Source organism: Microbulbifer maximicatervae (SeqCode) (assembly GCF_052467955.1).
Window position 1 is genome coordinate 2,416,439 of record NZ_CP174329.1, and the last position, 115,343, is coordinate 2,531,781.

The 115,343-nt window shown below is 48.8% G+C and carries 109 protein-coding genes, 1 tRNA gene and 1 pseudogene (2 of these 111 running past the window's edge); 84 read left to right on the forward strand and 27 right to left on the reverse strand.

Annotated elements, in window-relative coordinates; all coding sequences use genetic code 11:
- From ACJJI5_RS10410 to ACJJI5_RS10445, 8 genes are all read left to right on the forward strand, one after another.
- On the forward strand, positions 1 to 1,259 hold the 3' portion of the coding sequence (locus ACJJI5_RS10410) for an IS4 family transposase (protein ID WP_507018116.1). The gene continues 106 nt to the left of window position 1, outside the view; 1,259 of the gene's 1,365 nt are visible here — the last part of the coding sequence; its start codon lies off the left edge, out of view; it ends in the stop codon at positions 1,257 to 1,259.
- A gap of 1,139 nt (positions 1,260 to 2,398) precedes the next feature.
- Positions 2,399 to 2,707, forward strand: coding sequence for a hypothetical protein (locus ACJJI5_RS10415; protein ID WP_444896940.1), 309 nt, complete (start codon positions 2,399 to 2,401; stop codon positions 2,705 to 2,707).
- 760 nt (positions 2,708 to 3,467) lie between these two features.
- On the forward strand, positions 3,468 to 3,941 hold the full coding sequence (locus tag ACJJI5_RS10420) for an SF0329 family protein (RefSeq protein WP_445356219.1): 474 nt from the start codon (positions 3,468 to 3,470) through the stop codon (positions 3,939 to 3,941).
- A 74-nt stretch (positions 3,942 to 4,015) separates the two neighbouring features.
- Positions 4,016 to 4,414 (forward strand): hypothetical protein, encoded by a 399-nt coding sequence (locus tag ACJJI5_RS10425; RefSeq protein ID WP_445356220.1) that lies wholly within the window; start codon positions 4,016 to 4,018, stop codon positions 4,412 to 4,414.
- 13 nt (positions 4,415 to 4,427) lie between these two features.
- On the forward strand, positions 4,428 to 4,871 hold the full coding sequence (locus tag ACJJI5_RS10430; protein ID WP_445356221.1) for a TIR domain-containing protein: 444 nt from the start codon (positions 4,428 to 4,430) through the stop codon (positions 4,869 to 4,871).
- 467 nt (positions 4,872 to 5,338) lie between these two features.
- Positions 5,339 to 6,895: a transposase gene (locus ACJJI5_RS10435; RefSeq protein ID WP_445356222.1), complete on the forward strand. Its 1,557-nt coding sequence runs from the start codon at positions 5,339 to 5,341 to the stop codon at positions 6,893 to 6,895.
- A gap of 154 nt (positions 6,896 to 7,049) precedes the next feature.
- Complete coding sequence (locus ACJJI5_RS10440) at positions 7,050 to 7,433, forward strand: hypothetical protein (RefSeq protein ID WP_444896934.1); 384 nt, start codon at positions 7,050 to 7,052, stop codon at positions 7,431 to 7,433.
- 520 nt (positions 7,434 to 7,953) lie between these two features.
- Entirely contained in the window at positions 7,954 to 8,253 is a 300-nt protein-coding gene (locus ACJJI5_RS10445; RefSeq protein ID WP_445356223.1) for a hypothetical protein, read from the forward strand.
- A 28-nt stretch (positions 8,254 to 8,281) separates the two neighbouring features.
- Here the strand turns inward: ACJJI5_RS10445 and ACJJI5_RS10450 are convergent, their stop codons facing one another.
- Entirely contained in the window at positions 8,282 to 8,800 is a 519-nt protein-coding gene (locus tag ACJJI5_RS10450) for a transposase (protein ID WP_445356224.1), read from the reverse strand.
- Between the two features lie 156 nt (positions 8,801 to 8,956).
- On the opposite strand from ACJJI5_RS10450, the gene ACJJI5_RS10455 reads away from it, so the two are divergent.
- A protein-coding gene (locus ACJJI5_RS10455; protein WP_445354143.1) for an IS3 family transposase occupies positions 8,957 to 10,095 on the forward strand; the annotation gives its coding sequence in 2 pieces (ribosomal slippage) (positions 8,957 to 9,206 and positions 9,206 to 10,095; 1,140 coding nt in all).
- Here ACJJI5_RS10455 and ACJJI5_RS10460 read toward each other — a convergent pair.
- The gene (locus ACJJI5_RS10460; protein WP_445356225.1) at positions 10,063 to 10,458 is read right to left on the reverse strand and encodes an IS110 family transposase; all 396 of its coding nucleotides are present in this window, start codon (positions 10,456 to 10,458) and stop codon (positions 10,063 to 10,065) included. The two genes, ACJJI5_RS10455 and ACJJI5_RS10460, sit on opposite strands and share 33 nt — an antisense overlap.
- Before the next feature lie 742 nt (positions 10,459 to 11,200).
- On the opposite strand from ACJJI5_RS10460, the gene ACJJI5_RS10465 reads away from it, so the two are divergent.
- The 22 genes from ACJJI5_RS10465 (at position 11,201) to ACJJI5_RS10570 (ending at position 28,167) form a co-directional block, all read left to right on the forward strand.
- Positions 11,201 to 11,476, forward strand: a complete 276-nt coding sequence (locus ACJJI5_RS10465; protein WP_444896937.1) for a hypothetical protein — start codon at positions 11,201 to 11,203, stop codon at positions 11,474 to 11,476.
- Between the two features lie 122 nt (positions 11,477 to 11,598).
- Positions 11,599 to 12,060: a hypothetical protein gene (locus ACJJI5_RS10470; protein ID WP_444896938.1), complete on the forward strand. Its 462-nt coding sequence runs from the start codon at positions 11,599 to 11,601 to the stop codon at positions 12,058 to 12,060.
- A 56-nt stretch (positions 12,061 to 12,116) separates the two neighbouring features.
- A complete protein-coding gene (locus ACJJI5_RS10475; protein ID WP_413662923.1) occupies positions 12,117 to 12,344 on the forward strand; it encodes a hypothetical protein in 228 nt (75 codons plus the stop codon).
- A 108-nt stretch (positions 12,345 to 12,452) separates the two neighbouring features.
- Positions 12,453 to 12,917 carry a hypothetical protein gene (locus ACJJI5_RS10480; protein ID WP_444896939.1) on the forward strand — a complete coding sequence of 155 codons (465 nt, stop codon included), beginning with the start codon at positions 12,453 to 12,455 and terminating at the stop codon, positions 12,915 to 12,917.
- Positions 12,918 to 13,011: 94 nt separating this feature from the next.
- A complete protein-coding gene (locus tag ACJJI5_RS10485; RefSeq protein ID WP_444896940.1) occupies positions 13,012 to 13,320 on the forward strand; it encodes a hypothetical protein in 309 nt (102 codons plus the stop codon).
- Positions 13,321 to 13,744: 424 nt separating this feature from the next.
- Positions 13,745 to 14,422, forward strand: coding sequence for a hypothetical protein (locus tag ACJJI5_RS10490; protein ID WP_444896941.1), 678 nt, complete (start codon positions 13,745 to 13,747; stop codon positions 14,420 to 14,422).
- Between the two features lie 474 nt (positions 14,423 to 14,896).
- Positions 14,897 to 15,316 (forward strand): hypothetical protein, encoded by a 420-nt coding sequence (locus tag ACJJI5_RS10495; RefSeq protein ID WP_444896942.1) that lies wholly within the window; start codon positions 14,897 to 14,899, stop codon positions 15,314 to 15,316.
- A gap of 145 nt (positions 15,317 to 15,461) precedes the next feature.
- Positions 15,462 to 15,725, forward strand: coding sequence for a hypothetical protein (locus tag ACJJI5_RS10500; protein WP_445356226.1), 264 nt, complete (start codon positions 15,462 to 15,464; stop codon positions 15,723 to 15,725).
- A complete protein-coding gene (locus ACJJI5_RS10505; RefSeq protein WP_445356227.1) occupies positions 15,685 to 15,990 on the forward strand; it encodes a hypothetical protein in 306 nt (101 codons plus the stop codon). The genes ACJJI5_RS10500 and ACJJI5_RS10505 overlap by 41 nt, the downstream gene beginning before the upstream one ends.
- A gap of 156 nt (positions 15,991 to 16,146) precedes the next feature.
- Positions 16,147 to 16,896 (forward strand): hypothetical protein, encoded by a 750-nt coding sequence (locus ACJJI5_RS10510; RefSeq protein ID WP_445356228.1) that lies wholly within the window; start codon positions 16,147 to 16,149, stop codon positions 16,894 to 16,896.
- Positions 16,897 to 17,036: 140 nt separating this feature from the next.
- Positions 17,037 to 17,462, forward strand: a complete 426-nt coding sequence (locus ACJJI5_RS10515) for a hypothetical protein (RefSeq protein ID WP_444896945.1) — start codon at positions 17,037 to 17,039, stop codon at positions 17,460 to 17,462.
- An 81-nt stretch (positions 17,463 to 17,543) separates the two neighbouring features.
- A complete protein-coding gene (locus ACJJI5_RS10520; RefSeq protein WP_444896946.1) occupies positions 17,544 to 17,963 on the forward strand; it encodes a hypothetical protein in 420 nt (139 codons plus the stop codon).
- 110 nt (positions 17,964 to 18,073) lie between these two features.
- A complete protein-coding gene (locus ACJJI5_RS10525) occupies positions 18,074 to 19,078 on the forward strand; it encodes a hypothetical protein (RefSeq protein WP_445356229.1) in 1,005 nt (334 codons plus the stop codon).
- A 601-nt stretch (positions 19,079 to 19,679) separates the two neighbouring features.
- Positions 19,680 to 20,972, forward strand: coding sequence for a group II intron reverse transcriptase/maturase (ltrA, locus tag ACJJI5_RS10530; RefSeq protein ID WP_445356309.1), 1,293 nt, complete (start codon positions 19,680 to 19,682; stop codon positions 20,970 to 20,972).
- A 30-nt stretch (positions 20,973 to 21,002) separates the two neighbouring features.
- Complete coding sequence (locus ACJJI5_RS10535; protein WP_445356230.1) at positions 21,003 to 21,410, forward strand: DUF7674 family protein; 408 nt, start codon at positions 21,003 to 21,005, stop codon at positions 21,408 to 21,410.
- 184 nt (positions 21,411 to 21,594) lie between these two features.
- Entirely contained in the window at positions 21,595 to 21,945 is a 351-nt protein-coding gene (locus ACJJI5_RS10540) for a hypothetical protein (protein ID WP_444896948.1), read from the forward strand.
- Positions 21,946 to 22,051: 106 nt separating this feature from the next.
- Complete coding sequence (locus tag ACJJI5_RS10545; RefSeq protein ID WP_444896949.1) at positions 22,052 to 22,621, forward strand: HNH endonuclease; 570 nt, start codon at positions 22,052 to 22,054, stop codon at positions 22,619 to 22,621.
- A gap of 208 nt (positions 22,622 to 22,829) precedes the next feature.
- Complete coding sequence (locus ACJJI5_RS10550) at positions 22,830 to 24,194, forward strand: IS4 family transposase (RefSeq protein ID WP_507018116.1); 1,365 nt, start codon at positions 22,830 to 22,832, stop codon at positions 24,192 to 24,194.
- A 112-nt stretch (positions 24,195 to 24,306) separates the two neighbouring features.
- Entirely contained in the window at positions 24,307 to 24,654 is a 348-nt protein-coding gene (locus ACJJI5_RS10555; RefSeq protein WP_444896950.1) for a hypothetical protein, read from the forward strand.
- 184 nt (positions 24,655 to 24,838) lie between these two features.
- Positions 24,839 to 26,194, forward strand: a complete 1,356-nt coding sequence (locus ACJJI5_RS10560; RefSeq protein WP_445356231.1) for an IS4 family transposase — start codon at positions 24,839 to 24,841, stop codon at positions 26,192 to 26,194.
- A 46-nt stretch (positions 26,195 to 26,240) separates the two neighbouring features.
- On the forward strand, positions 26,241 to 26,741 hold the full coding sequence (locus ACJJI5_RS10565; protein WP_445356232.1) for a hypothetical protein: 501 nt from the start codon (positions 26,241 to 26,243) through the stop codon (positions 26,739 to 26,741).
- Positions 26,742 to 27,936: 1,195 nt separating this feature from the next.
- Positions 27,937 to 28,167, forward strand: coding sequence for a hypothetical protein (locus tag ACJJI5_RS10570; RefSeq protein WP_444896955.1), 231 nt, complete (start codon positions 27,937 to 27,939; stop codon positions 28,165 to 28,167).
- Positions 28,168 to 28,272: 105 nt separating this feature from the next.
- On the opposite strand, the gene ACJJI5_RS10575 is transcribed toward ACJJI5_RS10570, so the two are convergent.
- Positions 28,273 to 28,614, reverse strand: coding sequence for a helix-turn-helix domain-containing protein (locus ACJJI5_RS10575; RefSeq protein WP_445356310.1), 342 nt, complete (start codon positions 28,612 to 28,614; stop codon positions 28,273 to 28,275).
- A 99-nt stretch (positions 28,615 to 28,713) separates the two neighbouring features.
- Here ACJJI5_RS10575 and ACJJI5_RS10580 point away from each other — a divergent pair, with 99 nt between their 5' ends.
- From ACJJI5_RS10580 to ACJJI5_RS10590, 3 genes are all read left to right on the forward strand, one after another.
- A complete protein-coding gene (locus tag ACJJI5_RS10580) occupies positions 28,714 to 28,911 on the forward strand; it encodes a hypothetical protein (protein WP_444914011.1) in 198 nt (65 codons plus the stop codon).
- A 101-nt stretch (positions 28,912 to 29,012) separates the two neighbouring features.
- Positions 29,013 to 29,402, forward strand: coding sequence for a LexA family protein (locus ACJJI5_RS10585; RefSeq protein WP_444908054.1), 390 nt, complete (start codon positions 29,013 to 29,015; stop codon positions 29,400 to 29,402).
- Positions 29,402 to 30,655, forward strand: coding sequence for a Y-family DNA polymerase (locus ACJJI5_RS10590; protein WP_444914010.1), 1,254 nt, complete (start codon positions 29,402 to 29,404; stop codon positions 30,653 to 30,655). The genes ACJJI5_RS10585 and ACJJI5_RS10590 overlap by 1 nt, the downstream gene beginning before the upstream one ends.
- Positions 30,656 to 30,919: 264 nt before the next feature.
- Here the strand turns inward: ACJJI5_RS10590 and ACJJI5_RS10595 are convergent.
- Both ACJJI5_RS10595 and rne read right to left on the reverse strand, forming a co-directional pair.
- A tRNA-Ser gene (locus ACJJI5_RS10595) sits at positions 30,920 to 31,007 on the reverse strand.
- 165 nt (positions 31,008 to 31,172) lie between these two features.
- Positions 31,173 to 34,139 carry a ribonuclease E gene (gene rne / locus ACJJI5_RS10600; protein ID WP_445356233.1) on the reverse strand — a complete coding sequence of 989 codons (2,967 nt, stop codon included), beginning with the start codon at positions 34,137 to 34,139 and terminating at the stop codon, positions 31,173 to 31,175.
- 784 nt (positions 34,140 to 34,923) lie between these two features.
- Here rne and rluC point away from each other — a divergent pair.
- Positions 34,924 to 35,919: a 23S rRNA pseudouridine(955/2504/2580) synthase RluC gene (gene rluC / locus ACJJI5_RS10605; RefSeq protein ID WP_444896969.1), complete on the forward strand. Its 996-nt coding sequence runs from the start codon at positions 34,924 to 34,926 to the stop codon at positions 35,917 to 35,919.
- A gap of 14 nt (positions 35,920 to 35,933) precedes the next feature.
- Entirely contained in the window at positions 35,934 to 36,575 is a 642-nt protein-coding gene (locus tag ACJJI5_RS10610) for an HAD-IA family hydrolase (protein WP_282932471.1), read from the forward strand.
- Here the strand turns inward: ACJJI5_RS10610 and ACJJI5_RS10615 are convergent.
- Positions 36,572 to 37,168, reverse strand: a complete 597-nt coding sequence (locus ACJJI5_RS10615; RefSeq protein ID WP_445356234.1) for a Maf family protein — start codon at positions 37,166 to 37,168, stop codon at positions 36,572 to 36,574. The two genes, ACJJI5_RS10610 and ACJJI5_RS10615, sit on opposite strands and share 4 nt — an antisense overlap.
- A gap of 106 nt (positions 37,169 to 37,274) precedes the next feature.
- Between ACJJI5_RS10615 and ACJJI5_RS10620 the strand changes: the two genes are divergently transcribed.
- The 21 genes from ACJJI5_RS10620 to ACJJI5_RS10720 all read left to right on the forward strand — a co-directional run bounded on the left by ACJJI5_RS10620 (position 37,275) and on the right by ACJJI5_RS10720 (position 55,148).
- The gene (locus ACJJI5_RS10620) at positions 37,275 to 37,817 is read left to right on the forward strand and encodes a YceD family protein (RefSeq protein WP_108733565.1); all 543 of its coding nucleotides are present in this window, start codon (positions 37,275 to 37,277) and stop codon (positions 37,815 to 37,817) included.
- A gap of 73 nt (positions 37,818 to 37,890) precedes the next feature.
- Positions 37,891 to 38,085, forward strand: coding sequence for a 50S ribosomal protein L32 (rpmF, locus tag ACJJI5_RS10625; RefSeq protein ID WP_108733564.1), 195 nt, complete (start codon positions 37,891 to 37,893; stop codon positions 38,083 to 38,085).
- Between the two features lie 3 nt (positions 38,086 to 38,088).
- On the forward strand, positions 38,089 to 39,147 hold the full coding sequence (gene plsX / locus ACJJI5_RS10630) for a phosphate acyltransferase PlsX (RefSeq protein WP_445356235.1): 1,059 nt from the start codon (positions 38,089 to 38,091) through the stop codon (positions 39,145 to 39,147).
- Between the two features lie 50 nt (positions 39,148 to 39,197).
- Entirely contained in the window at positions 39,198 to 40,142 is a 945-nt protein-coding gene (gene fabD / locus ACJJI5_RS10635) for an ACP S-malonyltransferase (protein ID WP_444893644.1), read from the forward strand.
- A 56-nt stretch (positions 40,143 to 40,198) separates the two neighbouring features.
- Complete coding sequence (gene fabG / locus ACJJI5_RS10640) at positions 40,199 to 40,942, forward strand: 3-oxoacyl-ACP reductase FabG (protein WP_444894745.1); 744 nt, start codon at positions 40,199 to 40,201, stop codon at positions 40,940 to 40,942.
- A 225-nt stretch (positions 40,943 to 41,167) separates the two neighbouring features.
- Positions 41,168 to 41,404 (forward strand): acyl carrier protein, encoded by a 237-nt coding sequence (gene acpP, locus ACJJI5_RS10645; RefSeq protein ID WP_020415205.1) that lies wholly within the window; start codon positions 41,168 to 41,170, stop codon positions 41,402 to 41,404.
- 191 nt (positions 41,405 to 41,595) lie between these two features.
- Positions 41,596 to 42,837, forward strand: a complete 1,242-nt coding sequence (gene fabF / locus ACJJI5_RS10650; RefSeq protein WP_444957915.1) for a beta-ketoacyl-ACP synthase II — start codon at positions 41,596 to 41,598, stop codon at positions 42,835 to 42,837.
- A gap of 45 nt (positions 42,838 to 42,882) precedes the next feature.
- Positions 42,883 to 43,653 (forward strand): aminotransferase class IV, encoded by a 771-nt coding sequence (locus ACJJI5_RS10655; RefSeq protein ID WP_444957914.1) that lies wholly within the window; start codon positions 42,883 to 42,885, stop codon positions 43,651 to 43,653.
- Positions 43,654 to 43,682: 29 nt separating this feature from the next.
- Positions 43,683 to 44,714: an endolytic transglycosylase MltG gene (gene mltG / locus ACJJI5_RS10660; RefSeq protein ID WP_445356311.1), complete on the forward strand. Its 1,032-nt coding sequence runs from the start codon at positions 43,683 to 43,685 to the stop codon at positions 44,712 to 44,714.
- A complete protein-coding gene (tmk, locus tag ACJJI5_RS10665; protein ID WP_282932477.1) occupies positions 44,714 to 45,334 on the forward strand; it encodes a dTMP kinase in 621 nt (206 codons plus the stop codon). Before mltG ends, tmk begins: the two co-directional genes overlap by 1 nt.
- A 47-nt stretch (positions 45,335 to 45,381) precedes the next feature.
- Positions 45,382 to 46,407 (forward strand): DNA polymerase III subunit delta', encoded by a 1,026-nt coding sequence (locus tag ACJJI5_RS10670; RefSeq protein ID WP_413662280.1) that lies wholly within the window; start codon positions 45,382 to 45,384, stop codon positions 46,405 to 46,407.
- A 104-nt stretch (positions 46,408 to 46,511) separates the two neighbouring features.
- Positions 46,512 to 46,865: a PilZ domain-containing protein gene (locus tag ACJJI5_RS10675; RefSeq protein WP_413662279.1), complete on the forward strand. Its 354-nt coding sequence runs from the start codon at positions 46,512 to 46,514 to the stop codon at positions 46,863 to 46,865.
- A 7-nt stretch (positions 46,866 to 46,872) separates the two neighbouring features.
- Positions 46,873 to 47,649, forward strand: a complete 777-nt coding sequence (locus ACJJI5_RS10680) for a TatD family hydrolase (protein WP_444914004.1) — start codon at positions 46,873 to 46,875, stop codon at positions 47,647 to 47,649.
- A 27-nt stretch (positions 47,650 to 47,676) separates the two neighbouring features.
- A complete protein-coding gene (locus tag ACJJI5_RS10685) occupies positions 47,677 to 48,300 on the forward strand; it encodes a dUTP diphosphatase (RefSeq protein ID WP_444942543.1) in 624 nt (207 codons plus the stop codon).
- Between the two features lie 133 nt (positions 48,301 to 48,433).
- A complete protein-coding gene (locus ACJJI5_RS10690; protein WP_282932481.1) occupies positions 48,434 to 49,414 on the forward strand; it encodes a malate dehydrogenase in 981 nt (326 codons plus the stop codon).
- Positions 49,415 to 49,603: 189 nt separating this feature from the next.
- A complete protein-coding gene (locus ACJJI5_RS10695; protein ID WP_282932482.1) occupies positions 49,604 to 50,125 on the forward strand; it encodes a DUF2244 domain-containing protein in 522 nt (173 codons plus the stop codon).
- Positions 50,126 to 50,208: 83 nt separating this feature from the next.
- Positions 50,209 to 50,685 carry a thioredoxin-dependent thiol peroxidase gene (gene bcp, locus ACJJI5_RS10700; RefSeq protein WP_282932483.1) on the forward strand — a complete coding sequence of 159 codons (477 nt, stop codon included), beginning with the start codon at positions 50,209 to 50,211 and terminating at the stop codon, positions 50,683 to 50,685.
- Between the two features lie 416 nt (positions 50,686 to 51,101).
- Positions 51,102 to 51,548 (forward strand): helix-turn-helix domain-containing protein, encoded by a 447-nt coding sequence (locus ACJJI5_RS10705; protein ID WP_020415217.1) that lies wholly within the window; start codon positions 51,102 to 51,104, stop codon positions 51,546 to 51,548.
- A gap of 111 nt (positions 51,549 to 51,659) precedes the next feature.
- On the forward strand, positions 51,660 to 51,992 hold the full coding sequence (gene yajC / locus ACJJI5_RS10710) for a preprotein translocase subunit YajC (RefSeq protein WP_282932486.1): 333 nt from the start codon (positions 51,660 to 51,662) through the stop codon (positions 51,990 to 51,992).
- A 362-nt stretch (positions 51,993 to 52,354) separates the two neighbouring features.
- Positions 52,355 to 53,380 carry a D-cysteine desulfhydrase family protein gene (locus ACJJI5_RS10715; protein ID WP_445356236.1) on the forward strand — a complete coding sequence of 342 codons (1,026 nt, stop codon included), beginning with the start codon at positions 52,355 to 52,357 and terminating at the stop codon, positions 53,378 to 53,380.
- A 109-nt stretch (positions 53,381 to 53,489) separates the two neighbouring features.
- Positions 53,490 to 55,148 (forward strand): alanine/glycine:cation symporter family protein, encoded by a 1,659-nt coding sequence (locus tag ACJJI5_RS10720; RefSeq protein ID WP_445356237.1) that lies wholly within the window; start codon positions 53,490 to 53,492, stop codon positions 55,146 to 55,148.
- A 126-nt stretch (positions 55,149 to 55,274) separates the two neighbouring features.
- Here ACJJI5_RS10720 and ACJJI5_RS10725 read toward each other — a convergent pair whose 3' ends face one another.
- Both ACJJI5_RS10725 and ACJJI5_RS10730 read right to left on the reverse strand, forming a co-directional pair.
- Positions 55,275 to 57,437: a M4 family metallopeptidase gene (locus ACJJI5_RS10725; protein WP_445356238.1), complete on the reverse strand. Its 2,163-nt coding sequence runs from the start codon at positions 57,435 to 57,437 to the stop codon at positions 55,275 to 55,277.
- A 421-nt stretch (positions 57,438 to 57,858) separates the two neighbouring features.
- On the reverse strand, positions 57,859 to 59,193 hold the full coding sequence (locus ACJJI5_RS10730; RefSeq protein WP_445356239.1) for a glutamine synthetase family protein: 1,335 nt from the start codon (positions 59,191 to 59,193) through the stop codon (positions 57,859 to 57,861).
- Positions 59,194 to 59,361: 168 nt separating this feature from the next.
- Here ACJJI5_RS10730 and ACJJI5_RS10735 point away from each other — a divergent pair, with 168 nt between their 5' ends.
- The gene (locus tag ACJJI5_RS10735) at positions 59,362 to 60,651 is read left to right on the forward strand and encodes an NAD(P)/FAD-dependent oxidoreductase (RefSeq protein ID WP_445356312.1); all 1,290 of its coding nucleotides are present in this window, start codon (positions 59,362 to 59,364) and stop codon (positions 60,649 to 60,651) included.
- Positions 60,652 to 60,711: 60 nt separating this feature from the next.
- Here ACJJI5_RS10735 and ACJJI5_RS10740 read toward each other — a convergent pair whose 3' ends face one another.
- Positions 60,712 to 62,517, reverse strand: a complete 1,806-nt coding sequence (locus tag ACJJI5_RS10740) for a M4 family metallopeptidase (protein WP_445356240.1) — start codon at positions 62,515 to 62,517, stop codon at positions 60,712 to 60,714.
- Between the two features lie 867 nt (positions 62,518 to 63,384).
- Between ACJJI5_RS10740 and ACJJI5_RS10745 the strand changes: the two genes are divergently transcribed.
- Positions 63,385 to 64,287 (forward strand): 5'-nucleotidase, encoded by a 903-nt coding sequence (locus ACJJI5_RS10745; RefSeq protein ID WP_413662270.1) that lies wholly within the window; start codon positions 63,385 to 63,387, stop codon positions 64,285 to 64,287.
- Positions 64,288 to 64,600: 313 nt separating this feature from the next.
- Entirely contained in the window at positions 64,601 to 65,572 is a 972-nt protein-coding gene (gene cysB, locus ACJJI5_RS10750) for an HTH-type transcriptional regulator CysB (protein ID WP_282932493.1), read from the forward strand.
- Positions 65,573 to 65,618: 46 nt separating this feature from the next.
- Here the strand turns inward: cysB and ACJJI5_RS10755 are convergent, their stop codons facing one another.
- The 3 genes from ACJJI5_RS10755 to ppsR form a co-directional block, all read right to left on the reverse strand.
- Entirely contained in the window at positions 65,619 to 65,912 is a 294-nt protein-coding gene (locus tag ACJJI5_RS10755) for a hypothetical protein (RefSeq protein ID WP_444893650.1), read from the reverse strand.
- A gap of 175 nt (positions 65,913 to 66,087) precedes the next feature.
- The gene (gene pabB, locus ACJJI5_RS10760; protein WP_445356241.1) at positions 66,088 to 67,419 is read right to left on the reverse strand and encodes an aminodeoxychorismate synthase component I; all 1,332 of its coding nucleotides are present in this window, start codon (positions 67,417 to 67,419) and stop codon (positions 66,088 to 66,090) included.
- Between the two features lie 73 nt (positions 67,420 to 67,492).
- The gene (gene ppsR / locus ACJJI5_RS10765; RefSeq protein ID WP_445356242.1) at positions 67,493 to 68,320 is read right to left on the reverse strand and encodes a phosphoenolpyruvate synthetase regulatory kinase/phosphorylase PpsR; all 828 of its coding nucleotides are present in this window, start codon (positions 68,318 to 68,320) and stop codon (positions 67,493 to 67,495) included.
- A 189-nt stretch (positions 68,321 to 68,509) separates the two neighbouring features.
- On the opposite strand from ppsR, the gene ppsA reads away from it, so the two are divergent.
- The 3 genes from ppsA to rraA all read left to right on the forward strand — a co-directional run bounded on the left by ppsA (position 68,510) and on the right by rraA (position 72,488).
- Positions 68,510 to 70,873, forward strand: coding sequence for a phosphoenolpyruvate synthase (gene ppsA / locus ACJJI5_RS10770; protein WP_445356243.1), 2,364 nt, complete (start codon positions 68,510 to 68,512; stop codon positions 70,871 to 70,873).
- A gap of 430 nt (positions 70,874 to 71,303) precedes the next feature.
- Positions 71,304 to 71,873: a L,D-transpeptidase family protein gene (locus tag ACJJI5_RS10775; RefSeq protein WP_444928099.1), complete on the forward strand. Its 570-nt coding sequence runs from the start codon at positions 71,304 to 71,306 to the stop codon at positions 71,871 to 71,873.
- Between the two features lie 135 nt (positions 71,874 to 72,008).
- Complete coding sequence (gene rraA, locus ACJJI5_RS10780; RefSeq protein ID WP_413662263.1) at positions 72,009 to 72,488, forward strand: ribonuclease E activity regulator RraA; 480 nt, start codon at positions 72,009 to 72,011, stop codon at positions 72,486 to 72,488.
- Between the two features lie 69 nt (positions 72,489 to 72,557).
- Here the strand turns inward: rraA and ACJJI5_RS10785 are convergent, their stop codons facing one another.
- Positions 72,558 to 73,997: a di-heme oxidoredictase family protein gene (locus ACJJI5_RS10785; RefSeq protein ID WP_444917463.1), complete on the reverse strand. Its 1,440-nt coding sequence runs from the start codon at positions 73,995 to 73,997 to the stop codon at positions 72,558 to 72,560.
- Between the two features lie 154 nt (positions 73,998 to 74,151).
- Here ACJJI5_RS10785 and ACJJI5_RS10790 point away from each other — a divergent pair, with 154 nt between their 5' ends.
- From ACJJI5_RS10790 to ACJJI5_RS10800, 3 genes are read left to right on the forward strand one after another with little or no spacing between them, the layout of a single operon-like run.
- Complete coding sequence (locus tag ACJJI5_RS10790) at positions 74,152 to 74,391, forward strand: hypothetical protein (RefSeq protein WP_413662261.1); 240 nt, start codon at positions 74,152 to 74,154, stop codon at positions 74,389 to 74,391.
- Complete coding sequence (locus ACJJI5_RS10795) at positions 74,339 to 76,573, forward strand: acyl-CoA dehydrogenase (protein ID WP_445356244.1); 2,235 nt, start codon at positions 74,339 to 74,341, stop codon at positions 76,571 to 76,573. Before ACJJI5_RS10790 ends, ACJJI5_RS10795 begins: the two co-directional genes overlap by 53 nt.
- 22 nt (positions 76,574 to 76,595) lie before the next feature.
- Entirely contained in the window at positions 76,596 to 78,803 is a 2,208-nt protein-coding gene (locus ACJJI5_RS10800) for an acetyl-CoA hydrolase/transferase C-terminal domain-containing protein (RefSeq protein ID WP_445356245.1), read from the forward strand.
- A gap of 6 nt (positions 78,804 to 78,809) precedes the next feature.
- On the opposite strand, the gene pta is transcribed toward ACJJI5_RS10800, so the two are convergent.
- The 3 genes from pta to ACJJI5_RS10815 form a co-directional block, all read right to left on the reverse strand.
- A complete protein-coding gene (pta, locus tag ACJJI5_RS10805; protein ID WP_445356246.1) occupies positions 78,810 to 80,984 on the reverse strand; it encodes a phosphate acetyltransferase in 2,175 nt (724 codons plus the stop codon).
- Between the two features lie 2 nt (positions 80,985 to 80,986).
- The gene (locus tag ACJJI5_RS10810; RefSeq protein WP_444928094.1) at positions 80,987 to 82,189 is read right to left on the reverse strand and encodes an acetate/propionate family kinase; all 1,203 of its coding nucleotides are present in this window, start codon (positions 82,187 to 82,189) and stop codon (positions 80,987 to 80,989) included.
- A gap of 235 nt (positions 82,190 to 82,424) precedes the next feature.
- A complete protein-coding gene (locus tag ACJJI5_RS10815; protein WP_282932507.1) occupies positions 82,425 to 84,023 on the reverse strand; it encodes an isocitrate lyase in 1,599 nt (532 codons plus the stop codon).
- Between the two features lie 114 nt (positions 84,024 to 84,137).
- Between ACJJI5_RS10815 and ACJJI5_RS10820 the strand changes: the two genes are divergently transcribed.
- From ACJJI5_RS10820 to asnB, 11 genes are all read left to right on the forward strand, one after another.
- Entirely contained in the window at positions 84,138 to 85,073 is a 936-nt protein-coding gene (locus ACJJI5_RS10820) for a LysR family transcriptional regulator (RefSeq protein ID WP_108733532.1), read from the forward strand.
- A gap of 176 nt (positions 85,074 to 85,249) precedes the next feature.
- Positions 85,250 to 87,424, forward strand: a complete 2,175-nt coding sequence (locus ACJJI5_RS10825; RefSeq protein WP_445356247.1) for a malate synthase G — start codon at positions 85,250 to 85,252, stop codon at positions 87,422 to 87,424.
- Positions 87,425 to 87,676: 252 nt separating this feature from the next.
- Positions 87,677 to 88,213, forward strand: a complete 537-nt coding sequence (locus ACJJI5_RS10830; protein WP_445356248.1) for a Rieske (2Fe-2S) protein — start codon at positions 87,677 to 87,679, stop codon at positions 88,211 to 88,213.
- 225 nt (positions 88,214 to 88,438) lie between these two features.
- Positions 88,439 to 89,287: a right-handed parallel beta-helix repeat-containing protein gene (locus ACJJI5_RS10835; RefSeq protein WP_445356249.1), complete on the forward strand. Its 849-nt coding sequence runs from the start codon at positions 88,439 to 88,441 to the stop codon at positions 89,285 to 89,287.
- Between the two features lie 86 nt (positions 89,288 to 89,373).
- Positions 89,374 to 90,222: a NosD domain-containing protein gene (locus ACJJI5_RS10840; RefSeq protein ID WP_445356250.1), complete on the forward strand. Its 849-nt coding sequence runs from the start codon at positions 89,374 to 89,376 to the stop codon at positions 90,220 to 90,222.
- A gap of 325 nt (positions 90,223 to 90,547) precedes the next feature.
- The gene (locus tag ACJJI5_RS10845) at positions 90,548 to 92,728 is read left to right on the forward strand and encodes an FUSC family protein (protein WP_445356251.1); all 2,181 of its coding nucleotides are present in this window, start codon (positions 90,548 to 90,550) and stop codon (positions 92,726 to 92,728) included.
- A 17-nt stretch (positions 92,729 to 92,745) separates the two neighbouring features.
- Positions 92,746 to 92,958, forward strand: coding sequence for a DUF1656 domain-containing protein (locus ACJJI5_RS10850; protein ID WP_444957898.1), 213 nt, complete (start codon positions 92,746 to 92,748; stop codon positions 92,956 to 92,958).
- A 2-nt stretch (positions 92,959 to 92,960) separates the two neighbouring features.
- On the forward strand, positions 92,961 to 94,082 hold the full coding sequence (locus tag ACJJI5_RS10855) for an HlyD family secretion protein (RefSeq protein ID WP_445356252.1): 1,122 nt from the start codon (positions 92,961 to 92,963) through the stop codon (positions 94,080 to 94,082).
- Between the two features lie 40 nt (positions 94,083 to 94,122).
- Complete coding sequence (locus tag ACJJI5_RS10860) at positions 94,123 to 95,583, forward strand: efflux transporter outer membrane subunit (protein ID WP_445356253.1); 1,461 nt, start codon at positions 94,123 to 94,125, stop codon at positions 95,581 to 95,583.
- A 133-nt stretch (positions 95,584 to 95,716) separates the two neighbouring features.
- The gene (locus ACJJI5_RS10865) at positions 95,717 to 96,757 is read left to right on the forward strand and encodes an aspartate/ornithine carbamoyltransferase family protein (RefSeq protein ID WP_445356254.1); all 1,041 of its coding nucleotides are present in this window, start codon (positions 95,717 to 95,719) and stop codon (positions 96,755 to 96,757) included.
- Positions 96,758 to 96,798: 41 nt separating this feature from the next.
- Positions 96,799 to 98,838: an asparagine synthase (glutamine-hydrolyzing) gene (asnB, locus tag ACJJI5_RS10870; protein ID WP_445356255.1), complete on the forward strand. Its 2,040-nt coding sequence runs from the start codon at positions 96,799 to 96,801 to the stop codon at positions 98,836 to 98,838.
- A gap of 252 nt (positions 98,839 to 99,090) precedes the next feature.
- Here asnB and ACJJI5_RS10875 read toward each other — a convergent pair whose 3' ends face one another.
- Positions 99,091 to 100,266 carry an alpha-hydroxy acid oxidase gene (locus tag ACJJI5_RS10875; protein ID WP_445356256.1) on the reverse strand — a complete coding sequence of 392 codons (1,176 nt, stop codon included), beginning with the start codon at positions 100,264 to 100,266 and terminating at the stop codon, positions 99,091 to 99,093.
- 274 nt (positions 100,267 to 100,540) lie between these two features.
- Here ACJJI5_RS10875 and ACJJI5_RS10880 point away from each other — a divergent pair, with 274 nt between their 5' ends.
- Both ACJJI5_RS10880 and ACJJI5_RS10885 read left to right on the forward strand, forming a co-directional pair.
- Positions 100,541 to 100,867, forward strand: coding sequence for a hypothetical protein (locus ACJJI5_RS10880; RefSeq protein WP_445356257.1), 327 nt, complete (start codon positions 100,541 to 100,543; stop codon positions 100,865 to 100,867).
- 95 nt (positions 100,868 to 100,962) lie between these two features.
- Positions 100,963 to 101,466 (forward strand): GNAT family N-acetyltransferase, encoded by a 504-nt coding sequence (locus ACJJI5_RS10885; protein WP_445356258.1) that lies wholly within the window; start codon positions 100,963 to 100,965, stop codon positions 101,464 to 101,466.
- Between the two features lie 82 nt (positions 101,467 to 101,548).
- Here the strand turns inward: ACJJI5_RS10885 and ACJJI5_RS10890 are convergent, their stop codons facing one another.
- Positions 101,549 to 101,977 (reverse strand): Rrf2 family transcriptional regulator, encoded by a 429-nt coding sequence (locus ACJJI5_RS10890; protein WP_445356259.1) that lies wholly within the window; start codon positions 101,975 to 101,977, stop codon positions 101,549 to 101,551.
- Between the two features lie 116 nt (positions 101,978 to 102,093).
- Here ACJJI5_RS10890 and ACJJI5_RS10895 point away from each other — a divergent pair, with 116 nt between their 5' ends.
- A complete protein-coding gene (locus tag ACJJI5_RS10895; RefSeq protein ID WP_445356260.1) occupies positions 102,094 to 102,993 on the forward strand; it encodes an NAD(P)/FAD-dependent oxidoreductase in 900 nt (299 codons plus the stop codon).
- A gap of 106 nt (positions 102,994 to 103,099) precedes the next feature.
- On the opposite strand, the gene ACJJI5_RS10900 is transcribed toward ACJJI5_RS10895, so the two are convergent.
- From ACJJI5_RS10900 to ACJJI5_RS10915, 4 genes are all read right to left on the reverse strand, one after another.
- Positions 103,100 to 104,485 (reverse strand): L-serine ammonia-lyase, encoded by a 1,386-nt coding sequence (locus ACJJI5_RS10900; protein ID WP_445356261.1) that lies wholly within the window; start codon positions 104,483 to 104,485, stop codon positions 103,100 to 103,102.
- Between the two features lie 188 nt (positions 104,486 to 104,673).
- Positions 104,674 to 105,651, reverse strand: a complete 978-nt coding sequence (gene cmoB / locus ACJJI5_RS10905; RefSeq protein WP_413662341.1) for a tRNA 5-methoxyuridine(34)/uridine 5-oxyacetic acid(34) synthase CmoB — start codon at positions 105,649 to 105,651, stop codon at positions 104,674 to 104,676.
- Positions 105,652 to 105,658: 7 nt separating this feature from the next.
- Positions 105,659 to 106,402 carry a carboxy-S-adenosyl-L-methionine synthase CmoA gene (gene cmoA, locus ACJJI5_RS10910; protein WP_445356262.1) on the reverse strand — a complete coding sequence of 248 codons (744 nt, stop codon included), beginning with the start codon at positions 106,400 to 106,402 and terminating at the stop codon, positions 105,659 to 105,661.
- A gap of 100 nt (positions 106,403 to 106,502) precedes the next feature.
- The gene (locus ACJJI5_RS10915; protein WP_445356263.1) at positions 106,503 to 109,412 is read right to left on the reverse strand and encodes an insulinase family protein; all 2,910 of its coding nucleotides are present in this window, start codon (positions 109,410 to 109,412) and stop codon (positions 106,503 to 106,505) included.
- Between the two features lie 177 nt (positions 109,413 to 109,589).
- Here ACJJI5_RS10915 and ACJJI5_RS10920 point away from each other — a divergent pair, with 177 nt between their 5' ends.
- From ACJJI5_RS10920 to ACJJI5_RS10930, 3 genes are read left to right on the forward strand one after another with little or no spacing between them, the layout of a single operon-like run.
- A complete protein-coding gene (locus ACJJI5_RS10920) occupies positions 109,590 to 110,321 on the forward strand; it encodes a DUF599 domain-containing protein (protein ID WP_108733516.1) in 732 nt (243 codons plus the stop codon).
- Positions 110,308 to 110,643: a nucleotide pyrophosphohydrolase gene (locus ACJJI5_RS10925; RefSeq protein WP_444928077.1), complete on the forward strand. Its 336-nt coding sequence runs from the start codon at positions 110,308 to 110,310 to the stop codon at positions 110,641 to 110,643. Before ACJJI5_RS10920 ends, ACJJI5_RS10925 begins: the two co-directional genes overlap by 14 nt.
- A complete protein-coding gene (locus ACJJI5_RS10930; protein WP_444928076.1) occupies positions 110,636 to 111,427 on the forward strand; it encodes a methyltransferase in 792 nt (263 codons plus the stop codon). The genes ACJJI5_RS10925 and ACJJI5_RS10930 overlap by 8 nt, the downstream gene beginning before the upstream one ends.
- Here ACJJI5_RS10930 and ACJJI5_RS10935 read toward each other — a convergent pair.
- Positions 111,424 to 111,933 carry a DnaJ domain-containing protein gene (locus ACJJI5_RS10935; protein WP_444908014.1) on the reverse strand — a complete coding sequence of 170 codons (510 nt, stop codon included), beginning with the start codon at positions 111,931 to 111,933 and terminating at the stop codon, positions 111,424 to 111,426. The two genes, ACJJI5_RS10930 and ACJJI5_RS10935, sit on opposite strands and share 4 nt — an antisense overlap.
- 413 nt (positions 111,934 to 112,346) lie before the next feature.
- Here ACJJI5_RS10935 and msrA point away from each other — a divergent pair, with 413 nt between their 5' ends.
- Positions 112,347 to 112,970, forward strand: coding sequence for a peptide-methionine (S)-S-oxide reductase MsrA (gene msrA, locus ACJJI5_RS10940; RefSeq protein ID WP_444897012.1), 624 nt, complete (start codon positions 112,347 to 112,349; stop codon positions 112,968 to 112,970).
- 142 nt (positions 112,971 to 113,112) lie between these two features.
- Here msrA and ACJJI5_RS10945 read toward each other — a convergent pair.
- The 4 genes and pseudogenes from ACJJI5_RS10945 to ACJJI5_RS10960 all read right to left on the reverse strand — a co-directional run.
- Positions 113,113 to 113,310, reverse strand: a pseudogene (locus tag ACJJI5_RS10945) (IS30-like element ISVsa7 family transposase); the annotation flags it as partial.
- On the reverse strand, positions 113,298 to 113,501 hold the full coding sequence (locus ACJJI5_RS10950; protein WP_444928074.1) for a helix-turn-helix domain-containing protein: 204 nt from the start codon (positions 113,499 to 113,501) through the stop codon (positions 113,298 to 113,300). The pseudogene ACJJI5_RS10945 and the gene ACJJI5_RS10950, both read right to left, overlap by 13 nt.
- A gap of 103 nt (positions 113,502 to 113,604) precedes the next feature.
- Positions 113,605 to 114,855, reverse strand: coding sequence for a PDZ domain-containing protein (locus ACJJI5_RS10955; protein ID WP_444928073.1), 1,251 nt, complete (start codon positions 114,853 to 114,855; stop codon positions 113,605 to 113,607).
- Positions 114,856 to 115,058: 203 nt separating this feature from the next.
- Positions 115,059 to 115,343, reverse strand: the final stretch of a protein-coding gene (locus ACJJI5_RS10960) for a PQQ-dependent sugar dehydrogenase (RefSeq protein ID WP_444928072.1). Its footprint extends 1,314 nt past the window's final position; only the last 285 of its 1,599 coding nucleotides appear in the window; its start codon lies beyond the right edge, outside the window — the gene reads right to left on this strand; it ends in the stop codon at positions 115,059 to 115,061.

Below are 115,343 nucleotides of genomic sequence, written 5' to 3' on the forward strand. Positions count from 1 at the left end.
ATAGCATTCCCTGTGCAAACAAAACTTGGGCAGAAACGTTTGCAGCTTATCGCTTTATCGAAAATGATAAAGTCAATTTTGACTCTATTATGAGCGGCCATAAATCGGCAACTCTTGAGAGAATCAAGGCGCAGCCCGTTGTTCTTATCCCTCAAGATACCACCTTTCTAAATTTTGCCACTGACTTAGAAAGTAAAGAGATGGGAACACTTAGGCGGAAAGAGACCAATCAGCAACTCTTGCACACCTCCATCGCTATAACGCCATCAAGAATTAACTTGGGTGTTGTTGAGGGTAGTATGTGGCAGAGAGACAAGGAATCAAGCTCTAATTCCCGTTATACCAAGTCGATAAAGGATAAGGAGAGTCGACGCTGGCTAGACCATTACGAAACGGCTTGTCAGATACAGGAGCGCTGCCCTGAAAGTACAATTGTGAGTATTGCTGATAGAGAGGGTGATATTCATGAGTGGTTTCAACTGGCTGAAGATCAAAGTGAACAGCGGCGGGCGAGCTATATCGTTCGAGCTAAGGCCAATCGCACTTTAGAGCTCGATGGAGAAGAAACGGTTTTGCTTTGGGATCATATGAATGAGCAGAAATCTGTCGGTCTATACACGGTAGATATTCCCAAACGGAATGGAGAGCCTGGAAGAAAAGCCAAGGTCAACGTATCCACTACTGAGATACGGCTACTTGGGAAAGGAAAATCTAAACGACCACTTTCTCTCTATGCTGTATTGGCTAAAGAATTAAACCCACCAGAGAGTGAAAAAGGCATTGAGTGGATGCTGTTAACTGATCTTCCAGTTGAAGACTTTAAGCAGGCAAGGGTCATCATTGAGTGGTATCGAAGCCGGTGGGAAATTGAAACCTATTTTCGGGTGGTGAAAGGCGGATGCCAGATAGAAAGTAACCGTTTTAGAACAGAGCAGCGCATGTTGAACTGCATTGCGATCTATATGATTATTGGATGGCGGCTACATTCGATAACTACGCATGCACGAAGAGTTCCTGACGCACCGTGTACAAGTGCCTACTCTGAAAAAGAATGGCGTATGATATGGATGATTCGAGATAAAACTACTCCACCAAATGAACCCCCAAGCATGAGGGAGATAACCCGTATGTTGGCAGGTTTAGGAGGTTTTTTGGGGCGTAAAGGGGATGGCGAGCCAGGGGTTAAAACCGTTTGGCAGGGATACACCAAGCTACTTCATTATATAGAGGCAGCAGAAGCTCTAAATGGACTTAAATAATGTGTATAAAACACAGGCTGAGCGTTATTGTGGCGGCCGATTTTCAGATGTTCTGTAGCTGCTGCAAGCATCAATCTCTATCTGAGCACTTTTTTCTGAGAGTTTTCCTGCAATTTGGTACTATAGTTTCGTTCCAGTGCCATCGTTTTAAGTCAGTAGGCCCTGCAAGCCAGCTACGCCATCATGGAGTGCCAATCAGATAGTTAACCGGTTGGGAAAGTATGATATTTTCCCCTTTAAATTTATCGGGCAGTGGCCAGCCAAAGATGGCTGGTAGAGAGCAAGTAGGTGGTTCAGTGCGTGCCAGCCATAACCAGGCTAGTCAAGCTCGCCCAACCCCTCCGGGGCTGGGCTGGACAGCCTACGCGTTGCTTCGGCTGCCCTTGCTAGCGGCGTTATTGTGGCGGTCGGTTTTATTGATTTTTCGTGGTAACTGTAGCTTTAGTGTCACTAAATTGCAGCCGGTATTGAGCCCTTTTTACTGGTTGCTATTCAATCAGTTTCGTTCCTAGGGTATTTGCTCAAGTGTGGTAAAGGTGGGCAGTCTGCTGCAATTTCGTGGAGTGCCAGTAAAATAGGAATTGGTTGGGGGAAGTGCGGTATTCTTTCCTCGTAAATATTGGGCAGCGGCTGGCAAAGTGCCAATAGGTAGTCCCGAGCGCGCCAGCCATAACCAGGCTAGTCAAGCTCGCCCAACCCCTTCGGGGCTGGGCTGGACAGCCTACGCGTTGCTTCGGCTGCCCTTGCTAGCGGCGTTATTGTGGCGGCCGATTTTCAGATGTTTTGTAGCTGCTGCAAGCATCAATCTCTATCTGAGCACTTTTTTCTGAGAGCTTTCCTGCAATTTGGTACTACAGTTTCGTTCCAGTGCCATCGTTTTAAGTCAGCAGGCCCTGCAAGCCAGCTACGCCATCATGGAGTGCCAATCAGATAGTTAACCGGTTGGGAAAGTATGGTATTTTCCCCTTTAAATTTATCGGGCAGTGGCCAGCCAAAGTTGGCTGGTAGAGAGCAAGTAGGTGGTTCAGTGCGCGTCAGCCATAACCAGGCTAGTCAAGCTCGCCCAACCCCTCCGGGACTGGGCTGGACAGCCTACGCGTTGCTTCGGCTGCCCTTGCTAGCGGCGTTAAGGCTCAATTATGAAAATCGTCATTTTCCTGATACTGCCGATATTAATTGCTCTTGCGTGGAAGTATATAAGTATTGCAAGTGAGACTTTGAGGCAGCTCAAGCTGGGGAAAGATCCAGAGATTGACCCAATGCAGAGTGCGATATTGCCTGAAATAATAGCCATGCTAATTTTAAGCTTTGTGTCTTACGTAATTGTAAATATATTTAGCCCTGCAAATAGCGTGAAATTTGTCGCATCTGGGCAGCTGGTATTCTTAATATTTCTTGCTCCTTTCACATTAAAACATTGGTGGGGGCTTAGGCAGGTTCAGCCTTAGCAAAGCTGCGTATTCTGGCGGTCGATTTTTAGATGTTCTGTAGCTACTGCAAGCATCAATCTCTATCTGAGCACTTTTTTCTGAGAGTTTTTCTGAAATTTGGTACCGCAGTTTCGCTTCAGTGCCATCTTTTTAAGTCAGCAAGCCCTGCAAGCCAGCTACGTCATCATGGAGTGCCAATCAGATAGTTAACCGGTTGGGAAAGTATGGTATTTTTCCCTTTAAATTTATCGGGCAGTGACCAGCCAAAGTTGGCTGGTAGTTAGCAAGTAGGTAGTTCAGTGCGCGCCAGCCATAACCAGGCTAGTCAAGCTCGCCCAACCCCTCCGGGGCTGGGCTGGACAGCCTACGCTCCGCTTCGGCTGCCCTTGCTAGCAACGTTATGAGTTCACATGAAACTAGCCATTAGAATCTCCATTCTTATGCTAAGTCTGCATGGTTTTATATTTATGTGGGGCCCAGCAATAAAGATGGCTTCAATAGAGTATCGGTTAGCACCGTACTATGTTGATTGGACTATTGGATACTATGATTATCGGGTAAATGGATGGGCTAGAGGTGATGAGGCAATGAAAAATCCAATGGTCCGCTGGAGAGTAGAGAATAATCTCTATTGGTGTGAAAAATTCACAAAGTGCACTGTCAAAGAATAATGCTCATAACAAGCCGCTCAAACATCGTTCCGGCCGCGAAAAACACGGCCTCCACTGGACTCGCTACACTGCGTTTAGCGGGGCGTTAGTGCTACCAAGAGGAAGAAATGTCGAAGCCATGGAGTAAATTACAAAGAGAGTTTTACCTACTTCGTGCAGAGGGGCTTAAATTTCAACTGCAGTGTCGCTCCTATCGAATGGATTCTCAAATGGGGAGTACGAATTGCCCTCGCTACTGGATAACTCTCGGAAAAGAGATAATCTGGGATTATCCAAAAGATTTTGTAGGTAAGACACACCCGGATAGGAAACCGACAGAGTGGTATCCTTATGGAACTGATATACCAGATATATCAAATTTGATTCGGGAATATATTGATACCCCCAAAGACGAAATCATAAAAAAGGTTTTTGAAAACGATTGTTGGGGGCTTATAAATATACTCAGAGCTGCTGATAAGCGTATTGGTACTAGGCGATTACCCGAATTAAAGAAAAAAACTGGTAATAAGGCCGCTTTAAAAGTAATTGAGGAGCGTATGTCCACAGCACTAACAAAACAATCAACCGGACTCCGCTAAGCGTGGTTCGCTTTGCTCACAATAACACGCTTAGCTCCGCTCGGTTATTGTGGCGTTATGCGTAAGGACTATTAATGAGCAAAGTGCAAGGCCATTTGGAAATGATACAGGGGGTAGTCAACAGATTATCTCATAATTCCTTTCTGCTAAAAGGTTGGGCCGTAGTTTTGGTGTCAGCTTTGTTTGCTTTGGCAGCAAAGGATAAGAATAATCTTTTTATTATTCTTGCATATTTTCCTGCTGTTTCATTTTGGTGTCTGGATGGATACTTCCTCTGGCAAGAGAGGTTGTTCCGCAAATTGTATGACCATGTACGAGTTTTAAATGAAGATGATATTGATTACTCAATGAACTATAACATTGCTGACGTTGATGGCGTAACATGGTCGAAATCATTTTTATCTAAAACACTTATTGCGTTCCATGGTGTAATAGTTATTTCAATAATAATTGTAATGTTTTTATCACGTTAAGGAGGATGGGAATATGGTAAGGCGAGTGTTTTTTAGCTTTAAATATGAAGATGTATCTCGGGCAATGGTCGTTAGAAATAGTTGGGTAACGCAGGGGAAGCAAGCTGCTGGTTTTGTAGATGCTGCAGAATTCGAACGAATAAAAAGAAATGGTGATGCTGCTATAAAAGACTGGATTAATTCACAGCTTCAAAATACTTCTGTAACTGTTGTTTTGGTGGGTCAAAAAACCTGCAGAAGCCGGTGGGTTAAATATGAAATAGAGCAAAGCATTGCCAGAGGGAATGGGTTGCTTGGTATAGATATTAGTAAAATCAAAAATTTACAAGGTGAAACGGCTAATAGATGCGGTGAGATTCCGAAAGGTTACCCTTTCTATCTCTGGAATAACGGCAAGGGGTATGAAAATCTGGGGAAGTGGGTTGAGGCTGCAGCCAAAGAAGCAGGTTACGCATAACAAGGCGTTGAACTCGGACATTATTAAGTTGTGCTTGAAAAGAATAGCACAACTTAATAATTCCGGTTAACTTGGCGTTAAATGCCTGAGAAAGAATGAGAGAAATTATCGATTTAAGTACGCTGCCGGAAATTGAGAGAGATATTTACCTCTGCGATTCATGGTGCGATAAGTGCAACGAAGCAGATCTCGGCATCGTTAATCCAGAGCTATACGTTGAAAGTGGTCGGAAGTATATTAGTGGCAGTTGCAAAATTTGCGGCACAGAGTGCATTTCTGAAATCATAGAAAAACAAGTGGAGTAGCTGGCTATGTGCCACCTGCATTTAACAAGTTTAGGCAGCATCGCCCCTTCGGGGCTGGACCGGCGTACCGCCGGCCGCTGCTAAAGGCGTTCAGGCCGTAGAAAAACTCTTAGAAGGTAGCTTTTTTGTTAAAATGGAGGTCTTGATGTCGAGATTATCCATATGCCCAATTTCAAACGTTACGATTACAACCAAGATGCAATGGTCGTCATCAATTTCGAAGAACAACTACAACCTGAAACCTTTGAGTTTACACTTCATCATTTGATTGATGACCATATCGACCTCTCTGTCTTCCATAAAAAATATCAAAATGATAGCGGCGGACGAACAGCTTATGATCCAGCTATCCTCCTGAAAATCATATTGTTTGCTTACTCAAAAGGCATTACCTCAAGCCGTGAAATTCAATGGCAATGTGAGAAAAATATCCTCTTCAAAGCACTGTCATGCGATACCGTTCCGCATTTTACTAGTATTGCAAGTTTTGTAAGCAGTTATCCTGATGCGATTGAGTCGGTGTTTGAGCAAGTGTTACTGGTCTGCGATCAGCAGGGGCTGCTTGGCAACGAACTTTTTGCAATAGATGGGTGCAAGATGCCATCCAATGCCAGCAAAGAACATTCGGGGACTTTTAAAGAGCTAGAACAGAAGCAGGAAAAAATTCGCAAGAAGATCAAACATTGCCTCAAAGAGCATAAGAGGCTTGATGGCAGGAAACCTAAAGAAAAAGAACGAAAGCAAGCAGTAGCTAAAGCGGCTGATACTCTGCAGAAACACTTTGATAAAATTGATCAGTTCTTAAAGAATCACTCTCCCAGAATGGGGCAAGGTAAAAACCCTAAAGAGGTAAAAAGTAATATCACGGACAATGAATCAGCCAAGATGACTACCAGCAAGGGAACCATCCAGGGCTATAACGGTGTTGCCGCAGTTGATAGGAAGCATCAGATAGTCGTTGAAGCACAGGCCTTTGGTGAGGGGCAAGAACATCATACACTGAAGCCTATTCTCGATGGCATCAGTTGCCATTATCAGCATATAGGAATAGATGAAGACATCTTGGCCAAACAGGTCATCATTACTGCTGATACTGGGTTCTCTAACGACGCTAACTACAGCTACCTGCGAGAGAACGGCATCAATGCCTACATACCTGACAATAAATTCCGTTCGCGTGATAAAGCTTTTGCTAAGCAAAAAAACAAGCATGGCAAGCGCAAACAAAAAGGTGGGGCTAATGTCCAGCAGACTATCCCTGCTAGTGAATTTACATTCAACAAGAAAAAGAAAACCTGCATCTGTCCAGCAGAAAAAACCATGCTCTTGTTAAAAGAAGAGCATGTCAGTGAAGGTAAGAAAAAACTAATGTTCGAAGGGCGCCTTACTGACTGCAGGAAATGCAGCCTTAAAAATCAGTGCATGCGAAATCCAGATTCTGCCGACTCTCGAAAAGGACATGGAAGGCAAGTATCCCTAACTTGGACAAACGGACGGACAGCCACTGACTGGATGAAAAAGCGGGTTGATAGTATCGAAGGCAAGACCATTTATGGGCATCGAATGTCTGTTGTTGAGCCTGTGTTTGGGAACATCGGTACCAACAAGCGATTAAATCGCTTCTCGCTACGAGGAAAAAGTAAGGTTCAGGGACAATGGCGGATGTTCTGCTTGGTACATAACATTGAAAAGTTGATGAGATATGGCAGTATTCACTGATTGAGGATGAATTAAGGGCGTCAAGACGCCTAAATTTAATACAATGAAAGAAATTTGGTGGTATAGCTAAATTTAGCCCGAAATTTTAATTAGAGGAGCCTGAGGATTGGCAGCTTTTTCTAAAACTGTTTTTCTACAGCCTCGTTAACTGAATATGTGGAAAGAAAGTGTTCCTAAAAGCCTGTTTCAAGCGCTCAATGATCCAAAAATGGTTGGAGATTACAAACTCTCACCACAAGAAGAGTGGTTTCAGCCATACGAGATTGAAGAAGTTGATACAGCTGAAGTCTTAGGCGCATTCGATGGGCGCTCTACTACAAGTGAAGGAATCTTGAGCGGCGCTATTCGTATCTGTAATACAGGCTGCGAGGGGTATCATATTTACGTATTTAGCGGACCTGAAGCTGGAAGTATATGGTCAGATCAGCGCTATCCATTTGGCCGTCTCTCAAAAATTTGCTCGTCCTTAGATGTTTACTTGGCCAATTTGAGCGAGTTTGGAGCAGGGCACATTGCGCAATACGAGGACCTCAGTTAACAAGGCCGGGCAATTTGCTCCGGGCCTTCGGCCCTCCGCGGGACAGCTTACCTTGCGCACCTTTTCCGCGGGTCGCTACGCTCCCATTTTCGCGCAAAACGCGCACAAGTTAAGCTGCCCCTGCCGGCGGCGTTATTGTGGCGGTCATTTTTTAGATGGTTCGTAGTTGCTGCAAGTAACAATCTCTACCTGAACACGCTTCGCCAGAGAGTTCTCCTTCAAACTGGTACCGCAGTTTCGTTCAAGTGCCTTCGTTTAAAGCCAACAAGTTCTGCAAGCCAGCTGCACCATTGTGGAGTGCCAATCAGCTAGTTAACTGGTGGGGAAAGTATGGTATTTTTCCCTGTAAATTTATCTGGCAGTGGCCAGCCAAAGTTGGCTGGCAGAGAGCAAGTAGGTCGTTCAGAGCGCGCCAGCTATAACCAGGCCAGGCAAGATCGCCCAGCCGGTGGCTGGGCTGGACAGCCTACGCTTTGCTTCGGCTGCCCTTGCTGGCAACGTTAACTGTATTCACTGAGCCATGAGTAAAGCTAAAGGAATTGCAATAAGAACTATACTGGCTGCAGCGTTCGTCATTGCTATATCGCTCTTCTTTGGAGCGAGCTTTTATCTGCCTCTTATCATTGTTGCTGGTTTGGGTGTGTTTGGTGAAATAATCCATATGCCAGAAAACATGCCGGGCGCTATCGATAATCCAGGTGGCAAAGAGTTGCATCCAGCTAAAGCAATCTGTATTGGTTTGGTCGTTGTTCTGGTTTTAATTGGTTTTGGGGTTCTTTTTCCGGAGTTATATAGTTATGGTTTTGGCACAAACAGTTAACAAGTGACTATGGTTACTCGTCAAGTTTTTAAGCCATACTTTCATCCCAGTAGGTGTTGTTTTTCACCATTGTATTCAGGATCGTAATCTGCTTTCTCATGCAGGCAACCAGAGCAACCTTTTTAGGTTTGCCAGCGTCGACTAATCGCTTATACATGGGCTTTAGTTTGGGATGATGTTGTATGGCCGACATGATGGAAACAAAAAGAACCGTGCGTACGCGATGCCTTCCACCTCGAATATATCGTTTGCCCTGGAAGTTGCCGCTATCACGGTTCATCGGGGCGATACCGACAAGTGCAGCGATTTCTTTACGGTTCAATTGTCCTAGCTCAGGAAGTTCACTCATTAACGTATAGGCCAATACATTTCCGACCCCTTTGGCACTCAACAATAGGTCACGCCTTTGCCGCCACTCGGACACACTGTTAACCAGTTTATCCAGTTGCTTGTCGATACCTTGTAGCTCTTTCTTGATGGTGTTTAGAATGGTCTGTATAGGTTTGTGTACTGATTTCGGCATTCTCTGAAGCCGATTCTTTTGCATTGTACTCATCTCTAAACACTGACTTCTTACCGCCAGTAAGTCACTGATCTCCCTAAGTTTTTCTGGTTTTGGCACCGACAGCCCTGGCTTCATTGTAGTGGTCTAATCCTTCCGGACACTTCGCTAAGATGGTAAAACTACCAAGCGAGGTGAAGTATGACAACAAAAGGTACACGCCGGTATTTCAAGCCGGAATTTAAGAAAGACGCCGTAGCGCTAGTCTCTGAGCAAGGGTATTCAATTTCTAAAGCAGCAGAGGCTGTAGGAACAACAGCCAATAACCTGCGACGCTGGATAAAGGAACTGAAGCAGGAAGAAGACGGTGTAAGGTTGGATGTAGGTGAGCGCGCAGAATTAGAGCGATTACGACGTGAAAATAAGCAGTTGCGGATGGAGAAAGAAATCCTAAAAAAGGCCAGCGCCTTCTTTGCGAAAGAAATGAAATAAAGTACAGCTTTATTGAAAAACAGCAAGGCAGCTTTCCTGTTAGGGTGCTCTGCCGGGTAATGCAGGTAAGTAAGACTGGCTATTACGATTGGTGTTGCCGTGGTAATAGCTCAATAGATGCTCAAACATGGCAACTATGCCATCGTTTGAAGGCCCTATTTGCAGAATCTAGACAGAGCCTCGGAAGTCGTCGGTTAATGAAGCTGTTACGTAAAGAAGGTTTTGAAGTCGGGCGCTATCGAGTCCGCAAGCTCATGAAAAAGCTAGGCTTGGCAGTAAAGCGTAAGAAGCGATTTACAATAACGACAGACAGTAAACATCACCTACCGGTCGCAGAGAACCTTCTGAATAGGGAGTTCTCACCGAGTGCTAAAAATCAAGTTTGGACGACTGATATTACATATATTTGGACTTCGCAGGGCTGGTTGTACTTGGCGGTAGTGATTGATCTCTATTCGCGCCGGATTATTGGTTGGCATCTAGATCGGAAGATGGAAACGGCCCTGGTAACTCGTGCGTTGATGATGGCTGTCAATTTGCGTTCGCCCCCAAAAGGTCTCCTGCATCACTCTGATCGTGGCAGTCAGTATGCCAGCCATACCTACCAAACGTTATTGAGTCAGCATGGGATGGTGTGTTCAATGAGCCGTAAGGGAAATTGTTGGGACAACGCACCGACTGAACGTTTCTTCAGCAGCCTGAAGCGGGAGTGGGTAACAGGAAACCTTTATCCGACAAGGGAGGATGCGGTAGCGGATGTAAGAGCCTATATTGCTTATTACAACTCACGCAGAATACACACAACACTGGGAGACCTAGCCCCTATCGAATTTGAGAAATGTGCTTGAAGAAGTGTCCGGTTGGAGTTGACCACAACACATGGCCTCACCAAAATGTGCAATATCCATTGCATCTAGCTTGTCAGTTTTGGCGAGGCGCCCTGCGGATTTAGCGAAGCTCCTTATCTGCGACGGATTGCAAACAACAATAGGTAATCCGGCTTTGTCGGCGGCGCAAACAAACTCTAACTCGAGCCTTCCCGTAGACTCTATTAATACTCTTTGAGGTTTAAGAGGTTGTAGTTGTTTAATGGCATCTTTAATGCCATTTTTATCATTGGCAACACTAAAGAACTGGCCAGTAGGTCTCACATAAATATCGAGTTGTTTACTGCTGGTATCGATACCGACATTGATCTCTTGAGGTTCCATAAGATAAGCTATCTCCGCCTTGCTATTCGGGCTCGAGGCCCACATGACTATCCGAGTTATGCCTAGTGAGTGCTTATCACGTTCATACTTGTTATCGGTCTTTTACGAACCAGCCAAGCAGCGAACTGTGATAAACAAGGCCTTCGGTGGCCGCCGAAGGTGGGTCTCAATTTACCCGTTAACGAAAAGGATTTTCAACATCAGAATCGGGCAAGAACAACCATACAAGTACAAGCAGGTTGCTACGGGCCTTTGGCCCTTCGCGGGACGGCTTACGCTACGCTCTAGCCGCCCCTGTTGTAGTCGTTAAATGGCTATGGTACTCCTGGAATACTACGAAGATCTATCAAACCTTCTATCTCCTCTTTGGGAGATCTTCATGGTGGTGCCATTAGTACCACTAGCCACTGGCATTCTCATGACGATCTTTGTAGTCAAGGGTAACTTTCGCACCCTGAGCAAGATCTTAATGGGCGCTATAGGTATCGTATGGCTAATTTATGGAATGTATGAGAGCGGCATATTTTTATACTGCTGGTACAATGAGACCGGTTTTGTGCGCAATGATATGTATTTTTTTGGACCTGCTCTTGTCTTTATTTGCCTTCTTTATTTAAGTGTAGCGGTGTTCGGGAGGAAGAATGCCATTTAACAAGCACCACCAACACGCCGCTTTGCGGCTGGACTCGCAACAAGTTGCTCGCCGTTGTGGTGAGCGTTATGCACTTGAAAAGGATTGAGCATGTCCAAGAAAATGGAAGCTAATGAACTAGAAAGCTTAGAAGTTAATGGCGTCGGTCAAGTTACTCCAGGCATGCAACTAGAACACCCTGTTTTTGGTTTGGGTCAAGTAGAAGCAATCTTTCAGTTTGTTAAGTCCGACGACATAACAATACGCATAAATTTCGAAAAGCATGGTTCAAAGGCATTGGCACCAGAGTATGCAAATCTCTCATTGCCAAAAGCTAAAACACAAGAATCCTCACTTATCTCTAAGCTATTTGGGCGGGGCAAATAAATGCATAACAAGCGCAGCCATGCTCGCCCTTCGGGCTGGACCTCCGTATATTGTCACGTTTTGCGCGGGGCGCAAAAAGCGCCAATATACTCCGGCCCATGCTGCGGGCGTTATGTTTACTTATGAACAAAGTTCTTCTCGTGATTTTAAGTTTCCTCTCGGTTAGCTGTTTTGCTGTTGAAGAGCCCAATCCATGCCCTAGCCGAGTAGAAGGCACTGAGCATGGGTATAAAATGGATGTAGACGCTTACTCAATAAAAAGTGAATTTGATGGCGAGCTTTATTATGTTTCTATTTCCTTGCCTCAAAAATACAACTCAAGAGATTTGAGTAGTATTAATCTGCATAAAAAAGAACAAGGAAAGCTTAAGCTAGCGTCAGGGCTAGCCTTAGAAAACGAAAGGGGTCTTTCCAAAGCATACTTTTACGCAGCTCCATCTGAAATTGGAACACTAAGCATTAGCGCTGTATATTTTTCTTACTATGAGTGCCAAGGAAAGTTAGTTTGGGACACAATGAGAGGGTATGACCTACCCATAAACATAACAAGGCGGTTAATGCCGCCTTCGGCTGGACAGCCTTAAGCGTGGCTTCGCCACAAGGCTGCCCATTACCTTGGTGTTATGTGTAAATAGAGATTATGAGCAAAAAAGTAAAAATCACGCTCACGGAAGATGAAGCATGGGTTCTGTTCGAGCTGACTCGTAGATTTAGTGATTCAGACAAGCTTATGATTGAGGACCAGGCAGAAGAAAGAGCGTTATGGAACTTGTGTTGCGTATTTGAGAAAACACTGCATCAAGATTCTGATCTTGAGTATCGAGACTTCATTCAACAATGCAGGAGTAAACTCAGAGATGGAACTTAAAATACACATAACAAGAGCCGGCACGATCAAAAATGCTGTGCATTTTTTGGACCTCCGGTGCTTTGCACCTCCGGCCCGTGCGGCTAGGCGTTATATTTAGGAGGATTTATGTCATATAAAATATACTCGGGAAGCTTTCTAGCTGGTCACGGCTATCCTTTAGTGATCGTTACTGACCCAACGCTTTCAGGAAATATAAAAGCTTCAGAGTGCCATTCTTTTTACTCTGGAAAACCTGAGTCATATATGATCTCGACAATAAGTTATGATTCAACTGAATCGAGTTCTATTGATGACGATGAATTGATAGCTGCGGCTAAAGGCGATGGTGAGAACCATATCTATGATTACTTGCAAGAAAACAATGAAATCCAATACCAAGCTTTAATTGCTGGAATTATTAGCAAAATTGATGAAGTAGAAGAGAATGTACTTATCCAACTACACTTACGTAACTTTCTCGCGAATGAGATTGAGGAAATGATAATTGAGAAGACACGTGATTCTGATCTGAAGAGCATTCTTCAAACGATTAAGAGACTAAATAGAATCACTTCAGCCAAAAAAATATAACAAGCGCATGAATTTCGTTTCAGCCCTGCGAGCTTCCACCGGACACAGCACGCTTCGCGAGCTGTGCCGATTATGCGGGCGTTAAGGCTCAATTATGAAAATCGTCATTTTCCTGATACTGCCGATATTAATTGCTCTTGCGTGGAAGTATATAAGTATTGCAAGTGAGACTTTGAGGCAGCTCAAGCTGGGGAAAGATCCAGAGATTGACCCAATGCAGAGTGCGATATTGCCTGAAATAATAGCCATGCTAATTTTAAGCTTTGTGTCTTACGTAATTGTAAATATATTTAGCCCTGCAAATAGCGTGAAATTTGTCGCATCTGGGCAGCTGGTATTCTTAATATTTCTTGCTCCTTTCACATTAAAACATTGGTGGGGGCTTAGGCAGGTTCAGCCTTAACAAAGCTGCGTATTCTGGCGGTCGATTTTTAGATGTTCTGTAGCTACTGCAAGCATCAATCTCTATCTGAGCACTTTTTTCTGAGAGTTTTTCTGAAATTTGGTACCGCAGTTTCGCTTCAGTGCCATCTTTTTAAGTCAGCAAGCCCTGCAAGCCAGCTACGTCATCATGGAGTGCCAATCAGATAGTTAACCGGTTGGGAAAGTATGGTATTTTTCCCTTTAAATTTATCGGGCAGTGACCAGCCAAAGTTGGCTGGTAGTTAGCAAGTAGGTAGTTCAGTGCGCGCCAGCCATAACCAGGCTAGTCAAGCTCGCCCAACCCCTCCGGGGCTGGGCTGGACAGCCTACGCTCCGCTTCGGCTGCCCTTGCTAGCAACGTTATGTACAAAATATAGCATTGCGCTGATTAAGGTGGAATAGATTTGGCTAAAACATATTCATGCTCTTTCCCTTCCGTGAGATATTCCATAGATGCATGTAATGCCTTCATGCAGCACCAAAGTTATATCCATGAGATGGAGGAAAAATTCGGGTCGCTGCATGGGTCAGTAGTGGCATCCGCAACTGAATCCGTATCTATTTATTCGAGCTTGAAATATTCAGCTATCTTCCCAAAAATTCACAGAGATTCTATGTTCATCTCTACCGTTGGATACCTTGAATATCTACTAGTGGGCTTTTGTCGAGTTTGTGAGATAGATTTTTCAGTAAGTAAATCAATTAAAAAAAGGCCGAACCTTCGTGATACGTTTTCGTATTTAGAAGACTATGTGGAATTAGACCTCAGCTCAATTTCTGAAGAGATTTCATACTTCAGTGATTGCTCGTTCGTAAGAAATGCTATCGCACATAGGGCGGGCATCATAAACGAATATCTAGATAAAGAAGCATTTAGTAGATTGCAAAAGAATCACGAGATGTCGCTGGATAGAAATTCCGGGGTAGTTATTTCACGCAATTTTATGCTTGAATTTGTAGCAAACTGCCGTGGTATCTTTATCCAGCTTGGAGACTCTGTAGACAGGAAAATTATAGAGCGCTTTGGACCCTATAATCACTTGGCTCCAGAAGAGCAATTGGCACTTCTAAATAATGCCTAAGCCCCATGGCAGCGTACATAACAAGCCGCAGCAATCGCTCCCGTTGGTCGCTGGGACAGCCAAAACGCTGCGCTTATTTGTCTGCCCCTATGCGGGGCGTTATTGTGGCGGTCAATATTTAGATGTTTTGTAGCTGCTGCAAGCATCAATCTCTATCTGAGCACACTTTTCCTGAGAGTTTTCCTGCAAGTTGGTACCGCAGCTCCATTCCAGTGCCTTCGCTTTCAGTCAGTAAGCCCTACAAGCCTGCTAGGCCATCGTTGAGTGCCAATCGGATAGTTATCCGGAGGGGAAAGTATGGTATTTTCTCCTGTAAATTTATCGGGCAGTGGCCAGCCAAAGTTGGCTGGCAGAGAGCAAGTAGGTCGTTCAGTGCGCGCCAGCTATAACTAGGCCAGGCAAGATCGCCCAGCCGGAGGCTGGGCTGGACAGCCTACGCTCCGCTTCGGCTGCCCTTGCTGGCAACGTTAAATTATGAAGCCAAAATTCGCATTTATCGCTGGCATTTTTATGCTTTCTGGCTGTGTGACCACAGTAACCTGGGATGGATTTACTCCCTCAAAGAGCTACCAAATTACTTTTAAAGATCAAGATGCAAATCCTGTTCCCGGAGTAAGTGCTAGTTGCAACGGAAATGGAGTATGGCCAAGTGAGAAAATTGCCCGGGAAATAAATGAAGCCTACGAAAAATCCGACCCAACTGGATTGCTAAAGTTATCGCATAGTGGGTACGAGATGGGTGGGACCTATAAAGAATTCGGGCCACTCACCTGGGGTGGCAATGAGCACTGGAAGGTATATTGCAAATTCATACATCGCGGTTCAATTATCGAGTCCGGAGAGTTGGCCAAGTTCAATCAGCCAGTAGAGGTCAAGGTGCCAAAACTAATTTAACAAAGCTATGCAGCCGACGTCTTACTTTGTGTGCTTTTTGCACGGTCGCTGCGCTCCCATTTTCGTGCAAAAAGTACACAAAGTAAGCCGCATTTGATTGCGGCGTTAGGCAGCAAGATTGAGAAGCTCTAGGAATCAGGAATATATGACGGATCTAAAAATAGGAGATTGGGTTAGAACCATTAAGGCTGGATTATGGCAGATCTATCGTATTGATGAATTCAACTGCATCAACCCAATGACCGAGAAAGTTGAAGACAAGACGCTAGTCTTTATTAAGAGATTTATTAACGACTCAGGTAAGAGATCATTCACTCAAGATGTATACTCACCAGAAGTAATATTCCAGCTGAGCTCTGAAGAACTGAATGAACTCGAAGAGTTTATATCTGAACACCAAGATATATGACAAGTTCACTTCATTTCAACCAAAGCCCATAAATAGTGTTTATTCAAGAGGTATCAAGATTCCAGAGGATAGAACCTCAGATGAAATCGCCAACTTGATTCCTAAAGACGAATATTTCACGCAAACTGAAATTGTGGATATCGTAGATAATTTAGGTTACGACACCAAATCCTATCCACAATGGACAATTCAGTTTCTATCTGAGGGCACCCAGCTGGTAGATGGATACGTTAGATATAGATTCAACAAGGTATTCGAGTTCTAATGCCTAACAAGTTGCAGCACAACCGCACGCAAGCGTGCTCGGACTGCCAAAACGCTGCGCGTTTCGTCAGCCCGTGTGCAAGGCGTTATAGGGCTTCGGACGTTCCGATTTAACTCTGTAATTGATTTTTCATGATTCTTCAAAGAGATCATAGGTATGAAGGTATATTTGATAGCTTTAATCGCGCTTTTATCCGCGCCATTTACTTTTGCTAGCTCCACGCGCATCACTCTACATGAATCTGCGGACTTGGTATTTGAGAAGCCTTTTGTCGTGACAGTCGAGACTGATGTGCCGCTACATATTGGTTTTACGTCCAAAGAGCTTGACTGTGATGATGCTTGTATTGAGATGGGGCAAGTCGTCGAAGGGGGAATGGATTCACGTGTCGGAACCCAACACGGCATGAATGCACGCTTCGAACCGATTAACGGAAAGATCGTTGTCGCTTTTCATTACTTGAAACCAGGTAAAAAAGCTGTGTCAATATACCGAGAAGAACAAGTTTGTGATTCTCAAGCTTGTTCGCTGTTAAAGCGGCATAACATTGCTTACCCATACGAATTCGATAAAGTGGACCTTAAATGGAAGCAGGTAACTATCAAAACAATATCAAGTATAGAGCCATCCACTGATGGATCTTATACCCGCGTGATAGGGGAGACTGTGTTTGGTGGAAAATTTGATATTAACTTGATCGCTTGGCTGATAGATCACAATAGATTCAGTGGGTCATGTGCTCGTTACATTGAAAAAAGGAAAAACGCCTTTACTGAAACTGGTAAAGGGTATTCTTTTAGTGGTTCGTTTTTATCCCATTCGGCTACTGGTGAAACAACACCAATAATGGTCGATGTTGGGTGTGGTAATTGGGATTACGACGAGAAGAAAGAAAATTTCCTGTAGGAGCTGGGTTTTCGGTGCAATGGTTAACCTTGTATAAAGATCAGTTGCCCTATAACAAGGTTGGGCATGCTCGCCTTCGGCTGGACCTCCAAACCGCTACGCGGTTTTCCGGCCCATGCCAATGGCGTTAAGGGGCAAGAATGCTGCATCCAGACTTCCCAATAGTTGAAGGTCATTATCAAATGACTAGAGAGTGGTCATTGATGCTGCCTGATCAATTTAATCGCAGGGTAGAGGATGACGACCTTATCATTTGGAGGCCGGGTTTTACGATATATGTGGCAGTTTGGGGCAATGATCACAACGTGTCAGCCCAAGATTTATTCGAAGAGCTAAAGGCGGATATCTCTCCGTCGTCATATGACCTTACATCAGAATCAAATAACGATGTATTGTATTTCTCATATCGGCTGGCAGAAGAATCTAATGACGAAAGAGTGGCAGCTTTCTATTGTTACGCGGTGAATGATAATGGTTATGTTCAGATGGCTGTCTATTTTGATACAGAGAAGGACGCTGAAAGTGCCAAGGAAATTTGGAGATCATTGCGTGCTAAAGCCCCTTAACCAGTGCCAGCACGGGACAAAGTTTCCGCTGTCGCTCCAACTTCGCCCATGCGGCAGGAGTTAAGTGTCTAAGGAAGGAAAGTGCAATTCTTCAAGAATTTATTTAAGAAGAAAGAGCCAGCAGAAGCCTTGATTCATATACAAGGGCTGGGGACGCTTGAATGGGACAAGGAGTCAGAATATTGGCTGGGTAAGCAAAGTGGGTACAAATTTAGCGTCTCGTATGATGGTCTCTCTAAGCCTACCGATGAACTTGTCAAATCAGTAATGAGCGCCTTTGCAGAACCAAGCTATATTGATGACACAGTTGTCAAAATTAAGAATTTGGCTAAAGAGAAGTATCCTATAGATAGGCACAAAGAAATTGACTCTTTAGTAGCCAAAGATATCGTATTTCAAAACCAAAACTTCATCCTCATTCAATTCTTTGAGTCCGACGATGAACCTTTTTGGTTTGCCGAAGTGCATGGGGCTGAAATATATGTTGGCTGTGACACATAAAACACTTAACAAACGGCTCAATCCGACCTCCACGGCGTTGCTCGTTTTGTGCTTTAACGCTACGCTAGCACAAAACAATCAACTCCGTTCCGGCGGCTTAGCCGGGCGTTATGCCCCTTTCAAATATCGGAGAAAAAATGGCAAGCGGTGACTACAACACGATCATAAAAAACAAAATCTACATTGAATCAGAAAAAGAGTGGAATATTGAACTCCAGCAATCTGATATGGTTTGGTATGACCTAGTTGTTAATTCTCATGAAATTTTCCCTCTCAAAGAGCTATTCATAGAAAGGTTTAAAAAGCTAAACAAACAGGTAAAAGACAATTTAGAAAAGAGATTTGTCTATTTTATATGCAGCCGAAAGAAAGTTAGGTTCAGCCCTTCAAAAAAACCTAGATACTCGATTACAGGTAAAAAACTCTACTTATACTTAGAGGTTGGAAGAGATAAAAAGCCAGTTAAAATCACCTTGCCAGCCCCAAAGAAAAAATCTGACAAACCTAAAGTTGAAGTAACTGATAAATTTATCACCTTTACAGACAATATTGGTGAAAAATACACCACACCCCTACATGATTTTTTACTTAACAACCAAATAGACATAGGTATAGAGACCATTGTTCATTATGTAGGAAAAACAAAATTGCCTGAGAAAAGATCTCTAAATGGCTCTCATACTGGCCTCAACAACATTCTTCACAATATCTCGAATGAAGAAAATGATATTTTTATTTTCTACAATCTGTTCAAGATCATGGTTTCTGCGAATAACAATGAATTCAAAGCAAACTTCATTGTTCCTAACTCAATGACAGATGAAATAAACGTAGAAAAAGAAGGTGACATATTAGAGAAGTCTTTAATTCTTCACTTTGCATCAGAAAACCAACTCAATAACCTAAATAAAGAGCTAGGTGAGCTAAGAAACAATCTTTCTCAAATAGCAAAAGAAAACAACATCAACAAAATAACAATGCGGTATGAAGTAGATGACACCAGTGAATATTATAAATTTGGCTCATCTGCAATAACACCTAAGCACAATCATACGTTCTCCTTCTCCACCATCAACGGAGTCTTGAAAAAGGAAAATCATGACAGTTCATACTAAAGACATAACAAATCAATCAACTACGCACCTTCGGTGCCGGACGCAGCAAAGCTGCGCCGGTTATTGAGGCGTGTGTGCCAGGCATGGCATTTAACTAGAGAGGTGAAAGCCCTCTTACCAGGTATTCGTGGAGCCGAAGGTTAGCGAAAGGGCAAGGTTAATATCGCGAGGTATTGGCTGGAGGAAGCCCAACGCAAATTCACGGGGTGATGAACAAGAACTGGATATGAGGTGTGACGCAGGTGGAGCCAGTGGGCACGTGACCATAAAGCTCTCCATCCACAATTGGCCTACGTTTTTATAAATCCAGCATCTACGTGAAGAAAGTTAAATGTCTTACCCTGGGAGGTCTATGGGTTGTTAATGGAGTAACTGAAAACTGAGAGATTGGTTTTGACCGATCCATAGAAGTCAGCAGAGGGCATAGTAGGTAGATTTCGTGCTACTGAAGGCCTGAACAATTCTGGACAGTATTATTAACGCAGAGCTTGATGACTGCATCTGACAAGTAACTTAGTTACCAGAGAAAAAAAATTTTTTTTCTGGGTGAACATCAAACTGGAAACTTAATCATACATTGTCCAATTTCCCATCTCTTTTAATGCAGCGAATTCTAGATAGGAATAATCTGTTTCGAGCATTACAACAAGTTTCTCGTAACCAGGGTGCGCCAGGTCTCGATGGTATGACGGTAAAACAACTGCCGGAACATCTTAAGCAGACTTGGATTGCTACCCGACAAAAGGTGCTTAGTAGTAGTTATCGTCCTCAACCGGTGAAACGCGTCTTTATACCAAAAGGCAATGGAGGCCTGCGTCCATTGGGTATACCAACGGTGCAAGATAGATTGATCCAGCAAGCTATCGCACAGATACTCAGTGAGCAATGGGAGCTGAAGTTTCATGCTCTTAGTTTTGGTTTTAGACCAAATCGATCGGCACACCAGGCGATTAGACAGGTCCAAAACTTTGTTCGGCAAGGAAAGCGCTGGACGATCGATATGGACTTGAAATCCTTCTTTGATGAAGTGAATCATGACAAGCTCATGCTAACACTGAAGCAAAGCGGAATACCGGCTGATGTGCTGGGGTTGATAAACCGATACCTAAAAGCGCCAACGGTAGTCGATGGCAAGGTAATAGCTACAACAAAAGGCGTCCCGCAAGGTGGGCCGTTATCTCCGCTTCTAGCGAACATTGTGCTTAATGAACTGGACTGGGAGCTGCACAAGCGGCAACTCAGTTTTGTACGATATGCCGATGATTTTCAAATTCTGGTGGGAAGTCGTCGGTCTGCAGAGCGGATAAAAGTAAGCCTTACGCACTTCATCAAATGTAAGCTGAAGCTCACAGTAAATACTGAGAAGAGTGCAGAGGATCACTTCTGGAAGCGGAGCTTTCTAGGATTTAGATTGCTGAAGAAGGATGCCCGGATAAAGGTATCAGAATCATCGATTAATAAATTGAAGGCAAAGATCAGAATGGTCACCCGCCGAACACGAGGCCGCAAGTTTACTCAGATCATAGAAGAGTTAAAGAAGTCCCTGCTTGGTTGGAAAGCGTACTTTGACATCAGTGAAGTACTGAGCCCTCTGAAAGATCTGGACAAGTGGATAAGGCGGAAGTTGCGATGTTATTTATGGAAGCAATGGGGACGTAGTGGTTACCGCAGATTAAGAAGGCTGGGTGTTGATCGCTTTTTAGCGTGGAACACGGCCAAATCAGCGCATGGACCATGGAGGCTAAGCAAAAGTCCTGCCCTTTACAGAGCATTGCCAAATAGATACTTTAGGAACTTGGGGCTGCCGGAATTGGCAGATAGGAAGGGGAATAGAATTGAACCGCCATGGTACGTGATCCGTATGCCTGGTGGTGTGGGAGGAGAGCCATCGTGAGGTGCCTCCCTATCCCGATTATGCATCATGATGAGTGAATCCGAAAAAGAAGCCCTAGATCTCCTGCTCACGAAGCTACCTGAATTTAGAGATTTTTGGTGTAAATATGCTGATGAACAAGCAGAGCTCGATAAAGAGATCAATGAAGAGTTCGATCCCAGCTTGTATGAAGTGGCATCTGAATTTTCTCGCTGCATAATAGAACAGTTTGGATGCGGCAATCAAGAATTTCTTAAAGATGCCTTTTATTTAATCGAAAAGTTAGGGAATCATCCCGACGAGGGGATTTCTGAGTGTGCAATGGTTGGTTTCGTTGAGGGTGTATTAATGCTAAGAAGCCATGAAGGCATTGAGTTAAATGCCTTCGATTCATACTTAGGAAAGAATAGTAAAGAGTTTTGGTATGGTATGCATGATTTTTTTACTGGCAATGCATAACAAAGCCATCAAAATCGGCCACTTCGTGGCCTGGACTCGCAACAAGTTGCTCGCCTTTTATGGCGGCGTTAAATGTAATACTTAAATCATGATACTAAACAACATTTTTAAATTAATTATTATTTCTTTCTGTATCTTATTTTTTCGTGGTTGCGAAAACGATAGCACTTCAAAAAGTATAGACATGTCTGAAGTTGAAGCTCTTAACAAGGGATATCCTAAATTATTTGATCTGGGCGATACCGAAGTATTTGTACATCGTCTGAAGGATGATGATTCAGAGGTTTTTGGGGGAACTATTGTAGTTTTAAACGCTATCGCTGAATTCAGCGATCCCAAAGCGGAGGAATGCAATACCATCGCCCAGCCAGGGAGCGTAAAAGAGGAGTTTTTTTATTTTTGGAACAAATGTAATGCAATCCTGTATGGCTACGCTGGCCAAATAGTCCACAATGATGGCTACAAGGGTGCCCAGCCGCTTATAGTGCTCCCACATAAAATCCAGGGCGGAAAGTTAATAATTGAAAACATTTAACAAACAAAGCCACCCGAAACTGCGGGCAATGGCCTAGAAAAACAGGCCATTAAAGCGCCCGGAATTCGGGTGCTTTGGGCGTTAGATTTTCTTATCGGAGAACATAATGAACCAGTCCGCGCTTGAGTGCCTGCATTGTAGCGGCGAAATGCCACCTTTTGTAAAGCCACGGCTGTACTGCTCGCTTGCCTGTGAGCAAGAAGCAGAGCTGATTCGCTATGTTAGAAGATGCACTTTGGATGGACGTATCGAGCAGCCTGATGTCCAGGAAGCAGTTAAAATTAGATTGGCTCACATTATGTCCGGGGGATATGACAAGAAATCTCGCGAAATTTCGCGTGAAGTCAGGGTTAAAGTGCTTCAAAGATCAAAAGGTAAATGTGAGCAGTGTGGCAAAGACGGCCGCGATATCGATCACATTGAGGGCTCCATCGGCGACCTCTCAAACCTTCAGCTCCTATGCAAAGATTGCCATAATCAGAAAACCCAGTTGAGTATCACCCCAGTCGAACCTGGAACAGAACAGTTCGAATACGTTAAAGCTCGTACAGAGAGTTTTTGGCGTTTCGTTCAATCTGAAAAACCTGTGCGAGTTTGTCACGATCACGAAAATTGGAAATCCTGTTGGCGCCAGTATCAGAAAGAGCGTAAAGCATTCACGTTGGCTCTTTCATAAAATCTAACAAACAGCGGCAGAGGGACAGCCAACGCTACGCACCTTTTGTGTTACTCGCTGGCGCTCAAACATTAACACAAAATGTGCTCCGCGCTGGCTGCGCCTGCGCTGGGCGCTAAGTTTTATACACAAGTTTTTCCGGTTTTATTATGTAAATCAATAAGTTACAGTTTGACCTGGCATGAATTACAGATTTGATTGGATTATTATGCAGGACTGGGTCATGGACGAAGTAAAAAATCAGGTTATGGGTGATACACGCTTGAATAAGCGCTTGTCCAATATTCTTAGTAGTTTAAGTTCAGATCCAAAGAATAGCATTCCCTGTGCAAACAAAACTTGGGCAGAAACGTTTGCAGCTTATCGCTTTATCGAAAATGATAAAGTCAATTTTGACTCTATTATGAGCGGCCATAAATCGGCAACTCTTGAGAGAATCAAGGCGCAGCCCGTTGTTCTTATCCCTCAAGATACCACCTTTCTAAATTTTGCCACTGACTTAGAAAGTAAAGAGATGGGAACACTTAGGCGGAAAGAGACCAATCAGCAACTCTTGCACACCTCCATCGCTATAACGCCATCAAGAATTAACTTGGGTGTTGTTGAGGGTAGTATGTGGCAGAGAGACAAGGAATCAAGCTCTAATTCCCGTTATACCAAGTCGATAAAGGATAAGGAGAGTCGACGCTGGCTAGACCATTACGAAACGGCTTGTCAGATACAGGAGCGCTGCCCTGAAAGTACAATTGTGAGTATTGCTGATAGAGAGGGTGATATTCATGAGTGGTTTCAACTGGCTGAAGATCAAAGTGAACAGCGGCGGGCGAGCTATATCGTTCGAGCTAAGGCCAATCGCACTTTAGAGCTCGATGGAGAAGAAACGGTTTTGCTTTGGGATCATATGAATGAGCAGAAATCTGTCGGTCTATACACGGTAGATATTCCCAAACGGAATGGAGAGCCTGGAAGAAAAGCCAAGGTCAACGTATCCACTACTGAGATACGGCTACTTGGGAAAGGAAAATCTAAACGACCACTTTCTCTCTATGCTGTATTGGCTAAAGAATTAAACCCACCAGAGAGTGAAAAAGGCATTGAGTGGATGCTGTTAACTGATCTTCCAGTTGAAGACTTTAAGCAGGCAAGGGTCATCATTGAGTGGTATCGAAGCCGGTGGGAAATTGAAACCTATTTTCGGGTGGTGAAAGGCGGATGCCAGATAGAAAGTAACCGTTTTAGAACAGAGCAGCGCATGTTGAACTGCATTGCGATCTATATGATTATTGGATGGCGGCTACATTCGATAACTACGCATGCACGAAGAGTTCCTGACGCACCGTGTACAAGTGCCTACTCTGAAAAAGAATGGCGTATGATATGGATGATTCGAGATAAAACTACTCCACCAAATGAACCCCCAAGCATGAGGGAGATAACCCGTATGTTGGCAGGTTTAGGAGGTTTTTTGGGGCGTAAAGGGGATGGCGAGCCAGGGGTTAAAACCGTTTGGCAGGGATACACCAAGCTACTTCATTATATAGAGGCAGCAGAAGCTCTAAATGGACTTAAATAATGTGTATAAAACACAGTCAAGGCGTTATGGGTGCACGATGCTTAGAGTAACTTTATTAGTACTAGCCTTAGCTTTCTCTACGGTAGGGCGGGCTGAGCTAAATGCGAGCTGTGTGAAAGAAATAGGTAGTTTGTATAAAAACTATCTAATGGACGCAAGAATGGAAGTAGACACAGCTAGATACTGGGATATAAAGGGCCATGCATACCTAATGGAAAGCAATGGTGTCCCTAGGTCAGAAGTTCCAGATAGATTGAGAGCATATATTTATTCGGTAGCGCAGCTACATAAAGAAGTAAAGGTTAAGCAAATTCTATTTTCAAAGTGCAGTCAGCAAGGTATGCATGCATACTTTGAAATTGAGCCTGTGAGTCGTGGTCCATATGTATCGGTTCGCCTTAATAATCGAAAAAGAATTATGAACTTGAGCTTTGAAGAGAGTGTACCGAGTGGAAACTGAAGTCCATAACAAGTTGCTCAAGTACACTCCGGGCCTTCGGCCCTCCGTGGGGCAGCCTGCACTGCGTTTCGGCTGCCCCTTAGTAAAGCGCTAAGTTTTATACACAAGTTTTTTCAGTTTTATTATAAAAATCAATGAGTTACAGTTTGTGCGTTATAGGGGCTACAAATTTGGCTGGATAATTATGCAGGACTGGGTCAGGGACGAAGTGAAAAATCAGGTTATGGGTGATACACGATTGAATAAGCGCTTGTCCAATATTCTCAGTAATTTAAGTTCCGACCCAAAGGGTAGCATTCCCTGTGCAAATAAGTCTTGGGCAGAAACCTTTGCTGCCTATCGATTTATCGAAAATGATAAAGTCAGCTTTGACTCCATTATGAGTGGCCATAAATCGGCCACTCTTGAAAGAATCAAGGTTCAGCCAGTTGTTCTTATCCCTCAGGATACCACTTTCCTAAATTTTGCTACCGATTTAGAAAGCAAAGAAATGGGAACACTCCGACGCAAAGAGACTAATCAGCAGCTCCTACATACGTCTATCGCTATAACACCATCCAGAGATAATCTGGGCATTATTGAGGGTAGCATGTGGCAGCGAGATAAAGGATCTAGTGCTAATTCTCGCTATACCAAGTCGATACAAGATAAAGAGAGTCGACGCTGGTTAGACCATTATGAATCAGCTTGTGAGATACAAGAGCGCTGCCCTGAAACCACGATTGTGAGCATCGCGGATAGAGAGGGGGATATTCATGAGTGGTTTCAATTAGCTGAAGATCAAAATGAACAGCGGCGTGCAAGCTATATTGTTCGAGCCAAAGCTAATCGTAGTTTAGAGATCGAAGGAGAAGATACGACTTTACTTTGGGACTATATGACCAAGCAGAAGTCCATCGGGAAATACTCAGTAGGTATCCCCAGACAGCCAGAAAGGGAAGCTAAGGTCAGTGTATCCATTGCAGAAGTAAGATTGCAGGGAAAAGGAAAATCAAAGCGACCTCTTTCTCTCTACGCAGTCTTTGCTAAGGAATTAAGCCCACCAGAAGGGGAAAAAGGTATTGAATGGATGCTGCTGACCGATCTTGCAGTTGAGGACTTTAAGCAAGCGAGGATCATTATTGAGTGGTATCGAAATCGATGGGAAATTGAAACCTATTTCCGAGTGATGAAAGGCGGATGCCAGATAGAAAGTAATCGCTTTAGAACCGAGCAGCGAATGTTGAACTGTATTGCAATCTATATGATTATTGGGTGGCGTCTACACTCCATGACAACACGAGCACGAACGCTTCCTGATACGTCGTGTACGAAATTCTACTCTGAAAAAGAGTGGCGTATGATATGGATAATGCAAGCTAAAACCTCCCCACCAAATGAAGCTCCAAGTATGAGAGATATAACTCGTATGTTGGCAGGACTTGGAGGCTTTCTGGGACGGAATGGCGATGGTGAGCCCGGAGTTAAAACTGTTTGGCAGGGGTACACTAAACTGCTCCATTATATGGAGGCAGCGGAGGCTTTAAATGGACTTAAATGATGTGTATAAAACACAGGCGCGGCGTTAAGCGCAAAGAATCTGATATATGAGCGAGAAAGATCTAATTGCAAACCTTCCAGTTCCTGATGAGTATTTAATTGAACTTGGGAAAATAACAGTCATGTATGGTGCTCTAGAATTCTCGATTGATAGAGCTATTAGTAAATTGGCAGGCTATGAGTCTATGTTAGATTGGCGCGTCTCTGTAATGACGGCTCATTTGACCTTTCAGCAACGTGTAAATGCTCTAGGTACGCTTTTTGAGCAAGTGTCGGAATCTTATCCAAACCTAAGTGGATACGCGAAAGTAATAGAAAGAATAAAGGGCGTTCAAAAGCAAAGAAACAAATTCGTTCACTCCATGTACACGAATGGGGATAAGAGTGAAGTAGGCATATGGTCATTATCAGCAAGGGGCTCTCTAACCATCAAGTCTCAAGATGTCTACATTCAAGAGGTTCGTAACGTTTCAGTAGAAATCGACAAGGTCCGTGTGCAATTAGAAAAACTAATAACAGCATCCGAGTCCTATGAAAAAAGCGCTTAACAAGGCAATCCAGTGCATTCCTGCCGCTGCAAATCGCGGCCCCCATGGGACGGCTACGCTAACGCTTCGGCCGCCCCTGCTGTGGGCGTTATTGTGGCGGTTGGTTTTATTGGTTTTCGTGGCAACTGAAGGTTTAGTGTCACTAAATAGCACCCAGTATTGAGTAATTTTTACTGGTTCATATTCGAGCAGTTTCGTTCCAAGAGTATCCGCTCAGGTACTGCGGAGTTAGGTAGTCCGCTGCAATTTTGCGGAGTGCCATTAAGATAGGAGTGGCGAGGAAGTGTGCAGTTTTATTGATTTGATTATTAAACAATCATTTGGCGGTTTCAATATAGTGTGATACAAAATTTAACTAGTCAAAACATTTGAACTTGGTAAAACTGTTCCCTTTTTTGCTTCAAAAAGGCCGCCAACTTTACCAAGGCGGTTAATTTTTAGGTGGTTTGTAGTTGCTGCAAGTTCCTTTCTTTTCCTGATCACAATTCTCCTTTAAACCTGCATCACGGCTTCGTTCAAGTGTTTTCGTTTTAAGTCAGTAAGCTAGCAGCTACATTACGGAGTGCCAATCAAATAGTTAATTCGTGGGGGAAGTATGGTATTTTTCTCTGTGAATTTATTGGACTGTGGCCATTCAGAGTTGGCTGGCAAATTGCAAGTAGATCGTTCGGTGTGCGCCAGCTATTGCAGGCCAGGCAAGATCGCCTAGTCGGGATCTGGGTTGGACAGCCTACGCTCCGCTTGCTGGTAACATATGTACATATACAGGGTTTTACGGATATGCTTAAAGGATTGAAGAAAAAGAATAGTCAATATTCACAGAAGGAGAGAGTTTGCTACGCACTATTGTCCACTGTTTTGATTTTTATATTTTCATATCTAGTAGCGGGTAGTTTAACGGAGTCAGTTATTCTTCAATACATTGCAGCCTTTCTTGTTGGTATTTTCGGGGGGCTGCTGGGCTTTAGGTGTCCAAAGGCTGTTTATATTTTTGTTCTTGCGTTGCCTCTTTCTTTAGTTGGTAATTAAAACTTAATTTAAACCAGATATATATACGCAAAATTGTATAACAAGCGAAATCACAAAATTAGCACGTCCGTCCCGGTTCTGAGGGTATCCACTAGACAGCCTACGCTTCGCTCGACCTGCCAAAGATCAATACGTTATGGATGTTGAGTATCACGAAGGAAGCTGTATGAATGTTGAAAAATGGGAGGCTACAAGAGAAAAAGGTAAGGCTCGCTTTATTTGGGGAATTGGTTTTTGCTTTTGGGGGCTGCTGACTGCTCTCATGTGGTCCATCACCATGGAAATTGCTGACCCATCAGCCCCAATATGGCTGCGACCTTTGATTGCCTTTATTGGCTTTCCGCTTGGCGGGTTAGGAGTTGCTTATTTTATGTGGGAAACATGCGAGGCAAAGTAGAAGAAAATTAAAAGTTTATCAGATTCATAACATGTGCCTGCAAGACGACCATCAATATACTTGCTTGAAAAACAGTAAACACATTGATGACGCCTGAGGCGGTCGTTATCGCCGACTCTTCCAGAGCTGATAGTCGCTCTCAATTACCCGGTGAATATGCTTGCGAAAACTCTCCGGTAGATGCGAATAAAGTCGAGCAGTAAAAGGGGGAAATGGAATCTGTGCAAAGTGGTGCAGGTTCTCTACCCCGTACACCTCCGCCAAAGTAATCCCAATCGCCTCACACGATACCGGCAGCAGGTCCGCCGGAATTCTTTGTATGCCCGTTTCCATTTTCAAAATTTGAGATGACACAAGCCCCTGCTGCCTTGCCAGCTGTGCAATCGTCATCCTCTCCTGTTTCCGTGCGTTGCGCAGGTGATCGGCTAGTGATCCGGCCTCAAATATCGAGGTGCGTTTGGCGACTTGTCGTCATAAGGCAATAAAGATAACCGGTGTTAGGTGACACAAGGTTGAGATAGGGCTAATAGTTACAAGGAGTTGAGCATGCCTATAAAAGCGCAAATGGGACAATTGCAGCGAGTCACAAATCTGTGTGTGGCCCTGGAGTGGGTAACAGGCTGCCCCGATTTGGCGGGAATGGATGCCGTATTAAAGCTGATAGGTGAGGAAGTGAGCACCATTATCCAAGGTGTTATCTATTCGGTTGAGTCAAAAGGAGGTGGCGGCGCCGAGATGGCTTGAGTACAAAAGTACCTGTGAGGCCCTGGAGTCACACTGGCTACTTGTCTTTAGTGGGTGCTCGCTAATACACTGTATAAAGATACAGTATATTACTAGAGCACATGAAACTTTCCCCTCTATACGGCAGTGGCGTTAGCTGCGGCTTTCCTTCGCCAGCGGATGACCACAAAGAAGCGGCGCTGAGCCTGGATCAACACCTGATAACCAGCCCGGCGGCGACATTCCTCGCCCGCGCCAACGGCGACTCTATGCAGAACCTCGGCATCTTTGACCGGGACCTGCTGGTAGTCGACCGATCATTAACACCAATCCACGGAGATGTGGTGGTGGTTGCCCTGGATGGGCAGTTAACGTGCAAGGTGCTCGACCGCCAACAGGGCCGCCTGCTATCAGCCAATGACAAATACGCACCGATTCCCATTTGGGAGGGGCAGGAATTGATTGTTGAGGGTGTGGTCAAGGCTTCCGTGCGGTACCACCGGTCCTGCTGATGTTGGCACTGGTTGATTGCAACAGCTGCTATGCCAGCTGCGAACAGATATTCCGCCCCGACCTGCGCGGGCTCCCGGTGGTAGTCCTTTCCAATAATGATGGTTGCGTGGTGGCTCGCTCGAAAGAAGCCAAAGTGTTAGGTATTCCCGACTTGCAGCCGTTCTTCAAGATTGAGCATCTATTGCGAAAGCACGGGGTAAAGATCTTCTCGAGTAACTACGCCCTGTACGGCGATATTTCCCACCGGGTAATGATAACGCTGAAGCAGTACAGTCCAGAGGTTGAAGTCTATAGCATCGATGAGATGTTTCTGGATCTGCATGGGTTGCAAGAGTGTCTACTGGATTACGGCCAGCAAATAAGGCAAACCCTCTGGCGGGATGTTCGCATGCCGGTGGGCGTTGGCATTGCTCCCAGTAAAACCCTGGCCAAGCTGGCAAATAGAGTTGCCAAGAAGATCCCCAAATGTCAGGGCGTCTGCGTCTTGGACTCCCCCGCAAAGTGGCAATGGCTGCAGCGACGCACTGAAGTGGGTGATGTGTGGGGTGTAGGCAGGCGCCTTTCAAGGCGACTTGGGCACCTGGGTATCAAGACAGCCTATGACTTGGCACAAGCCAACCCGAAAATTCTACGCAGCCATACGAATGTAAATATTGAGCGCACGATAGAAGAGCTAAATGGCATTAGTTGCCTAAGTCTGGAAGAGCAGCCACCAGCCAAGAAGCAGATCTATTGCACACGCTCATTCGGTGAAAAGCTCACCGATCTGCAGCCGATACTGCAGGCCGTTACCTTGTACGCGAGCAGGGCGGCGGAGAAGCTGCGGGCCCAGGACTCCCTGGTAAAGTCTATCCATGTCTTCCTGCATACCTCACCCCATGAGCCGCTCTACTACAGCCGCAGCACCGTGGTACAAAGCCCATACCCCACGGATGACACACGGCTGATAGTGCAGCTGGTAAAGCGCGCCATTACAGAGCTGTTCCTGCAGGGACATAGATTCCTGAAAGCGGGGGTAGGGCTGGTAGAGCTTATCCCCCGCTCACTGGGCCAGGGCGACATGTTCACCACGGGCCAGCCAATACGATCAGATGAGACCATGCAGGCCATGGACCAGATCAATCAACGGTTTGGCCGGGGCACCTTGTTTCTGGGGGCTGAAGGTATCGACAAGAAGTGGAAGATGAGGCAGGAGCATCGATCGCCAGCCTATACGACTCAGTGGGACCAGCTACCGGAGATTACGATCTAGCTGCTGCGTAAGCGTATGAGGTCTTTGTAAGGTTAATGGGCGGGCTCTCGTGGAGCCTGCAAAAGAGCTAAATCGACCTAATGTTCACGGAAAGGGGTAGATGATAAAGACGTTGGTGCGCTGCCGCAGTTGGCGCGTATCGTATAGAGTTTGCGTCATCTGAAACGTTGCGGACTAGCAAAAGCTAAGTGGGGGAACAAGTGGGGGGATAAAAATAGCAGAAACAAAAAAGCCCTGAAAAATCAGGGCTTTCTGTATGAATAATGGCGGTGGGGCAGGGATTCGAACCCTGGGACCTGTTACAGTCAACGGTTTTCAAGACCGCCGCTTTCGACCACTCAGCCACCCCACCAAATTGTGCTGCGCATTATACATAGCTTCTCGGGATGTACAAGCGCCATTTTGATTTTTTTTATATAGTTCAATAAGTTAGGTGATTTATTGACCAGCTCAAGGCTTACTGTCAGGTTGATAAGGCCGCCCCGGCCATTGGCTGGGGCGGCTTGGCAGCTATCGCTTAGCTCGCTTCTGCAGAGTCGCGATCGATATCTGCGTTGGCATCAACTTCCACGGCCTTGCGGCTGATACGCGGGTCGTTGGCCGGGCGGGCTAGGGCGCGTGGATTGTGCTCAATCGCTGCCGGCTGTGCGGTATCCAGCGGCTGCTGGGAGCCCACTTCACGGCGCTCAGTAACAATTGAGAATTCACCCAGTGGTTTGGGGTTGATGCGCGGATCATTTACTGCGCGTCCCTGGCTAGGTGCGGTCGGTTCCTCTTCGGAAGCTGCCTGCTCGGCGGCAACAATTTCTTCCTGAACTTCCGGCTCGCTGGTGCCTGCCTGTTCCTGTAAAGCTTCAGCTGCAGCTTGTGCTTCTTCAAGCACGATTTCCTCTGCTGCTTCTACTTCTGGCTTGGCAGGAGTGGTTTCAGCTTTGGGGGCAGCCGGAACTTCTGCCGTGGTGGCTTTTTGTTCTGGCGCTTGCTCTACAGGCTTGGCCGGCTCGGCAGCTGGCGCAGCTGCTTTTTCTACCGGGGTAGCTTTGGGCTTGGGCTGAGTAGGCTGCTGTTGCTGCTCGGAGGCGGCTGCTTTGGCTGCCTGCGGGGCGCTTTGCGGTTGAGCTGCAGGCTTCTGGGTCTCTCGTGCTTCAGACTTTTCCTCGTGAGCAGTGCGCACCGGCATTGTGATGGCGGGCTGAGCTGCTTGCTTGGGAGCTCTCTGAGGCTTCTGAGAGTCTTTCGCTTTGGGCTTGGGCGCCTCGGTACGAGTCTCTTTTGTGACTTCCTTGGTCTTGCGGGCTTCGCTTTCAGCTTCGTCGATGGCTTCGTGAACTTCGCGATTCAGCTCTTCCTGACTGTGAGCTACCGCGGTTGCTGCGGTGTTCTCACTGCGGCGTCCGCCGCGACGGCGCGCTTGAGGGCGGCCGCGCACATTGCTCGGGCGACGTGCTGGGCGTTGCTGATCGGAAGTGTCTCCAGCCTGTTCGTTGGTATCAACGGTATTTTGGACTTCAGCAGTTTGAGTGCGGTTGTCGCTGCGGCGGTTGTCGTTGCGGCGACGGCGACGTCTGCGCTGACCTTCACCTTGGCGATCGGAGGCGCTGTCATGCTCGTCCAGCTTGGCGCTGCGCTTATCTTCGCGTTGGTCGTCGCGCTTATTGTCTTCGCGGCGATCATCCTTGCGGCGCGCGGGGCGGCCGCTGCGGTTGTTGCGATTTCCGCGCTGGTTGCGATTGCGGTTGCGCTGCTGGTAGTCCTTGCCGCGGCCTTTGGACTTTTGATGCTTCTTCGGCTCTTCCTCTTCTGCGGTGAAGAAGGAGGCGATAGCGCTAATCAATCGGCTGAAGAGACCAGGCTCTTCCTTTTTCTCCGGAGTGGGTGCTGGAGCGGTGTGGGCAATTTGCTGCACGGCCGCTTGCACTGGAGCTGGACGCTGTGGCTTTTCCTCTTTCTTGGTCACTGTCTCTTCGGCAGTGCCAGAAATCTTGTAGGAAGTTTCCAGGGTTGCAGTGTCATCGTCACGTAGGCGCTGAACTTCAAAGTGCGGCGTTTCCATTTCTGCGCTGGGCACAACTACTACGCGAGTGGAATTGCGGGATTCGATCTGGGAGATCGTTTTACGCTTTTCGTTCAGCAGGTAGGTTGCGACATTCACCGGGGTAATTGCACGGATCTCGGCGCTGCGCTCTTTCTTCGCTTCCTCTTCTACCAGGCGGAGAATGGAGAGGGCCAGAGACTTGGTGCCGCGAATAGTGCCTTGACCGCTACAGCGGGGGCAAACGCGGAAGGTGGTTTCACCCAGGGATGGGCGCAGGCGCTGGCGGGACATTTCCAATAGTCCGAAGCGGGAGATGCGGCCAACCTGAACGCGGGCGCGGTCCATGCTGAGGGCCTTTTCCATGCGCTTTTCAACTTCGCGTTGGTTGGACTTGCTCTGCATGTCGATAAAGTCGATTACAACCAGTCCACCCATATCGCGCAGGCGCAGCTGGCGAGCGATTTCGTCGGCGGCTTCCAGGTTGATATTGCGCGCGGTCTCTTCGATATCGCCGCCCTTGGTTGCGCGGGAGGAGTTGATATCGATAGATACCAGAGCCTCTGTCACATCGATAACAATGGAGCCACCGGAGGGGAGCTTCACTTCGCGCTCGAACGCTGTCTCAATCTGGCTTTCAATTTGATAGCGATTGAACAGCGGGATGGCGTCTTCGTAGTACTTCACCTTATTGGCGTAGTGGGGCATTACCTGGCGGGCAAACTCTGCGGCCAGCTCAAAGGCGCCTTTGTCGTCGACAATAACTTCACCGATATCATCGCGCATGTAGTCGCGGATGGCGCGGATAATGACGTTGCTTTCCTGGAACAGGAAGTGTGGCGCTTTGGAGGTATCAGCTTCTTCTTTGATGGCGTTCCAAAGTTGCAGCAGGTAGTTGAGGTCCCATTGCAGCTCGTCACCGCTGCGGCCAACGCCGGCGGTGCGCACGATGATGCCCATGCCTGAGGGGACGTCTACACTGGCCAGTGCGTCGCGGAGCTCGGAGCGCTCATCACCTTCAATGCGGCGGGAAATGCCACCGGCACGAGGGTTGTTGGGCATTAACACCAAGTAGCGGCCGGCGAGGCTGACAAAGGTGGTGAGGGCGGCGCCTTTGTTGCCGCGCTCTTCTTTGTCCACCTGGACAATAACTTCCATGCCTTCTTTGACAACATCTTTGATTTTGATGCGGCCTTCGATGTCTTTGGGCTGCTTGAGGAAGTACTCGCGAGAGATTTCTTTCAGGGGGAGGAACCCGTGGCGCTCTTCGCCGTAGTCGACGAATGCAGCTTCGAGGGAGGGTTCTACACGGGTAATCTTACCTTTGTAGATGTTCGCTTTTTTCTGCTGGCGGGTTCGGTTCTCAATATCTAAATCATAGAGCCACTGGCCGTCGACCAGGGCAACACGCAACTCTTCAGGTTGGGTTGCGTTGATTAGCATTCTTTTCATGCGTGTCGTTTTCCTTGCGTTGCGCAAAGGTGTGACACCGCTACTCACAGGCTTGCTTGTTGGCTGTCCGGTGGAGAGGACCACCAGGCAGGGCAGGGAAAATAAGGTATGCCAGCTCTACCGCGCCATGGATCTATGCGGCTTGTTGAGACTGATATTTGCCTATTATTCGCTCTGCAAAAACTCCGGATACGCGCTGTTATTGTGCTATCCGTTGGTACCTTTAATACCTTTTGTTAGTACTGCCCTGTACCTGTGCTGCAGGCTTCTGCAGCAGGGTTGGGCGCCGCCCCTTGGTTTGTTTCATGCTGGGCGGCAAGGTTTGCGTCAATCATCAGAGGTTCTGCAGTTCAGCTTTTGGCTGATACCCATTCTTCTTAATTTTTTTACCAGGCTTGCGGAAGCTGTGCTGCCCTGGTTGCCAGTTCGGTTGCTGGCTCGTCGTATTCTGCAAAACCGGACGCAAGTTTGAGTCGTCCTTTCAAGCGCTGCGGGTCACGGCCCGTCTTACCTTCGCGATAATTACCCGCATAACCGCGGGCTGTTGTTGCCGGTGAGCTCCCCTCTGGTTCTGGTAATTGGGGGACATCTCAACGGCTAAGTTTTATCAATGACGCGGCATCCCCGCGCACCGACCGAATGGGGTATTTTCGTTGGGGTCACGGCTATCTCTTCATGTGGGAAGTCGCCTTTGACCGAAAATACGCCGAATTCAGGCCGGCCGAATATAGCATGGGCAGGGAGGTGCTTCAATTGTATCCCTGGCAACGCTATGATGCGCGTCATGCGAAGTATACCCCACCCTAAGAAGGCTCCGGCCGAGACCCCATCAAAGACCTCGAATCCATCTGGCGGCGTGCAGCTTTTAACTGTACCTGAAGAGCTGGCGGGACAGAGGATCGACAATTTCCTCCAGGCGCGCCTCAAGGGTGTGCCGCGTTCACGTATATACCGAATCCTGCGTAAGGGTGAGGTAAGAGTAAATAAAGGACGAATAAAGGCTGAATACAAGTTAAAGGCGGGCGATGTGGTGCGAGTGCCGCCAATTCGTGTTGCCGAGCAGGCTGAGGCCCCTCTCGCTGGTGAATCTCTGCGCCAGCTGATCCAAGAGTCCATACTTTACGACAAGCACGGGCTTATGGTGATCAATAAACCGTCGGGCCTTGCGGTCCATGGCGGCAGCGGTGTCAGATTGGGCCTGATTGAAGTTTTGCGCCAGATGTTTCCGCAAAGCCCGTTTATTGAGTTGGTGCACCGCCTGGACCGGGATACCAGCGGCGCCATCATGGTGGCCCGCAAGCGCGCGGTATTGCAGCATGTTCAGTCGGAGTTGCGGGCGGGAAAGATCGGTAAATCGTATCAGGCATTGGCGGTGGGCAAGTGGCCCCGAGGTCGCCGCGTTGTTGAGGCGCCTTTGCGCAAGAACACTTTGAAAAGCGGCGAGAGAATGGTGTCGGTGCACCCTGAGGGCAAGCCTTCAGAGACTCGCTTTAAGTTGATTGAGAGATTTAAGGCGGCGACTCTGCTTTCCGCAGAGCCAGTCACCGGGCGAACACACCAAATTCGAGTTCATGCACAGTTTGTTGGTTGTCCTCTGGCGGGCGACAACAAGTACACCTCGGACGAAGTTAATCGTGAATTTCGCGGTCGCGGTCTGAAGCGTCTCTTTTTGCACTCAGCTTCAGTGCGCTGCTCTTTGCCAGATGGCTCCAAGGTTGAGGTGGAGGCTCCACTCCCTGCGGAGCTGAGTGCAGTGCTGAATAGATTAAGGGAAGAGTAGGGCGTTCTTTTGTTATGTTGGTAATCCTCGATTGGGACGGGACGGTTTGTAATTCTGAGGCGCGTATCGTCGATTGTATGTTGCGGGCGGCAGATAGAGCCGGTTTGCCGGTGCTTGCCCCGGAGGCGGTTAGCAACATCATCGGGCTTGGTCTGCCGGAGGCGATATCCTCTCTGTTTCCGGAGGCTGCCAGTGAGGAAAAACTCACGTTGCGCCAACTTTACTTTGATGAGTGGATGGCGGCCCGGGTTGAACCCCTGCCGTTATTTGAGGGAGTCCTGGATACCCTGGACCAGTTGCTGTGCGGTGGTCACCAGTTGGCGGTAGCGACCGGGAAGAGTCGGCAGGGGCTCAATCGGGAATTTGAGGAGCACGGCCTCGGCCACTTGTTTGCCGCCAGTCGTTGTGCGGATGAGACCGCTTCCAAGCCTGACCCGCTGATGCTGAATGAGTTGCTACATGAGACCGGAACCGGTCCGGAGCAGGCGGTAATGGTAGGGGATACCGTATACGACCTGGAAATGGCGGCGGCGATCGGTATGCCCTCTATCGGGGTGAGCTATGGCGCACATTGCCCAACCCGACTGCAGGGGTGTGGCCCCAAGGTTGTTATCGATCGTTTCTCTGAGCTGCTCCGCTGGCCGCCACTCCTTTAAGTGGCCTGCGGGCCCAATGGATCTATGCCAAAGTGGTTCAGCATATCGGTAAGGCGGATTAGTGGCAGCCCTACCAGGGTGTTGAGATCTGCTCCTTCAAGCCTTTCAAACAGGGCGATACCTAGCCCTTCCACCTTAAAAGAGCCGGCGCAATCGTAAGGTTGTTCCAGCTCTACATATCGTTCAATTTGCTCTGTGCTCAACTGCCGAAAGTAGACAGTGAAGGTTTCCGTATCGCCCAACTGCTCTCCGCTTGCGCTATTCAGTAGGCTCAAGCCGGTGTGGAATATCACTTTTTTGCCATTGCAGGCTTGCAGCTGGGCGATGGCGCGCTCCCTGCTGCCTGGCTTGCCAAGTATTTGGCCGTCGCAAGAGGCAACCTGGTCCGAACCGATAATCAGTGATTTCGGGTGGCGGCCTGTCAGGGCGCGCGCTTTCTCTGTGGCGAGGCGCAGGGCGAGTGCAGCTGGCGCTTCCCCCGCCTGTGGTGCTTCATCTATATGGGGCGAATCCTGCTGAAAGGGGATGCCAAGCTGTTGTAGTAGGGTTCTGCGGTAAGGAGAGCTGGAGGCTAGTATCAGAGGGTGGGGCATTCTGGTGGATTTTCCGCTGGGTCGAATAGTGGTTTGTGACCGGGCGATACTGCAATGCCTGATTTGTTTTGACAAGGCTAAGGTGAGTCCATAGAATTGCGCGCTTATGTCGATAGCCCCCTCTAAATCAGTATTGCCAAAGAGCATTGATGCTCGGAAATTGGTACAGCGAGAGCAGTTGCTCGATGGTGTTTTGCCGTTGGAGTCCCTGCCTCGGGTTGGTAGCGCAGTTGAGTCTGTCCACGGAGAGATTTCTGCTGAATTGCAGTTTGAGCGAGACTTGCAAGGTCACCAAACGGTGAGCGGCAAGGTTCAACTTGCAGTTGACCTCTTGTGTCAGCGCTGTTTGTCACCGGTCCATGAGCAGATCGAGGCACAGTTTAGCTGGGGTATCGTATGGACTGAGGAGCAGGGTAAGGCCCTGCCCAAAGATCTGGACCCGGTGATCCAGGACGGCGATGAGCTGGACTTGCACCAGATCCTTGAAGATGAAATTTTGCTCAATTTGCCAATGGTGGCTTATCACCAGGAAGAATGTGTCTCCAAGGAGAGCTTTCATTTTGGTGGCGAGGTTGCCGAGGCGGATGAGCAACAGGCAAACCCCTTTAAAGTGCTGGAGCAGTTGAAGGGTTCGTCGGGTAAATCCTAGGTTTCCCGATGAGTTTGGGCTCGCCGGTAGGCGCCCCGGTTCCAGCGAAATTTGTTTATTTTAGGAGCTAGCAATGGCTGTTCAACAAAACAAGAAGACTCGTTCCCGTCGCGGTATGCGCCGTTCCCACGATGCGCTGGGCGCAGGTGCTACCCTTTCCGTCGATCCGACTACCGGTGAAAAGCACCGTCGTCACCACGTGACCAAAGACGGTTTCTACCGTGGTCGCAAAGTGATCGAAGTTAGCGGCGGCTCTGAAGAAGAGTAAGCTTTGTCCAGCCAATTGCGATTGGCCGTGGATGCAATGGGCGGGGACTTAGGTCCCCGCTCTGTCGTTCCGGCATGTATTAGATTTCTTCAAAACTTCCCTGAAGCGCAGCTAAAGCTATTTGGCCCGCGCGCAGAGCTTCAAGCTCTGGTTCATCAAGAGTTGCAGCGCCATCGCCGCCGCGTTACCCGCCGTCTCGAAATTATCCATTGCGGGCAAGTCATCACTCAAGAGTGCAATCCGTTGCAGGCTGTTCGCCATAAGCGCGATTCAACCATGGCGATGGCCCTGAAGAGTGTTGCATCGGGAGATGTGCAAGCTGCAGTTACCTCCGGCAATACCGGCGCTTTGTTGGCGTTGAGTCGCAGTATTCTCGGTAATATCCAAGGTGTTAGGAAGCCGGCGCTCGGTAAGTCTGTACCTTCAGGTATGGGTTCCTGCTATCTTTTGGACCTTGGTGCCAATGTGGATTGCAGTGCTGAGGATTTGCTTCAGTTCGCCCGTATGGGGATAGAGGCTCAGCGGATTCATACTGCCCGCAAGAGTGTGAAGGATATAAAGGTGGCGCTGCTCAATATTGGGGCGGAAGCACATAAGGGTAGCGCCGAAATACGCCGTGCAGCGGAGCTGCTCGATGCGGACCCCGGGGTCAATTATGTTGGCTTTGTTGAGGGGCATGATATTTTTACCGGCTCGGTAGATGTGGTTGTTTGCGACGGCCTGATGGGTAATGTCGCGATGAAATCTGCCGAGGGTGTGATTCGACTAATGGGTCAAAAAGCGTTCACAATCGAGAAAAGAGGGTGTTTCAAGCGTTTTTTTGGCCAATTGGCCATAAAGCTGTTGCGAAAATGGCGTACACAGGTGGAACCTGCTCGCTATAATGGCGCCAGCTTTGTAGGGGTAAAGGGCAACGTGATCAAGAGTCACGGCGGTGCCAGCAGCGAAGCTTTTTATCGGGCGATGGTTACGGCGAAGGAGTGTGCCGATGCTGACCTGGCAGCCAGGGTCGATGCCGCTATGGCACAATCCGGCGAAAGACGCTCCATGGATGAAGGGTAAAAAGCAGTTTCCCTTACTGAAATCAGCCACATTTAGGTTAAGGATATCTTATGACCAATGCCGCACTCGCATTTGTCTTTCCGGGGCAGGGTTCCCAGAAAATAGGTATGCTCTCTGAGATTGCCCAAGAGGCGCCTGAAATTCAGGCCACTTTTGCCGAAGCATCCAATGTGCTCGGCTATGACCTCTGGGACCTGTGCCAGAATGGTGAGCAGGAAGCCATTAATCTCACCCAGCGTACCCAGCCTCTCTTACTGACTTCCAGTGTTGCCCTTTATCGCATGTGGCGCTCTCGCGGCGGTGCCCAGCCTGCATTCATGGCCGGTCACAGTTTGGGCGAGTGGTCAGCACTGGTGTGCTCTGGCGTTCTGGCGTTTAAAGATGCGGTTCATTTGGTTCGCGAGCGCGGCCGCTTGATGCAAGAGGCGGTTCCTGTAGGGGAGGGCGCTATGGCTGCGATCATCGGTCTTGATGATGCAGCTGTCGAAGAAGCTTGTGCTGCTTCTGCTGAGGATGAAATAGTCGCTGCGGTGAATTACAACTCTCCCGGCCAGATTGTTATTGCGGGAAGTAGCGCGGCGGTGCAGCGCGCCATCGAAGCCTGTAAAGCTGCCGGTGCAAAGAAGGCTATGCCTCTTCCGGTCAGTGCTCCATTCCACACTGAGCTGATGCGTCCCGCGGCGGAAAAGCTGACCCCTCAAATAGAGGCGACAGAATTTAACGCGCCGGAAATACCCATCGTGCACAATGTCCACGCTGAGCTTGAATCGGATCCGGAAAAAATTAAGACCCTGATGATCGAGCAGATTTATCGCCCGGTTCGCTGGACTGCCTGCGCACAAAAAATTATTGGCTCCGGAGTGGAGCAAATGGTTGAGTGTGGTCCGGGTAAGGTTTTATCTGGCCTGATCAAACGTGTCGACCGAAGTGTTTCCTGTCACGCAATCGATAGCCCCAGTAACTTTAATGAAGCTCTGCGAGCTACAGCGGTATAAATCGCTCAAAAAGTAGTCCAGAAGTCGAATAAGGATAAGTGAGAATGACCTTACAGATGTCCCTTGAGGGTAAAGTTGCCTTGGTGACAGGTGCAAGTCGCGGTATTGGTGCGGCAATTGCAGATATGCTCGGTGGAATGGGTGCCACAGTTATTGGTACTGCCACCAGCGAATCCGGTGCTGAAAAAATAAGCGCCCGCTTCGCAGAAGCCGGTATCGCAGGTGCCGGTAAAGTTCTGGATGTGGGCAATGCGGAAAGTGTTTCCGAGCTTCATGCAGCGATAAAAAATGAGTTTGGTGCTCCTGCGATATTGGTTAATAATGCTGGCATCACCAAGGACAACTTGTTGATGCGCATGAAGGATGACGAGTGGGATTCAGTCGTCAATACGAATTTGACCGCGGTCTATCGCATGAGTAAGGCTTGCCTGCGCGATATGACCAAGGCGCGATGGGGACGGATTATTAATATCAGCTCCGTCGTAGGAAGTATGGGTAATGCCGGTCAGAGCAATTATGCGGCGACCAAAGCTGGTGTGGGAGGGTTCGCCCGCTCCCTGGCTTCAGAGGTGGGCTCCCGAGGAATCACGGTTAATACCGTAGCCCCCGGCTTTATTGATACTGATATGACAAAAGTCTTGCCTGAAGCGCAACGCGAGTTGCTTCTGGGTAAGATTCCTCTCGCGAGGCTCGGGAAGCCGGAAGAAATTGCTTCGGTGGTTTCCTTCCTGGCGAGTGATGCGGGAGGCTATGTCACCGGCGAGACAATTCATGTCAATGGCGGTATGTACATGGCGTAGTTTGTGTTTCAAAATGTCTCTTTAACTTATTGATTTTAGAGATATTTATGTTTTTGCTGATGGTGTTGAGGGGCCGCACATTACATCCCGAAAAACTTGGGGTACAATGGCCTCTGAATTATCCAAAAGCTGTGTGAGCCGGTCGTTATCACCAACAACATTGGATACGGTGAAAAACAATAGCGACTAAAACAGATTTTTACCCACTAGGAGTTAAATTGAATCATGAGCAGCATTGAAGAGCGCGTTAAAAAGATCGTTGCTGAACAACTGGGCGTTAAGGAAGAAGACGTTAAGCCTGAAGCCTCTTTTGTTGAAGATCTGGGCGCTGACTCACTCGACACAGTTGAGCTGGTTATGGCTTTGGAAGAGGAATTCGAAACTGAAATTCCCGATGAAGAAGCTGAAAAAATCACTACTGTTCAGCTGGCAATGGATTACATCAAGGATAACCTTGGTTAATTCCTGCTGGGTAGTTTAGGCACGGGCAGCTCAATATGCTGTACCTAGCCGAGCGATTCTGAAAGCCGTTCTATGTTTCATAGCGCGGCTTTCTTGTTATTGGTACTACGGAATTGTGACTGCTGACCGGATGTTGTTCTTTTAACTACATTGGTGAAGGACGGTAGCAGAAAATTTCAGGGGGGAGCGCAGTGTCGCAAAGAAGAGTTGTTGTAACCGGAATGGGAGTCGTTAGCCCGTTAGGTAACACCCTAGAGGATACTTGGTCTGGGGTACTACAGGGAGCTAATGGTGCTGCTCCGATTGAGACATTTGATGTCTCGGCTTTTTCAACCCGCTTCGCCGCTACTGTAAAGGATTTTGATCCCACGCCATACATGCCCGCAAAAGAAGCGCGCAAGATGGATACTTTCTTGCAGTACGGACTGGTTGCCGGTATTCAGGCTATGCAAGATAGCGGCCTGGAGGTAACCGAAGAGCTGGGTCCGCGCGTGGGTACCTGTATTGGCTCTGGTATGGGCGGTATCCTGGCTATCGAAGATAATTCATTGCTGATTGCCGAAAAAGGCCCTCGCCGTGTATCACCTTTCTTTGTACCTGGCGCCATCATTAATATGGTTGCGGGTAACCTCTCGATTAAATATGGCCTCAAAGGCCCCAATCTGGCAGTGACAACAGCCTGTACCACAGGAACCCATGCGATTGGCCTCGGCGTTCGTGCGATTCAGCACGGTGATGCCGATGTGATGGTATGTGGTGGTGCAGAAATGGTTACCACCCCGGTAGGGCTCGGCGGTTTCTGTGCGGCAAGGGCGCTGTCCACCCGCAATGATGATCCGCAATCAGCAAGCCGCCCATGGGATAAAGACCGTGATGGTTTTGTACTGGGTGAAGGGTCTGCGGTACTCGTTTTGGAAGAGTACGAAAATGCAGTCGCTCGCGGAGCCAAGATTTATGCAGAAGTAGCTGGCTTTGGTATGAGCGGTGATGCCCACCACATGACCTCTCCTCCGGAAGATGGCGCTGGCGCTGCTCTCTCAATGGAAAATGCCCTGAGAGATTCCGGTATGAGCCCAAGTGATATCCAGTATATCAATGCTCATGGCACTTCTACTCTGCTGGGAGACACAGCTGAGATCCTGGCGGTTAAAAAAGTATTCGCGGGGGTGACGGACTCCCTCGCTGTGAGTTCTACCAAGTCGATGACCGGTCACCTGCTGGGGGCTGCCGGTGCTATTGAAGCCGTTTTCTCGGTATTGTCATTGCGCGACCAGGTTGCGCCCCCCACTATCAATCTCTTCTCTCCGGATGAGGCCTGTGCCGGTATTAACCTGGTGCCCCAAGAGGCCCAGCCGATGGCAATCAATGCAGTCCTATCCAATTCCTTTGGTTTCGGTGGCACCAATGGGTCACTGATATTCAAGCGAGTCTGATTCCCGTGCCCACCGCGAGGTGGGCACACCTGCCTTGGGAGTTCCATGTACCAGTTACCTCAAATGTACTTTCGGGGGCTGGCCGTTGATCAGTTGCCAGATGATGCTGATTACTCGGGTGGAATCCTCGAAACAATGCGCTGTCACAACAAAGGTCTACCGCTTTGGTCTTTCCACCGCGCTCGCCTGGAGCGTTCGGGAGTGTTGGATGAGGCCTGTCTGGGAGAAATTGAGCAGTCGACGTTAAAATTGACAGCCGGCTGTCGCTGGTCTGAGGCGATTGCGCGCCTGCGTGTTGGCAGTGTGCGCGGGCAGCAATGTTGGGATTTGGTGCTGCGGCCGCTGATTGAAACTGCTGAGGGGCAGGTGGGCACTAGCCTTTTTCCTTGTTCGACGAGCTTGCCGATCGGTAGTAATTCGAACCAGGGCTGCAAAACTTTACTCCGTAACCGATATAATGCGGCAAAAGCGGAGCTGCCGGTGGGGCAATTTCTCGATGGATTGATGCTGGATTCGGCGGGAAGGGTCATCGAAACCCTGCGCTGTAATATCCTGGCCCGATTTGGTGGGAAGTGGATGACTCCATCCCTGCACCGGTGTGGTGTTCATGGTGTGATGCGGCAGTGGCTCTCGAGCCATATCCACTGGCAAGAGGAAGACATGGAGCTTTCCGAACTCTGTGAGGCCGATGAGCTGGCTCTCTGCAACAGTGTTCGAGGTGTATTACCGGTGGTAGAGGTAATCGGTTACAAAAATTGGCCTGTGGGTGTCGAGACCCGCAAGCTACAGAAGCTGATATTGGATAAATTGTGGTGAAGAAAAAGCAAGCGAGTTTCGCTTGGAGAGTGTTGAAGCTGTTATTTGGTGGGCTGGTATTGGCCTGCTTGGTTGCAGTTGCCTCTCTATACGTGGCAAAGGAAGCCTTGGAATCCCCCCTGCCGATTGCACAAGATGGACTTACGCTTCAGGTGGAAAAGGGCGGAAGTTTGTCCCGGACGCTGCGAAGCCTGCAGGGCGAAGGGATAATCCAGTGGCCGCAAATACTTCTCGCCTATGCCTATTGGGAGGGCACAACAGAAATCCATTCCGGCGAGTATTTAGTTCCCTTTGGCAGTAACGCGCGGGACTTGATTGCACGCCTGAATCGCGGTGAAGTTACCCGCTATCGCATTACGCTATTAGAGGGCTGGACCTTTCGCCAGGCCCTGCGACAAATCCGCTCCGGTGAAAGAATCGTTCAGTCCGAAGAGGGGAGCAATGTCAGTGCCGCTGCCCGGGCTTTGGGTTTAAAGGAAGATGAGGTCGAGGGTTGGATTTTCCCGGATACTTACGTCTATCGGTCCGGTACTACAGATATTGAGCTGCTGCGTCAGGCCTATGATCGGATGCAGAAGGTACTGGATGAGGAGTGGCAATCAAAAGGGGATGATCTGCCCTATAAGTCGCCCTATGAAGCCTTAATCATGGCTTCAATTATCGAGAAAGAGACAGGGCAGCCATCTGAGCGCAGTGAAATAGCCGGTGTTTTTGTACGCAGGCTCAATAAAGGTATGCGTTTGCAGACAGACCCCACCGTAATTTATGGCTTGGGTGAGGACTTTGACGGAAATCTGACCCGTACACACCTGCGCCAGGCAACACCTTATAATACTTATGTTATTAATGGCCTTCCCCCTACGCCGATTGCCTTACCTGGGCGAGCGGCAATTCGGGCCGCTTTAAATCCAAAGCCTGGCAAGAGCTTGTATTTTGTTGGCAAAGGGGATGGATCTCATCATTTCTCAGCGACTCTGACAGAGCACAACCGTGCGGTGCGGGAGTATCAGCTGAAAAGGCGCGCGGATTACCGATCGAGTCCGGCAAAAGGAAAGAATTAGTGTCGCACGGCAAGTTCATCACCCTCGAGGGTGTAGAGGGGGTGGGGAAATCTACCAATTTACTCTTCATCACCGAGTGGCTCAAAAAGCACAATATTAACTTTATCCAAACCCGGGAGCCGGGAGGCACCCCATTGGCAGAACAGCTGCGCGAGCTGTTATTGGCCAAACGGGATGAATCCGTTGATCCCACGGCGGAATTATTGATGGTGTTTGCCGCCCGCGCGCAACATCTGTCTCAGGTTATACTGCCCGCCTTAAAACGTGGGGATTGGGTGATCTGTGATCGCTTCACCGATGCAACCTATGCCTACCAAGGCGGTGGTCGCAGACTGGATCGACAGTTGATCGAGCAGTTGGAGCAGACAGTTCAAGGGGATTTGCGCCCAGATAAAGTGCTTTTATTGGATCTCGACCCAGAAGTGGGGCTACAGCGAGCTGCACGCACTGGGGAAGCGGATCGGTTTGAGAGTGAGCACCTGGAGTTTTTTCAGCGGGTGCGTGCGGCTTATCGCGATCGAGCTGAAGCTGCGCCTGCCCGTTACGCGGTTGTGGATGCCGGCCAATCTCTGGAACAGGTGCAGATGGATCTAGCCAAGCAATTGGAGCTGTTGCTTTAAGCTATCTTGCCCCAGAATCTATTTTTAAATGATAAGAATTGTGGCTGATGTCTGTGCCTGAAACTTTTGAGTATAAATCGATACCGGTACCTCTTCCCTGGCACTCCGAGCAATGGCAGCGGTTGGGGTTGCAGTTGCAGGCGGGCCGCTGCCCGCACGCTTTGCTGCTGACTGGCCCGGAGGGGTTGGGAAAGCGACAATTCGCGGCTGCTTTTACCGCGTTGGCCCTATGTGAACAACCGAGGGCAGGTCAGGCCTGTGGAGAGTGTAAGGATTGTCGGTTGTGGATGGCTGGCTCGCATCCTGATTTCCTACAAGTTGAACCTGAAAAGCCCGGTGGCCCACTGAAAGTGGAACAGATCCGTCAGCTGGGCAACTTTGTTTCCCGCACCAGTGGGCGGGGCGGGGCGCGTCTGGTTTGTTTGTCGCCGGCGGAGGCGATGAATGTCAACGCAGCCAATGCCCTGTTGAAAAACCTGGAAGAGCCGGCACCCTCCGTTATCTTTGTGTTGATCACCGATGCCCCCACAGGCCTTTTGCCAACCATCCGAAGTCGCTGTCAATCTATAGCTTTTCCGCCCCCAACTGGAGAGGTGGCGCTACAGTGGCTATACAGCAATGGGCTGGAAGAGCCGCTGGCACAGCGTGTCTTAACTCTGGCAGGCGGGGCACCATTATTGGCGGCGGAGCTGGCCGAGCCCAAGTCGAGAGAAGTCCGCGAGCAGTTTTTTAAAGATTTGGTTGCTGTAGCTCAGGGTACGGCAAGTTCAGTCTCTACAGCGGGCCGTTGGGAAACACCGGCCGAGGGTGTTGAATTGGTTCAGCTACTGCTTTTCTGGCAGCACTGGTTAACCCAGATGGTGCAGATTCGCAGTTGTGATCTCAGTGGAGATGCCCAGCTAATGGTTCTTTTGCAGAGGTTGCCGGGGTCGAGTGAGCAAAGCTTGCAGCCAGTATTTGCGTTCTACGATCATTTGCTTCAGGCGCGGAAAGGGTTACTGGGCACAGCTAACCCCAATCGTCGTTTGCTGCTGGAAGAATTATTTATTCGTTGGGCGAAGCTTTTTGCTTAGGCGTCTTGCACAAGTCGGGTAGGGTAATTGACGTTGCCTGGACACAGGCAGCGGGCTTAGATAAGTTAGCGCATCATTTAGAAATATAAACATTGAGGTTGTCCATGAAAGCCATGGGAGGCGGTGCCCGCAACGGCATCCTGTCACTGAAAATCCAGGATAAATCTGTGCTCTATGCGGCCTATATGCCCTTCGTAAAGAATGGTGGCTTATTTATCAGTACGGATAAATCGTACAACCTTGGCGATGAGGTTTTTCTGCTTCTGAGCTTAATGGATGAGCCGGAAAAGATTCCGGTTGCCGGTAAAGTGATCTGGATTACGCCCAATGGTGCTCAAGGCAACCGCACTCCCGGAATCGGAGTTCAATTTGGCGATAAGGACAATATCGCGCAAAACAAGATTGAAACCCACTTGGCGGGAACCTTAGAATCCAGCCGCCCAACCCATACGTTGTAACTCTCTAATGCTTGTTGATTCTCACTGTCACCTGGACAGACTTAAGCTCGATAAATTTGATGGCGATCTGGATGCTGTATTGGACCTGGCCCGCAGTCGCGGTGTTGGCAAGTTCCTCTGTGTCGGTATCAGTTTGGAAAACGCCGATGCGGTTGTTGAAATCGCATCCCGCTACGAGGACGTAGTCTGTTCCGTTGGTGTGCACCCGCTGGATGTCGACTCCGGCATGGCGGATGTTGAGCGACTGGTAGAAATGGCTAACCAGCCTAATGTTGTTGCATTGGGGGAGACAGGCCTGGATTACTACTACAGCACTGACACCCAGGAAATCCAGCAGCAGAGCTTTATTGCACACCTGAAAGCGGCGGGGCAGGCAGAGCTTCCGGTTATTGTGCATACGAGAGATGCGCGGGAAGATACTATTGCTCTCATTAAAGAGCACGGTAATACCAATACCGCAGGTGTTCTGCACTGTTTTACCGAGAGCTGGGATATGGCCAAGGCTGCCCTGGATCTCAATTATTATATTTCTTTGTCCGGCATCGTGACCTTTAAAAATGCCGAGGAGCTGCGGGATGTCGCCCGCAGGCTGCCTTTGGATCGGTTGCTCGTTGAGACTGACTCCCCTTATTTGGCTCCAGTGCCCTATCGGGGTAAGCCCAATATTCCGGCCTATGTGCGTGAAGTGGCAGAATTTATCGCTGATTTACGCGGTATTCCCTACGAAGAGCTGGCCGAAATCACCTCAGAAAACTTTTTCAGATTATTCCCCCGGGCAGTTTGATCCGGGTCTATTGGATGTTCCCCTATGATGAAGCAGCAGTTGCAAGTCATGCTGACTCTGCAAGACCAGATTAATACAGTAGTAAATGAAAACTGGCGTGAGCAAAACTTTGCCTGGTACCGCGCTATTTGGGTAGAAAGTGCAGAGTTGTTAGACCATTACGGTTGGAAGTGGTGGAAGAAGCAACTTCCAGAAATGGATCAGGTGAAGCTTGAATTGGTGGATATCTGGCATTTCGGTTTGAGCCTTGAATTGCAAAAAGGCTCTCCTCAGGAAGTGGCTGAGATCATGCTGAAGGAGTTTGCCGGTTCCGAGCGTACGGCGGGTGATTTCCGTGAAAACCTCGAGTCTTTCACCTTGAACACCCTGGCCACCAAACAGTTTGATGTTGCTGGCTTTGCTCAACTATTGGCCGATGCAGAAATGTCTTTTGCTGAGTTGTACCAGCGATATGTTGGTAAAAATGTACTCAACCGATTCCGTCAGGATAACGGCTACAAAGATGGCAGCTATGTAAAAAACTGGGCGGGCCGTGAAGACAATGAACACCTAGCGGAAATTGCCGGACTTTTGGACTCATCTGCTGCTGATTACAGTGACCAGGTTTACAAGGCACTGCAGACGCGTTACCGGGAATTGGCGCTGACATAATCACTCGCAAAGAGTGTCCAATACAGTCTGAGAGGTTTTGTCATACAAATTGAGCCGCTATTTCGCTTGTGTAAGATGAAATTTACTCGCGAGGCCCTATAATGCGGCCGCTTACAAACGAGGGAGAACTATCGTGAAAGCACCTGTACGTGTTGCTGTTACCGGCGCTGCCGGTCAGATTAGCTATTCGTTGCTGTTCCGCATCGCCTCTGGCGAAATGCTGGGCAAAGATCAGCCGGTTATTCTGCAATTGCTGGAAATCACTCCGGCATTGGAAGCGCTGAAAGGCGTTGCTATGGAGCTTGAAGACTGCGCTTTCCCGCTGCTCGCGGGTATCGTTCAGTCCGATGATGCTACTGTTGCGTTCAAAGATGCAGATTACGCTTTGCTGGTAGGCGCGCGTCCCCGTGGACCGGGTATGGAGCGTAAGGACCTGCTGGAAGCTAACGCTGCTATCTTCTCTGCACAGGGTAAAGCCCTGAACGACGTTGCTTCTCGTAACGTAAAAGTACTGGTTGTTGGCAACCCGGCTAACACCAATGCCCTGATCGCTCAGCGCAATGCGCCAGACCTGGACCCGCGTAACTTCACCGCGATGACCCGTCTGGATCACAACCGCGCTCTGTCTCAGCTGGCAAACAAAACTGATTCCAGTGTTAACGACATCACCCATATGACCATTTGGGGCAACCACTCTTCCACTCAGTACCCAGACCTGCACCAAGTGAAGGTTTCCGGTGCTGCAGCCATGGATAAAGTGGAGCAGGAATGGTACGAAAACGACTTCATCCCGACTGTTCAACAGCGCGGTGCAGCTATCATCAAGGCGCGCGGTGCTTCCTCTGCGGCTTCCGCTGCCAACGCTGCCATCGACCATATGCGCGATTGGGCTCTGGGCACCGCTGAAGGTGACTGGACCAGCATGGCTGTATTCAGCGATGGTTCTTACGGTATTCAGGAAGGCCTGATTTACTCTTTCCCTTGCACTTGCAAAGACGGCGACTGGGAAATTGTTCAAGGCGTTGACATCAACGACTTCTCCCGCGAGAAAATGTCTGCTACCGAGCAGGAGCTGGCGGAAGAGCGTGATGCAGTAGCACACCTGCTGCCGTAATAGGGAGTGACAGGTCCCAGGCCTTGGCCGCAGACCTCTCCCAAAAACCCACACTGAGGTGTGGGTTTTTTTATGCCTGAATTTTGTAAACCCCGGCCCGGACCAGGAAACTTTCCCGGTCAGTATCTTCGTGTGAGCTGCCGCCATCGGCACTACACTGATTTTATATATCTGCCGGATGTCCCTGCTATGGTCACTGAAGTTGGCCGCAACACCGCCCGTTGCGCCTGTATCCTGCTGCAGCCTAACCAGTCCCTGTCCCTCTCCGGCAATCTGTGGGTGTTTTTCTCCCTGGTTGGGGTATCCCTTGGAATCAGTCTCGCTTTTGCGATGGCGGGAGCCTGGATGATTCTTCCCTTTGCCGGGCTTGAAATGATCCTGCTGGGCATCCTGTTTACCTACGTGTACCTCGAAGGGACCCGCAGAGAAGTAATACGCATCAATGAGGAGTTGGTAATTCTGGATTGCTGTAAGGGGTTCAGGCAGCAAACGGTGTATCACCGGGAGTTCGCCCGCGATAAGTTGGCAGTACTCGTAAGGATGGGGAGCAGTGCTACCGAAATGGCTTCGGTTAACTTTAGTGGTCCTGAGGGATGCCTTGAAGTCGGGGAGTTCCTCACCGAAGCTGAAAAGGCGGAGCTGGTGCAGAAGTTAGGTCGTTTTGGCATTTGTGCCAGGAAAGAGAAAGAATTTCGCCTGCAGCAGTTCTGATTTCTCTATAGAACTGGCGTCTCGTTTGTTTCTTTTCGCTATAATCCCCGCTTTACTCTTAACTGTTCCACAGGGGATATCAGATGGCTTTTCCGAAGATCGGTAATTTGGCTCCGGCTTTTACGCTGACCAACCAAAGTGGCGAGAAAGTGTCACTTAAGGATTTTCGTGACAAAAGTAATGTCGTCCTCTACTTTTACCCGAAAGCACTTACCCCCGGTTGTACCACTCAGGCATGTGGGATTCGCGATAGTGCGGCTGAATTTAAAAAAGCCAATACTGTTGTGTTGGGGGTGAGCCCGGATCCAGAAGCAAAGTTGCAGCGCTTTATCGACAAGCACGAGCTGAATTTTGATTTGCTGTCTGATGAAGAACACAAGATTGCTGATAAATATGGTTGCTGGGGCTTGAAGAAATTTATGGGCAAGGAGTACATGGGGCTTCTGCGAACAACTTTTATTATTGATAAGAGTGGGCGCCTTCGCCATATTATCGACAAAGTTAAAACCAAGACCCATGACACTGATGTTTTGAATTGGATTGGCGAGAACCTGGATTAATTGCCAGACTCTGAGGGGCGGGGCTGGACTGGTGCTTGGTCTGCTGTAGCCCCTACCTTTCGGACTCAAAGGCGACACGTGGGTACCGAAAGTAAGTATTTTTGGCCCTTGGTACACAATAAGATGAAAAAAAGCACTGTCGCCCCTTGCTTTCTTAATTCTTGGTCTATACTGGCAGTTGTAAAGGAAAGGTGCGCCGGCTAGAGAGAGTCTCTCTGCGGGAATTGCCGGAGCGGTTAGTTTAAAAATTGTACATCTCTGTGAAGGATTCGATGTCTGTTTTTTGGTGCATCCCGCATCACGTAGTCGTCCGCCGAAGTTGATGTTGTGTTGGTGTGGGCAGGGGCAACCGGGATTCGCTGGATGCGGACATAGAAAAATAACTGCGGCTCACGGAACTCAATAGGAGCAGCTCGATGAACCATACTCAGCCCGACCAGACTTCGCTCTCTGAAGACAAATCACTTCAGCAGGCCAGAATATCCGGAGACCCGAATATTCTCGACCAGCTGCTGGCCCCCCCCGAAGCAACCAGTTTTGGTATTGCCGCACGGGTAATAGATGTGCTGGAGCAGCGTATCGGTAAGGCCTCTCTCGCTATTCGCCCGGTAGCGTCCGACCTAAGTATGTCCACCCGGACTCTGCAACGCCGGTTGCAGGAACACAACCTCAGTTTTGCATCTTTACGTGACCATGTTCGTTTTCGTCACGCGGTGCATTTCCTCAAAGATACTGCGCTGAGCGTTGATGGAATCTCACGAATTCTCGATTTCTCTGATCGAACCAGTTTTACCAGCGCGTTCAAACGCTGGACCGGGATGTCTCCTACTGGCTACCGCCGGCAGGTCCGCCAGAGGTTCTGAGTGTGGATTGGTTTGGCCGGTCTCTACGGGATCGGCCCAATCCGTTGCCTCGGCGGGGCAAACCCGTTAGAGTTGGCGGCAATTTAATAGGCTGACTCTTTGAGGTTTTGCATGAGCTTTTTTATCCCCTCCGCCATGGCACAGGAAGCGGCGCCGGCAGCACAGGGTAATCCGATGATAACCCTGCTGATGTTTGCGGGTTTGTTTGCATTCATGTGGTTTTTTATTATTCGCCCACAGCGCAAGCGCCAGAAAGAGCATCAAGAGCTGGTTGGCGCTCTGAAAAAGGGTGACGAAGTTGTAATGAGCAGCGGGATGCTGGGCCGCGTCGACAAGGTCGATGAGGACTACATCGTATTGGAAGTTGCAGACAGCATGTCTTTGAAGTTCCAAAAAGTAGCTGTGCACGCAGTTTTACCGAAAGGTACGATTAAAAAGATCTAATCCTTTTCAGGGTTTATCTTTGAATGTCGTCACTAAAAAAGCCTGGCAGTTGCCGGGCTTTTTTTTGGTTACTATTTTTGCGCGGGCAGTATTTATTGTGCCTTGAAAGCCCACAGAAAAATTGCGGAATTAATCAAAGGCTGGACTAATTTGTCTGATTAATTTTTCAATAAAAAAACAGGTTAGGCAAAAAGCAATAAATAGCACTGAAAGGCATGCTTATGTTCATTTTTCAAAGCTAGTCCTCTATCCGCTTACTCAGCAAGCTTGGTTCTATCTCTGCGGAAACTTTTTGCTAGAGGTGTCCCCTTACTGAGTCACATCGATAAACTAATAATTAGACATAACAGGTTTAATTCACCGTGCTTAAGAGCCTGCCAATAGAGTTGCCTAAGCGGTTGCGCCTGGCGAACCTGCCCACACCTCTGCAGTCGTTAGACCGAATCAGTGATCTTTACTCCCTTCCTTATGGAGGGCCCAGGATTTGGATAAAGAGAGATGATCTTACCGAGTCCGGCATGTCGGGAAATAAACTGCGCAAGCTAGAGTTTGTTGCCGCTGAGGCCAGGGCCCAAGGGGCTCAGGTTTTGATCACTTGTGGCGGAGTGCAATCCAATCATTGCCGTACCACTGCTTTGGTGGGGGCTCGATTGGGGTTTAAGGTTCAGTTGATTTTACGTGGCAAGCGCACTGCAAATCCCGATGGCAACCTTTTACTGGATGAGTTGGCAGGTGCTGAAATTGCGGTTTACTCACCGGAGGAATACTCCCGGAATTTACAGGGCCTCTTTGACAGCTGGGCTGCTGAGTATCTGTCCAGAGGGCGGAAGTCTTTCTGTATCCCCACTGGTGCCAGCGACGGTTTAGGCATCTGGGGTTATATCTCGGCCTCTCAGGAATTATTGGCAGACTGTGCAGATAGGGGCTTCTCGCCTGATCATATTTTATGCGCTACTGGCAGCGGTGGGACCCAAGCGGGTTTGACCTTGGGGTGCCATTTGCTGGAAGCCGGTGTGAAAGTTACGGGTTTCGCCGTTTGCGACAGTGCTAATTATTTCCAAGTGAAAGTGCGTGAGGATATTTCGCAGTGGATGGCACAGTCTGGCGTATCGCTTGATTTGGAGTCCCTCAAGATTTTGGTTAATGCCGACTATAAAGGTCCCGCTTACGGGGTGGCGGAGCCAGAGGTTTACCAGACTATTAAAGAGTTGGCTTGCTTGGAGGGTATTCTTCTCGATCCAGTCTACACCGGCAAAGCATTTCATGGTCTGCTACAGGAGTTAAAAAAAGGAAATTACCGGGGCTCAGACAACCTGGTTTTTATTCATACCGGAGGGCAATTTGGCCTCTTCCCCCACCGAACTCACTTCTTCCCAGTGGCCGAATAATACGACATTACTGTTCTCGTGCCGCGTAAGCTGCTAACCTGCGCAACAAATTACAGTTGTATCTGTATATAAAACAAACAGAAATAAGTCAGAGTAGTGGGGGGTTAGTTTGGATTCCTTTAACAATCTGCTGTTGTCAATAGACGGCATGCTCGGCTCAGCACCTTGGTTCCCCTGGGTGTTACTTGGAGTCGGTTTCTTTTTCACCATTTATCTTGGTTTTCCGCAGCTTCGTTATTTTGGGCATGCGATCAAGATTGTACGCGGTAAGTACGACAAGCCCGGAGACCCGGGTGATACCTCCCACTTCCAGGCATTGGCCACAGCACTGTCGGGTACCGTAGGTACCGGTAATATCGGTGGCGTTGGCTTGGCTATTTTCCTCGGTGGTCCCGCTGCGCTGTTTTGGATGTGGATGACCGCATTCCTGGGTATGACCACAAAGTTTGTGGAAGTGACCCTGTCACACAAATATCGTATTAAAGCAGCGGATGGTTACTACGCGGGTGGCCCCATGTTTTACATGGAGCGTCGTTTGAATATGAAATGGCTTGCGGTGCTCTTTGCAATCGCGACCGTTATCTGTTCATTCGGTACCGGCAGCTTGCCCCAGGTTAATAACATTGCCCAGGCAATGCACGATTCTTTCGGTGTTGAGAAGGCTCTGACGGGTGGCATCCTGGCGATTTTGCTGGGCATGGTGATTATTGGCGGTATTACCCGAATCGCTAAAGTGACCTCCACCATTGTTCCCACCATGGCAGTTATCTACGTAATAGGTGCCTTGGGCGTTATCATCTACAACTACGAAAATATTCTGCCGTCCTTTGGGGCTGTTTTCCGCGATGCCTTCACCGGCAGTGCGGCCGTAGGTGGATTCCTGGGTGCGAGCTTTGCCTATGCCTTTAACCGTGGTGTTAACCGCGGCCTCTTCTCGAACGAAGCGGGTCAGGGCTCTGCACCTATTGCTCACGCCGCCGCTCGCGCAGACGAGCCGGTTTCTGAAGGTATGGTTTCCCTGCTGGAACCCTTTATCGACACCATTATCATCTGTACCTTAACCGGACTTGTGATTCTTTCTTCTGGTGTCTGGACTGAGAAACACGAGAACCTGTTTGAAGGTGCAGATACTTACGTTGTAGCGGGTAGCTACGATGAGAAGAATACCCAGGATGTTGAGCAGCTGTTCAAGTATTTGAGCGGTCAGGAGAGTGATGTTAAGGCCTATAACGGCTCCATTGTTGTGACTGACGGCCACCCGCTGAACAGCCAGGACTTTACCCTCATCCACGCCCGATCTATTGCTGAAGACCTGGATTTCCGTGTGGGGGATGACAGCTTCAGCGGTGTTCTGGATGTAAAAGATGGTAAGTTTGCCAATGAAGATGTGGATATTTGGGGTAAATCCCTGGTGCACTCTGTGGCTCTGACCAATCTTGCCTTCCAGCGCGGTTACTTTGGTGAATACGGTGGTCTGATTGTTACTCTGGGCATTCTGTTGTTTGCTTTCTCTACAGCAATTGCCTGGTCATACTACGGCGACCGCTCAATGATTTACCTTTTCGGCCCCAAGGCAGTAATGCCTTACCGAATAGTTTACGTTATTGCATTCTTCTGGGCTGCGATTGAGGACACCACAGTTATTTGGAACCTCTCTGCAGTGGCCATTGTGATAATGACCTTGCCCAACCTGTTTGGTATTACTGTGTTGGCCAAGGAGATGAAAGATACGGTGAAGGACTACTGGAAAGACCCAAGCCATAAATAATTTGTCTGGGTTTGATTAAAAAAGGCGGCCAATATGGCCGCCTTTTTTGTTTGTGCACCACCGATCCTTTGATCGGTCTAGAGCTTGCCCACCCAGCAGAGACCTGCTGGGTGGAAATCAGCTCAATTACTCAGTGCTTGCACTCAGGTTGACGCCAGAGTAGGCAGAGTAAGCGCGGATACTGATATACCAGGTTCCAGTATCCGGATTACTGATGGTGCAGCTTTCGTCATTGCCCCACTGGTAGGGACGGCAGTCGTACGCTGTACGGGTAGGCTCTTGGCTGTGGCGAACATAGAGGTCTGCATCTCCGCTGCCACCTTCCATTACGGCGCTCAGGGTAGAAGCTCCAGCGTCAACCTCAATGGTAAAGTGCTGCCAGCTGTTGCGGGAACCAGAAAGGTTGGTTTCTTCCCAGCTGTCGCTACCACCACCGCCACCACCACCACCGGTGTAACTGCCTACCAGGGTGACATCGGAGAAGGAGGAGTAGCCGCGCACCATGACGTAATAGGTTCCGCCCTGTAGGTCAGCGTCAGCGATATCACAAGTTTCATTGTTGCCTGAAGTGTACGGACGGCAATCATAAGTGCTGGTGGTTGGAGCATTGCCGAAGCGAACATAGAGGTCGGCATCGCCACTTCCGCCGGACATTACAAAAGACAGGTCTGTGGCATCTGCGGGTACATCCAGGGTGAAGTTAACTTCATCACCGCTGCCGCCCTCGATATCGGTCTCGGTAACCCCGTTTTCGAGTTCTCCGCCTTCATTACCACCACCGCCACCACCACCGCCGCCACCGCAGCTGCTGGTGGAAACGCCTACCGTGGAGAATGCGGCAACAACGTCATCAGTGTCGTAGCCTAAATCTGATGCTGCAGAGAAAACACCACAGGCACCATCTTCAAAATCAGTATTGGCACTCCAATACATCTGGTTGGCAAGAACAAAGGGGTCGAATGCTGTGCGGGTATTCCAGCCGCTGGTATTCGCCAGTAGGTAGAAGGCCCGGTTAAAGACGCCGGAGCTGTAGTGCACGTCCATGCCGTTGTAGTAATCATCGGCATGACCGATGGAGCTGCCATCGTCAGTTGGATCTTCAAAGTAGCGGAGTGCTCCGCTGGACTTAAAGATTTCGGCCCCTACCAACCAGTCATTGCTGCCGCGCATATAGTACTCGGCAGCTTCACCGGCAATATCAGAGAAGGCTTCATTGATACCGCCGGACTGATTGTAGTAATTCAAGTCCGAATTTTGCTCGGTAAAGCCGTGGCTGACTTCGTGAGCGGAAACATCGAGGCTAACCAGTGGATAGAAGTAGCTCTGGCCATCACCAAATGTCATCTGGCTGCCATCCCAGAAGGCATTCTCGTAGTTGTTGCTGTAGTGCACCCGCATTCTCAGTTTTTGTGTGAGAGGGGATGTGTTGTACCAGTCGCTATAGAGATCAAAGACCACACCGCCAAAGAAGTGTGCGTCATTGAGTGGTGAGTAAGCGCCGTTGATTGACTTATAGTCATTGTCCGGGCAAGTGAACGAGTGGATGCTACCGCCATTCGTGCTGTGGTTCATATCAACGGTTTCTACATTGTCCGTATCCATGGCACAGCTGTCGTCAACAATCATGTGGGGGTAGTCAGTACCGTACTCGTAGCGCCCGGTCTTTGAATTGCCCCCTGGGCCTGTCGCATTTTGTGCAAAGTTCAAGCCGTCCCAATGCTTGAGAACTTCGCCAGTCATTGCATCGATAAAGTAGAAGGGGCGTGTGGGTTCATCGCCGTACTCAACCCAGTTGACCAGGTAAGCCAAGCGGGCATTGTCTTGCTCATCGATGTAGACGTAGAGTTTCTTTTTGGGGTTATGTGCTTCCAGCTTCAAAGCCTGAACTGACAAAGCTCCCTGGATAACGCCCTGCTGCGTGCGCCAGTTGATCTGGTGGTCCATTGCCCGCTCAATAGCATTATCTTCATTGATAAATGCTTTGATATTGGGTACTTCCAGTTCCAGCCCAGTGATGACATTGCCGCGAACCTCAGTAATCAGACCCTGCCCGGAGCTGGTTACTGTTTGGCCGTAGACAGGAATGCCCTTGTGAGTCTGTTGGTAGCGGGCTACGGTTTTGCCGTTGACGAGAGTGCGCTCACGAACTTTTTCGAGCGCCATATCCGATCCGCCGGTGGCAGCTAAAGTTTGTGGTGAGAGCATGTCCGCCGTGGCGGGGACGCGCTCAACAGCATGTGCACTAATAGCCAAGGCTAAAGTGCAGCTTAGTCCTACAAAATGCTTCATTGCTAGCTTTCCCTTTTATAGCTTTTTTATATATGAATCCGCCGGTATACAGCCGTATTTCCCTTGTGGGGACCGTATTAAATCTGGTTGGCCAATACAGGCTGGATTTTTATGTGGTAAGACAGCAGAAGATAACCGTCGCCAGGAAGGGACCGCGGTAGCGGCAGTGGCGTTCGCTTTCTCAAACCGGTTGCCCTAATTAATTGGGCAACTTGAGATTACCCTGCATACGCATCTAGGCAACAAAAAGGTGATGGCAAACTAATATATTTGAATTGTTTTCGATATTTTTGCTCGGATCGTCACAAATTAGGAAGTGATGTTCTGCCTGTGAGGTGGAAAAGATGAGTTGTTTTTTCCGAAAAAATAAATTTGGCGATAACAGTTTATTATTTCTGTTAGCTTTTAGTGGAACGGTTATTTATACATTTAATAATAGAAATTCCCTCTCCCACGAACTGATCACACGATTAAACTCTTCATATTCATTTCTCTTGATTGCGCTCCAGGCTTTTACGAATTTACTGCCAAACATTTCTGTTGCTTCATCACAATCTGATAGGAGTGTCAGGGCATGTTCCTGGGTGCGGGGAAGTGTAATTGACTCTTTGGAGCAGTCGCCCTGATAAGGTGCGCTCGGTGCGACTTTATTGATCATTCCTAAATACCCGCAGGCAAGAGAAGCTGCTATGGCAAGGTAGGGATTGCAGTCTGCTCCGGGAAAACGATTTTCAAGACGTTTACTTTGTGGCGAGCTGTCGGGAACCCGAAGGCCTGTTGTTCGATTGTCATAACCCCAGTGGAGACTGGTGGGTGCGGCCATTTCAGGTGTGAAGCGGCGATAGGAGTTTACATTTGGAGCAAAAAAACTAATAAAACCGGGAGTGTATTTCTGCATGCCGCCAATAAAATGCAAGAAATTATTGCTCTCTTTTCCTGTATTATCGACAAAAATATTTTCACCGGTTTTTCTATCCGCCACACTCTGGTGTAAGTGCAGAGCGCTTCCAGGTTCGTCTTCCATCGGTTTTGCCATGAAGGTTGCATAAATGCCGTGGCGCAGAGCCGTTTCGCGCACTGTGCGTTTAAAGGTAAAGACCTGGTCAGCTAAATGAAGTGGATCTCCATGGAGAAAGTTAATTTCCATCTGGGCAGTGCCTGATTCGTGGATCAGTGTGTCGACATCAAGCCCCTGAGCTTCACAAAAATCATACATGTCTTCAATGATGGGCTCGTATTCATTGGCTGCATCAATGCTGTAGGATTGTCGGGTTTTTTCTGTGCGTCCCGATCTTCCCACAGGCGCGGATAGCTTTTCATCCGGATCCAGGTTTCTTTTTACAAGATAAAACTCTACCTCAGGGGCGACAATAGGCTTCCATCCTCTGTCTGCATATTTTTCGAGGACAAATTTTAAAATATTACGGGTGCTGATAGGGTGAGGGTCCCCATCTCGAGAATGGCAGTCATGAATGATTTGTGCTGTCGGATCATTGGCCCAAGGGTTTAGGCGCACTGAGTTGGGGTCAGGGATTAGGAGCATGTCGGTGTCTGCTGGATCAACAAGCTCATTGTGTTCGTCGACATAATCCCCCGTGACAGTTTGCACCAAAATGCTTTCCGGTAAACGGCTGTCTTGAGTTAAGAACTTATCGGTGGGGGTGAACTTTCCTCTGGCGTTACCTGACATGTCGGGAACAAGGCATTCAACTTCTGCAATATTGTGATTTGCCAGCCAGTTTGTAATTTTATCCATTGGATAGCCATTGCTTACTTTTTCTTCCTGAGTGAAATTCTATGATCAGTGCCGGAAAGCGTTGCGCTGAAAATAATTCCTCCTGTGTAAAGGAACTATATACTGCCGATTGGAACAGGGCCGTTTATTTAAATGGCATTGAGGGTATCTGGTAGAAATATGAAGGTGATGAATAGGTTGGATGAGCACACGGAATCCTATTATGCCGCTACAGCTAACGACCTTCAGGAGTATCCATGCCTGGAAGGTAACGTGGAGGCAGATGTCTGCATCATTGGTGGTGGTTATACGGGACTCTCCAGTGCTTTGCACTTGGCAGAGCGCGGCTACCGTGTGGTGCTTCTGGAGGCTAATAGGATTGGTTGGGGCGCATCAGGAAGGAATGGAGGACATGTCGGTGTTGGACAAAGGCGAAGTCAGGGTGATCTGGAAGCCATGTTCGGGTTCGACACCGCTAAGCAGCTCTGGGATTTGAGTATCAACGCTGTTCAACTGGTGGAAAGTCTTATAGTCAGGCACCAGATTCAATGTGATTTAAAACGCGGGATCATGCATCTTGCAGCGAAATCCAGTCACGATAAATATCTGCAGGATGAAACTGAAGAGCTCAGAGAGAAATATGATTACAGGCAAGTTAAGTATATAGATAAAGAAGAAGTTCGACAGCTTGTAAGTAGCAAACGATATCTCGGCGCACAGCTGGATTTTGGTTCGCTACATCTTCATCCTCTCAATTTTGCATTAGGTCTTGCCCGCGCAGCAGTTTCTGCCGGTGCCAGGTTTTTTGAGTGTAGTGGTGTGCAAGGGTATTCGAGCTCTTCTCCCTTTACGGTGAAAACTGCACGAGGAAAGGTGAAGGCCGAAAAGTTGATTTTAGCTTGCAATGGTTACTTGAAAGATCTTGAGCCCCGCTTAGCGGGGCGCATAATGCCAATAAATAATTTTGTGCTGGCAACAGAGCCCTTACCGGAGGGGCTCGCTAGGGAAATCATAGCCAATGACTTCGCACTGCAAGATACTCTATTTGTTATAAATTATTGGAAATTATCTGGCGATAACCGCTTAATTTTTGGGGGAGGGGAAAATTACACCAGGCATTTCCCTAAAGATATTCGCAGTTTCGTCCGCAAGTATATGTTGAGGGTTTACCCGCAGCTGGGAAATACTGCTGTTGATTTCGGCTGGGGGGGTACGCTGGCCATTACTATGAATCGGATGCCCTGTATAGGACAGTTGCAGTCGGGCCTATATTACAGTCAGGGGTATTCTGGACATGGAGTGCCTACGGCAACTTTTGCCGGCAAGCTTCTGGCTGATGCAATTTATGGGGAGAGTGAGGGTTATAACGAGTTTTCTTCTCTTCCTAAAGTAGAGTTTCCAGGTGGCACTTTATTGAGGTGGCCGGGGTTGGTGTTGGGGATGCTTTACCACAGTTTGTTAGATAGGTTTGGGAGCTAGTCTTTGAATGATGTGATAGAGAATGCCGACACACTAATGTGTCGGCACCGGCCTTAAATATTATTGGCTCTGGGCGGAAAGAGTTACGCCTCTGTACGAAATATAGCCCTGTACACTGATGTGCCAGGTACCTGCAGCTGGATTGCTAAAGCTACAGAATTCATTATTGCCGTTTACGTAAGGGCGACAATCCCAGTTGTCGGTGGTTGGGGTGGCACCATAACGAACGTACAAATCGGCATCGCCATTGCCACCGAGCATTTCGACAGTCAAAGATGATGAGCCTGATGGTACATCCAGGGTGAAGTGCTGCCAGCTGTTGCGGCGGCCTGATAAGTTGGTTTCTTCCCAGCCTTCTGAGTTTGAACCGCCATCATCGCCACAGTTACTGGTAGATACCCCTACGGTGTCGAACGCTACGATTACTGTTGCAGTATCGTATCCGAGATCTTCAGTAGCTGACAGGGCTCCGCAAGCACCTTCAATGTAATCAGTGCTTTGATTCCAATAAGTTTGGTTAGCAAGCACAAAGATATCGAAAGCAGTTTGGGTGTTCCAGCCGCTTGAGTTGGCGATCAGGTAGAAAGCCCGGTTGAATACGCCGGAGCTGTAGTGCACGTCCATGCCGCTATAGTAGTCGGAAGCATGGCCAATGGATCTGCCATCTTTGGTGGGGTCATCCATATAGCGAAGAGCGCCATCAGCCTTGTATATATCGGCCCCCACCATCCAGTCGTTAGTGCCCTTCATGTAGAACTCGGCAGCTTCACCGGCCATGTCAGAGAAGGCTTCGTTTATGCCGCCGGATTGGTTGGCGTAGGTCAGGTTGGAGTTTTGCTCAGTAAAGCCATGGCTCACCTCATGAGAGGATACGTCCAAGCTGACAAGTGGGTGGAAGGTTGTGAAGCCATCACCAAATGTCATTTGGCTGCCATCCCAGAAGGCGTTCTCGTAGTTGTTGCTGTAGTGAACTCGCATTCTCAATTTTTGTGTGAGCGGCGATGTTCCATACCAGTCACTGTACATATTGAAAACGACATTGCCAAAGAAGTGGGCATCATTCAATGGAGAATAAGCACCATTGATTTCTTTGTAATCATTTTCCGGACAGGTGAAGGAGAAAACGCTACCTCCGCTTGTACCGTGATTTAAATCCACGGTTTCTACGTTAGCAGTGTTCATGGAGCAGTTATTGTCAACTTCGAGGGCAGGGAAGTCTGTTCCATATTCATAACGCCCGGTTTTTTCATTGCCACCGGGGCCTGTGGCATCCTGGAAGGCAAGGCCGTCCCATTGTTTGATAACTTCACCAGTAAGTGCGTCTACAAAATAGAACGGTCTGCTCGGCTCATCTCCGTATTCGACCCAGTTAACCAAATAAGCTAATCGCGCCTGGTCGTTTTCATCGACATAGACATAGAGCTCTTTTTTCTGGTTTTGTGCGTTGAAGCGCATGGACGACATTGAGAGAGCTTTTTTACTGTCACCATCCTGAGTGCGCAGATTCAGCTGATGGTTCATGGCTCGATCAATAGCATTATCGGCATCAATCGTTGCGCGGGCGGTAGGTACCTCCAGCTCTAGGCCTGAGAGTACGTGGCCTCTCACTTTTTCAGTTAAGCCTTGCCTGGAACTAGTTATGGTTCTCCCCCAAACGGGTATGCCTTTGTGAGTTTGTCGATATCGGGCAACCGTTCTCCCATTGGCAAGCGTACGCTCGCGAACCTTTTCCAGCTTCATATCTGAGCCAGCGATTGAGGCTAGGGACTGATTGGAAAGTAACTCTGGTGTGACATTAATACGCTCCGCCGCTTGGGCGCTAATAGCGAGTGCGAGTGTGCTAGCGGCTCCTAACAAATATTTCATTAAGTAATTCTCTTTATGATTATAATTTAATGGCCATAGTTAACCGGGAGCATAAAATAAACGCTCAGTGGTTAATGCTGTCTGGTTAAGCGGCCAATTGAATCACACCCCAAGAATATCTCGCGCTATGAGCTGAGAGCTGTATGGAGTTTATGTGCAAAATTTTCTTGGGGGTTGTTTGCCGTTGTCAGGCGAAATAACGATATCCCTTGTTGTTATTCCTGACAATAATTTTTTTGTAGTGGATGTAAACTTGAAAGATCAAATTGTTTTTTTGATGTGTATGTCACGAATTCAGATATTTGCAACTTTGGTTATTTGAGGGGTTTTAATTGGTTAGTTTATAGCTTTTTTCTGAATGGCAAACTTTTTTTGAGTTGTATTTAAACGGTAAAGCTTTCTGTGGTTTTGTTATTTTTGTTTATTTCCGGTGCGAAATTCTTCAATTTAATTCAATTTGCATGAGTGGGGTGCTATATGTTTGTTAAGTTTGAAGGGGTGTATTAATCTGGGTTCTTTAAGGGGGTGTCAAACTAAAGGATTAAAGTATTAATCCTTTCTGAGCTTGATGGGGGTGGATATTAACTCTACCAAAACTTTACTGTAGAAAAATGCACGCGGTAGTTTGGAGCGGTTTCAATTTCGAATTTTGAAATGTTTTGCTCCATCGTCTTAATCCTGCAGTCTAAGCAGCTTTGACTCCCTGGACACTTGTGCGGCGCTATGGAAGTAACATCGGGAAGGGCAGGCATTCTTATCTGTACATATCGCTCAAATTGTGGAATATAAGTTTGAGATTTGTCGTAGACTCTCACTGCCCTCAGTGAAGCTGCGGTGTCGGTGGATTAACGATGTAGAGGCTCTCTAATGGCTGTGCGTCCAGATAAGTTAGTAATCGCTATCTCCTCTCGCGCTTTGTTTAACCTTAGCGATAGCCACAAGGTTTTTGAGGAGCAGGGATTGCACGCCTTTTCTCACTATCAAGTTGAGCGTGAGAACGATGTTCTGGAAAAAGGGGACGCATTCCCTCTGGTTGAGAAGTTTCTAAAGATCAATGAGCTTCTTGGCGGTGAGCCACGGGTGGAGGTGATCCTGCTATCAAGGAATAGTGCCGATACCGGATTAAGGGTATTTAACTCGATAGAGCACTATGGACTCAATATTACTCGTGCGGCCTTTTGCAATGGTGGAAGCCCTTACCGTTATATTGGCCCATTTGGATGCAACCTGTTTTTGTCTGCTGATGGTGTAGATGTCCGCCAAGCGTTGGAGCAGGGGGTTGCTGCGGCAACCTTGGTTGCCGGAGGAAATCGCGAATATCGTGATGATGTGTTGCGATTTGCCTTTGACGGCGATGCGGTAATCTTCTCTGATGAGGCTGAGCGAGTCTACAAAACGGAAGGCCTGGCTGCTTTTACTGAGGCAGAGCGTGCCTCAGCACAGAAGCCACTGGGGGGAGGGCCCTTTAAGGGGTTCCTTGAAGCTTTGCAGAGATTGCAGGCTGAATTTGAGATGGATACCTGCCCGATACGAACGGCTTTGGTAACGGCACGTTCCGCTCCGGCCCATGAGCGGGTCATCAGGACATTGCGCGCCTGGGATATTAGAGTGGATGAGTCAGTTTTTCTCGGCGGGCTTCCTAAAGGTGAGTTCCTGCGGGCTTTTGGCGCCGATGTCTTCTTTGATGATCAGCCTAGTCACTGTGTTTCTGCAGGTGAGCATGTGGCTACGGGCCATGTTCCTCATGGAATCGCAAATGCAGAGGTATAAAAAGTTCAAAAGTGATAAAGGTGTACGTTATCACTCAGTGCTCTCTATGCCGATAATGTTCGAACTTTTCCCGGCCCTCATCCGAGAGGCTTAGCTCTAGTCATTAGTAAATAAAGCCGACAGAAAGTCCGGGATCCCCCAAAGTTGATTGACACTTTCGTCTCTACCACGGATATTCAACCGTCCATTGGCCCTGGCTTTGATTCACTGCTATTCTTTTCTCGTATAACTCAAGATAGTTTTTATAACTATCGATCAAAAAATGGTATTACTCGCTCTCGGCCATGAGCGAACTTAATGAAAGGGAGGATCTATGAAGCTGCAGCAGTTGAGATATATCTGGGAAGTGGCACATCACGACCTCAATGTTTCTGCTACAGCGCAGAGCCTCTATACCTCCCAGCCGGGAATCAGTAAGCAAATCCGACTTTTGGAGGATGAGCTTGGCGTAGAAATCTTCGCGCGCAGCGGCAAGCATCTCACAAGGGTGACCCCGGCAGGGGAGGCAATCTTAAAGACTGCCGGCGAAATTATGCGCAAAGTGGAGAATATCAAACAGGTTGCGCAAGAGTTCAGCAATGATAAAAAAGGTAGTCTCGCTGTAGCTACCACTCACACTCAGGCGCGCTATGCCTTGCCCCCGATTATTAAGCTGTTTATAGGCCGTTATCCGGAGGTTTCCCTGCATATGCACCAGGGAACCCCTATGCAAATTTCTGAGATGGCGGCAGATGGCACTGCAGATTTTGCTATCGCTACCGAAGCTCTAGAGCTTTTCAGCGATTTGGTGATGATGCCTGTCTACCGCTGGAACCGCTGCATTCTGGTACCGAAAGATCACCCGCTTTGCCAAGTGAGCAAGCTATCCCTTGAGGACGTGGCGAAGTACCCGATAGTTACTTATGTATTTGGGTTTACCGGCCGCTCCAAGTTAGATGAAGCTTTCTTAGAGAAAGGGTTGTCACCTAAGGTAGTCTTTACCGCCGCCGATGCTGATGTAATCAAAACTTACGTGCGTCTGGGATTGGGAATTGGCATTGTGGCTGATATGGCCGTTGATGGCGAAGATGAGGACCTTGTGGCTCTCGATGCCAGTGATCTATTTGAATCGAGTGTTACGAAAATTGGCTTCCGTAAGGGGATTTTCCTGCGGGGCTTTATGTATGAGTTTATCCAGCAATTTGCCCCCCATCTCAGCCGTGAGCTGATTGACCAAGCGGCACAGGCGACATCCCGTTCTGAGGTCGATGCGCTGTTCGCCGATATGGAGTTGCCGGTTTACTAGAGGTGCTGCTGAATAAAGGTGCCGAAATAAAGGTAAGGGATGGAGGCTATGAAGCCTCCATCTCGATCAGGGGGCGCAGCACTTCTTTGGCGAACTTGAAGTAAACAGTGAAAATCTCTGCTTCCTTACCTTCGCGCTCTACGACAAAGAAGGGCGCTCGCTCTACCTTGTACTGCTGAGCCAGCTGTAAGCCCGGGCTTTGCGGGTCACGCAGGTCGGCGATAAGTGTCTGGTCGATAAATTGCATTTGGCCATTTTCTTCCAGCTTTTCTTCAACGTCGCGACACTTGGCGCAGGGCGAGCCGTCGGCGAGAATTTTCTTGACCAGTGTGATCTTCACGATAATTTCCTTGATCCAGTGCAATGCCATTAAAGGCAAGATGGACTGAATCTATCAGAACCCCTAATAACTTTGAAATATCAATCGCCGATACCTTTATAACTGAAATTTGTAGTGATGCTACAAAAGGCGCCAAAATAGGCTAATTTTTAGTCGTTTTTCGGCGATTTGATGCCTACTGCAAAAATTGTTCAGTAGTTTCCAGTAGTAAGCGCACCTTGGCCAAGCACTCCTGATGCTCTGAAGTGGGATCGGAATCTGCAACGATCCCACCACCTGCCGCGCAGGTTAGATGTCCATCGTTGGCACTGAAGGTCCGGATGGCGATATTGGTGTCAGCGCGGCCACAGCTGCTGATGTAGCCAATACTGCCGCAATAAATCCCCCGGGGGCTGGATTCCAGCTCCCGGATCACTTCCATTGAGCGTCGCTTTGGAGCACCTGTGATAGACCCGCCGGGGAAACAAGCTTCGAGTAATTCGCTATAAACTGACTCTTCGGGTAGCTCACCAGTTACTACGCTGACCAAGTGGTGGACATTGGCAAAACTCGCCAATTGGAATAGCTCGGGAACACGTACGGTGCCACTGCGACACAGCTTGCTCAAATCATTGCGCAGTAAATCGACGATCATCAGGTTTTCCGCCCGGTCCTTGGGGCTTCTCTGCAGCGAGAAGGCGGCGCGCTGATCTGCCATCTTGTCAGCGTGTCTTGCTGCAGTGCCTTTAATCGGTTCTGTACGCAAACTGGCGCCATCAGCTCGGATAAATCGCTCCGGCGACATACTGAGCAGACTGCCATGGGGCAGGGCCATATAAGCAGAAAAGGGACCGGCAGCTTGAGAGCGCAACGCCAGGTAGGCTGTTAGCAGATCGCCGCTATAAGGGGCCCTGAAACGCTGGGTAAAGTTTGCCTGATAGATATCGCCAGCGGCGATATATTCCAGTATCTGCTCAATTTGTGCCCGATAATCATCTGCACTCAGTTCGTGCTCAAATGGTGAAAGCAGCCGGAAGTCCCCGGGTGTAAGCGTGGTCTCCCAGTTGATAGCTTTAAATCGCTGTATCAATTCGCGAACTTGCTGGGGGGGGCAGGCGGGGTGGAAAACCAGGTGATTGCTGCCCAGTTGGTGGTCGGCAATAAAGGCCCATGTGTAGAGCCCAAAAAAGCCTGCGGGCAAGTCCGTAGGGCGCATATCTGCCGGTAGATAATTGCCCTCTACACCGAGTTCATAACCAGCGTAACCAATAACCCCGCCGCAAAAAGGCAGTTGTGAGTCCCTGTCCTGAGGGCAGAGTTCGCACACAAGGTCATCCAGTCGGGCAAATGGCTCGGGTGTGTCGGCACTTAACTTGAGGGTATTTATCGGGTCGGCACTAATGATGTCATAGCGCCCACCCTCCGCGAGAGGTCGACCGCTGTCGAGCCAAACGGGGATAGGTAAATCCGCTATCGCCGCAAATGCGGCGGGCGTGTTTAATGAGTAGGGCAGAGAGACAATTTGCATATCAAGCTACAGCAGTCCGGAAGACGGCGCACACTACACATTTTGCGGCGGCAATTAAAGGGTGTGTGGCTCTTTAGTCAATCCTGCGCTCAATACCGGCCTGAGACATCAGGCGGGTGGCGAGTTCCTCCACCGAAAGTTGGGTTGCATTGAGGAAAGGCACCTGGGCCCGCCTCAGCATTTGCTCAACTTGGCGCACCTCGAATTCACATTGTTCCTTAGAAGCGTAGCGGCTGTTGGCGCGCCTTTCCTGTCTAATTTGCATCAGGCGCTCGGGCTCGATTGTCAGGCCAAACAGCTTGTTGCGAAACGGGCGCAGGATCTTGGGCAGGGTGGTGGAGTCCATATCCTCTTCGGTGATGGGGTAGTTTGCCGCGCGCAGGCCAAACTGGAGTGCCAGGTACAAGCAGGTAGGCGTTTTGCCGGAGCGGGAAACGCCCAGCAGGATTACATCGGCTTGCTGGAATTCGCTGACTCTGCGGCCATCGTCATTGTCCATGGCGAAATGCACTGCTTCAATCCGGTCGGTGTAGCGGCGGTTGTCGTCAATGCCGTGAGAGACGTTGACCATCTGCGCTGGATCCCGGTTAAACAGATTGGCCAGTGGCGTGAGATAGTTCTCGAAGATATCGAGCATCAGCGCAGAGCTTTGGTGCAGCTGTTCCCGGATCTCGTCAGAAACAATGCTGGTAATAATGATCGGCTGTAAACCGGATTCATCGGCTGCTTTTTCTATGCGTTGCAGGGCCTGTTTAACTTTTTCGGTGGAGTCGATATAGGGAAGCGTGACCTGCTCAACTTGTTGATCGCGGAATTGTGCGAGTAGGCTGTGGCCAATCGCTTCGACGGTGAGACCGGTTCCGTCGGAGATAAAAAAAGCCGTGCGCTTGTCTTTTGCCATGTTTGTTCTCAGTTTGTCGGCGTGAGGGGGCTATTGTAGGGGAGGAATGGGGCAAAGGTCTTTTATTCTGGCGTTTTGCAATTTTTGTAGAAAATTTACAACATTTTGGCCAATTTTTACGGGCTATTTTTTACAAAACTCATCCTTATAATCTGCCGCCACTCAACCTGAATTTTAGAGGGCCTTCACTTGACGAACTTCACGATCGACTTCGCAAAACTGGGCATGGCCGATGTCGACAAAGTCGGCGGCAAGAACGCATCACTGGGCGAGATGATCTCCTCTCTCGCCGGTGCCGGCGTGAGCGTACCCGGTGGCTTCGCTACCACCGCAGAAGCCTTTAGGGCTTTCCTGGCTCACGAACAGCTGGAGCAGCGTATAGCCGAGCGTTTGCAAGGATTGGATGTTGGTAATGTCACCGAGCTGGCCCAGGCGGGAGATGAAATCCGCAACTGGATTTTACAGACTCCGTTCCCCGAGCAGCTGGAAAAAGAGATTCGCGAGGGCTATGAGGCCCTGGGTGGTGCGGAAACTGCTGTTGCAGTTCGCTCCTCTGCAACCGCCGAAGACTTGCCGGATGCGTCCTTCGCCGGTCAGCAGGAGACCTTCCTGAATATCCGCGGTATCGACGCTGTATTGAAGGCAGTAAAAGAAGTTTTTGCTTCCCTCTACAACGACCGTGCTATCGCCTACCGCGTGCACACCGGTTATGCGGATGTGGGCGTTGCCCTGTCTGCCGGTATCCAGCACATGGTGCGCAGTGAGACTGGCGCAGCGGGTGTGATGTTTACCCTGGACACAGAGAGTGGCTTCCGCGATGTGATCTTTATCACCGCCGCCTTTGGTTTGGGCGAAACCGTTGTTCAAGGTGCGGTTAACCCGGACGAATTTTACCTCTACAAGCCAGCCCTGGATGCGGGCCGTCCTGCGATTCTGCGCCGCAATCGCGGCAGTAAAGCGATCAAGATGGTTTACGACGAGAGCGGTGAATGTGGTCGTTCCGTGAAAACTATCCCGGTGGCAGACGAAGACCGCCAGCGCTTTGCCCTCAACGATGCGGAGCTGGCAGACCTGGCAATCCAGGCCCGCAAGATTGAAGAGCACTACGGTCGCCCGATGGATATCGAGTGGGCCAAAGACGGCGACAGCGGTAAGTTGTTTATCGTACAGGCGCGTCCGGAAACTGTACGCTCCCGCGATCAGGGAACCAGCATTGAGCGCTACAGCTTGCAGGAGCGCAGTGACGTACTGTGTGAAGGCCGCGCAATCGGCCAGCGCATTGGCGCAGGCCCCGTTCGCAAGCTTGAATCCGTAGAAGATATGGCGCTGATGCAGGATGGTGAAGTCCTGGTTACCGACATGACCGACCCGGATTGGGAACCGGTCCTGAAGAAAGCGAGTGCTATTGTTACCAATCGCGGCGGCCGTACTTGTCACGCGGCAATTATCGCTCGTGAACTGGGCATCCCCGCAGTTGTAGGTTGTGGTAATGCAACCGAGCTGCTGGAAACCGGCACTCCGGTGACTGTTTCCTGTGCGGAAGGCGATACCGGTTTTGTAATGGCTGGTGAACTGGAATTCCAGCGCGAGGAAACTGAAGTTGCGGAAATGCCGGAGCTGCCGTTCAAAATTATGTTGAACGTGGGCAACCCGGATCGCGCATTCGCTTTCAGCCATCTGCCTAACCAGGGCGTTGGCCTTGCGCGCCTCGAGTTTATCCTCAACCGCATGATCGGTATTCACCCGAAAGCACTGCTTGAACTGGATAACCTGCCGGAAGATCTGCAGCAGAATATTCGCGAGCGTATTGGTGGATACGATTCTCCAGAAGACTTTATTGTCGAAAAACTGGTGGAAGGTATCGCTACCTTGGCTGCGGCCTTCGCACCGAATCGCGTCATCGTACGCTTGTCCGACTTTAAATCTAATGAGTATGCGCACCTTGTGGGTGGCCAGTTGTACGAGCCAAGCGAAGAAAATCCAATGCTTGGCTTCCGTGGTGCAGCTCGCTACCGCTCTGAAGATTTCCGCCAGTGCTTTGCCCTGGAGTGCCGTGCACTGAAGAAAGTCCGCGATGAAATGGGACTGACCAATGTGGAAATCATGGTGCCCTTCGTCCGCACCCCGGAAGAAGCTGAGGAAGTAGTCGGTCTGCTGGCTGAAAACGGCCTGCGCCGTGGAGAAGGTGGCCTCAAGGTCATTATGATGTGCGAACTGCCGTCCAACGCTTTGCTGGCGGAAGACTTCCTGCAGCACTTTGATGGTTTCTCCATCGGTTCCAATGACCTGACCCAGCTAACGCTTGGTCTGGACCGCGACTCCGGCCTGGTTGCCGATTTGTTTGATGAGCGCAACCCAGCGGTCAAGGCACTGCTTTCCAGGGCGATCCAAGCCTGTAAGAAAGCGGGTAAATATGTAGGTATTTGTGGTCAGGGTCCTTCTGACCATAAAGACTTCGCCCGCTGGTTGATGGATGAGGGGATCGACAGTGTGTCCCTGAACCCGGATACCGCAGTAGATACCTGGCTATTCCTGGCCAACGAGGAAGGTTAATTTTCCTCCTAAAGCGGCCCAACTGTGGGCCGCTTTCCCAATTATTCCCCCGCTATATTTAACTGTAATTTTTCTGCTGAAGCGGTGTTTGCCTTGGTGGAAAATGAGTCCGTTGTTGCAGTTAAATCCGGAAACACCTGATTTTGTTCTGCTAATTGTGTTTGAAAAATTTAAACGACACATTACCCAAAAAATACAAACCTCTATCAGCTGATCCACACAGAAGAATTCATTCTAAATCTTTCCGCTCGCCTCAATAGAATCGGAAGAGTCCTAAGGTTGCGTGTAAATCGAAAAACAGATTGCGCAATGTGCTCCGTAAAAATGTTCGCCGTGGGCCCTGGCCCCACTGGCGCGCACCTGAAAATTACCGACAGACTGTTTATCTGTTGGATTCAGGGCAGGGTACCCAGACTCGGTGAGGTGAGCTATGCAAACGAGTAGACAGTTTCAAATCCCCATACTTCATGTCTTTTTGATGATGTGCCTTATGGCTTTAATGGCAGCGCCACCGGCAGATGCAAAGCCACGCGCATCTAATTGGTTTGATGATCGCGCCGCAGCCAGGGGTGGTAGTCCATCAATTAGAATTGATTTAAGTGAGCAGCGCGCATATCTGTATAAAGGTGGGAAATTAGTTGGTGTCTCCCGTATTTCTTCGGGGAAGCGCGGTTACAGCACACGCCCCGGACATTTTCGTGTGTTGTCCAAACACCCTTATCACCGCTCGTCTATTTATGGCAGTTTTGTTGATAGACGCACTGGCAGAGTCGTGAGATCGAATGTAAATACTCGAAAGCATCGTCGCCCTGCGGGTACTGTGTATCGTGGAGCAAAAATGAATAACTACATTCGTTTTAATGGCGGTATCGGTCTGCATGCCTCTGGCCACGTGCCCGGCTACCCCGCTTCTCATGGCTGTGTGCGTATGCCCCCACATATGGCGAGAAAGTTCTATCAGCATGTGCGTGTAGGCACGCCGGTTCGTGTAACACACTAGTTTCAATTTCGTGGCAGCGAAGGCTTGGCCGGGTATTATCCATCGTGGTGATACCCGGTATTTATTTGCCTCTTAGCTCTTCTACTTTTTTCCCGCTATTATCCTTCTCTTCCATAGATTGCTGCGAGAATATTGATGCTCAAGTCAACCCCCGATTTATGTGATGCCTACCCTGATGAGGTGCGAGTAGTTGATCCTATGTTTATCAATTACGGTGGCCGAGATCGTTTTGGTGGGCAGATTGTCACTATCAAATGTTTTGAAGATAACTCCCTGGTGCGAGAACTGGTGGCTGAACCGGGGCAGGGCAAGGTTTTGGTAGTGGATGCCGGTGGATCTATGCGGCGGGCTTGTCTTGGCGATATGCTGGCAGAAAAGGCGGTTGCCAACGGTTGGGAAGGTATCCTGATGTATGGCTGCATTCGCGATGTAGATGAAATCGCGGAACTGGATCTGGGGGTGCAGGCACTTGGTAGCCATCCAATGAAAACAGAAAAAAAGGGAATTGGTGAAAGAGGCCTGGCGGTTAGCTTTGCCGGTGTGGATTTCCGCCCGGGGGAGTACCTCTACGCGGATAACAACGGTGTAATTGTGGCGGGTAAGGCACTGACCTAAAAACGCCAGTAAGTCCATTAGGTCTGGAAACTGGCAGCCCAAAAGCGCTGCCAGTTGTTGAGAATCAACTCAGCGGGGATCAATTAGATCATCAGCGGGGTTCTCCGGCATTCTCAGGGACATCAAAAATGCCAAGATCTTATTCTGATCATTTTCACTTAAATACTTGAAATTCTGTGCTGCGTTACTGGCCTCGCTTCCGGGGTTGTCGTGGAGAAAAATGGCTTCTGCCAACGTAGTGGCTCTGCCGTCGTGTAAATAGGGCGCGGTATCGGCCACTCCCCAAAGGCGTGCGGTAATAAACTCACGGTTTTGCTGGTCCGTTTGGAAGAAGGCGTTCTCAGCCAGCCCCTCGCCCATATCGTGGCGCTTGAGATCAGAGAACATTGCGACCTCTATTCCGCCATTGCGGGTTTGGCGAAAATTTGTCGGTTGCTTGGTGAGGTCCACTTCGTAAAAAATGTCTTCAAAGGGAGTTTCTGGAGAGCCGGTAAGTTTATAAGGGAGGGTCCTTCTCTGGGTGACCATCGTTGGGCGGTGGCAGTCGGCGCAGCCAATATCGGAGAAAAGCCTCCGGCCGTCACGGTGTTCTCTGTCATCGACATCGAATGGTGGTTCCAGGGTGGTAATAAAGATACTCAGTGCGGATAAGTCCCCAACGGTGATTTCATTGACGACTCCGTCATTATCAGCATCTGCTGTTGCTCCGCCAAAGGCTTCCGAGGCCTGCATCCCCATATGAAATGCCAGGGCGGAGACATCGAACTCCCTGACTGAGGCGTTGTCACCTTTTCGACCAAATGGCCTGACAACCAAATCGTGCTCGACGCCTTCGACATTGGTTGTATCCAAATTGCCGTACTCGTCGGCAATGATGCTCCCAAAACTGACTGATTTTGTTTCCAGTTCAACGATGGTGCCGGGGTTGTTGAGGGCGTGTTGTTTAAGATTTTGTAATTCATGGGTCATCTCACGACCAACCAATTCAATCCCCCCAGCGCCAAATAAAAATACCGGATTAATCAGCCGCCCATCAAACTCTGCGATACCGTCAAAGTTTTCATCGATAACATCGATATTGGCGGGACGGAATAATACGCTGGTTCCGAATCCTCCACCTCCGCCAATGCCCAATCTGGGTGGCGTTGTTCGATTGCTGATAACGGTGTGGCACTCCAGGCAATTTTGCGCATCGAGGCCATTGACCCGTAAAAATGTGCCATTACCTTGCAGGGTGGGCCTGTTACCTCCGGTGGGGGAGTGGTTGTCCGGTTCAGAAAAATCGTGGGGGCCATCACCAAAGCCGTCGTAACGATTGAAAGGCGTGCTGAAAATAATCAGCCCCGCTTCACGTATTTCGTCGAGGTGAAGTTGTCCTTGGGAAATTTCATCCTGGCTAATCCTATCTGCTGGGTCTAAGCGCGGTGCTTCGCCGATAAGATCGGCGTAAATTAATGAAGGGAGCATCAGGCTGATGCTGGTGAGAGATATTGCCGTTAATCGCTTCATGTCAAAATCCTTGTTTATTTTTCTTTCCCTTTCAAAAAGTTATAAGGCCAAGTCCCTGGAAAAAATGGTTATTTAATTGAAAGGGGGTGAGGGGGTCTCACACTACGAATTGCTGTGGACGGAGTGAGAAAAAGCTAATCTCAATAACTTTTCAATGGCCCTAAAAAAAACAACGCCGGTTTTGTTGAAAAATAAAATGTCTATCCGGGTAGGGGCATGGATTTCTTCTGTGAATTCTTACCTGCAATCAAACGTCTCCTATTATTGTGCATTGATGACTCTCTCGACCCTGCGGGAATTAGCAGTGTTTGTTGCAACGGCTGCCGCTATGGAAGGTGAAAATGAGCGAATTGCGCAAAAAATTCTTTACCGCGCCTCTTTTAAAAATTATTAAACGGGTACTTCCGCCAATTTCTGAAACAGAAAGGGAGGCGATGGAAGCGGGTGAGGTTTGGTGGGACGCTGAGTTATTGTCAGGTAAACCACATTGGGATCAATTGTTGGGGATGGGGCCACCTGCGCTCAATGAAGAGGAGCAGGCTTTCCTGGAGGGGCCAGTCGAAGAGCTGTGCCGAATGATCAACGATTGGCAAATTAGCTATGTGGATCGCAATATTCCGGAGCATGTTTGGGATTTCCTTCGGAAAAATCGCTTTTTTGGCATTATTATTCCCAAGAAATATGGCGGCCTCGGCTTTTCCCCGACAGCTCATGCGGAGATAGTGACCAAAATTACCACCCGCAGTACCTGTGTGGGTGTCACAGTAATGGTGCCTAACTCATTGGGCCCGGGAGAGCTGCTACTGGCTCACGGTACGCAAGAGCAAAAGGATTACTATTTGCCACGCCTGGCAGATGGCACTGATATTCCCTGCTTTGCGCTGACCAGTCCGGAGGCCGGATCTGATGCGGCATCCATGATTGACCGTGGCGTAGTCTGTTACGGCGAATATCAAGGCGAAAAGGTCCTCGGTATGCGTGTTAATTGGCACAAGCGCTATATCACCTTGGGCCCGATAGCCACAGTGTTAGGTTTGGCCTTCAAGCTCTATGACCCGGACCATATTCTCGGCGATGAAGAAGAGCTGGGTATTACGGTTGCCCTGGTTCCCACAGATACACCGGGAGTTTCCATTGGTCAGAGGCATCTCCCAGCGCTGCAAGCATTTCAGAATGGGCCCAACTGGGGAAAAGATGTTTTTATGCCGATGGATTGGATTATTGGCGGCGAGGAGAATGTCGGCAAAGGTTGGGAGATGCTGATGAGTGCCCTTGCCGCAGGCCGAGGAATTTCTCTGCCATCCCTGTCTACCGGTGGGGCAAAAATGGCCGCGCGCATGACCGGCGCTTACGCCCGGGTTCGAGAGCAATTTAATGTGCCTGTTGGCCGCTTTGAAGGCGTGCAACGCCGCTTGGCTGAAATTGCTTCTATCGCCTTTGTATTGGACAGCGCCCATAAAACGACTACCCGTGCCCTGGATGAGGGGCGAAAGCCAGCGGTGATCACCGCAATTATGAAAGCCAATGCTACTTGTGGTCTACGCCAGGCCATTATTGATGCAATGGATATTCATGCGGGCAAGGCCATTATGGATGGTCCATTAAATTACCTGGGTAATGTTTATCGAGCGATACCGGTAGCAATTACGGTAGAGGGGGCCAATCTTCTCACTCGCAGTTTGATGATCTTTGGTCAGGGCGCAATTCGCTGTCACCCCTATATCTTGCAGGAGATGTTGGCGGCAGAAAATCCGGATCATGAAGCGGGTTTGGACGAATTGGATAAGTTGCTGCCCAAGCATATGTGGTTTCAATTCAAAACCCTGTGTCGGGGTATTTTTCACGGCTGGACGGTGGGCTTGTTTGCCAGCAGCCCTCGCAACGTAGGGCACGCTGCCAAGTACTACCGGCAACTGAATCGGTATTCGGCGGTGCTATCTCTGGTCACCGAATTTTCCTTGATGACTCTGGGAGGAGAACTCAAGCGAAAAGAATTAATTTCTTCCCGATTGGGCGATGTCTTGAGTCAGTTGTACCTGCTCAGCTGCACCCTGAAGCGCTTTTATGATGATGGCAACCCTAAGGATGACCTCCCTCTGCTGGAATTTGCCATGCGAGATGGATTGCATAAGATCGAAGTCAATTTGTTGGAGGTGTTTCAAAATTTCCCCCGGCCATTTATTGGCCAAGTAATGCACTTCCTCACCATGCCTTGGGGGCACAGTGTCCACACCGCATCGGATCGGCAAGCCAAGGCCTGTGCGGAATTACTGTTGACGCCGTCGGCGACTCGCGACCGGCTGACCAGTGGAGTTTTTCTCGGAACTCCCGGGGATGGAGTGGATATTGTTGAGCAGGCGTTTGATCGGGTATGCGCTTCCGAGCGGGCTCGTGAAAAATTAAAAAAAGGCGGTATTCGCAACCTGAGCAGGGATAGCGTGGAAGAAGGGTTAAAGAAAAATCTAATCAGCGATGAAGAGGCTGAGATACTCTACGATGCAGCGGATGCTGTGGAGAAGGCAATTCAGGTGGATCACTTTGAGCGCTTGGGTGGGTGTGCGGGCACAGTCCAATAAGGTTTGAGGAAAGCTACCTCCGATGGAATCTGCGCACAAGAATTCTCCAGAGAGCTTTACCAGTGCCGAGGAATGTGTCGATAAGCTTTTAGAAGTCGTCGGCAAGAAAATAGTTCTGGCATTACCACTGGGGCTTGGTAAGGCAAACCATTTCGCTAATACGCTATACGCTCGAGCGGCAGAAGATCATACGATTTCTCTGACGATATTTACGGCCCTGACGCTGGAGCGCCCCCGTGGGGATAGTGATATTTCCCGGCGCTTTATCCAGCCACTTCTGGATACCCATTACAGTCAATACCAAGACCTTGCTTATGTTCCCGCGAGGAGGAAAGGGCACCTGCCAGGTAATATCCAGGTTATTGAATTCTTTATGGAGCCCGGTTCGCTGCTCGGCAACAACTATGCGCAGCAACACTACGTGAGTGCAAATTATACCCAGGTACCCGGTGAGCTGATCAGTCGGGGGGTTAACGTTATTGCGCAAATGGTGGCGCCTTCAGAGTGTGGAGGTAAGTTCAGTTTAAGTTGCAACCCAGACCTGACACTGCCTGTTCTAAAGCTGGCTGCTCAGCGCAAGGACTACCCCCTGTTTTTATTGGGTGAAGTAAATACACAGCTGCCCTATATCCATGGAAGCAGTGAGCTACCGGCCAGTGCTTTTGACTTTTTGCTGAAAGGCGAAACTTTTGATACGCCGCTGTTTGCGGCTCCGGCCCTGCCAGTAACCTTTACCGAATACAGCATCGCCTACCATATCGCCAGTCTGGTTGAAGATGGAGGAACCCTTCAAGTAGGTATCGGCGCCCTGGGAGATGCGGTTTGCCATGTACTGCGCTTGAGGCATAAGGAAAACGCCCTCTTTTGCCGGATTCTGGATGACTTGGTGGAAGAGGATGCTAAGCGCTACCGAGAGGAACTGCCTTTATGCACTGGCACCTTTAAGCGGGGCCTTTATGGGGCCAGTGAAATGGTGCCCCACGGTTTTCTCCATCTGCGCAGAGCGGGGGTTCTGACCCGCAAAGTCTACGCTGATGCGACAATTCAACATCTGCTCGATAGCGATCAGATTACTGATACTGTGCAGGAAGAAACGCTGCTGGCATTAAAGAATGCTGGCCGTATCAGTTGCCCTTTAACCGTGGCAGATACAAATTTTTTACAGCAGCTTGGCATTGTGGACCCCAGCTACAGTTGGCGGGGCCATAAGTTGCTGACTCCTGATGGTGAAGAAGAGGAGTGTGATCTTCACAGTGAACATGGGCGCCGCCGTCTAATTGGTAGTTGCCTGAATAAAAAGATCGCTGGGGGGATCTGGTTACATGGCGGCTTCTATCTGGGGCCGGAACTTATGTATCGAGAGTTGCGGGATCTGGATCCTAAGGAGGGTGCAGGTCTCGATATGATTGACATCAGTTTTACCAATGACCTCCAATCCCAAAGAGACCTAAAGCTGGCGCAGCGACAGCATGCGCGCTTTGTAAATTCGGCCATGATGGTGACTCTTGGGGGAGCGGTTGTCTCGGATGCCTTGGTGGATAACCACGTGGTGAGTGGGGTGGGAGGGCAATATAACTTTGTCGCCCAGGCTTGGGACTTGCCTGGGGCCCGATCCATTATTGCACTCCCAAGTGTGCGAATGCGCGATGGTATCTGCGAGAGTAATATTGTGTGGGAATATCCTCACACGACAATTCCCCGGCATTTGCGCGATGTGGTTGTGACGGAATATGGCGCAGTCGATTTGCGTGGTAAAACAGACCGGGATGTAATGGTGGCCATGCTCAGTATCTGTGATACCCGCTTTCAAGCTGTATTGCTAGAGCAGGCCAAGCACGCGGGGAAGATAGAAAAAAGCTTTTCGATTCCCGAGAGTTTTAATAAAAACACACCTGAACACCTCGCCAGTGTATTCAATGACGAAAAATGCCTGGCGGAACTGCCTCACTATCCACTGGGTACTGACTTCTCTGATGAGGAAGCCCTGCTAGCGGTGGCCCTACAGCACTTGCGCTCCGCTGATAAAAGTTGGTGGAAAGTGTTGGCCAATATTTTTAAAGGCCGCCGGGTCTGGCACGATAAATCCTCAAGTGCTGACTATATCCAGCGCTGCTTACAGCGAATGGGGTACGATCATACAGAGACCTATGAGCACAGGCTGGAAGCCTATATCGTTGCGGCCGCGTTACAAGAGTATATCGACCAGCGCAGGCCCCTGCGCCGTGAGTAAATAAAATTAGTGAAGTTTGCCCTGGGCCTGGATGGCGGTGAGGGCAATGGTATACACAATATCATCCACGAGTGCGCCCCGTGATAGGTCGTTAACCGGCTTGCGCAATCCCTGCAACATTGGCCCAATACTCACTAAGTCAGCGCTGCGTTGAACGGCTTTGTAGGTAGTGTTGCCGGTATTCAGGTCGGGAAAGATAAAAACTGTGGCCCTGCCGGCCACGGGGCTGTGGGGGGCTTTTTGGGCAGCGACATTGCGGATTAAGGCAGCGTCGTATTGAAGGGGGCCATCAATAATCAGCTGCGGTCTCTTCTGTTTGGCCAGCTGGGTGGCCTCGCGGACTTTATCGACATCGCTGCCGCTGCCGGATGTGCCGGTGGAGTAACTGATCATTGCGACTCGGGGTTCTATACCAAATGCCGCTGCGGAATCTGCTGATTGAATGGCTATAGCGGCGAGTTGCTGTGCATCGGGATCGGGATTGATCGCGCAATCTCCGTAGACCAGTACCTGTTCAGGTAGCAGCATAAAAAATATCGAGGAAACCAGCTCTTCATCCGGGGCGGTTTTGATTAGTTGCAGGGCGGGCCGAATGGTATTGGCTGTTGTGTGAATAGCTCCGGACACCAGTCCATCCACTTCACCCAATGCCAACATCATGGTTCCGAGAACCACATTATCCTGTAGCTGCTCGAGTGCCACTACTTGAGTAAGTCCCTTGTTTTTACGCAGGGCAACCATGGGTTCCACATAGTGTGCCCTCACTGCCTTGGGATCGACAATTTCCAACTTTTTATTTAGCTTTAACCCCTGCTGCTCGGCAATTTTGAAAATATCTTTTTCTTCGCCCAGTAAAATCGGGTGTGCAATCTCTCTCTCCAGGCAGAGCTGGGCGGCGCGAATGGTGCGGGGTTCGGTTCCCTCGGGTAGGACAATCCGCATAGTGCGGCGCCGGGCCAGTTCCGTGAGGTGGTAGCGGAATGCCGGAGGTGAAAGGCGTTTGGGGATTTCACTTTGTTGGCTCAGTGATTCCACCCACTCCTCATCCAGGCGACTGGCGAAAAATTCCTGCACCCGGTCCACGCGATTTCTGTCATCTGATGGGGTGCGCAAATTAAAAGTCTGCAGTGACATCACCGTGTGCCAGGTATTGGAAGGCACCAGTAAAATGGGTAGGCCTGTTTCCATGGCCGGGGTGCACAGTTTCAAAATGGCTTTGTCCAAATGGTAGCCGCCGGTTAATAGCAGGCATCCAATTTTGACTCCATTCATCACGGCCAAACATGCGCCCACAACCACATCGGGCCTATCGGCAGAAGTTACCAGCATGGCCCCAGGCTTAAATCTTCTCAACATATTGGGCAGTGAGCGGGAGCAGAATGTGACGGTATGTAACCTGCGTGTTTCCAGCTCCCCTTTATTGAGTACCTTTGCGTTAAAGTGCCGCGCCAGGTCGAGTGCACGGGGAGAGAGCAGTTCTGCATTCCAGGGAATAAAACCGACAATACGCAGTGGAATCTGCTTTGAAAGTATCTCAGGGGTCAGGCTAGGGGGGCTTTCTTTACTAGATTCCAGTTGTGAATGCAGTCCAATTAAATGAGCTCCGGGAGTATCCATAATTTCCGCTGGCAGACCCACTTTATTGATGATGCAGCCCACTACGCGCTTTGCATCCTCGCCGCCATAGAGACGTACGGCAAATTCCAGTCTCTCGCGAATTTGCTTGATTGAATCGCTGGCACCGGGAGATGGGCAGGCAACGAGTACCACTTCCGCATCAAGGGTTTTGGCAATTTGATAATTCAGTTGGTTAGTCACGGGGTTGTCGCGGCTGGGTAGCACGCCTTCGATTACATTAACTTCAGCCTTCGCCGAGATTTGTCTGAAGCGGGCGAGAATCTCTTCCAGTAAATCCGCCATTTTTCCGGTGGATACCATCGAGTCCGCATATTCGGCACTCAGCGAGCTGGGGATGGCCAGGTTGGATGTTTGCCGCAAGATTTCGGTGGTGCGCTCTATAGTGCCGTCTGGTGGCGGGGGCTCGGCGACGGGCTTAAAAAATTGAAGCTCAATACTTTTTCGGTCTAGCGCCCGAATTAAACCCAGGCTTACAGAGGTGATGCCGGCCCCCGCTTCCAGGGGAACCAGCATCAGGGTTCTGGCGTTACTGTGTCGCAGCATGTTTAAGACTGCACCAAGCGCGATGTATCTCGGGCAATAATCCAGTCTTCCTTAGTGGGGATTACCAGGATGTTGGGAGTTTCCTGCGCAGAGATTAAGCCCTCCACTTGCGACTTGGTTTTCTGATTGGCTTCGGGGTTGAGCTGGTAACCTAAGGGTTTGAGCCATTCGATGGTCCGGCTTCGCACCCCGGAGGAGTTCTCCCCGATACCGCCTGTGAATACCAAAGCATCGACGCTACCCAAGGGGATGGTGTAAGCAGCAATATATTTGGCCAGGCGGTAACAGAATATTTCCAGGGCGAGTTTGGCTCCCTGATGATCTTTCTCGGCAGCTTGCTCCAGTGCGCGGCAATCACTGCTCAGGGTGGATATGCCCAACATACCGCTTTCTCTATTTAGCAGCTGCTCAAGTGAGGCTTGGGTATATCCCAGCGCTTGCTGTAAGTAGAGGAGTATTCCCGGGTCCAGATCGCCGCAGCGACTCCCCATTACCAGTCCTTCAAGAGGTGTAAGCCCCATGCTTGTATCTACACTGCAACCCTGTTTGATGGCGCAAATAGAGGCGCCGCCACCGAGGTGGGCAGCAATGATATTGAGTTCAGCCGTCTGTTTTCCCAGTAGTTCGGCGCACCGCTCGCCAATGTACTGATAGCTACTGCCATGCATGCCATAGCGGCGGATCTTGTGCTCTTCGTACAGTGGGTAGGGGAGCCCGTATAGATACGCATACTTCGGCATTTGCTGATGAAAGGCGGTATCAAAAACGGCGACTTGGGGGAGTTGGGGGAATGCATCGAGGGCGGCGTAGATCCCCTTGAGAGCAGCGGGGTTATGCAAGGGGGCTAAGTCACAGCACTCTTCGATACAGGCCATCACCTTCTGATTGATCAGAACGGAGCTGGAGAAATGCTCGCCGCCATGGACGACTCGGTGACCTATCGCTTTTAACCCGTCCTGTAACTCTGACCAGGCTCGGTCAAACTGTGTTACCAGCTCATTAATTACCGCCGCGTGGTCGCTATCCAGCGCGAGCCGATGGGAGTCTTCTGTTCCTTGATAGTGCCACTTCAGTTTGGCTTTGGGGGTGCCAAGGGCTTCCGCGATACCAGCAAGATGTTCTGCACCCGAATCTGGGTCCAGCACGGAAAACTTCACTGACGAGCTGCCGCAATTGAATATCAGAATTAAATTTTGATCGCTCATGATGCGCGAATTTCAACGAGGGTGCTTTAAGGCTAGCCGAGGAGTTGTCTTTGCGAGGGAAAGAACCGGAGTAGTTCAGTTTCGGAATAAAAAAGGGCCGCAGTAGCGGCCCAAGTAATAAAAATTGCAGAGATCAAAGCATAGGCAAACTTGCGGTGCTTTGAGATGAACCCAATAGGTTCAAAAAAAGAGGCGGCAAGTGCCGCCTCAAATTTACTGAAACCGTACCGGTCGATTAACCGAACTGGTTCATGGTGTTGTCTTTACCGCCAGCCTTCAGGGCAGCGTCACCAGCAAAGTATTCTTTGTGGTCGTCGCCAATGTCGGAGCCAGCCATGTTCTGGTGCTTAACGCAGGCGATGCTCTGGCGGATTTCTTTGCGCTGTACGCCTTTCACATAGCCCAGCATACCTTGCTCACCGAAGTACTCTTTGGCCAGGTTGTCGGTAGACAGGGCCGCAGTGTGGTAAGTCGGCAGAGTGATCAGGTGGTGGAAGATACCAGCTTCGCGAGCCGCGTCGGCCTGGAAGGTACGGATCTTCTCGTCGGCCGCTGCAGACAGCTCAGAGTCGTCGTACTCGGCGCTCATCAGGTTGGCGCGGTCGTATGCGGATACGTCTTTACCTTCTTCAGACCAGGCATCGAATACCTGCTGGCGGAAGTTCAGGGTCCAGTTGAAGGACGGGCTGTTGTTGTAAACCAGCTTCGCATCGGGAACGACTTTGCGGATTTCGTCCATCATGCCGCCGATCTGGCGAACGTGAGGCTTCTCGGTTTCGATCCAGATCAGGTCTGCACCGTTCTGCAAAGAGGTGATGCTGTCCAGGATGCAGCGCGCTTCGCCAGTGCCCTTGCGGAACTGGAACAGGTTGGAAGCCAGACGCTTAGGACGCAGCAGCTTGCCTTCGCGGTTGATGATTACGTCGCCGTTGGCCAGCTCGGAAGCATCGATTTCTTCGCAATCCAGGAAGGAGTTGTACTGGTCACCCAGGTCACCCGGCTTATTGGTTACAGCGATTTGCTTGGTCAGGCCAGCGCCCAGGGAGTCGGTACGGGCAACGATAACACCGTTGTCTACGCCCAGTTCCAGGAATGCGTAGCGAACTGCACGGATCTTGGCCAGGAAGTCTTCGTGAGGAACGGTTACTTTACCGTCCTGGTGACCACACTGCTTCTCGTCAGAAACCTGGTTTTCGATTTGGATACAGCAAGCACCCGCTTCGATCATTTTCTTGGCCAGCAGGTAAGTTGCTTCGGCGTTACCAAAACCTGCATCGATGTCGGCGATGATCGGTACAATGTGAGTCTTGTGGTTGTCGATCTTGTCCTGGGCAGCTTTCTCAGCTTCTTTATCGCCAGCTTCGCGAGCGGCGTCCACTTCGCGGAACAGGTCGTTCAGTTCGCGGGCATCAGCCTGGCGCAGGAAGGTGTAGAGCTCTTCGATCAGAGCGGCTACGGAAGTTTTTTCGTGCATGGACTGGTCGGGCAGAGGACCGAATTCGCTGCGCAGAGCGGCAACCATCCAGCCGGACAGGTACAGGTAGCGGCGGTCAGTGTTGCCTTCGAAGTGCTTCTTAATAGAAATCATCTTCTGCTGACCGATGAAACCGTGCCAGCAACCCAGGGACTGGGTGTACTTGGACGTGTCCTTGTCGTAGTTTTCCATGTCGGCGCGCATGATATCAGCGGTGTACTTGGCGATATCCAGGCCGTGCTTGAATTTGTTCTGGGCACGCATACGGGCAACAGATTCGGGATCGATGGCGTCCCAGGAGCTGCCATGGCTTTCACGGAGCTTTGCTACCGCGTCGATGTCTTGAGTGTAAGTGGACATGACTGTAAATCCTTAAACGGTGACTGCGATTAGGTGTTGAGTATCTTAGGAGGAGTGGCATAATTTGCCTAATTTATTGATTTTATTTTCACTATCGATTTGGCGAATAGATGTATGCAACTGGAAAGAGCTGACCTGAACCTGCTGGTTTACCTCGATGTGCTGCTGCGCGAACGCAATGTGACCCGTGCAGCCAATTACCTGGGGCTGTCCCAGCCGGCCATGAGTAATGGCTTGAAGCGCCTGCGGGAATTGTTTGACGATCCGTTGCTGGTGCGCACCCGTGAGGGCATGATGCCCACGGAAAGGGCTTTGGAATTGCAGCCGATGGTGCGCGAAGCACTCTCTTCCATTGATCGGGTTATCCAGCCAAATCGGGATTTTGACCCCGCCAATACACGCCGCACCTTCCGCATCATGGCCAGTGACTACGCCGAGTCTACCCTGATCCCGCCGCTGTTAAAGCAGCTTCGGGATGACGCCCCGGGTATCAGCCTGGATATCATGACGCCCAGTGATGTGAGCTTTGTGGATGTAGAGCAGGGCAAGGTGGATATGGTGATCAACCGCTTTGACAGCATGCCGCAGAGCTTTCACCAGGCCACCGTATGGCGCGACAGCTTCTCCTGTGTGATGCGCGCTGATAACCCGATACTCCGGGATTACAATCTGCAGAGTTATCTGGAAGCCCAGCATATCTGGGTGAGCAAGACCGGTATGGGGGTGGGTGTCGGGGTTAACCCGGAGGATGTACAGCGCTTGGGCTGGGTAGATGAGGCCATAGGTCGTTTGGGAGAGAAGCGGGATATCTCCGTTTTCACCCGTCACTACCAGGTAGCTATGCTGCTGGCTGAACAGAGCGATCTGATCGTAACGGTGCCCACTCGCCTGGCTCAATTGGCCAGTGATAATCCCCGCGTGGTGAGGCGTGACCCGCCCCTGGATATTCCCAATTTGGAGTTGAAAATGGCTTGGAGCCCGCTGTTGCAACAGAGCGCCCCTCACCGCTGGCTGCGCCGTTTAATTCTCGATATTGGCCGCGCTTTGTAACGATGTTGCAGGTGGGCGCTGTGTCTGCGCGGTTCTGTCCGGGCAAACACACATTAACTGCTTTGTCATAAAAATTCGATCTATGAATAGTGGGAATTGTGTCTATAAATTAGCGGTATGTGGAAATGGCTGTTTAGAATGCCGCTATTCCAACAATCTGATGAGAGGCCCTGGGTATGACGGAACGAGTCCAAATCGGCGATCTGCAAATCGCACCAGAACTTTACAACCTGGTTTGCGAGGAGGTGATTCCAGGAACTGGAGTTAGCGCCGAAGCTTTCTGGGCCAAATTGGAATCTATTGTCCACGATTTGGCCCCGGTAAATCGCGCATTGCTGGAAAAGCGTGATGAACTGCAGGAGACCCTGGATCGCTGGCACACGGACAACCCCGAGGGTTTCCGCGATTTGGAAGGCTACCAGACCTTCCTGCGAGAGATCGGCTACCTCGCCGACGAGCCTGCTGAATTCAGTGCAACTACCGAAAATGTCGATGAAGAGATCGCCATCCTGGCGGGACCTCAGCTGGTTGTGCCGGTAATGAATGCACGCTACGCCCTCAATGCGGCAAACGCGCGCTGGGGCAGCCTTTACGACGCACTCTACGGTACAGATGTGATCAGTGAAGAGGGTGGCGCGGAAAAAGGTACGGAATACAACCCGGTTCGCGGCGCTAAAGTGATCGAATATGCACGCAACTTCCTCGATCAGTCGGCCCCGCTTACCTGTGGCAGTCACGCTGAGGCGGTGCAATACCGCATCAATGGCTCGTTGCTGGAAGTGGTACAGGCCAATGGCGACATCGCCACCTTAAAAGATGCCAAGCAGTTTGTTGGTTATTTGGGTGACAGCGAAGAGCCTTCCAGCATCCTGCTGAAGCAGCACGGTTTGCACTTTGAGATCCAGGTGGATCGCGAGAGCCCCATTGGCAAAACCGATGATGCCGGTGTTAAAGATGTGCTAATGGAATCCGCGCTGACCACCATTATGGACTGCGAGGATTCAGTAGCGGCTGTCGATGCTGAAGATAAGGTAGTGGTTTACCGCAACTGGCTCGGTCTGATGAAAGGTGACCTGAAGGAAACCATTAGCAAAGGCGATAAGTCCTTTGAGCGCAAGCTTAATGCGGATCGAGAATACACCTCCCCGAATGGCAACCAGGTTACCTTGCCGGGGCGCAGTCTGATGTTTGTACGCAACGTCGGCCACCTGATGACCAACGATGCAGTGCTGTTCGGCGATGGCCAGGAAATCCCCGAAGGGATTCTCGACGGCATGATCACCAGCTTGATCGCTTTGCATGACCTCCGTGGTGAGAGCCCGATCAAGAATTCCCGTGAAGGCAGTATCTATATCGTAAAACCGAAGATGCACGGCCCGGAGGAAGTGGCTTTCGCCAATACTCTGTTTAACCGAATCGAAGATGCACTCGATCTGCCCCGTTACACGGTAAAAATGGGCATTATGGACGAAGAGCGTCGCACCACTGTGAACCTCAAAGCCTGTATAGCCGAAGCGAAAGAGCGTGTAGTCTTTATTAATACCGGCTTCCTGGATCGCACCGGTGACGAGATCCATACTTCCATGCTTGCGGGCCCCATGATTCGCAAGGGTGATATGAAGCAATCCACCTGGATTAGCGCCTACGAAGAATGGAATGTGGATGTTGGCCTGAACAGTGGCCTGAAGGGCAGAGCACAAATTGGTAAAGGTATGTGGCCAATTCCAGACCAGATGTCAGCCATGATGCACGCCAAGTTGGCCCACCCAATGGCCGGTGCCAATACGGCGTGGGTACCGTCGCCCACGGCTGCTACCTTGCATGCCTTGCACTACCACAAAGTGGATGTGAATCGCCGCCAGGAAGAGATTCAACATCGCCATCACGCCAAGCTGGAAGATATTTTGACGGTTCCGGTAGCGGCTGAAACCAATTGGAGTGCTAAAGATATCCAGCTTGAGTTGGACAACAATGCCCAAGGTATTCTCGGCTATGTAGTGCGCTGGGTAGAGCAGGGCGTGGGTTGCTCCAAGGTGCCGGATATCAATGATGTCGGCCTGATGGAAGACCGTGCAACCCTGAGAATTTCCTCTCAGCATATTGCCAACTGGCTCAAGCAGGGTATCGTTAGCGAAAAACAAGTGCGTGAAACCATGGAGCGTATGGCTGCTGTGGTAGACCGCCAGAATGCCGGCGACTCCAACTATAACGATATGGCACCGAACTTTGATAAGAGCGTTGCCTTCCAGGCTGCTTGTGAGCTGGTATTTGAAGGTTGTGCCCAGCCAAATGGTTATACCGAGCCGGTTCTGCATCGCCGTAGGCGCGAGTTTAAAGCTCTTAATGCATAATTGCTGAGCTAATTGAGATTGAAAAGGCCCCAATGGGGCCTTTTTTATTTTGGGGTATCTGCATCAGCTATTAATCGGTTTTAGCTCTATTACCCTGCGCTAATCCAGATTGTCGCAGGTAATTTTGTGGGGGAGCCTCTGACTCTTAAGTTGTATTATGGGGCTTCGGTTTGCGCAACTTGCCATCTTTAATATTCATTATTGAAGTGGGTGGCTGAGGCAAAATTAGGTAGTGCATCTTAGGGAATTGTGATGAGCAAAAGGAAAATTCTTGTTCGGTGTGTCTGGGGCTTGGCTTGTGTCGGCTTAATATTTTCTTTATACCCCTTTGTTGAAAGCTTGAAACCATCTGCTGCAACGGATGGGCCTTTGACTGTTAGTGTTTATTCAATCCCTAAAGGCAAGATGAAAATCTATGAATATGAGGGTAGGCCTTTAGCAATTTATCGGCCTACAGAAAAATATTTGAAGGAGCTTGTTGCTAATAATAAATTGACAAATGGCCCCTACTATAGCGAAGGAGCTATTCCAGACTTTTTTGTTTATTATCCGCTGAGTACCTATAAAGGGTGTTTTTTGTACGAATCTACAGAGTATGCTGTAAGTATACCGCTACATGGTCTACTTGATCCCTGTCATATGGGGTTTTGGGATTATTCGGGCAGATTTATTAAGGGGGTTAATATGCCTGACGGGGTTGAGCTTAAAAATCTGGAGGTGGTAGATAATTACCTATGGGAAAGCGATGGTGTTATACGATTCCCTAAAAAGAAAATCGTGAGTCACTAATTTTTAATCTCGGGTTGTTCACTGATCGCATGGCTTGTAATAAGTTGGGACAGTATTTTAGGTTTGTAGGGGGAAGGTCGTTGTCAGCACTTTGACGCCAATAGTTTAAATTGTAGCCGTGAGATATATTAATAACACCTCAGTAAGGATGGGAATATATTCTTATGGCAGATTGCTCCTTATGGTTCGACACTATGATTTTAATTTTATGTTGAGATTCCAATTATGTTTAATCCTCCGAATAAGCTACATCTAGCAGGATTAATAGTGTTGATGTCGGGCTTTTCTTCTTTTGTTACAGCAGATGTTCAATGTGGGGATACTATTGCTGATGCGCAGATTCTTACTGTCGCGCTTTCTTGCAGTGAAGATCCAGCGATTAGGGTTGAAGGTCCTAATGGTAATCTTACTATGTCAGGCAACGGTGCTGTTGAATGTACGACTGATGGTATAGGAATCCATATGCTGGGGAAGTCTGGGATTGTCATGGGAGGCCTTGTCACTAATTGTGATTTAGGGTTGTTGTTGGATGGAGATGGTTCCCATAAAGTGATTGGTGTAACAGTTGAAGAATCCTCTAGTGCAGCAATTTTTGCACAAAGTGACGGCAATCTAATTCGTCAAAACACGGTGTCGAATACTTCTAACGTAATAGCATCTGGTTTGGAGCTAGATGGTGAGAGAAATGTTGCCGTTGGTAATAATGTGTCTGGATTTTTAGAATATGGAATAGCTGGCTTTGGTTTCTATTCATATATTGGAAATAATTATGTAGAGAATAGTGAGTTGGGGATTATATTGGGTGCATTAGTAGTTGATGGAGAGAGTATAGGTGCTTCGTATTGCGTAATTGAAAGCAATACAGTGGTAGGCAGTCTACGTACGGGAATTGGAATAGGCGCACCCTATACATATCCTAACATGGATAATTTAGTGACAGGGAATACTGTAACTGGAAGTGGTAATGATGATATTTTGGATGATAATGAAGAGTCAGATTGCAGTGATGGCTTAAATGTGTGGTCTAACAATACTGCTGACACATCATTTCCATCCTGCCTTAAAAATCTTTAGAAGTTAAGAAAACATTCCTATAGTGGATTGATCGTAAAGAGGCGACACTTTGGTGAAGCTATATTCTACTTGCTGAGGTTCCATCAATGTCCTTCTCTCCAAAAACACTCCTTGCTCCTGGGGTGGTGATGTCAACTCTATGTTTTTCTTCAGTCTGCATTGCAGATGTTGAATGTGGCGATACTATTACTGACGCGCAGACTCTTACTGGTGAGCTTTCTTGCAGCGAAGATCCAGCAATAACGGTTGAAGGTCCTGACGGTAGTCTTGTAATGTCTGGTGAAGGCGCAATTGAATGCACTACCGATGGGGTTGGGGTACTTATGTTAGGAACTTCAGGAGTTGTGACGGGTGGAGTTGTTAGTAATTGTGAAACCGGATTGGAGTTGGCGGGGAGTGGCCTACATAAAGTATTCAGTGTAACCGTCGAGGAATCCAGTGGCGCAGGCGTTTTTGCAGAAAGTGATAGTAACCTTATCCGACAGAATACCTTGTCAAACACCACTAATGTTAAGGCATCGGGTATTGTGCTGGAAGGGGTGGCTAATGTTGCAATTGGAAATAGTGTCTCCGGGTTTTTCGAAGATGGAATAGGTGGCTTTGGTTTCTTTTCCTATATTGGAAACAACTATTTAGAAGGCAATGGGGTAGCCATAAGCTTAGGGGCAAGAATAATTGACGGGCAGACTGTAGGTGCTTCTTTTTGTGTTATTGCCAGTAATGTTGTTGAGAATAACGAAGTTTTAGGGATTGCTATTGGTGGCCCCTATGTAATCCCAAATATGGATAATGTGGTTAGTGGGAATACTGTGACGGGCAGTGGTTTTGACGACCTTTCAGATGACAATGAAGCTTCGGATTGTAGTTCTGGGACCAATACTTGGTCTGGCAATACAGCAAATACTTCGTTCCCTTCATGCCTTAAAGATTTATGAGTAGTATATTTTTGGTGTAGCTCAGTTAGGCATAATCTTGATCTTTAGGTTTGCAGAAAGGAAAAGTCTATAAGGATGTACCTGCATGTTTGGGTGGTTTAGGCGTTTATTTTTATTGTTTGTCAATTTTTATATTTCATATTGTTTGGATTGATTCTTAGAGCTGGGGCCGGTTTAGATAAGCTCGCCGATAGTGAATTTCTTTAGCTCTTGGTATGCCATACTTCCTTTTGGTTATCCAGTATATATTCGGGGTGAATATATATTGCTGCGCCGTAGATCAAAATGACGAATTAATAGTATGTAGAAGTGGTCGGAGAAAGCTTTGCAGTTGTCTCGTAATGTTAAAGAGTCGATTAAGCTAGCAACAGCTTTAGTGATCGTTTATGCCATTGCCTTGGGCCTGAATTGGGAGAAGCCCTTTTGGGGTGGATTTGCTGTTATTGTCTGCAGTCAGGCGAATCTGGGGCAGTCTCTTAATCGAGCCATTTTGTGGATTTTAGGGACGCTATTTGCCTTGCTGGCTGGCTGGATAATCGTCGCATTATTTCCACAGGATCGCTGGTTGTTTATGATCGCCCTATCTATCTGGGTATCTATCTGCGTTTATTTTTTGCAGAGATCAAACTATCAGTATTTTTGGCTTACAAGTGGGTATGTCATCTTTTTGTTGTGGGATGTGACTGGTGGCGACTTCTCTATCTCCTACAAGGCTGGGGTTTTACGTATTCAGGAGTCCCTGCTCGGAATAATTGTCTACGGTTTGGTAGCCGTTTTGATCTGGCCTAACTGTAGTCGTGGTGAGTTAAGAAGAGCATCTCTGGATTTATTGAGAGAACATCGTCGATTTGCGGATAATTGTTTTTCTCGGGTTAGAAGTGGCGAGAAAATAAAGATTAGGCGTAAAAAGCGTGTTGCTCTTTTAGAGCTTGATACGCGCTTACAAACAGCTATTGGCGATGCGAGTTCAGATAGTTATGAGGTGTGGGAATGTCGAAAGCAGTGGGGTCACTTTGGTCAATCTGCGACAGCCGTCACGCAATCCCTCTTGAAGTTGGAAGAAAGCTTAGCCCTCTCTGGTGATCTGGGTATATCGAAATTCCTTATTGGTGTCGACGAATACATGCCCGACATTGAGGGGCGTCTCGCGCAAGTGGAAACCGCCCTTTCAGGGGAAATGCCTGTAGATAGTGCCAATGGGAGAGTGGTTCGAGGAAATATTGAAGAAGTAAAGAGGTTGTCAACCTTTGAAACCGCTGCTTTAGCCGTTACTAGAAAGTCCTTAAATGACTTGGAGGTAGAAACCCGATCTCTGATTGATTCAGTAAATGATATAGAAACCCGGGGTGACTCCTATTCGAGACAGGTAAGTAGTGATGGTATAGGGTGGCTTGGAGCTTTGATGCCCGACCCGGACAGGTTGACTAATATTGTCCGTGTTCAGATGGGAATGTGGATTGCTTATCTGGCATATCTCTTTATCCCTGACATGATTGGTGGATTGCTGGTTATATTACTGATAACAGTAATAGGTATTCTCGCCTCAATGACCCCCAAAATTCAATTGTTTGAAACCTGTGTTTTCACGATTTTAGTGTGCATATTATCGGCACCTATATATTTCTTTTTAATGCCAAAGTTACACGGCTTTTATTCGTTGGCTGTCGTGATTTTTGTATGGACGTTTGTAGTAAGCTTTTCCTCAAATAAGGTCTTTGGACCCCAGTCGATGATCCGAACTTTGGTTCTTATTTTTCCCCAGATTATTTTTAATTTTAACAACTCTCAAGAGTATAGTTTTGTGGTTTACACAAATTATCTATTTGTATTGGCAATAATTTTTTGTATTTTGGCCGTTTCAAGAAATATCCCCTTCACTGCCCACCCAGAAATAAACCTGAAGAGAAGTATTGATAGAATTCTCAATAGTGCCGCATGGCTGGTGGTGGAGGGTGATATTCCGAAAAAGAAGAGGGAATCATTGTTTTTCCGGTTATATATATTGTATCACCTGAATATTATTATGATCTCAAGGAAGAGAGTGTTCTATTGGGTGGAGGGTATTTCCGATAAAAAAATGCGGGGCATGACCAGAAGTCAGATGCAGAGCCTTATAGGTTTGGTTATGTTGATATCCAACCAGGTTAAACTTTTATATAAGATAGATAAGAAAAAAATCAATTTTGTGGCTCCTAAAAGGTTGCTTCGTGAGGCGTTCATATGGAGAAGGTTAGCTAGCAAAATACTGATTTATTTCTCTGGCGGCAATCAGAAAGTTGATATTGAATCCCTGCGGAGAGGTTATAGAAGAATATTTGAGAGGGCAAACATTGATGTTGGTGAGTTGATGGAGCTAAGGGAATGTAGTGAAAAATCCAGGGAGGGTGTAACAAATTTCCTTTATTTCTTGGGTGTTACCCACTGTATAAATAATTATTTGGTGGAGTTTCGTCGTCTTTCGGAAACTGTGGACTGGAAGGCTTTTTGCGAGGAAAGGTGTCTTTAATGCCTGTAGGATTTTAAATGGAAAGAGTACCGCATGATATATCAATAGGCAGTTTCTATCTATCTCCAATATTAGTGATAGCATTGTTTGGTGTTGTTGCGGCATTGTTAACCGCTAGGCTTTTGGATCGGTATCGTTTGTCCCGATACTTTGCAAATCCACCGGTTGTCATTATCTCCCTCAGTTTAATTTATGCAATTTTTATAGGAAGGATATTCTTGGGGATATAATAGTGACTAAATACAGAAAATACATACTTACTGGATTGATAGTATTTTTAGCTTTGCTATTACTTGTCCTTCAGTTCTGGAGGTATCTCAATAACCCCTGGACCAGGGATGGAAAGGTTCAGGCAGATATTATACAAGTTACGCCCCGGGTAACTGGCCAGGTAGTTGAACTCCCAATTATAAATAATCAGTTTGTTAAAGCTGGAGAACTCCTGTTTCAGATCGATCCTCGAATATACGAAGCAGCCTTGGAAGAGGCTAAGGCTGAATACGAGGAAGCTCTCGACACATACCGAGCTCAAAACAAAAATGTTCTCGCTTATGAGGCCAGGATAAGGGAATCCATAGCAAATATCGATCTAGCCAAAAGTAACATTGGAGCTCTTGATGCAGAAGTTGCAAGGACCAAGGCTGAATATGACCGGCAGAGAGAACTGTTACCCCAAAGGGCAACATCAGTAAGAGCATTGCAAGCGGCTCAGGCTGAATATGAGTCGACTATTGAGTATCGAGCGGGTGCAGAAGCCAGCCTGGTAGAATCTATGGCTACGTTGGAGCAGTCGCAAGCGGAGCTGGAGCAGGTTAGAGCACAGTTGGGTGCGCTTGGAGCCGATAACCCGGGCGTTCGTGCGGCTTTTGCGCTGCTAGAGCAGGCGCGGCTAAATCTCGAATACACAACAGTTGTTGCTCCGGTTACTGGTTATGTCACCAATATAGATTTTCGTTACGGTGATCAGGCTGTAGCCAACCAACCCGCACTTTCTGTAGTTGATATAAGTACTTTTCGCATTGATGGTTTTTTTCGCGAAACTTTTGTTCGTCGAATCGCTCCGGGGGATAAGGCGTTTATGAAGTTGATGGCTTATCCTCATCTAGAGCTGGAAGGGTATGTTGAAAGTATTGGCTGGGGTATTGCTCGCAAAGATGGAACTGCGGGTAATGACTTATTGCCAATGGTAGATCCCACATTTGACTGGATTCGCCTTGCACAGCGTATTCCCGTCAGGATTCATCTGACAGAAGTTCCCGAATCTGTAAAGCTTCGTGTTGGATTTACCAGCTCAGTGCTAGTAATGAGCAATTCTGCGGGCACCGAGCAAGATGAACCGGTGCAATCCCAATAGTTTCAGGAAAGGGTTAATACGGAGCTTACAGGGGTGCCTGTTGGCATTGCTGCTCATCTTCGGCAGTAGTTGTATGCTGGGGCCAGATTACCATCCCCCGCCGGTGGAGGTCGAAAGTGAGTGGATCTATCAAACCAGCTCAAAACTGGATACCTTGGAAGCCGTTAACCCATTGTGGTGGCAGTGGGCATTTTCAGATGTAACGCTGGACGAATTAGTCTCACTTGCGATTGAGAATAACCTGGAGCTGCGTTCTGCGGCTCTCAGGGCTCTGCAGGCCCAGCAGCAGCTAGCTATTGCAATAGGCAACCAGTATCCCCAAACACAGCAGCTTGAGGGGCTTATTGATCGTTCAAAGTATGTTCGATCGGGGATCACCGGAAATCTGCAGACTGAATATTACCCGAACTTCAATTTAACCTGGGAATTAGATACCTGGGGGCAGTTAAGAAGGCTGGTTAATTCGGCCGCAGCAGATTTTGAAGCCAGCATAGCGGACTATGATGGTGTGCTGGTTTCTATTATTGCCCAGGTGGCGCAAACCTATATCAATATTCGTACGACGAAGCGCAGACTGGAAGTTGCCCGGGAGAATATTCGTGTGCAGCGTGAAGGTTTAAGGATTGCTAGAGTCAAATTTCTCGCAGGTGAAGTCAGCGCATTGGATGCAGAGCAAGCACTGGCATTGCTAAGTAACACAGAAGCCAGCGTGCCGGGACTGGAAATAAACTTGCAGCAGTTTGAAACTGCCCTGGCAGTTCTTCTGGGAATACCTCCTAATAGTTTAAGGTACATAGTCTCTTTTCCCTCATCCATACCTATGATTCCCAAAGTTGTTACTGTTGGTATGCCTCAGGATCTACTAAGACAGCGACCCGATATTCGTGCAGCAGAGCGACGGCTGGCAGCTCAAGGTGAGCTAATAGGTGTTGCGAGGGCGGAACTCTATCCAAATTTTAGTATCGGTGGAGAAATAGGGGCTATAGATATTAATGGCGGTCAACTCAATGGCAGTAGTAGTGCCTGGGATCTGTTCATTGAATTTGACTGGAATCTCTTTAATTACGGAAGGCTCCGTAGCAATGTCAGGCTACAGGATGCGATTTTTCAGCAGTTAGTATCAGACTATCAGCAAGTGGTTCTGTTAGCGCAAGCTGATGTGGAGAACGCCATTGTCGCTTACATAAAATCTCAAAGGCAATTGGTTCTCTATGAGGTGGCTGCTCAGGCCTCCCAGAGATCTGTCGATATTTCCCTGTCTCAATATACCAATGGTCAGGTTGAATTTGATACTGTGATAACTACTCTGGTATCAGATGTTCAACAGCAGGATATTTTGGCGGTAGCGCGAGGCGCCGTGGCAGCGAATCTAGTGCAGGTATATCTATCGCTCGGAGGTGGATGGCAGATACAGCAGGGAATTCCACCATTTCAACTTCTTCCGGAAGACATTCAGCAGGAAATGCTAGAAAGAACACCGTATTGGAACAAGGTTCAATAAGATTGTCTGATGCTTCTTAGCTAGGTGGTGGCACTAGATATATGAATTTATGTAACAGTATTGTAAGTGCTTTATCTGCACACAGATCATTCAAGCGATATTTGTCCAGTCAAATTCTATTTAGGTTTTTGTTATGATGACTAGCGCTCCGTTCGACAAAGATACAAGTCTGATGGCAAAAGCCCTGGTAGAGACTATTCCAGAACGGGGTAGATACTTAGAACCCCTAACTGGAAAAAGTCTTATATCGAGCAGCCAGCTTAATAGAGATGGGATATTGCAGTTACTCAGACTTGCAGCTCGTTGTGAGCTGGATAACAATAAGTTCTCAAGTCATTTAAATGGAAAAATTTTAATCAGCGCATTCTTTGAGTCGAGCACCAGAACGAGATTATCTTTTGAAAGCGCTTGGCTGCGACTTGGAGGGAGCACCGTTTCAATTACAGATAAAGGGACAACACGTATTGGTGTCGGAGAGAGCTTAAGAGACGTTGCAGAGATGGTAAGTAATTATGGTGACTGTGTTGTTTTAAGGGATTCTTCTGAAAATTCAGTAAAAATTATGTCCAATAATTTAAGTATACCAATTATCAATGCTGGCAATGGGATAGATGAACACCCCACACAGTCCCTTATCGATCTATATGCACTTCTAAAGTGGAATCCCAACATTCTATCAGGAAAAGAACGAAAATTCTCCATTGGCTTAATTGGAGCGCCAGCTCGAATGCGAGCGGCGAGAAGCCTATTGATACTCATGAGCTGTTTCCCTGAGTTTTTCTCAGAGGTTTTTGTGCTTTGTGATGAGGAGGAGCAAGAACCGTTTCGGCAAGCGCAATTATCAATGCTTCAGGAAAAAGGTCTAGAAATAAGGTTAACGGATAAGGTTGGAGATATTCTTCCCCGACTCGATGTGGTCTATATGAATTCTATATCCCTAAAAACAATGGGGCATAGAGATTTTGGGTCTGGATATTTTATAGATAATAATTCTCCTTTGAAAAAACAAGCCATCGTGCTGCATCCTTTACCCCGAATGGGGGAGCTTGATAGTAATCTGGATGGTACGTCCCATAATTGGTATTTTATACAGGCAAAAGGTGGTGTGTACGTCAGGATGGCGCTGGCAATGGCTATCTGTGGTCGCCCTAGTGAGGCAGTAGATATTATCTAGCCTCTCCAGTTTCGAAATAATCCCAATAAAGGGTGTCGTCTATGTGCGGAATAGCTGGAATTCTTCATAGTGCGCGTGCAATGCCTGTCGATGGTCAACTCCTTCTAAATATGGCTGCTATCCAGTTCCACCGTGGCCCGGATGGTGTAGGTTTTACAAACCCTCCAGGTCTAGGATTTGGGATGAGTCATGTGCGTTTATCGATCAATGACCTGAGTGAAGAGCGTGCTTCTCAGCCTTATGTGTCAGAAGATGGTCGCTACTATTTGGTTCATAATGGTGAAATCTATGATTATCAGCGAATAAGAGCCAGACTGAGGGCCTCTGGAGTTTCTTTTTTAGGTAAAAGTGATTCCGAAATTATCTTGCATCTTATTGCGGAGTTAGGTCTTATTCGGGCTATTAAACATCTTCGAGGAGAATTTGCATTTGCCGTTTACGATCAAATGGAGGATTGCCTCTACTTGGTTAGAGATCGGTTTGGAGTGAAGCCACTTTATTGGGCAAGAATCAAGAAAGGTTTAGTATTTGGTTCTGAAATTAAAAGTTTGTTTGCCCATCCTGATGTCCATAGAAGACTAACAGCGCATGGAGTGTATCACCAGCTTATTCAGGTGTCGATTCCTGGAACAACCGCTTTTGAAGGGGTTTTTCAGGTTGAACCAGGGTGCATCATAAAGGTTAAACGAGACAATTCTGGGCTGGCTGTTACTCAACATAAATATTGGGATATCGATTTTTTGATTTCAGATGAGTATGCTCGTGACAAGTCTGATGAGTATTATATTGAGGGTTTGCGGGAACAAATTATAGACTCCGTGTCTTTGAGGCTTCAAGCTGATGTCCCAGTAACCTATTATCTTTCAGGTGGTGTTGATTCGGGTAGCTTACTTGGAGTAGGGCAGTCGCTTTCGCAGCAGGATCTCACCGCCTTTACGATAGCGTTTGAAAATCCGGATTACGATGAGTCTCATATCGCAAAGGAAGCCGCGAGTGAGATTGGTGTCAGCCAATTCATAGTAAAGGTAACTGATGAAGAAATATATGAAAATTATTCAGAAACCATCTGGCATACCGAAAGGACATTTTACAATACATTATCAGTAGCTAAATTTTTGCTCAGTAAAGCTGTTAAGTCTAATGGCTACAAGGTTGCAATTACTGGGGAAGGGGCAGATGAGCTATTTTCTGGGTATCCTGCATTTAAAAAAGATTTTTACTTGTATGGCACATCTGAAACTGAGTTGAATAAACGAAGAACCTGGCAGCAACATCTAGAAAGGAGCAATAGCTTATTTAAGGGAGCTATGCTGCCAATTGATAGTTATCGATCAGAGGGAATGGAACGGACTTTAGGATTCACCCCTACATGCTTGCAATCCTGGTTAAGCTGTCATCATCAAGCAGAAAAATTGCTTAACAAAGAGTGGCGCAAAGAAATATCTGGTTATGATGCCGGGAAGGCAATTGTTGATACGCTAGATTTATCACAACTTGAAGGTAGACATCCGCTGGATGTTGCTCAGTATCTTTGGATAAAAACTATGTTTGAGACCCAGATATTGGGCTGGGTAAGTGATCGAGTGGATATGGCACACTCCATTGAAACCCGTCCGGCCTTTCTCGATCATCACCTGGCTGCGTTTGCTATACAAATCCCACCATCGGTCAGGATTAGCGGAACTACAGAAAAGTATGCCCTTCGCGAAGCGATGAAGGGAGTCCTTCCGGATGTTCTATATAAAAAGCAAAAATTTGCATTCATGGCTCCTCCGGTAGAGACAGTTACCGGAGCTTGGACTTGGGTGCAACGAGTTATTGAGAAATTTCTCAGCCCAAAGGAGGTTAATTTAGCTGGATTGCTGCGATACTCGGAAATAGATACTTTAATTGAAGAGTATAAGTTACCGACTCTGCATCGATCAAAAAAGGTTCAATTGGATGCGATGCTCAATCATATCCTGGGAGTGCAAATATTATATAAGCGTTTTATTGAGGCTGATCTGCCATTGTTGGCGAAAGAAAAATCTTCTCTTCTTGGTTGGAGTTTGGATCGTATGGTTAAGTATCGTAAAAATTAGAAAGTAATAGAGGGCGAGATGTTTTTTGAAGATCTTGTACTGTTTAATTGCCTTTTTACGTAAGAAGTAGATAAGTAATCTTATGGCTATTCAGGTTGGTTTACAGTCAGCCTACTTAATATGAAAAGTTACTAGAAATTCTGTTTCGGCTCGCTGTAACTTTTATTATTCTGCATACAGGTGAACTTGCGATAGCTCAACTCTAATTTGTTAGCCTAAAATTAGCGTTAGGATAAATAGTATTATGCACCATCATAGAGGTCTTGGAGTTATAGAGAGTTCTACCTTTCCACAAAGATCTTTAAGCGTATTAGCCCCAACTTGTTGCATTACCTGCATCATTTGAGCTTTTAATAGGTAGATCGCATGGTTAGCTCCTTCATTGCCAAGGGCACAGACGCTATACATAAAAAATCTTCCCAGAAAGCAAAACTTTGCTCCTAGACCACAAGCACTTGCGATATCTACACCGGATCTTATTCCACTATCGATAGCCAAGGAAATCCTATCCTGATAGCTGGAAAACTTTCCCAGTAAGGGGAGAGTTGCTTCGCCTAAATCAAGTTGCCGTGCACCGTGATTGGATAAAATGACTCCATCTGCTCCGAGTTTGATTGCTTTTTGAAGATCTGACTCACTCATTATCCCTTTAATAATAAGTTTATGGGGCCATAGATCTCGTATACGTTTTACACTATCAAAATCCAGTGGGCCCATAGTTGTGGTGTTCATAAACTCGGTTAGTTCAAGTTTTTTGTTATCGGTATCAATGTAAGGCTCTAGATTTTTAAATTTAGGGAGACCGTATCGCAATGTGGATAGGCTCCAATTTGGCCTGAGTATCGCTTGCCAGATGTTTTTTACGTTCAATTTCGGTGGCATTGCCAATCCGTTGTGGAAGTCTCTGGGGCGTAAGCCAAAGGTAGGAACATCAATGGTAATGACTAAATGTTGATATTGGGCAGAGGTTAGTCGGGATAACAGGTCAGAAAGAATGGCTGGATCTGTTGGGTTGTAGAGTTGGTACCAAGCTGTTCCCTGTGAGACTTCAGAAATTCGCTCCAGTGATTCAGAAGATACAGTGCTGAGGATGAACGGGATCTTGTGCTCATATGAAGCTCTGGCAAGTATTACGGGCGCATTTGGCCACATAAGCCCCTGTAGCCCAATGGGCGCTATGCCAAATGGAGCACTGTATAGCTTCCCAAAAAGTTCACACTTTAAGCTCGGTGTGGAGTTTGGTCGGATATATTGAGGGGTGAACTTTACAGAATCGAATGCTTGGCGATTTCGGCATAAACCAATATCGTCCATACAGCCTTCTATTAGATATTCATAGGAAAATTTTGGAACCCTCTGCTTTGCTCGATTTTTAAGCCGTTCTGAACTTGCGAAGTGACGGTTAAATAGGCTGTTGTAATTGGTCATACCCCCCCCTTTTTCTGAGTACCTTAGAGATTAGACTAGTCTAGTTATATAGAAGGTGCCGCCTGGTGCAGAAGTGACAATACACATGGGTTGTAGTGGATCTTTCAAATATTGAATTCATTACTACGTACTAATTGGTTGTGGGGTGAATGTTTCCTTCAATTGTATTCCAGCTTAAAGAGTTGCCTCTGTACCACGCGCCTGCCATCTGGAATTTTGTAGAGATACGGTAGGGTGTTATTCTCGAAATATTAAAGGGGTAAGAGGATTGATAGTGCGTAATACCTTTTGGGTTTTTATTTTATTGATGTTGGCCGGTTGTGCAAAACCACTTCCTGAAGACAAGTTAGATTACGCTGGCACCTGGATTGGTAGCCAAATAAGCTTGATCATAACAACTGATGGTCGGGTCTTGTATGAACGGGTTGAAGGGAGCGTTACAACTTCTATAGAGGGGCCGATAAAAGAGTTCAACGGAGATGATTTCAGTGTTGGATTTTTATTTTTGACTGCAAATTTTGATGTTTCCAATCCCCCTTATGAAGAGGATGGGATTTGGCAGATGACAGTGGATGATGCTCGGCCAACTCGGGTTGATTGATCAGTTCGCGTTATAAATTAGTATCTGGTGTATATGGAGTAAAGAGAACAATAGAAATACTTTCTATTGTTTTCGATATCCCTTAAGGAGTTCCGTTGAATATAAAAATAAGACACCTAGAAGAATCCGATAATAAGGATTTGTTCGAGATTCATAGTTTTGCCTCAGTAAATGAAAATACCTCTCAACTACTTTTCCTAAGCTCTGATAAAGTCGCTAACCTTTTTTCTGATCCGAATAATTATACCTTGGTCGCTGAATTGGATACCAAGGTCGTTGGGTATGTCACTCTGTTCTTAACCAATAAAATCCGGGATAGACATAGTGCTGTGCTGGCAATTGCGGTACATCCTGAATTTCACGGTCGGGGAGTTGGCCGGATGTTAATGGAAGAGGCGCTTAATCAGGCGGATAATTGGCTCAATCTAATACGATTGGAGCTGGAAGTTCATGTTGATAATGGTACTGCAATAGCACTTTATGAGGGCTCGGGTTTTCAGGTGGAGGGAATCAAGCGGCTTGGCAGGTTTAAGGCGGGTCGTTATATAGACGTTTTGTTGATGGCGAGAATACACCCTGAGTACCAAGCTAAAGCATAGGGTGTACCTTGCAATCGCAAAATGGACCTGGATATTAGGGAGGCTCAGAATCGGAATTTGGAGCTCCCTAGGACGAGGCGAATTATTCCGAAGTCTCTATGTGTGTAAATTCTCCACCGAGCTGATCCAGGGTGATCTCTCCAAATCGCGCGAGTAGAATACTCTCTGCCTCATCCATTGCATCCTTCAGGGCGGCATTTACTGCGTGCTCAATGATGCAGTTAGTGTGTTCGCCTGTGAGGCCAATGGTAAAAACTGAGCTGTCTCCCAGCGCTTTATGGATATCCAGAAGTGTAATTTCATCCAAGGGCTTCGCGAGTGACCAGCCCCCATTGTGCCCTTTACTGGAGCGCACGTACCCCTGATCCCGTAGTAGCGCCATAGTTCTGCGAGCCACCACAGGATTGGTGAGGAGCATAGCCGCCATCTTGTCTGAGGTAACCGGCTTATCAGCCATGTTCAAATGGATAAGGACATGAAGTGCCCGGGATAATCGGCTGTCTTTGCGCATAATTCACCTAAATTTCCGATCCTGCAGTTTATCACGAAACTTTTGCTGTTACGTGTGTTGTGCGGCTTTGAGTTTTTGTGTAACAATAAAAGTTACATGATATCGGAGGGGTGGCTATGGATACGGATGTATTGATTATCGGTGGAAGTTTTGCCGGTTTATCTGCAGCTATGCAGCTTGTTCGTGGGCGGCGAAAGGTCGTTGTGCTGGATGCAAATAGACCTCGAAATCGCTTCGCCAAAGCCTCTCATGGTGTGTTTTGCTTGGATGGTAAAACTCCAGGGGAGATCCGCACCACGGCCTTAACCCAGCTAAAGGCATATTCGAGCTTTCAATTGGTTGATGGTGCTGCAGACAGGGTGGAGATCCAGGACGAGGGTTTTGCAGTTACTGCACAGGGTGATACCACTTTTAAAGCGAAGAGACTGATTCTGGCAACCGGTATTTCGGATCAGCTGCCCGATATTCCAGGGGTGAAGGAGCGCTGGGGTAGGAGTGTGATCCATTGTCCCTATTGCCACGGCTATGAGCTGAGCGATCGTCCCTTGGGAGTCTTGGCAACCAGTGAACTGTCTTTCCATCAGGCGGCGATGATTCCCGATTGGGGGGCTACCACCTTGTTTACCCAAGGGCAGTTTTATCCAGAGGGAGAGGTGCTTGATCACCTGTTGGCTCGAGGGGTGATGCTGGAGGAAGCTCCGATTACCCAGCTGGTGGGAGAGGGGGACAGCTTAAGCGAAGTTGTTTTGGCTGATGGCCGCAAAGTGCGATTAGAGGGCCTCTACGTGAGTCCCAAAGCTGAGATGTCCTCTCCTTTTATCAGCCAATTAGGGCTGGAGTTGGAGGAGTCGTTTACAGGGCGGATTGTTAAAGTGGATCCCTTTAAGGAAACGTCTGTTAAGGGGGTGTTTGCGGCTGGGGATTTATCCAATCCGATGCAAAGCGGAACCTTCGCGATTGCATCCGGCACCATGGCCGGTGTTGGTGCCCATCGCTCGTTGATATTTAACCAGTGATTTTTAAAGTTCTGCGATGTGCATTTGCAGGAGCGCAATAAAAGGGATTTGGCGCTTTCAGGACTAATAAGTGGCAGGAACACTGTTGTGTTCCTGCCGAATAGTATCAGCAGTTCACAGCGTTTACTGCGAGCCCGCCGAGAGAGGTCTCTTTGTATTTGCTCTGCATATCGATACCGGTTTGACGCATCGTCTCGATAACGCTGTCCAGCGGTACGATATGAGCGCCATCACCGCGCAGGGCCAGGCGTGCGCCGTTAATGGCTTTTACTGCACCCATGGTGTTGCGCTCGATACAGGGGACCTGCACCAACCCGCCGATTGGATCGCAGGTAAGGCCGAGGTTGTGCTCCATTCCAATTTCAGCAGCGTTTTCAATCTGCTGGTTGGTGCCGCCCTCTACGGCAGCCAAGCCGGCGGAAGCCATGGAGCAGGCGACGCCAATTTCTCCCTGGCAGCCCACTTCAGCGGCAGAAATAGAGGCATTCTTTTTAAACAGCATGCCGATAGCACCGGCGGTGAGCAGGAATTTCACTACCTGGTCTTTCAATTCACCGTGAATATTGCTGTCGTGGACAAATTCCACGTAGTAGGCGATAACGGCGGGAATCACACCGGCGGCACCGTTAGTGGGTGCGGTGACGATGCGCCCGCGCGCGGCATTTTCCTCATTGACGGCGAGGGCAAATAGACTAACCCAGTCGAGAATGGCGAGGCCGTGGTTGCGCTCTTCCGGACTCTGTTTGCTCAACTCCCGGTAGAGTTCAGCAGCGCGGCGGCGAACATTGAGGCCGCCGGGCAAGATGCCATTCTGGTGGCAGCCTCGCTCAATAGAGGCATCCATTACTTTCCAGATATTCCACAAACGGTCTTTGACCTCCTGCTCGCTGCGGAAGGCTTTTTCGTTTTCCATGGCCAGCTCGGCAATGGTCCAACCGTGATGATCACAGATCTTCATCAGCTGTTCTGCATTGCTGAAGTCATAGGGCAGCAGGGTAGCGATCTCCTCTTTATGAGCGAAATCTTCTTCTGAGAGCACAAAGCCGCCGCCGATGGAGAAATAGCTGCGCTCGAACAGCAGCTCTTCGCCAGCGTAAGCCTGGCAGGTCATTCCGTTGGAGTGCTGGGGAAGAAATTCCTCCATATGGAAAACCAGGTCGCGCTCGCGAATAAACTCGATATCCTGGTCACCGTTTAATGACAGGTGGCGCTCGCTCTGGATTTGCGCCATTTTCTCATCAATTGAATCGACATCAATGGTGTCTGGAGATTGACCCAGAAGCCCCATCAGTACCGCCATATCGGTACCGTGACCAACCCCGGTCAGGGCCAGTGAGCCATACAAATGGACTTGTACGCGGTCTGTGTGGGGCAGCTGGTCACGGTCTTGCAAATCCTGCACGAATTGGCGGGCAGCGACCATAGGGCCCACCGTGTGGGAGCTGGAAGGGCCAACCCCAATTTTGAAAAGCTCAAAAACGCTAATACTCATAAATATTCTCTGCGCCGGGCTGCATCCTGCAGCAGCCCTCCCTAAAGGATATAGTTGCACTATTTAGGGGCGCACTTTGCCTTATGAGTCGCAACAATCAAGATGGTGCTCCCCATTCCGTACAAAATTCTATTAGCAGCAAATTTTGCGGAATTTATGAGTTCCCAGACCTTAAGCGTATAGACAAGCTACGGCGCTTCCGCGACCAAAACCGCTCTCTTGGGCGCGGGGTGACCTTCCACGGTTTTGTCTGGCGATTCTGGGTCGAGAAAATCTGCCAGGGATTCGAAGTGCATCCAGTCGGTGCGCCGTTGTTCCTCCAGGCTGGTGGTGTTCAAATCCACGGTCCTGGGGTTGCGGAAACCGCACTTGCGCAGCCAGCTCTCCAGGGTGGCGCAGCTGGGGAAAAACCACACATTGCGCATCTTTGCATAGCGGTCTTCGGGTACCAGGCAATCGCCGAGTCCGCCGTCGATAACCAGTGTCTCCAGTACAAGCTGTCCGCCGGGGCGGAGGGTTTCGCGCAATTCACGCAGGTGATCCATGGGTGAACGGCGGTGATAGAGTACCCCCATGGAAAAAGTGGTATCGAAAGCGCGCAAGTTTGCCGGGAGCGCTTCAATACCCAGGGGCAACAAATCTACCGGTGCTTCCTGGCCCAGGTATTTTTTCAGCGCGTAAAATTGCGCGACAAATTTAGCGGAAGGATCAATACCGATGACCCGGCGCGCGCCGGCACCGTAGGATCGCCAGCAGTGGTACCCATTGCCACAGCCCACATCGAGCACCAGTCGATTTTTGAGTGGTGCCAGGTGCGGAAGTACCCGATCCCATTTCCAGTCGGAGCGCCACTCAGTATCAATATTTAGTCCAAATAACTCCCAGGGGCCTTTGCGCCAGGGGTGTAATTTGCGCAGTTCCTGCTCCAGGGCTTCGAGTTGTTCTGAGCTGGCATCGGCGGCAGTGCCCGCGCTGACCTTGCTGTTCAGTTCGATAGCGGAGGGCGTGATTTCCGGTAGGGCTTCCACCGCTGCGCGCCAATCGGGCAGGTCGCCCCAGCGATGAGGACTCAGGTTTTCAGCCACCTGTGTTGGCAGCTGGGCCAGCCAGGTGCGCAGGGCGGGAACGTGTTGCAGGCCTTGATAGAGTTGGGTGTAGTCGATCACGGGGTACTTACTTTTCCGGCGCGCCTTTGATGGCGATTAAAGAGGCAAAATTAAAACACTGGAACCAGACATCGACACTGGTAAAGCCGACATTTTTCAGTCGTGTGCGGTGGGTGTCCATGGTTTCCGGAATTAATACATTCTCCAGGGCAGAGCGCTTCTGTGCGATTTCCAGCGCGCTGTAACCGTTGGCGGCTTTAAAGGAGTGATGCAGTTCGATCATTAAATCGTTGTGGGCTTTATCGGCGAAGTCCACTTTCTCGGAAATAATCAGAATGCCGCCGGGGCGCAAACCATCGTGGATTTTCTGCAGGATTTCTTCGCGCTCTTCCACCGGAATAAATTGCAGGGTGAAGTTGAGCACTACCACCGAGGCATTTTCGATAGCAACGTTTTGCAGGTTGTCGCAGATAAGTTGAACGGGAACCTCACCGCTATCGGCTTCGAGGACCGTGCGCGCCTGATCAACCATGGCTTGCGAATTGTCTACAGCGACGATCTCACAGTCGGCAGCGGGAATGCGATGGCGCATGGCCAGGGTTGCCGCGCACAGGGAGCTGCCCAGGTCATAGCAGCGGCTTCCGGCTTGGGCGTAGCGCTCTGCCAGGGTGCCGATCATGGCTACGATCGTGGTGTAGCCGGGCACGGAGCGCTTGATCATATCGGGAAAAACTTGCACCACTTGGCGATCGAACTCGAAGCCGGCTACCTGGCCCAGTGGGTTTGCATAAATATTGTCGTGTTTACTCATTGGAACTTCGCTAGAGGATAACGGCGATAGATCGGCGCCGGTTTTGGCCGGCGCCGCAGAGCTTCCCCGGACAAATTGCCGGGGAATCGTCGAGCTCCAGTTAGAGCTTTTCTTCCTTCAAGTTGAGTTTGGCTGCCGCTTCGCTACCTTGGGGACCAGTAACAATGGCGGTACTGGCCTTGCTCGGGTCCAGATAGGTGGCTCCGACGCGTTGCAGGTCTTCCAGGGTAACTTCCGTAACCTGCTTGCGGAATTGCTGGCGCGTCTCGTGGGTGCGGCCGTAAAGGCCCGAGTGGAAGTTCTTCTTGGCTTCACCAGCGGGGGAGCCGGGTTTATCTAGACCGCCGACGACGCCGAGGATCGCTTCCTCAACCTGTTCTTCCTTGTGCTTCTCTTCGGCCAGCCACTTCAGGGATGCGTCGAAGTCCTCCAGGGTTTCACCCATACGGGGATCGCGGTAGGAGTAGAAGCGGAATACGCCAATATTGCTGTCGTGGCCGGCTCCGCCGCCGTAGGCGCCGCCCTGTTCGCGGATAGTGCGATGCAGGAAGCCGTTGCGCAGGAAGCCGCTCAAAACCGACAGCGGTGCCGCATCCGGGTGGGACATAGGCACAGTGGCGTAGGCCTTGGCACAGAAGTTCACCTGGCTGTTGGCAACCCAGAGTTCCTCGATTTGTTTGCGTTCGAAAGGTGCAGCGGGGTTGGCTGCGGCGATGCTGGAAGTAGAGGTCAGCGGCATCAGTGTCTGGCTGAAATCGCCAATTTTCTCTTCTTCACCCACCAGCAGGAACTGGCGCGGTGCTGCGAGGATTTTCTGGTGGATAGCCTGGAATTGGGTGGAAAGGTCTTGCAGGCCTTCCTCTTTTTCCAGTCCGCCAACCAGGGCTCGCAGGTTGCGCAATCCCAGCAGACCACCGCTGGCATGGCTCTCCCAGGCGGCGCGGTTGTAGCCGGCGCTGGCGGCAGCCATGGCGAGGGCGTGGCCGTTGCCGACAACACCCTGTTCGCGGCGGGCGAGGGTTTGCAGTAGCAGTTCCTTGATGCGGGCGTGCTCGTCAAAACGCACCTGCTCCATAGTGGCTTGCATCAGTTCGGTCAGGCCGCCCTGATTGCGAGCCAGCGCTTTACCGGACAGGATAAAGTGGCCGGACAGGTGATCCAGGTCGTCGATGGCAGTACGGCTGCTGGTGAAACCGTGCAAGGCGCCAACCACGCTGGTCTGCCACTGCTGGACTTCCAGGTAGTCTTTTTCACCCAGGCCAACTTCGCTCAGTACCTGGCAGTAGTAGGGCAGCAGTTGTTTTTCGGTTTCGGTGAATTCCGGTAGCGCGCAGACCATTTGTTGGTAAACCAGGCCGTTGGTGCCCGCGCTATAGCGGGTCAACTTCTGTGGGCCCAAGTCTATTGCTTCGCCTTCGACATCCGGAAGCTCTGCGGGAATATCTTCCACGCCGACCTTGGGCAGGATAGAAGCGTCGTCCTCGCGGTTTTGTCGATCGGCCAGGGCTTTGGCGGTTTCGACAATCTGTGCTTTTTCTTTGTCGCTGAGAGCGGCTTTGATTTCCGCCAGCTGGTCTTTCTCCGCCTGCTCGCGGCGCGCAGCCAGCTGCTCATCGGGACTCAGAACCATACGTACGCGGTGCTGGTTTTCCAGCAGAAGTTCACGGGCTTTATTGGCGATAAACTTCGGATCTTTGATCTGCTCGCGCAGACGCTCCAGGGTGGCATCGATATTCAGCAGGCCGATGGCATCGCCACGGTGAGTGGAGCCGGTCAATGCGGTGAGAATCAATTGCAAGCCGAAGGGGTAGCCGTCGCCACCAATTTCTCGCTGTTGTAATTCCAGCTGGTGTAAGCTGGCTTCTACCTGTTCGTAGGGGATGCCGTTTTCCGCCACGTCCCTCAGCACGTCGAGAACCTGTTGCTCAAGCTCGTCGGCACTTTCGCGTTCGCTGCCTTCAATACCGCAGACAAACACCAGTTCGCGTTGGGAATCGTCCAGGCCAACCAGCGGCGAAGGGGAAGTGCCCAGGTCGGTGGTTTCCAGCAGCTTCATCAGCGGTGAAGCGCTGTTATCCAGCAGTACGCCGGCGAGCAGGTGTGCGGTCAGGGCCTCTTCAAGATCGGTGACATCACCCAGCAGCCAACTCAATACGATATGGGTCTTGGCCTTCAGAGGCTCGCCATTTAACGGGTAGTGCTCTTCGACTTTCAGCGGCGCCTGGTAGCGGTCTTCGCGCCCAACGGAAATGGTCTTGTCGAGTTTCTCGAATTTGTGCAGCGCTTTTTCTTCAAACGCGGCCTGGTGTTCCGCTGCGGGAATATCACCGAAAGTCATAAAGGTGGCGTTGCTGGGGTGGTAGTGGCTGCGGTAGAAGGCAACCAGCTGCTCGTAACTCAGCTTTGGAATATCAGTAGGTTCGCCACCGGAGTTGTAGTGATAGGTGGTGGTGGGGAACAGGTATTTGCTCAGGGTGTGCCACAGCTGCGAGGTGACGGAGCTCATGGCGCCTTTCATCTCATTGAACACGACACCTTTGTAGACGAGCTCGCTGCTCGCATTATCCGCCTCGGCAAATTCCAGGCGGTGGCCTTCCTGGGCAAAGTCCAGCGGGTCCAGGCGCGCAAAAAATACCGCATCCAGGTAGACGTCGAGAAGGTTGTCAAAATCCTTTCGGTTCTGGCTGGCAAACGGGTAGGCGGTCCAATCTGAACTGGTGAAGGCGTTCATAAAGGTATTGAGTGAGCGCCGGATCATCATAAAGAAGGGATCGCGCACCGGGTACTTGTCACTGCCGCACAGGGCGGTGTGTTCAAGAATATGGGCGACACCGGTGGAGTCTTCGGGCACGGTGCGCAGGGCGACAAGGAAAACATTTTCCGAGTTGTCTGCGGCGATGTGCAGGTGCTGGGCACCGGTCGTAATGTGTCGGTATTCCTCGACGCGCACGCCGAGAGAATCAATGTCTGCGCTGGTAACCAGTTCAAATGCAGGATGTGAGTTGCTCAAAAGACAGCTCCCTGGAGTTATATGAATTTTCTGGCCGGCCACTGCTGCCGGCGAAAGGGCGCTATTCTACCGCTTGCACACATCGGAAAGACAGTGTTGACAAGGATGCCAGTAGGGCGAAGACTTCGCTTGCCGAAGCTACGGCATAAATGTAGACGAACACGGAGATATTAGAGGTTGTCCTGGTTGGATATTGCCAGTGTCATTGGCTTTTTTATCACATGGGTGGGTTATACCGTTTTTGCGCGAAAAAAAGCCAAAGAGACCTGGTGCCTTACTTCATCACTTCAGTGGTATCGCGTTGAGTGGATGATGCGGATGCTCGATCGAGACATGCGCATGGCGGATACCGCTATTCTCAGTAACCTGGAGCGGGTCATTGGTTTTTTTGCCTCTACCAGTATTCTTATTCTGGCGGGTTTGGTGACGGCTTTAACGGCGAACAAGGCTGCCATCGAAGTACTTACCAGTTTACCTTTTGCGGAGCCCACCACCGTTGAGCAGTTTGAGCTCAAGGTGATGTTGCTGATCCTGATTTTTATCTTCGCCTTTTTCAATTTTACCTGGTCACTGCGCCAGTACTCCTTCGCCAATGTACTTATTGGGGCAGCACCGCCGCCAGAAACCGGTGATCTATCTGAGGAAGAGCGACGCCGATTTGCCATCAGTACTGCCAAGGTGATCGACCACGCGGGCCACAGTTACAACTACGGTCTGCGCTCTTATTATTTCTCAATGTCAGTGCTGGGCTGGTTTATCCATCCAATCCTGTTTGTTGCCGGCTATCTGTTTGTTGTCTGTGTTTTATACAGGCGAGAGTTTCTGTCCCGCGCACTGAATTCAATTTTGGCGGCCCGGGAGGGTGGGCTGGAGCGCCAGCAGAGGAAAAAATTCGATGAAAGACCGTGAAATCCTGGCGGCTTTTGATGAGGTCGCTGAAATGTGCGGCTGGCAGTCACTGCATACCCCAAAAAACCTGGCCATGGCGCTATCTGTGGAAGTTGCAGAGTTAGGGCGACACTTTCAATGGTACAGCGATAAAGATATCCAGAACCTAATGGCAGGCGACAAGGCCGATCAAGTTGCCGCTGAACTGGCGGATATTCAGATGTACTTGAGCAAACTGGCCGCTGTACTGGGGGTTGATATGGAAGAGGCGCTACAGCGCAAATTTGCCGAGAACCGCCGCCGATGCAATGAGGCTTTGCAAGGTGAGGGCTCCGATGGGTGACAGCCTGCGTAAAGATCGAAACTTTGATGATCTCGCTCACCGTTTTCGCAACCGTATCTATGGCGGCCTTAAAGGGGACATTCGCCTGGCAGTGCTCAACCGGGATCTGGCGCCGCTATTGGGGAGCGAGCAGCGCACTCTAAAAATCGTTGACGCTGGGGGTGGCCAGGGCCATTTTGCCATGGATCTGGCTGAAGCGGGGCACGAGGTTTTCCTAGCCGATATCTCCGCGCAGATGCTTGAACTCGCGGATGCGGAAATTCGCCAGCGCCATCTGCAAAAGCAAATGACCTTGCTGCATAAACCCCTGCAAGAATTGCCGCAGGTAGAAGCTCTAAAGGACGCCGATCTGGTAATTTGCCACGCTGTGCTGGAATGGTTGGAGCAGCCGCAACAAGCATTGCAGCAGCTGCGCAGCCTGTTAAAACCTGGTGGGCATCTTTCGCTCACTTTCTACAATCGGCGTGCCCTTGAGTTCCGCCTATTACAGCGGGGCAGTTTTCGCCAGCTGGACCGCAATATTGAAGGGGATAACTGGGGCGGCCACCCTGGCAGCCTTACTCCACAGAATCCACTTCTGCCGGAATGGGTGGAAGACTGGCTGACCGAAGCGGGCTTTTCCGTGGTTTGTCACAGCGGTATCCGCTGCTTCCACGACTTTATGACGCCATCAATCCGGGAAAAGTTGCCCGCGTCGGCCATTGTGGAAAAGGAGCTTGAATACTCCCAGGTGGACCCCTATCGGCAATTGGCCAGGTATATCCACCTGCTTTGTAAGGTTTAACCAAGAATGCTTAGTAGTAGCTCCTTGGCGGCGTTGATACGCGATGCCAGGTAATCGTTGCCGCCGCGATCTGGGTGGAGTTTTTGGATCAATTTGCGGTGTGCACTAATGATTTCATCTCTGCCAGCATCGGCATCAACGCCAAGGATTCGGCGCGCTTCGTGTTCCGAGAGTGGCGGGCCCTCGGAGTTGTGTGGCGGAGGATGTTGAGTGGCCCCTGGATTTGGGCGCCTGTTTGAATACTTTTCAAACAGTGGCATCAACCAGGGTAAATAACGGGAGAGCTGACTGAGTAAACGGCCCAACACAGGAAGAATGAGCACCAGCGCTGCTCCTACCCAATGCAGGCGCCCGGTGATAGCCAGCACAACCACTATTACGGCGACGCCGGCGATACAGGCCATAAAAATCTGCTTGCGCCGCTCCTGCGGTGAGCTAGATTTGATTTTTTGCCAGAGATACCAGGCACCGATGGCGATTAAAATCAGTAGGATTAAGCGCGCCAATGACGACTCCTTATAGTGTTGATCTGCCAATGTTTGTTCTGCGTATCATAGAGTCCTCTTAACTACTTGATTCGCGGATTAATATAGTAAGGGAGTCTCTGAATAATTCCGTAAGTTCTCTGCGGGTTTTGAAGGCTGCAGAGCTTATGCACAGCTCGCCAGCGAATGGCCAAGAGCTGCAAAGTACCAGCTGTGGCCTTCAAGACCCGCCCTGCGGGGCTTTCAGAGCGATTCACACTCTGCGTTGCGACTTTTTGAAAGGTCAGGACATTCCTACAAAGCCGCGCCTTGATTGTGAACCGCTCTGAAAGCCAGAGGCACCACGGAATTATTCAGAGGCTCCCTAGATCTGGGAGGATAAGCGCCTTCGAGCTATCCTGACAAAAGAAAATACCTGCACTTGAGAAAACAGTATGCAATACGACAAATTTCAGATACCCGATGCGGACCAGGTGCTGCCCGGCCGGCCCCAGCCGATGGAGATCAGTGGCACCCACTTTGTAAATGGCAACACCATTAAAGAGCCATTTCCTGAGCACCTGGAAGTCGCCATTTTTGGTATGGGATGCTTCTGGGGCGCAGAGCATGTGTTCTGGGATACGGATGGTGTGTTTGCCACTGCCGTTGGCTACACTGATGGCGCCACCGAAAACCCGAACTACGATGAAGTCTGCACCGGCCGTACAGGGCACGCGGAGGTGGTGAAAGTAATCTTTGATCCCAAAAAGGTGAGCTACGCAGAACTCCTGCGGGTCTTTTGGGATCACCATGACCCAACCCAGGGTATGCGCCAGGGTAACGATATCGGCTCCCAGTACCGTTCCTGTGTTTTCTGTCTGAACGAAGGCCAGAAACAGGAGGCGGAAGCGAGCAGGGCGGCTGTGCAAGAAGCGTTGGACGCCAAAGATCGTGGGTCAATCACCACCGAAATTAGCATGGCTCAACCGTTCTACTACGCCGAGGAGTACCACCAGCAATATATGGCTAAGAATGAAGACGCGGTTTGCCCAATTCTTCGCAACCCAATGCATGACTAAGAATTGATAGATTGCAGAAGCAGGCGGCGCGGTGACTGCTGCCTGTTTTTGTGATGCTGAACACAGTTACTTCCACTTCACTTTTCTGTCTTTTTCCTGCCTTCTCTGAACTTACTTCTCTGTATTTGGCTGTCATTAAATCCTAGGTTGCCAATATAAGTGACACACGCCTGCCCGCTAGAAATTCTAGTGGGCTCAAGTAATTTAGAATCTTTCTTGGACGAGTGTTTATTCGGAACGCTGCATCGTCAATATGGCTTTTGGGTATTTTGTCAATTTTCATACCTTTCGGGAAGAAGCGTCTCAGTAGACCATTCGTATTTTCGTTCAATCCACGCTCTCAAGAGTGATTATGCCCTTCTCGATAAGGGTTGGCCGACCACTACGAGCACGCTCACGTAGATCTTCAGTACCTTCCTGCTCAAAACGGCTTCTCCACCGATAAACGGTCTTCGGTGACGTTCTCTGTGCAGTAGCTACACCTGTAGGAGTCATGCCTTCGTTGAGCTGAAGAATTATCTTCGCTCGCATTACTTATCCATTTGGAAGGGTTGTTGATTGGCATCACTCGTTCAGAGTCGACACTTCACTATCAGAAACTTGAAACGATTTAGGTGTACGCATTATAGATACATTACACGGACGGTTCGCCATTAGTTACATTGCTTTCCGCATGGGCCACTAGTGTGTCCCAATAGTCATAGGCCTTCCTGAGCGCGCCCTCATAAACAATAAAACCTTCCTGGTTTAGAAGGTAAAATACTGGTGAATACTCAAGATCTAGGGATTTAGAAATCGAACTTTCCGGATCATATAGGAGTTCAAAAGGAACGCCATTATTGATGAGTTTTTCCTCATTTTCGTAGCGCCATTCTTCTCCTTCTTCTTTTTTAGGAGAATCCAAAATGACGTGCATAGGAGCAATTTTATCGGAAATATATTCAAACATACTTCCATAACAGCCTAGTGCATCATTGTAAGGTCCATTACCTCGATAGAATGGCATCACGCAAACGGGTAAAAGTTGACTGGCATCTAGTCTCGCCAATGACTCAGTAAGAGAGGTGGTACCCCCGCTACCTATATTTTCAAGAATATAGCTGCTCGGAAATCCTTTATTTATCCATTTATACCTCTTGGGAGCTGGATCAAATCCTTTCAGGTAAGTTTCTTGAGAGATTCTCTCAAACTCACCAGCATTGCTTCTATCTGAGGCTAACAGCCAGTGTTCAATACCTTCCTTATCCCCCCTCAGTTCACACCACTTAGAGGCATAAAAATAGGCTATGGCATGCTCAAATGTTTCATAGCTTGATAGTTGATTGTCGATGAAGTCAGAAATTAGATGGATACCTTCTTCTTCCCTGTTTGTTTCAAAAAGTGATGCACCTTTATAAAGCATTCCAGCATTTTTCCCGAAATTCTTAAATGCTTTTCTAATTATTCGGCTAATACTTGTGTCTGAATATATGGCCTCGCTTGCTTCAAGCAGTCTCTCCCAATCTCTGCGTTTCCATAGCAAGCGAAATCCCTCCCAGCCAGGGAAGCTGCCAGTCTTTAACTCCTTTAGGATATAATTTGAACTCGGCTCAGTAATAACCCCGAGAGGGACTGGGGATGCTTTGACATTTAATATTGTGTGATCACCGCGTGAATAAAAGCGGTAATTCACAGTTCTTCTACCGTAGGTTAAGTCAATTTCATCTTGAGCTATCAATGGTTCCCCATTGAAGCTGAGGATAAAGTCACCCTTCTTTAATCCAATGCTATCTGCAGGGGAATTTTTTGCTACATTGACAATAATGCTAGCGTTTGAGTTGTCAATGTCGCCTGTGACTTTTTGGGTTTCTTTTTTGTATTCCCATTTTGTGGGTGAACTAATCAAGGTCTTAAACTCCCTTTTGGTGCAATTTTTTTCAAAAGTGTATATTGTTACTGTTCTGTTAAGTTGGTATAACTGTCCAAAGGCAAAGGTTCATAGTTGCCTGTTGTTGTCAAGTTTAACTGATTTCCTAAGGTGCTTTTTCCTAATGCCAAAGGGTTGCATTTCTTAGTGTCGCGTATATTTTATGTTGTTCGCGGAAACAGTTATTCAAAAATAGACTTAATGCTATTGATCAATTGTTGTTTTTGTTCTTTGCTCATTGTAGATGATGGAGGCATTGGGCGAACAGGGTTGAATAGCGCTAGTTCGACATTCATGACTCCATCTGTAGACTTAAGCCAGCCGCTAGTGTTGTTTAACAGCTTTTCCGGTGATTTAACTATATCTTCATGGCATGAGGCGCAGTGTTCAATTAGGGTAGTTTTAAGGTTCGGGTGCTTGTCCAAAATTGTGGCCATAGTTTCAGCTTCAATGTTATCGTCGCCAGT

Coding starts and splice junctions, on each gene's coding strand:
- ACJJI5_RS10415 (WP_444896940.1), top strand. CDS start 2,399: ATGAAAATCGTCATTTTCCTGATACTGCCGATATTAATTGCTCTTGCG.
- ACJJI5_RS10420 (WP_445356219.1), top strand. CDS start 3,468: ATGTCGAAGCCATGGAGTAAATTACAAAGAGAGTTTTACCTACTTCGT.
- ACJJI5_RS10425 (WP_445356220.1), top strand. CDS start 4,016: ATGAGCAAAGTGCAAGGCCATTTGGAAATGATACAGGGGGTAGTCAAC.
- ACJJI5_RS10430 (WP_445356221.1), top strand. CDS start 4,428: ATGGTAAGGCGAGTGTTTTTTAGCTTTAAATATGAAGATGTATCTCGG.
- ACJJI5_RS10435 (WP_445356222.1), top strand. CDS start 5,339: ATGCCCAATTTCAAACGTTACGATTACAACCAAGATGCAATGGTCGTC.
- ACJJI5_RS10440 (WP_444896934.1), top strand. CDS start 7,050: ATGTGGAAAGAAAGTGTTCCTAAAAGCCTGTTTCAAGCGCTCAATGAT.
- ACJJI5_RS10445 (WP_445356223.1), top strand. CDS start 7,954: ATGAGTAAAGCTAAAGGAATTGCAATAAGAACTATACTGGCTGCAGCG.
- ACJJI5_RS10450 (WP_445356224.1), bottom strand. CDS start 8,800: ATGCAAAAGAATCGGCTTCAGAGAATGCCGAAATCAGTACACAAACCT.
- ACJJI5_RS10460 (WP_445356225.1), bottom strand. CDS start 10,458: ATGGAACCTCAAGAGATCAATGTCGGTATCGATACCAGCAGTAAACAA.
- ACJJI5_RS10465 (WP_444896937.1), top strand. CDS start 11,201: ATGTCCAAGAAAATGGAAGCTAATGAACTAGAAAGCTTAGAAGTTAAT.
- ACJJI5_RS10470 (WP_444896938.1), top strand. CDS start 11,599: ATGAACAAAGTTCTTCTCGTGATTTTAAGTTTCCTCTCGGTTAGCTGT.
- ACJJI5_RS10475 (WP_413662923.1), top strand. CDS start 12,117: ATGAGCAAAAAAGTAAAAATCACGCTCACGGAAGATGAAGCATGGGTT.
- ACJJI5_RS10480 (WP_444896939.1), top strand. CDS start 12,453: ATGTCATATAAAATATACTCGGGAAGCTTTCTAGCTGGTCACGGCTAT.
- ACJJI5_RS10485 (WP_444896940.1), top strand. CDS start 13,012: ATGAAAATCGTCATTTTCCTGATACTGCCGATATTAATTGCTCTTGCG.
- ACJJI5_RS10495 (WP_444896942.1), top strand. CDS start 14,897: ATGAAGCCAAAATTCGCATTTATCGCTGGCATTTTTATGCTTTCTGGC.
- ACJJI5_RS10500 (WP_445356226.1), top strand. CDS start 15,462: ATGACGGATCTAAAAATAGGAGATTGGGTTAGAACCATTAAGGCTGGA.
- ACJJI5_RS10505 (WP_445356227.1), top strand. CDS start 15,685: ATGAACTCGAAGAGTTTATATCTGAACACCAAGATATATGACAAGTTC.
- ACJJI5_RS10510 (WP_445356228.1), top strand. CDS start 16,147: ATGAAGGTATATTTGATAGCTTTAATCGCGCTTTTATCCGCGCCATTT.
- ACJJI5_RS10515 (WP_444896945.1), top strand. CDS start 17,037: ATGCTGCATCCAGACTTCCCAATAGTTGAAGGTCATTATCAAATGACT.
- ACJJI5_RS10525 (WP_445356229.1), top strand. CDS start 18,074: ATGCCCCTTTCAAATATCGGAGAAAAAATGGCAAGCGGTGACTACAAC.
- ltrA (WP_445356309.1), top strand. CDS start 19,680: ATGCAGCGAATTCTAGATAGGAATAATCTGTTTCGAGCATTACAACAA.
- ACJJI5_RS10535 (WP_445356230.1), top strand. CDS start 21,003: ATGAGTGAATCCGAAAAAGAAGCCCTAGATCTCCTGCTCACGAAGCTA.
- ACJJI5_RS10540 (WP_444896948.1), top strand. CDS start 21,595: ATGTCTGAAGTTGAAGCTCTTAACAAGGGATATCCTAAATTATTTGAT.
- ACJJI5_RS10545 (WP_444896949.1), top strand. CDS start 22,052: ATGAACCAGTCCGCGCTTGAGTGCCTGCATTGTAGCGGCGAAATGCCA.
- ACJJI5_RS10550 (WP_507018116.1), top strand. CDS start 22,830: ATGCAGGACTGGGTCATGGACGAAGTAAAAAATCAGGTTATGGGTGAT.
- ACJJI5_RS10560 (WP_445356231.1), top strand. CDS start 24,839: ATGCAGGACTGGGTCAGGGACGAAGTGAAAAATCAGGTTATGGGTGAT.
- ACJJI5_RS10565 (WP_445356232.1), top strand. CDS start 26,241: ATGAGCGAGAAAGATCTAATTGCAAACCTTCCAGTTCCTGATGAGTAT.
- ACJJI5_RS10570 (WP_444896955.1), top strand. CDS start 27,937: ATGAATGTTGAAAAATGGGAGGCTACAAGAGAAAAAGGTAAGGCTCGC.
- ACJJI5_RS10580 (WP_444914011.1), top strand. CDS start 28,714: ATGCCTATAAAAGCGCAAATGGGACAATTGCAGCGAGTCACAAATCTG.
- ACJJI5_RS10585 (WP_444908054.1), top strand. CDS start 29,013: ATGAAACTTTCCCCTCTATACGGCAGTGGCGTTAGCTGCGGCTTTCCT.
- ACJJI5_RS10590 (WP_444914010.1), top strand. CDS start 29,402: ATGTTGGCACTGGTTGATTGCAACAGCTGCTATGCCAGCTGCGAACAG.
- rne (WP_445356233.1), bottom strand. CDS start 34,139: ATGAAAAGAATGCTAATCAACGCAACCCAACCTGAAGAGTTGCGTGTT.
- rluC (WP_444896969.1), top strand. CDS start 34,924: ATGCGAAGTATACCCCACCCTAAGAAGGCTCCGGCCGAGACCCCATCA.
- ACJJI5_RS10610 (WP_282932471.1), top strand. CDS start 35,934: ATGTTGGTAATCCTCGATTGGGACGGGACGGTTTGTAATTCTGAGGCG.
- ACJJI5_RS10615 (WP_445356234.1), bottom strand. CDS start 37,168: ATGCCCCACCCTCTGATACTAGCCTCCAGCTCTCCTTACCGCAGAACC.
- ACJJI5_RS10620 (WP_108733565.1), top strand. CDS start 37,275: ATGTCGATAGCCCCCTCTAAATCAGTATTGCCAAAGAGCATTGATGCT.
- rpmF (WP_108733564.1), top strand. CDS start 37,891: ATGGCTGTTCAACAAAACAAGAAGACTCGTTCCCGTCGCGGTATGCGC.
- fabD (WP_444893644.1), top strand. CDS start 39,198: ATGACCAATGCCGCACTCGCATTTGTCTTTCCGGGGCAGGGTTCCCAG.
- fabG (WP_444894745.1), top strand. CDS start 40,199: ATGTCCCTTGAGGGTAAAGTTGCCTTGGTGACAGGTGCAAGTCGCGGT.
- acpP (WP_020415205.1), top strand. CDS start 41,168: ATGAGCAGCATTGAAGAGCGCGTTAAAAAGATCGTTGCTGAACAACTG.
- ACJJI5_RS10655 (WP_444957914.1), top strand. CDS start 42,883: ATGTACCAGTTACCTCAAATGTACTTTCGGGGGCTGGCCGTTGATCAG.
- ACJJI5_RS10670 (WP_413662280.1), top strand. CDS start 45,382: ATGTCTGTGCCTGAAACTTTTGAGTATAAATCGATACCGGTACCTCTT.
- ACJJI5_RS10675 (WP_413662279.1), top strand. CDS start 46,512: ATGAAAGCCATGGGAGGCGGTGCCCGCAACGGCATCCTGTCACTGAAA.
- ACJJI5_RS10680 (WP_444914004.1), top strand. CDS start 46,873: ATGCTTGTTGATTCTCACTGTCACCTGGACAGACTTAAGCTCGATAAA.
- ACJJI5_RS10685 (WP_444942543.1), top strand. CDS start 47,677: ATGAAGCAGCAGTTGCAAGTCATGCTGACTCTGCAAGACCAGATTAAT.
- ACJJI5_RS10695 (WP_282932482.1), top strand. CDS start 49,604: ATGGTCACTGAAGTTGGCCGCAACACCGCCCGTTGCGCCTGTATCCTG.
- bcp (WP_282932483.1), top strand. CDS start 50,209: ATGGCTTTTCCGAAGATCGGTAATTTGGCTCCGGCTTTTACGCTGACC.
- ACJJI5_RS10705 (WP_020415217.1), top strand. CDS start 51,102: ATGAACCATACTCAGCCCGACCAGACTTCGCTCTCTGAAGACAAATCA.
- yajC (WP_282932486.1), top strand. CDS start 51,660: ATGAGCTTTTTTATCCCCTCCGCCATGGCACAGGAAGCGGCGCCGGCA.
- ACJJI5_RS10725 (WP_445356238.1), bottom strand. CDS start 57,437: ATGAAGCATTTTGTAGGACTAAGCTGCACTTTAGCCTTGGCTATTAGT.
- ACJJI5_RS10730 (WP_445356239.1), bottom strand. CDS start 59,193: ATGGATAAAATTACAAACTGGCTGGCAAATCACAATATTGCAGAAGTT.
- ACJJI5_RS10735 (WP_445356312.1), top strand. CDS start 59,362: ATGAATAGGTTGGATGAGCACACGGAATCCTATTATGCCGCTACAGCT.
- ACJJI5_RS10740 (WP_445356240.1), bottom strand. CDS start 62,517: ATGAAATATTTGTTAGGAGCCGCTAGCACACTCGCACTCGCTATTAGC.
- ACJJI5_RS10745 (WP_413662270.1), top strand. CDS start 63,385: ATGGCTGTGCGTCCAGATAAGTTAGTAATCGCTATCTCCTCTCGCGCT.
- cysB (WP_282932493.1), top strand. CDS start 64,601: ATGAAGCTGCAGCAGTTGAGATATATCTGGGAAGTGGCACATCACGAC.
- pabB (WP_445356241.1), bottom strand. CDS start 67,419: ATGCAAATTGTCTCTCTGCCCTACTCATTAAACACGCCCGCCGCATTT.
- ppsR (WP_445356242.1), bottom strand. CDS start 68,320: ATGGCAAAAGACAAGCGCACGGCTTTTTTTATCTCCGACGGAACCGGT.
- ACJJI5_RS10775 (WP_444928099.1), top strand. CDS start 71,304: ATGCAAACGAGTAGACAGTTTCAAATCCCCATACTTCATGTCTTTTTG.
- rraA (WP_413662263.1), top strand. CDS start 72,009: ATGCTCAAGTCAACCCCCGATTTATGTGATGCCTACCCTGATGAGGTG.
- ACJJI5_RS10785 (WP_444917463.1), bottom strand. CDS start 73,997: ATGAAGCGATTAACGGCAATATCTCTCACCAGCATCAGCCTGATGCTC.
- ACJJI5_RS10790 (WP_413662261.1), top strand. CDS start 74,152: ATGGCCCTAAAAAAAACAACGCCGGTTTTGTTGAAAAATAAAATGTCT.
- ACJJI5_RS10795 (WP_445356244.1), top strand. CDS start 74,339: ATGAGCGAATTGCGCAAAAAATTCTTTACCGCGCCTCTTTTAAAAATT.
- ACJJI5_RS10800 (WP_445356245.1), top strand. CDS start 76,596: ATGGAATCTGCGCACAAGAATTCTCCAGAGAGCTTTACCAGTGCCGAG.
- pta (WP_445356246.1), bottom strand. CDS start 80,984: ATGCTGCGACACAGTAACGCCAGAACCCTGATGCTGGTTCCCCTGGAA.
- ACJJI5_RS10810 (WP_444928094.1), bottom strand. CDS start 82,189: ATGAGCGATCAAAATTTAATTCTGATATTCAATTGCGGCAGCTCGTCA.
- ACJJI5_RS10815 (WP_282932507.1), bottom strand. CDS start 84,023: ATGTCCACTTACACTCAAGACATCGACGCGGTAGCAAAGCTCCGTGAA.
- ACJJI5_RS10820 (WP_108733532.1), top strand. CDS start 84,138: ATGCAACTGGAAAGAGCTGACCTGAACCTGCTGGTTTACCTCGATGTG.
- ACJJI5_RS10825 (WP_445356247.1), top strand. CDS start 85,250: ATGACGGAACGAGTCCAAATCGGCGATCTGCAAATCGCACCAGAACTT.
- ACJJI5_RS10830 (WP_445356248.1), top strand. CDS start 87,677: ATGAGCAAAAGGAAAATTCTTGTTCGGTGTGTCTGGGGCTTGGCTTGT.
- ACJJI5_RS10835 (WP_445356249.1), top strand. CDS start 88,439: ATGTTTAATCCTCCGAATAAGCTACATCTAGCAGGATTAATAGTGTTG.
- ACJJI5_RS10840 (WP_445356250.1), top strand. CDS start 89,374: ATGTCCTTCTCTCCAAAAACACTCCTTGCTCCTGGGGTGGTGATGTCA.
- ACJJI5_RS10850 (WP_444957898.1), top strand. CDS start 92,746: ATGGAAAGAGTACCGCATGATATATCAATAGGCAGTTTCTATCTATCT.
- ACJJI5_RS10865 (WP_445356254.1), top strand. CDS start 95,717: ATGATGACTAGCGCTCCGTTCGACAAAGATACAAGTCTGATGGCAAAA.
- asnB (WP_445356255.1), top strand. CDS start 96,799: ATGTGCGGAATAGCTGGAATTCTTCATAGTGCGCGTGCAATGCCTGTC.
- ACJJI5_RS10875 (WP_445356256.1), bottom strand. CDS start 100,266: ATGACCAATTACAACAGCCTATTTAACCGTCACTTCGCAAGTTCAGAA.
- ACJJI5_RS10890 (WP_445356259.1), bottom strand. CDS start 101,977: ATGCGCAAAGACAGCCGATTATCCCGGGCACTTCATGTCCTTATCCAT.
- ACJJI5_RS10895 (WP_445356260.1), top strand. CDS start 102,094: ATGGATACGGATGTATTGATTATCGGTGGAAGTTTTGCCGGTTTATCT.
- ACJJI5_RS10900 (WP_445356261.1), bottom strand. CDS start 104,485: ATGAGTATTAGCGTTTTTGAGCTTTTCAAAATTGGGGTTGGCCCTTCC.
- cmoA (WP_445356262.1), bottom strand. CDS start 106,402: ATGAGTAAACACGACAATATTTATGCAAACCCACTGGGCCAGGTAGCC.
- ACJJI5_RS10925 (WP_444928077.1), top strand. CDS start 110,308: ATGAAAGACCGTGAAATCCTGGCGGCTTTTGATGAGGTCGCTGAAATG.
- ACJJI5_RS10930 (WP_444928076.1), top strand. CDS start 110,636: ATGGGTGACAGCCTGCGTAAAGATCGAAACTTTGATGATCTCGCTCAC.
- msrA (WP_444897012.1), top strand. CDS start 112,347: ATGCAATACGACAAATTTCAGATACCCGATGCGGACCAGGTGCTGCCC.
- ACJJI5_RS10950 (WP_444928074.1), bottom strand. CDS start 113,501: ATGCGAGCGAAGATAATTCTTCAGCTCAACGAAGGCATGACTCCTACA.